At 64.4% G+C, this 113,026-nt stretch carries 100 protein-coding genes, 1 tRNA gene, 1 other RNA gene and 3 pseudogenes (1 of these 105 running past the window's edge); 51 read left to right on the top strand and 54 right to left on the bottom strand.

Translation table 11 applies throughout. From position 1 onward, the window contains the following. From SS05631_RS18820 to SS05631_RS18810, 3 genes are all read left to right on the top strand, one after another. Window positions 1-450, top strand: the 3' portion of a protein-coding gene (locus SS05631_RS18820) for an XRE family transcriptional regulator (RefSeq protein ID WP_172900182.1). Its footprint begins 129 nt before the window's first position; the window shows 450 of its 579 coding nt (coding positions 130-579); the start codon falls outside the window, past its left edge; its stop codon occupies window positions 448-450. Between the two features lie 2 nt (window positions 451-452). Next, on the top strand, window positions 453-980 hold the full coding sequence (locus tag SS05631_RS18815) for a GNAT family N-acetyltransferase (protein WP_037422380.1): 528 nt from the start codon (window positions 453-455) through the stop codon (window positions 978-980). 279 nt (window positions 981-1,259) lie between these two features. Beyond that, window positions 1,260-2,285 carry a histone deacetylase family protein gene (locus SS05631_RS18810; RefSeq protein ID WP_037422382.1) on the top strand — a complete coding sequence of 342 codons (1,026 nt, stop codon included), beginning with the start codon at window positions 1,260-1,262 and terminating at the stop codon, window positions 2,283-2,285. Window positions 2,286-2,299: 14 nt separating this feature from the next. Here the strand turns inward: SS05631_RS18810 and SS05631_RS18805 are convergent, their stop codons facing one another. Continuing rightward, window positions 2,300-2,938 carry an exopolysaccharide biosynthesis protein gene (locus SS05631_RS18805; RefSeq protein WP_037422385.1) on the bottom strand — a complete coding sequence of 213 codons (639 nt, stop codon included), beginning with the start codon at window positions 2,936-2,938 and terminating at the stop codon, window positions 2,300-2,302. A 228-nt stretch (window positions 2,939-3,166) separates the two neighbouring features. Between SS05631_RS18805 and SS05631_RS18800 the strand changes: the two genes are divergently transcribed. Further along, on the top strand, window positions 3,167-3,832 hold the full coding sequence (locus SS05631_RS18800; RefSeq protein ID WP_037422450.1) for an OmpA family protein: 666 nt from the start codon (window positions 3,167-3,169) through the stop codon (window positions 3,830-3,832). A 219-nt stretch (window positions 3,833-4,051) separates the two neighbouring features. Here the strand turns inward: SS05631_RS18800 and SS05631_RS18795 are convergent, their stop codons facing one another. Together SS05631_RS18795 and epmA are read right to left on the bottom strand one after the other, a co-directional pair. Further along, window positions 4,052-5,104 carry a lysine-2,3-aminomutase-like protein gene (locus tag SS05631_RS18795; RefSeq protein WP_037422387.1) on the bottom strand — a complete coding sequence of 351 codons (1,053 nt, stop codon included), beginning with the start codon at window positions 5,102-5,104 and terminating at the stop codon, window positions 4,052-4,054. After that, window positions 5,101-6,153 carry an EF-P lysine aminoacylase EpmA gene (gene epmA, locus SS05631_RS18790; protein WP_037422388.1) on the bottom strand — a complete coding sequence of 351 codons (1,053 nt, stop codon included), beginning with the start codon at window positions 6,151-6,153 and terminating at the stop codon, window positions 5,101-5,103. The genes SS05631_RS18795 and epmA overlap by 4 nt, the downstream gene beginning before the upstream one ends. Window positions 6,154-6,311: 158 nt before the next feature. Between epmA and efp the strand changes: the two genes are divergently transcribed. Beyond that, entirely contained in the window at window positions 6,312-6,881 is a 570-nt protein-coding gene (efp, locus tag SS05631_RS18785) for an elongation factor P (protein WP_037377751.1), read from the top strand. Between the two features lie 387 nt (window positions 6,882-7,268). Then, on the top strand, window positions 7,269-8,510 hold the full coding sequence (gene cfa1 / locus SS05631_RS18780; RefSeq protein WP_037422389.1) for a cyclopropane-fatty-acyl-phospholipid synthase: 1,242 nt from the start codon (window positions 7,269-7,271) through the stop codon (window positions 8,508-8,510). 39 nt (window positions 8,511-8,549) lie between these two features. Here the strand turns inward: cfa1 and SS05631_RS18775 are convergent, their stop codons facing one another. The 10 genes from SS05631_RS18775 to rimP form a co-directional block, all read right to left on the bottom strand. Next, entirely contained in the window at window positions 8,550-9,566 is a 1,017-nt protein-coding gene (locus SS05631_RS18775; protein ID WP_037422390.1) for a class I SAM-dependent methyltransferase, read from the bottom strand. Between the two features lie 130 nt (window positions 9,567-9,696). Beyond that, window positions 9,697-11,859 carry a polyribonucleotide nucleotidyltransferase gene (gene pnp, locus SS05631_RS18770; protein WP_037422393.1) on the bottom strand — a complete coding sequence of 721 codons (2,163 nt, stop codon included), beginning with the start codon at window positions 11,857-11,859 and terminating at the stop codon, window positions 9,697-9,699. 386 nt (window positions 11,860-12,245) lie between these two features. Then, window positions 12,246-12,515 (bottom strand): 30S ribosomal protein S15, encoded by a 270-nt coding sequence (rpsO, locus tag SS05631_RS18765; RefSeq protein WP_037422396.1) that lies wholly within the window; start codon window positions 12,513-12,515, stop codon window positions 12,246-12,248. Window positions 12,516-12,736: 221 nt separating this feature from the next. Then, window positions 12,737-14,449, bottom strand: a complete 1,713-nt coding sequence (locus SS05631_RS18760) for a sensor histidine kinase (RefSeq protein WP_037422399.1) — start codon at window positions 14,447-14,449, stop codon at window positions 12,737-12,739. A 94-nt stretch (window positions 14,450-14,543) separates the two neighbouring features. Further along, a complete protein-coding gene (gene truB, locus SS05631_RS18755; RefSeq protein WP_037422401.1) occupies window positions 14,544-15,479 on the bottom strand; it encodes a tRNA pseudouridine(55) synthase TruB in 936 nt (311 codons plus the stop codon). Between the two features lie 7 nt (window positions 15,480-15,486). Then, window positions 15,487-15,894, bottom strand: a complete 408-nt coding sequence (gene rbfA, locus SS05631_RS18750; protein ID WP_037422404.1) for a 30S ribosome-binding factor RbfA — start codon at window positions 15,892-15,894, stop codon at window positions 15,487-15,489. Window positions 15,895-16,069: 175 nt separating this feature from the next. Next, window positions 16,070-18,733, bottom strand: coding sequence for a translation initiation factor IF-2 (infB, locus tag SS05631_RS18745; protein ID WP_037422407.1), 2,664 nt, complete (start codon window positions 18,731-18,733; stop codon window positions 16,070-16,072). Between the two features lie 105 nt (window positions 18,734-18,838). After that, on the bottom strand, window positions 18,839-19,540 hold the full coding sequence (locus SS05631_RS18740) for an RNA-binding protein (RefSeq protein WP_037422410.1): 702 nt from the start codon (window positions 19,538-19,540) through the stop codon (window positions 18,839-18,841). A 6-nt stretch (window positions 19,541-19,546) separates the two neighbouring features. Continuing rightward, window positions 19,547-21,157: a transcription termination factor NusA gene (nusA, locus tag SS05631_RS18735; protein ID WP_037422421.1), complete on the bottom strand. Its 1,611-nt coding sequence runs from the start codon at window positions 21,155-21,157 to the stop codon at window positions 19,547-19,549. Between the two features lie 46 nt (window positions 21,158-21,203). Beyond that, on the bottom strand, window positions 21,204-21,821 hold the full coding sequence (gene rimP / locus SS05631_RS18730) for a ribosome maturation factor RimP (RefSeq protein ID WP_037422424.1): 618 nt from the start codon (window positions 21,819-21,821) through the stop codon (window positions 21,204-21,206). 248 nt (window positions 21,822-22,069) lie between these two features. Between rimP and SS05631_RS18725 the strand changes: the two genes are divergently transcribed. Then, a complete protein-coding gene (locus SS05631_RS18725) occupies window positions 22,070-23,698 on the top strand; it encodes an MFS transporter (protein ID WP_037422427.1) in 1,629 nt (542 codons plus the stop codon). A gap of 229 nt (window positions 23,699-23,927) precedes the next feature. Here SS05631_RS18725 and SS05631_RS18720 read toward each other — a convergent pair whose 3' ends face one another. The 6 genes from SS05631_RS18720 to ffs all read right to left on the bottom strand — a co-directional run bounded on the left by SS05631_RS18720 (window position 23,928) and on the right by ffs (window position 29,281). Then, complete coding sequence (locus tag SS05631_RS18720) at window positions 23,928-24,341, bottom strand: nuclear transport factor 2 family protein (protein ID WP_244412252.1); 414 nt, start codon at window positions 24,339-24,341, stop codon at window positions 23,928-23,930. Window positions 24,342-24,727: 386 nt separating this feature from the next. Next, window positions 24,728-26,005, bottom strand: a complete 1,278-nt coding sequence (locus SS05631_RS18710; RefSeq protein WP_234819741.1) for a lytic murein transglycosylase — start codon at window positions 26,003-26,005, stop codon at window positions 24,728-24,730. A gap of 202 nt (window positions 26,006-26,207) precedes the next feature. Further along, window positions 26,208-26,813 carry a recombination mediator RecR gene (gene recR / locus SS05631_RS18705; RefSeq protein ID WP_037422430.1) on the bottom strand — a complete coding sequence of 202 codons (606 nt, stop codon included), beginning with the start codon at window positions 26,811-26,813 and terminating at the stop codon, window positions 26,208-26,210. A gap of 60 nt (window positions 26,814-26,873) precedes the next feature. Beyond that, window positions 26,874-27,197, bottom strand: coding sequence for a YbaB/EbfC family nucleoid-associated protein (locus tag SS05631_RS18700; RefSeq protein WP_037422436.1), 324 nt, complete (start codon window positions 27,195-27,197; stop codon window positions 26,874-26,876). A gap of 60 nt (window positions 27,198-27,257) precedes the next feature. Further along, window positions 27,258-29,138, bottom strand: a complete 1,881-nt coding sequence (locus tag SS05631_RS18695) for a DNA polymerase III subunit gamma/tau (protein ID WP_037422438.1) — start codon at window positions 29,136-29,138, stop codon at window positions 27,258-27,260. A gap of 45 nt (window positions 29,139-29,183) precedes the next feature. Then, window positions 29,184-29,281: signal recognition particle sRNA small type (ffs, locus tag SS05631_RS18690), an RNA gene on the bottom strand. 107 nt (window positions 29,282-29,388) lie between these two features. On the opposite strand from ffs, the gene SS05631_RS18685 reads away from it, so the two are divergent. The 4 genes and pseudogenes from SS05631_RS18685 to SS05631_RS18670 all read left to right on the top strand — a co-directional run. Further along, the gene (locus SS05631_RS18685) at window positions 29,389-29,793 is read left to right on the top strand and encodes an HIT family protein (protein WP_037422456.1); all 405 of its coding nucleotides are present in this window, start codon (window positions 29,389-29,391) and stop codon (window positions 29,791-29,793) included. A gap of 1 nt (window position 29,794) precedes the next feature. After that, entirely contained in the window at window positions 29,795-30,775 is a 981-nt protein-coding gene (gene nudC / locus SS05631_RS18680; protein WP_095678033.1) for an NAD(+) diphosphatase, read from the top strand. Window positions 30,776-30,795: 20 nt separating this feature from the next. Continuing rightward, window positions 30,796-31,050 (top strand): annotated as a pseudogene (locus tag SS05631_RS18675) (HTH domain-containing protein); the annotation flags it as partial. A gap of 2 nt (window positions 31,051-31,052) precedes the next feature. Beyond that, window positions 31,053-31,262: pseudogene (locus tag SS05631_RS18670) on the top strand (VOC family protein); the annotation flags it as partial. A 102-nt stretch (window positions 31,263-31,364) separates the two neighbouring features. Here the strand turns inward: SS05631_RS18670 and SS05631_RS18665 are convergent. The 3 genes from SS05631_RS18665 to SS05631_RS18655 all read right to left on the bottom strand — a co-directional run bounded on the left by SS05631_RS18665 (window position 31,365) and on the right by SS05631_RS18655 (window position 33,629). After that, on the bottom strand, window positions 31,365-31,502 hold the full coding sequence (locus SS05631_RS18665; protein WP_012710021.1) for a DUF1127 domain-containing protein: 138 nt from the start codon (window positions 31,500-31,502) through the stop codon (window positions 31,365-31,367). A 512-nt stretch (window positions 31,503-32,014) separates the two neighbouring features. After that, on the bottom strand, window positions 32,015-32,869 hold the full coding sequence (locus tag SS05631_RS18660; protein ID WP_037422463.1) for a prephenate dehydratase: 855 nt from the start codon (window positions 32,867-32,869) through the stop codon (window positions 32,015-32,017). Window positions 32,870-32,882: 13 nt separating this feature from the next. Beyond that, on the bottom strand, window positions 32,883-33,629 hold the full coding sequence (locus SS05631_RS18655; protein ID WP_037422600.1) for a 3-deoxy-manno-octulosonate cytidylyltransferase: 747 nt from the start codon (window positions 33,627-33,629) through the stop codon (window positions 32,883-32,885). 156 nt (window positions 33,630-33,785) lie between these two features. Between SS05631_RS18655 and SS05631_RS18650 the strand changes: the two genes are divergently transcribed. Together SS05631_RS18650 and SS05631_RS18645 are read left to right on the top strand one after the other, a co-directional pair. Next, window positions 33,786-34,466 carry a cytochrome c family protein gene (locus SS05631_RS18650; RefSeq protein ID WP_037422465.1) on the top strand — a complete coding sequence of 227 codons (681 nt, stop codon included), beginning with the start codon at window positions 33,786-33,788 and terminating at the stop codon, window positions 34,464-34,466. A 235-nt stretch (window positions 34,467-34,701) separates the two neighbouring features. Beyond that, window positions 34,702-35,793 (top strand): branched-chain amino acid aminotransferase, encoded by a 1,092-nt coding sequence (locus tag SS05631_RS18645; protein ID WP_037422467.1) that lies wholly within the window; start codon window positions 34,702-34,704, stop codon window positions 35,791-35,793. Window positions 35,794-35,996: 203 nt separating this feature from the next. On the opposite strand, the gene SS05631_RS18640 is transcribed toward SS05631_RS18645, so the two are convergent. Continuing rightward, window positions 35,997-36,941 (bottom strand): AEC family transporter, encoded by a 945-nt coding sequence (locus SS05631_RS18640; RefSeq protein ID WP_037422469.1) that lies wholly within the window; start codon window positions 36,939-36,941, stop codon window positions 35,997-35,999. A gap of 390 nt (window positions 36,942-37,331) precedes the next feature. On the opposite strand from SS05631_RS18640, the gene SS05631_RS18635 reads away from it, so the two are divergent. From SS05631_RS18635 to SS05631_RS18625, 3 genes are all read left to right on the top strand, one after another. Continuing rightward, complete coding sequence (locus tag SS05631_RS18635) at window positions 37,332-37,607, top strand: BON domain-containing protein (protein WP_037422472.1); 276 nt, start codon at window positions 37,332-37,334, stop codon at window positions 37,605-37,607. 28 nt (window positions 37,608-37,635) lie between these two features. Continuing rightward, window positions 37,636-38,079, top strand: a complete 444-nt coding sequence (locus SS05631_RS18630) for an SRPBCC family protein (RefSeq protein WP_037422474.1) — start codon at window positions 37,636-37,638, stop codon at window positions 38,077-38,079. A gap of 70 nt (window positions 38,080-38,149) precedes the next feature. After that, complete coding sequence (locus SS05631_RS18625) at window positions 38,150-38,842, top strand: SOS response-associated peptidase (protein ID WP_037422482.1); 693 nt, start codon at window positions 38,150-38,152, stop codon at window positions 38,840-38,842. A gap of 37 nt (window positions 38,843-38,879) precedes the next feature. Here SS05631_RS18625 and SS05631_RS18620 read toward each other — a convergent pair whose 3' ends face one another. Both SS05631_RS18620 and SS05631_RS18615 read right to left on the bottom strand, forming a co-directional pair. After that, window positions 38,880-40,502 (bottom strand): ABC-F family ATP-binding cassette domain-containing protein, encoded by a 1,623-nt coding sequence (locus SS05631_RS18620; protein WP_037422484.1) that lies wholly within the window; start codon window positions 40,500-40,502, stop codon window positions 38,880-38,882. 105 nt (window positions 40,503-40,607) lie between these two features. Further along, window positions 40,608-40,697, bottom strand: a tRNA-Ser gene (locus SS05631_RS18615). Window positions 40,698-40,976: 279 nt separating this feature from the next. Between SS05631_RS18615 and SS05631_RS18610 the strand changes: the two genes are divergently transcribed. The 3 genes from SS05631_RS18610 (at window position 40,977) to SS05631_RS18600 (ending at window position 43,193) form a co-directional block, all read left to right on the top strand. Further along, window positions 40,977-41,294: a hypothetical protein gene (locus tag SS05631_RS18610; protein WP_037422486.1), complete on the top strand. Its 318-nt coding sequence runs from the start codon at window positions 40,977-40,979 to the stop codon at window positions 41,292-41,294. A gap of 43 nt (window positions 41,295-41,337) precedes the next feature. Further along, window positions 41,338-41,988: a peptide-methionine (S)-S-oxide reductase MsrA gene (msrA, locus tag SS05631_RS18605; RefSeq protein ID WP_037422488.1), complete on the top strand. Its 651-nt coding sequence runs from the start codon at window positions 41,338-41,340 to the stop codon at window positions 41,986-41,988. A gap of 212 nt (window positions 41,989-42,200) precedes the next feature. After that, the gene (locus SS05631_RS18600) at window positions 42,201-43,193 is read left to right on the top strand and encodes a BMP family ABC transporter substrate-binding protein (protein ID WP_037422496.1); all 993 of its coding nucleotides are present in this window, start codon (window positions 42,201-42,203) and stop codon (window positions 43,191-43,193) included. Between the two features lie 60 nt (window positions 43,194-43,253). Here the strand turns inward: SS05631_RS18600 and SS05631_RS18595 are convergent, their stop codons facing one another. Both SS05631_RS18595 and SS05631_RS18590 read right to left on the bottom strand, forming a co-directional pair. Then, the gene (locus tag SS05631_RS18595; protein WP_037422499.1) at window positions 43,254-43,463 is read right to left on the bottom strand and encodes a SlyX family protein; all 210 of its coding nucleotides are present in this window, start codon (window positions 43,461-43,463) and stop codon (window positions 43,254-43,256) included. Between the two features lie 68 nt (window positions 43,464-43,531). Next, window positions 43,532-44,275: a sulfate transporter family protein gene (locus tag SS05631_RS18590; protein WP_037422502.1), complete on the bottom strand. Its 744-nt coding sequence runs from the start codon at window positions 44,273-44,275 to the stop codon at window positions 43,532-43,534. Window positions 44,276-44,471: 196 nt separating this feature from the next. Between SS05631_RS18590 and SS05631_RS18585 the strand changes: the two genes are divergently transcribed. From SS05631_RS18585 to SS05631_RS18575, 3 genes are read left to right on the top strand one after another with little or no spacing between them, the layout of a single operon-like run. Then, window positions 44,472-45,833 carry an amidase gene (locus tag SS05631_RS18585; protein ID WP_037422505.1) on the top strand — a complete coding sequence of 454 codons (1,362 nt, stop codon included), beginning with the start codon at window positions 44,472-44,474 and terminating at the stop codon, window positions 45,831-45,833. Then, a complete protein-coding gene (locus tag SS05631_RS18580) occupies window positions 45,830-46,741 on the top strand; it encodes an ROK family protein (protein ID WP_037422508.1) in 912 nt (303 codons plus the stop codon). Before SS05631_RS18585 ends, SS05631_RS18580 begins: the two co-directional genes overlap by 4 nt. Further along, window positions 46,738-47,475 carry a copper homeostasis protein CutC gene (locus SS05631_RS18575; RefSeq protein WP_037422511.1) on the top strand — a complete coding sequence of 246 codons (738 nt, stop codon included), beginning with the start codon at window positions 46,738-46,740 and terminating at the stop codon, window positions 47,473-47,475. The genes SS05631_RS18580 and SS05631_RS18575 overlap by 4 nt, the downstream gene beginning before the upstream one ends. A 204-nt stretch (window positions 47,476-47,679) precedes the next feature. Here SS05631_RS18575 and nagA read toward each other — a convergent pair whose 3' ends face one another. The 4 genes from nagA to SS05631_RS18555 all read right to left on the bottom strand — a co-directional run bounded on the left by nagA (window position 47,680) and on the right by SS05631_RS18555 (window position 51,574). Continuing rightward, window positions 47,680-48,840 carry an N-acetylglucosamine-6-phosphate deacetylase gene (gene nagA / locus SS05631_RS18570; RefSeq protein ID WP_037422513.1) on the bottom strand — a complete coding sequence of 387 codons (1,161 nt, stop codon included), beginning with the start codon at window positions 48,838-48,840 and terminating at the stop codon, window positions 47,680-47,682. Further along, window positions 48,837-49,859 carry an SIS domain-containing protein gene (locus SS05631_RS18565; RefSeq protein WP_037422603.1) on the bottom strand — a complete coding sequence of 341 codons (1,023 nt, stop codon included), beginning with the start codon at window positions 49,857-49,859 and terminating at the stop codon, window positions 48,837-48,839. Before SS05631_RS18565 ends, nagA begins: the two co-directional genes overlap by 4 nt. A gap of 69 nt (window positions 49,860-49,928) precedes the next feature. Further along, on the bottom strand, window positions 49,929-50,693 hold the full coding sequence (locus tag SS05631_RS18560) for a GntR family transcriptional regulator (protein WP_037422515.1): 765 nt from the start codon (window positions 50,691-50,693) through the stop codon (window positions 49,929-49,931). Further along, window positions 50,690-51,574: an N-acetylglucosamine kinase gene (locus SS05631_RS18555; RefSeq protein WP_037422518.1), complete on the bottom strand. Its 885-nt coding sequence runs from the start codon at window positions 51,572-51,574 to the stop codon at window positions 50,690-50,692. Before SS05631_RS18555 ends, SS05631_RS18560 begins: the two co-directional genes overlap by 4 nt. A gap of 197 nt (window positions 51,575-51,771) precedes the next feature. On the opposite strand from SS05631_RS18555, the gene SS05631_RS18550 reads away from it, so the two are divergent. The 9 genes from SS05631_RS18550 (at window position 51,772) to SS05631_RS18510 (ending at window position 63,555) form a co-directional block, all read left to right on the top strand. Continuing rightward, entirely contained in the window at window positions 51,772-52,668 is an 897-nt protein-coding gene (locus SS05631_RS18550; protein ID WP_037422521.1) for an N-acetylmuramic acid 6-phosphate etherase, read from the top strand. Between the two features lie 57 nt (window positions 52,669-52,725). Continuing rightward, complete coding sequence (locus tag SS05631_RS18545; RefSeq protein WP_037422523.1) at window positions 52,726-53,985, top strand: ABC transporter substrate-binding protein; 1,260 nt, start codon at window positions 52,726-52,728, stop codon at window positions 53,983-53,985. A gap of 238 nt (window positions 53,986-54,223) precedes the next feature. Beyond that, the gene (locus tag SS05631_RS18540) at window positions 54,224-55,171 is read left to right on the top strand and encodes a sugar ABC transporter permease (RefSeq protein ID WP_037422526.1); all 948 of its coding nucleotides are present in this window, start codon (window positions 54,224-54,226) and stop codon (window positions 55,169-55,171) included. 10 nt (window positions 55,172-55,181) lie between these two features. Then, window positions 55,182-56,021 (top strand): carbohydrate ABC transporter permease, encoded by an 840-nt coding sequence (locus SS05631_RS18535; protein ID WP_037422529.1) that lies wholly within the window; start codon window positions 55,182-55,184, stop codon window positions 56,019-56,021. Next, on the top strand, window positions 56,018-57,082 hold the full coding sequence (locus SS05631_RS18530; RefSeq protein WP_037422532.1) for a Gfo/Idh/MocA family oxidoreductase: 1,065 nt from the start codon (window positions 56,018-56,020) through the stop codon (window positions 57,080-57,082). Before SS05631_RS18535 ends, SS05631_RS18530 begins: the two co-directional genes overlap by 4 nt. Before the next feature lie 17 nt (window positions 57,083-57,099). Then, complete coding sequence (locus SS05631_RS18525; RefSeq protein ID WP_037422535.1) at window positions 57,100-58,110, top strand: ATP-binding cassette domain-containing protein; 1,011 nt, start codon at window positions 57,100-57,102, stop codon at window positions 58,108-58,110. 397 nt (window positions 58,111-58,507) lie between these two features. Further along, window positions 58,508-59,713 (top strand): efflux RND transporter periplasmic adaptor subunit, encoded by a 1,206-nt coding sequence (locus SS05631_RS18520; protein WP_037422606.1) that lies wholly within the window; start codon window positions 58,508-58,510, stop codon window positions 59,711-59,713. Between the two features lie 10 nt (window positions 59,714-59,723). After that, window positions 59,724-62,870 carry an efflux RND transporter permease subunit gene (locus SS05631_RS18515; RefSeq protein ID WP_037422538.1) on the top strand — a complete coding sequence of 1,049 codons (3,147 nt, stop codon included), beginning with the start codon at window positions 59,724-59,726 and terminating at the stop codon, window positions 62,868-62,870. Window positions 62,871-62,922: 52 nt separating this feature from the next. Then, the gene (locus tag SS05631_RS18510) at window positions 62,923-63,555 is read left to right on the top strand and encodes a TetR family transcriptional regulator (protein ID WP_037422541.1); all 633 of its coding nucleotides are present in this window, start codon (window positions 62,923-62,925) and stop codon (window positions 63,553-63,555) included. A gap of 14 nt (window positions 63,556-63,569) precedes the next feature. Here SS05631_RS18510 and SS05631_RS18505 read toward each other — a convergent pair whose 3' ends face one another. Next, complete coding sequence (locus tag SS05631_RS18505) at window positions 63,570-63,956, bottom strand: response regulator (protein WP_037422544.1); 387 nt, start codon at window positions 63,954-63,956, stop codon at window positions 63,570-63,572. After that, a pseudogene (locus tag SS05631_RS18500) lies at window positions 63,940-66,748 on the bottom strand (chemotaxis protein CheB). The gene SS05631_RS18505 and the pseudogene SS05631_RS18500 overlap by 17 nt, the downstream one beginning before the upstream one ends. Window positions 66,749-66,999: 251 nt before the next feature. Here SS05631_RS18500 and SS05631_RS18495 point away from each other — a divergent pair. Further along, complete coding sequence (locus SS05631_RS18495; protein ID WP_037422608.1) at window positions 67,000-68,013, top strand: chemotaxis protein CheB; 1,014 nt, start codon at window positions 67,000-67,002, stop codon at window positions 68,011-68,013. A gap of 220 nt (window positions 68,014-68,233) precedes the next feature. On the opposite strand, the gene polA is transcribed toward SS05631_RS18495, so the two are convergent. Beyond that, a complete protein-coding gene (polA, locus tag SS05631_RS18490; RefSeq protein ID WP_037422547.1) occupies window positions 68,234-71,248 on the bottom strand; it encodes a DNA polymerase I in 3,015 nt (1,004 codons plus the stop codon). Between the two features lie 456 nt (window positions 71,249-71,704). On the opposite strand from polA, the gene SS05631_RS18485 reads away from it, so the two are divergent. The 3 genes from SS05631_RS18485 (at window position 71,705) to SS05631_RS18475 (ending at window position 74,856) form a co-directional block, all read left to right on the top strand. Next, complete coding sequence (locus tag SS05631_RS18485) at window positions 71,705-72,148, top strand: MarR family transcriptional regulator (RefSeq protein ID WP_037422611.1); 444 nt, start codon at window positions 71,705-71,707, stop codon at window positions 72,146-72,148. Between the two features lie 97 nt (window positions 72,149-72,245). Then, complete coding sequence (locus SS05631_RS18480; RefSeq protein ID WP_083854175.1) at window positions 72,246-73,637, top strand: M20/M25/M40 family metallo-hydrolase; 1,392 nt, start codon at window positions 72,246-72,248, stop codon at window positions 73,635-73,637. Between the two features lie 268 nt (window positions 73,638-73,905). Further along, window positions 73,906-74,856, top strand: a complete 951-nt coding sequence (locus tag SS05631_RS18475; RefSeq protein WP_037422550.1) for a YbhN family protein — start codon at window positions 73,906-73,908, stop codon at window positions 74,854-74,856. Between the two features lie 134 nt (window positions 74,857-74,990). Here the strand turns inward: SS05631_RS18475 and SS05631_RS18470 are convergent, their stop codons facing one another. The 3 genes from SS05631_RS18470 to SS05631_RS18460 all read right to left on the bottom strand — a co-directional run bounded on the left by SS05631_RS18470 (window position 74,991) and on the right by SS05631_RS18460 (window position 77,179). Beyond that, window positions 74,991-75,485 carry a hypothetical protein gene (locus SS05631_RS18470; protein WP_037422615.1) on the bottom strand — a complete coding sequence of 165 codons (495 nt, stop codon included), beginning with the start codon at window positions 75,483-75,485 and terminating at the stop codon, window positions 74,991-74,993. Window positions 75,486-75,590: 105 nt separating this feature from the next. Next, window positions 75,591-76,478 carry a DMT family transporter gene (locus SS05631_RS18465; protein WP_050988314.1) on the bottom strand — a complete coding sequence of 296 codons (888 nt, stop codon included), beginning with the start codon at window positions 76,476-76,478 and terminating at the stop codon, window positions 75,591-75,593. A gap of 224 nt (window positions 76,479-76,702) precedes the next feature. Next, complete coding sequence (locus tag SS05631_RS18460) at window positions 76,703-77,179, bottom strand: pyrimidine dimer DNA glycosylase/endonuclease V (protein WP_083854176.1); 477 nt, start codon at window positions 77,177-77,179, stop codon at window positions 76,703-76,705. A gap of 317 nt (window positions 77,180-77,496) precedes the next feature. Here SS05631_RS18460 and SS05631_RS18455 point away from each other — a divergent pair, with 317 nt between their 5' ends. From SS05631_RS18455 to dnaJ, 3 genes are all read left to right on the top strand, one after another. Continuing rightward, on the top strand, window positions 77,497-79,719 hold the full coding sequence (locus SS05631_RS18455; protein WP_037422553.1) for a transglycosylase domain-containing protein: 2,223 nt from the start codon (window positions 77,497-77,499) through the stop codon (window positions 79,717-79,719). A gap of 264 nt (window positions 79,720-79,983) precedes the next feature. After that, window positions 79,984-81,909 (top strand): molecular chaperone DnaK, encoded by a 1,926-nt coding sequence (dnaK, locus tag SS05631_RS18450; RefSeq protein WP_037422556.1) that lies wholly within the window; start codon window positions 79,984-79,986, stop codon window positions 81,907-81,909. Between the two features lie 288 nt (window positions 81,910-82,197). Beyond that, window positions 82,198-83,337, top strand: a complete 1,140-nt coding sequence (gene dnaJ, locus SS05631_RS18445) for a molecular chaperone DnaJ (protein WP_037422559.1) — start codon at window positions 82,198-82,200, stop codon at window positions 83,335-83,337. Window positions 83,338-83,506: 169 nt separating this feature from the next. Here the strand turns inward: dnaJ and SS05631_RS18440 are convergent, their stop codons facing one another. The 4 genes from SS05631_RS18440 to SS05631_RS18425 all read right to left on the bottom strand — a co-directional run bounded on the left by SS05631_RS18440 (window position 83,507) and on the right by SS05631_RS18425 (window position 86,834). Further along, complete coding sequence (locus tag SS05631_RS18440) at window positions 83,507-84,406, bottom strand: DUF2182 domain-containing protein (protein WP_037422562.1); 900 nt, start codon at window positions 84,404-84,406, stop codon at window positions 83,507-83,509. A 4-nt stretch (window positions 84,407-84,410) separates the two neighbouring features. Beyond that, on the bottom strand, window positions 84,411-85,046 hold the full coding sequence (locus tag SS05631_RS18435; protein ID WP_037422565.1) for a DUF1326 domain-containing protein: 636 nt from the start codon (window positions 85,044-85,046) through the stop codon (window positions 84,411-84,413). Between the two features lie 139 nt (window positions 85,047-85,185). Further along, entirely contained in the window at window positions 85,186-86,190 is a 1,005-nt protein-coding gene (locus tag SS05631_RS18430) for an inorganic phosphate transporter (protein ID WP_037422568.1), read from the bottom strand. After that, window positions 86,190-86,834, bottom strand: a complete 645-nt coding sequence (locus SS05631_RS18425; RefSeq protein WP_037422571.1) for a DUF47 domain-containing protein — start codon at window positions 86,832-86,834, stop codon at window positions 86,190-86,192. Before SS05631_RS18425 ends, SS05631_RS18430 begins: the two co-directional genes overlap by 1 nt. On the opposite strand from SS05631_RS18425, the gene recF reads away from it, so the two are divergent. The 3 genes from recF to SS05631_RS18410 all read left to right on the top strand — a co-directional run bounded on the left by recF (window position 86,769) and on the right by SS05631_RS18410 (window position 89,502). Beyond that, window positions 86,769-88,199 (top strand): DNA replication/repair protein RecF, encoded by a 1,431-nt coding sequence (gene recF, locus SS05631_RS18420; protein ID WP_083854177.1) that lies wholly within the window; start codon window positions 86,769-86,771, stop codon window positions 88,197-88,199. The two genes, SS05631_RS18425 and recF, sit on opposite strands and share 66 nt — an antisense overlap. Before the next feature lie 62 nt (window positions 88,200-88,261). Continuing rightward, a complete protein-coding gene (locus SS05631_RS18415) occupies window positions 88,262-89,023 on the top strand; it encodes a molybdopterin-synthase adenylyltransferase MoeB (protein ID WP_037422577.1) in 762 nt (253 codons plus the stop codon). 8 nt (window positions 89,024-89,031) lie between these two features. Continuing rightward, window positions 89,032-89,502, top strand: a complete 471-nt coding sequence (locus SS05631_RS18410) for a GNAT family N-acetyltransferase (RefSeq protein WP_037422580.1) — start codon at window positions 89,032-89,034, stop codon at window positions 89,500-89,502. A 90-nt stretch (window positions 89,503-89,592) separates the two neighbouring features. Here SS05631_RS18410 and SS05631_RS18405 read toward each other — a convergent pair whose 3' ends face one another. Next, the gene (locus tag SS05631_RS18405) at window positions 89,593-90,597 is read right to left on the bottom strand and encodes a D-glycerate dehydrogenase (protein WP_037422583.1); all 1,005 of its coding nucleotides are present in this window, start codon (window positions 90,595-90,597) and stop codon (window positions 89,593-89,595) included. Between the two features lie 300 nt (window positions 90,598-90,897). Here SS05631_RS18405 and SS05631_RS18400 point away from each other — a divergent pair, with 300 nt between their 5' ends. Continuing rightward, entirely contained in the window at window positions 90,898-91,437 is a 540-nt protein-coding gene (locus SS05631_RS18400) for an SH3 domain-containing protein (protein WP_037422623.1), read from the top strand. 10 nt (window positions 91,438-91,447) lie between these two features. Here SS05631_RS18400 and SS05631_RS18395 read toward each other — a convergent pair whose 3' ends face one another. Together SS05631_RS18395 and SS05631_RS18390 are read right to left on the bottom strand one after the other, a co-directional pair. Next, window positions 91,448-92,440 carry an adenosine kinase gene (locus SS05631_RS18395; RefSeq protein ID WP_037422586.1) on the bottom strand — a complete coding sequence of 331 codons (993 nt, stop codon included), beginning with the start codon at window positions 92,438-92,440 and terminating at the stop codon, window positions 91,448-91,450. Window positions 92,441-92,569: 129 nt separating this feature from the next. Then, entirely contained in the window at window positions 92,570-92,995 is a 426-nt protein-coding gene (locus SS05631_RS18390) for a VOC family protein (RefSeq protein ID WP_037422588.1), read from the bottom strand. 65 nt (window positions 92,996-93,060) lie between these two features. Between SS05631_RS18390 and SS05631_RS18385 the strand changes: the two genes are divergently transcribed. Beyond that, window positions 93,061-93,654, top strand: a complete 594-nt coding sequence (locus SS05631_RS18385) for a TetR/AcrR family transcriptional regulator (RefSeq protein WP_037422591.1) — start codon at window positions 93,061-93,063, stop codon at window positions 93,652-93,654. A gap of 12 nt (window positions 93,655-93,666) precedes the next feature. Here SS05631_RS18385 and nth read toward each other — a convergent pair whose 3' ends face one another. Further along, the gene (gene nth, locus SS05631_RS18380; RefSeq protein ID WP_095678032.1) at window positions 93,667-94,443 is read right to left on the bottom strand and encodes an endonuclease III; all 777 of its coding nucleotides are present in this window, start codon (window positions 94,441-94,443) and stop codon (window positions 93,667-93,669) included. 22 nt (window positions 94,444-94,465) lie between these two features. Between nth and SS05631_RS18375 the strand changes: the two genes are divergently transcribed. Together SS05631_RS18375 and SS05631_RS18370 are read left to right on the top strand one after the other, a co-directional pair. Beyond that, window positions 94,466-94,963 (top strand): DUF2244 domain-containing protein, encoded by a 498-nt coding sequence (locus SS05631_RS18375; protein ID WP_037422631.1) that lies wholly within the window; start codon window positions 94,466-94,468, stop codon window positions 94,961-94,963. 64 nt (window positions 94,964-95,027) lie between these two features. Then, window positions 95,028-95,900: a bifunctional helix-turn-helix domain-containing protein/methylated-DNA--[protein]-cysteine S-methyltransferase gene (locus SS05631_RS18370; protein ID WP_037422633.1), complete on the top strand. Its 873-nt coding sequence runs from the start codon at window positions 95,028-95,030 to the stop codon at window positions 95,898-95,900. A 53-nt stretch (window positions 95,901-95,953) separates the two neighbouring features. On the opposite strand, the gene SS05631_RS18365 is transcribed toward SS05631_RS18370, so the two are convergent. The 6 genes from SS05631_RS18365 to mepA form a co-directional block, all read right to left on the bottom strand. Then, window positions 95,954-96,589 (bottom strand): 2,3-bisphosphoglycerate-dependent phosphoglycerate mutase, encoded by a 636-nt coding sequence (locus SS05631_RS18365; RefSeq protein ID WP_037422635.1) that lies wholly within the window; start codon window positions 96,587-96,589, stop codon window positions 95,954-95,956. 28 nt (window positions 96,590-96,617) lie between these two features. Continuing rightward, complete coding sequence (gene dapB, locus SS05631_RS18360) at window positions 96,618-97,436, bottom strand: 4-hydroxy-tetrahydrodipicolinate reductase (protein ID WP_037422638.1); 819 nt, start codon at window positions 97,434-97,436, stop codon at window positions 96,618-96,620. A gap of 18 nt (window positions 97,437-97,454) precedes the next feature. After that, window positions 97,455-99,260: an ABC transporter ATP-binding protein gene (locus tag SS05631_RS18355; RefSeq protein ID WP_037422641.1), complete on the bottom strand. Its 1,806-nt coding sequence runs from the start codon at window positions 99,258-99,260 to the stop codon at window positions 97,455-97,457. Window positions 99,261-99,362: 102 nt separating this feature from the next. Continuing rightward, entirely contained in the window at window positions 99,363-100,382 is a 1,020-nt protein-coding gene (locus tag SS05631_RS18350) for a glucokinase (protein WP_037422644.1), read from the bottom strand. A gap of 43 nt (window positions 100,383-100,425) precedes the next feature. Beyond that, window positions 100,426-100,806 carry a methylglyoxal synthase gene (locus SS05631_RS18345; protein WP_037422647.1) on the bottom strand — a complete coding sequence of 127 codons (381 nt, stop codon included), beginning with the start codon at window positions 100,804-100,806 and terminating at the stop codon, window positions 100,426-100,428. Between the two features lie 132 nt (window positions 100,807-100,938). Beyond that, entirely contained in the window at window positions 100,939-102,006 is a 1,068-nt protein-coding gene (mepA, locus tag SS05631_RS18340) for a penicillin-insensitive murein endopeptidase (RefSeq protein ID WP_037422650.1), read from the bottom strand. A gap of 205 nt (window positions 102,007-102,211) precedes the next feature. On the opposite strand from mepA, the gene SS05631_RS18335 reads away from it, so the two are divergent. From SS05631_RS18335 to SS05631_RS18315, 5 genes are all read left to right on the top strand, one after another. After that, entirely contained in the window at window positions 102,212-104,068 is a 1,857-nt protein-coding gene (locus tag SS05631_RS18335) for an extracellular solute-binding protein (RefSeq protein ID WP_037422653.1), read from the top strand. A gap of 167 nt (window positions 104,069-104,235) precedes the next feature. After that, window positions 104,236-105,321, top strand: coding sequence for a microcin C ABC transporter permease YejB (locus SS05631_RS18330; protein ID WP_037422656.1), 1,086 nt, complete (start codon window positions 104,236-104,238; stop codon window positions 105,319-105,321). Continuing rightward, window positions 105,321-106,454 (top strand): ABC transporter permease, encoded by a 1,134-nt coding sequence (locus tag SS05631_RS18325; RefSeq protein ID WP_037422659.1) that lies wholly within the window; start codon window positions 105,321-105,323, stop codon window positions 106,452-106,454. Before SS05631_RS18330 ends, SS05631_RS18325 begins: the two co-directional genes overlap by 1 nt. Before the next feature lie 8 nt (window positions 106,455-106,462). Then, the gene (locus SS05631_RS18320) at window positions 106,463-108,091 is read left to right on the top strand and encodes an ABC transporter ATP-binding protein (RefSeq protein ID WP_037422723.1); all 1,629 of its coding nucleotides are present in this window, start codon (window positions 106,463-106,465) and stop codon (window positions 108,089-108,091) included. A gap of 9 nt (window positions 108,092-108,100) precedes the next feature. Then, window positions 108,101-109,060, top strand: coding sequence for a glyoxylate/hydroxypyruvate reductase A (locus SS05631_RS18315; protein WP_037422662.1), 960 nt, complete (start codon window positions 108,101-108,103; stop codon window positions 109,058-109,060). A 96-nt stretch (window positions 109,061-109,156) separates the two neighbouring features. Here the strand turns inward: SS05631_RS18315 and SS05631_RS18310 are convergent, their stop codons facing one another. The 3 genes from SS05631_RS18310 to SS05631_RS18300 all read right to left on the bottom strand — a co-directional run bounded on the left by SS05631_RS18310 (window position 109,157) and on the right by SS05631_RS18300 (window position 111,948). Next, window positions 109,157-110,008, bottom strand: a complete 852-nt coding sequence (locus SS05631_RS18310; RefSeq protein WP_037422665.1) for an NlpC/P60 family protein — start codon at window positions 110,006-110,008, stop codon at window positions 109,157-109,159. 8 nt (window positions 110,009-110,016) lie between these two features. Beyond that, on the bottom strand, window positions 110,017-110,361 hold the full coding sequence (locus SS05631_RS18305) for a MarR family winged helix-turn-helix transcriptional regulator (protein ID WP_037422667.1): 345 nt from the start codon (window positions 110,359-110,361) through the stop codon (window positions 110,017-110,019). Window positions 110,362-110,559: 198 nt separating this feature from the next. After that, the gene (locus SS05631_RS18300) at window positions 110,560-111,948 is read right to left on the bottom strand and encodes a M17 family metallopeptidase (protein WP_037422670.1); all 1,389 of its coding nucleotides are present in this window, start codon (window positions 111,946-111,948) and stop codon (window positions 110,560-110,562) included. 132 nt (window positions 111,949-112,080) lie between these two features. Between SS05631_RS18300 and SS05631_RS18295 the strand changes: the two genes are divergently transcribed. Beyond that, window positions 112,081-112,905 (top strand): tetratricopeptide repeat protein, encoded by an 825-nt coding sequence (locus SS05631_RS18295; protein WP_037422673.1) that lies wholly within the window; start codon window positions 112,081-112,083, stop codon window positions 112,903-112,905. Window positions 112,906-113,026: the final 121 nt, after the last annotated feature.

The raw sequence follows: 113,026 nt of genomic DNA, 5'->3' as shown, positions 1-113,026 counted from the left end.
GTCGAACGCGGCGAGGCGAGCCCGACGGCACAGCTACTGGCAAAACTGTGCAGCGCCCTCGGCACGACGCTCTCGGCGCTTTTCGCCTCTGCCGCGGACAACCCCTCGCCGATCGCGCGGCGGGCGGAGCAGCGGCTCTGGCGCGATCCGGAAAGCGGCTATCTGCGCCGCTCGGTGTCGCCGGAGGGCCTCGGCTCGCCGGTCGATATCGTCGAGGTCGAGTTCCCGCCCGGAGCCCGCGTCGTCTTCGAACGCCAGCCGGCCGACCGCGGCATCACCCAGCACCTCTGGCTTTTCTCCGGGCGACTGGAACTGACGATGGAGAGCGGACCGCAGGTGCTGGAGGCCGGCGACTGCCTTTTCATGGGCCTCGAAGAGGCGCACATCTTCCACAATCCCTACGACGAGCCGGCGCACTACGCCGTGATCCTCTGCCGCACCAAGGTGTAATCATGCCCGACGTAACGATCCGCGTGCTTACCGAAGCAGAAACCCGCGCCGCGCTGCCGACGCTCGCCGAAATCCTCTCCGACTGCGTCGAGGGCGGCGCCTCGGTGGGCTTCATGCAGCCCTTTGGACCGGAAGACGCGGTGCCCTATTGGCAGGGGGTCGCCGCCGCCGTCGGCCGGCAAGAGACGGTGCTCCTTGTTGCCGAGCTCGACGGACGCGCTGTCGGCACCGTGCAGCTTGGGGTCGCGACGATGCCGAACCAGCCGCACCGCGCCGACATCAAGAAACTGCTGGTGCATCAGGACGCGCGCGGCCTGGGTCTTGCTCGGCGGCTGATGGACAAAGCCGAGGCCGAGGCGCAAAAGCGTGGCCGGCGCGTGCTGGTGCTCGATACCGCGACCGGCGAGCCGGCGGAGGCGATCTACGAGCGCTTCGGCTGGCTGCGGGCCGGCGTCGTTCCCGACTATGCGCTGATGCCGGACGGGCGCTATTGCGCGACGACGTTTTTCTACAAGCATTTGTCGACTTAGGCGATCGTGGCGTGCCCCTCATCCCGCTGCCGCGACCTTCTCCCCGCTCGCGAGGAGAAGGGACTCGTTGCGCTGCGTTCCCTCCTCGCAGCCGGTGCCGCTCGGGACAGGGGGATTGAAGGCGCGCCGCACCCCCCCTTCTCCCCGCCTGCGGGGAGAAGGTCGCGGCAGCGGGATGAGGGGCCGATTGCGAGCAGGAGGAGACCGATTTCGCTTCGCTCGATCGTAGAGTAGCTTGCGTCGCGAATTGCCGACAGCACCCCAATCAGGACACCCAGAATGCGCGTTTACTTCTCCGAAGATCACAAGCTCCGAGACGCGAAGACAGAGCTGCATGGCGGCGAGCTCGTACCGCCCTTCGAGGCGCCATTTCGGGCCGAATGGATTCTCGCCGCCGTCAGGGAAGCAGGCTTCGCCGACGTGGTCGCGCCCGAACGGCACGGCATGGAAACAGCGCTGAAGCTGCATTCGGCGGACTACCTCGACTTTCTCGAAACCGCTTGGCAGCGCTGGGTCGCGGACGGCTACCGCGGCGAGGCTATCCCCGCCTGCTTTCCGGCGCGGCGCATGCGCCAGCATCCGCCGAAGGATATCGACGGCGCGCTCGGCTACTATTCCTTCGCCGCCGAGACGGCGATTACCGAAGGCACCTTTGCCGCCGCGCGCGCCGCAATGGACTGCGCGATTTCGGCCGCCGACCATCTCGCTGTCGGCAATACCGCCGCCTTTGCGCTCTGCCGTCCGCCCGGCCATCACGCGGCGATCGATCTTTTCGGCGGCTACTCCTTCATCAACAATGCCGCCTGCGCCGCCCAGCGCCTGCGCGACCGCGGCGCGGCAAAAGTTGCCGTCCTGGATGTCGATTTCCACCACGGCAACGGTACCCAGGATATCTTCTACGAGCGCGGCGACGTCTTCTTCGCCTCGCTGCACGGCGATCCGGTCGATGCCTTCCCGCATTTCCTCGGCTTCGCCGACGAGGAAGGGGCCGGAGCGGGACTCGGCACGACAAGGAACTATCCCATGCCGCGCGGCACCACCTTCGAGACCTGGGTAGCGGCGATGGATGACGCGCTCGCGCGCATTGCCGGTTTCGGGACCGAGGCGCTCGTGCTCTCGCTCGGCGTCGATTCGTTCGAGCGCGACCCGATCAGCTTCTTCAAGCTGAAATCGGAAGATTTTCTGAGCATGGGCGCGCGCTTGCGGAAGGCCGGCCTGCCGGTCGTCGTCTGCATGGAGGGCGGCTACGGCGTGCCGGAGATCGGCCTCAACGTCGCCAATGTCCTGAAGGGCATCGCCGGCTGATCGGCCTCAGCCGTCTAGGACACGAAGAACTGCGACAGCCCTTGGCCGGCGGCGAAGGCGAGATAGGCGAGCACGGCGAAATAGATGGTAGTGGCGACGAGGAAGAGGTAGCCGCCGGCCACCATCAGCCCGTCGCGCTGGATGATGCCGAGCGACAGAAGCAGGATGGCAATGCCCGGCAGCGTGTTCGACAGCGGGATCAGCCCGAGCGGGAACATCAGCAACACGCCGCCCGCCATTATCATCAGGCCGTTGAAGCGGTTCATGACGGCGCCATGGGTGAGGAAGTGCAGCCTCGGGCGCACATAGCGGTCGAGTTTCGAAACCAGCGCCGCGCCCTTCTGCAGGGTCGGTACGAGTTTTTCGGTCTCGATCTGCCGGTCGAGAATGCGCCGCGGCAGCCAGGGCAGACGATTGAGGGTGATCGCCAGCGAAATGAGAATGATCGCCGCGCCGAAGACGGTGCTGACCCCGGGGATAGAAACCGGAATCAGGAAAGGCAGCGTCAACAGTGCGCAGAGAAGCAGGAAACCGTGCTCGCCGATCTCGATCATCAGTTCGCGCAGCGTGACCGTATTGCCTCGGATCGAAGCGATCATCCCGGTCAGCGTATCGCTGAGGCTGCGCTCTGTATCATCGAACTCGATCGCCATTCATATCCCTCTCGTCTGCGTCTCGGCCCGGCATTGGCACCGTAGCGCGAGCCTGTAAAGCTTCGGTTATCGTCCCCTCTGGACGGCAATGTGGCGAAGCAAGGTGAAATGCTGCAGTGCCGAAACATTACAGCTGCCGGTCTGTGTGGAAAGCGCCGCGCCCCTTCATCTTCCTGCCGCAATCGATAGTATGAAGCAGCTTTAGCACCAATGGGGACAATTGATTCGATGATCAAGAAATGCGCCATCCTGGCTGTCGCGGCCATCTATCTTTCCGGATGCACGACCACCGATCCCTATACGGGAGAACAGAAGATGTCGAACACGGCCGGCGGCGCATTGCTCGGTGCGGGTCTCGGCGCCGCAACCGGCCTCCTGGTCGGCGGCAGTGCGGCGGGACGGCGTGACGCCGCACTCGTCGGCGCCGGCATCGGTGCGCTCGGCGGCGGCCTGATCGGCAACTACATGGATCAGCAGGAATCGGAGTTGCGCGCCCAGTTGCAGGGCACCGGCGTCTCCGTCACGCGCCAGGGCGACCGGATCATCCTCAACATGCCGTCGAACATAACCTTTGCGACCGACCGCGACCAGGTGATCCCGCCCTTCTACCCGACGCTCGATTCGGTCGCGGTCGTCTTGCGCAAGTTCAACAAGACGCTGATCGACGTCGACGGCCACACCGATTCGACCGGCAGCGCCTCCCACAACCAGGGCCTTTCCGAACGCCGCGCCGCCTCGGTCGCCAATTATCTCGGCAGCCGCGGCATCGACCAGCGTCGCATTTCGACGATGGGCTACGGCATGGAACGGCCGATCGCGTCGAACGCCAGCGAGGCAGGCCGCGCCCAGAACCGCCGCGTCGAAATCTCGATCGCGCCGATCAAGCAGGGCTGAGAGCTTTTCGATATTTCGCGAGGGCCGCGCGGGTTCTCCGGCGACGCACACCTCCCCTACGGTCGTCATCCTCGGGCTTGACCCGAGGATCCATTTGCCAATCACTCAAGCTGAGATTTTCGGAACGCCTTGCGTGTGGATCCTCGGGTCAAGCCCGAGGATGACGGCTTGAGGGAGGCGCGGTCCCGGTTATCGAAAGTGCAGCGCCGCCCGCGGCTCCTAGCCTTGCGGCGGATAGATGTGCTCATTCCCGCGGAAATCGGTGACGGTGTAGCAGCCGCCGCCTTCCGCCTCTATCGCGCTGGCGCTGATGACGGCCTTGCCGTAACCGCCGGGGATATCAAGGATATAGGTCGGCTGGCAGAGGCCCGAGACGCGGCCGCGCAGCGAGGCGAGGAGCGCCTGGCCCTCTTCGATCGTCAGTCGGAAATGGCCGGTGCCGGGCGCGAGGTCCGGATGGTGCAGGTAATAGGGCTTGATCCGCGTCTCGACGAAGGCGCGCATCAGTTCGGCAAGCACGTCCGGATCGTCGTTGACGCCCTTCAGCAGCACCGATTGGCTGAGCATGACGATCCCAGCATCGATCAGCCGGGCCGCGGCGCCGCGCGCTTCGCCCGTCAGTTCGCGCGGATGATTGGCATGAAGCGCCACATAGGTCGCCTTGCCGCTGCACTTGAGGGCCGCGATGAGATCCGCATCGACGCGGTGCGGCTCGACGACCGGTACGCGCGTGTGGAAGCGGACGACCTTGACGTGCTCGATCGCGCCGAGACGCTCGAGGATTTCCTGAAGCCGCCGCGGCGACAGCACCAGCGGGTCGCCACCGGTCAGGATCACCTCCCAGATCTCCGGATGCTCGGCGATATAGGCGATCGCCGCGTCGAGTTCGGCGGGCGTCAGCGTGCCGAGCCCCTGCGGGCCGACCATTTCGCGGCGGAAGCAGAAGCGGCAATAGACCGGGCAGACGTGGACGGCCTTGAGCAGCACCCGGTCCGGATAGCGGTGGACGATGCCCGCGACGGGGCTGTGGGCGCCGTCGCCTATCGGGTCGGTGCGTTCCTCCCGCGTCGAAGTCAGCTCCGCCGTGTCGGGTACGAACTGCCTGGCGATCGGGTCATGCGGATCGGCGCGGTCGATAAGGTCTGCAACGGCGGGGCTGATGGCGATCGCGTAGCGGGAGGCGACGCGGGAAATCGCCTCCTCGGCCGAGGCGTCGACAAGGCCGGCTTCGACGAGATGGCCCGCCGTCCTGAGGGAACGATGTACTGTCATGCCCCGGCCTCCGCCACCGGCGCCCAGAGCACCTGATCGATGCGCGCGGCGCCGGTCGCCAGCATCACCAGACGGTCGAAGCCGAGCGCGATGCCGCTCGCCTCGGGCATAATGGCAAGCGCCGCCAGGAAGTCCTCGTCGAGCGGATAGGTTTCGCCATAGACCCGCGCCTTTTCCGACATTTCGAGCCGGAAGCGGCGGCGCTGTTCCTTGGCGTCCGTCAGTTCGCCGAAAGCGTTCGCCAGCTCGACGCCGCAGGCATAGAGCTCGAAGCGCTCGGCAACGCGAGGGTCGCGTAGCGTCGGACGGGCGAGCGCGGCCTCGGCGACGGGGTATTCGTCCAGGATCGTGGCCCGCCCGAAGCCGAGGTTCGGCTCGATCTTTTCGACGAGCACACGGCTGAAGAGGTCGGCCCAGGTGTCGTCATCGGCGACCCGCAGGCCGGCCTTCCGCATGGCCGCCGCCAGCCCCTCGCGATCGGTCGTCCCGTCCTCGGCGATCGAGGCGAGAAGCTTGATTCCGGCGAAACGCGCGAAGGCCTCGGCGACCGAAAGCCGCTCCGGTTCGAGAAACGGGTCACAAATGCGGCCCTGATAGGCGAAGGACCGCGTGCCCGTCGTCTCGGCGGCAAGCGCGAGGACTTCGGCGCAATCGCGCATCAGCGTCTCGTAGCTCTCCTCGGCGCGGTACCATTCGAGCATGGTGAATTCCGGATGGTGCAACGGGCCGCGCTCGCGGTTGCGATAGACATGGGCGAAGCAGGCGATGCGGCGTTCGCCCGCGGCCAGCAGCTTCTTGCAGGCGAACTCCGGCGAGGTGTGCAGATAGAGCGGCTGCACCGATCCATCCGGCCCGAGCGCCTCAGTTGCGAAGGCGTGGAGATGCGCCTCGTTGCCCGGCGACAGCTGCAGCGTTGCCGTATCGACGTCCATGAAGTCACGCTCGCCAAAGAAGCGGCGGAGTGCCGACTGGATGCGGTTGCGGCCGATCAGAAAGGGACGCCGGTCGGCGTGGACATCCGGTGTCCACCAGGGAGAAGCATGCGGCATGATCGGTTCGGTCCAAGCTTTCTTCCGCGCGAATGCCGCTCAGGCTGGCTATTTGCGTGGAATTAGGGTAGTGGCGGCGCGAAATCTAAAATTTTCGCTCCTTCCGGGCCGATTTCGGCCCGCGCGTGTCGCTGATACCTCTGTTACAAGGAAGACTAATGGTCAAGGTCATCGCTTCTTCGGTCCGCAAGGGCAACGTTCTCGACGTCGACGGCAAGCTCTATGTGGTGCTCACCGCCCAGAACTTCCATCCGGGCAAGGGCACGCCGGTCACCCAGGTCGACATGCGCCGCATCTCCGACGGTGTGAAGGTCTCGGAGCGCTACCGCACCACCGAACAGGTCGAGCGCGCTTTCGTTGAGGACCGCGAGCACACCTTCCTCTATGAAGATGCCGAAGGCTTCCATTTCATGAATCCGGAGAGCTACGACCAGCTCGTCATGTCGGCCGAGGACATCGGCGACCTGAAGGCTTACCTCCAGGAAGGCATGGCGGTAATGCTGTCGATCCACGAGGGCATTGCGATCGCCATCGACCTGCCGCGCCACGTCATCCTCGAGATCACCGAGACCGAACCGGTGGTCAAGGGCCAGACGGCCTCTTCCTCCTATAAGCCGGCCCTGCTTTCTAACGGCGTCCGCACCTCGGTGCCGCCGCATATCCAGGCCGGCACCCGCGTCGTCATCGCGACGGAAGACGGCTCCTACGTCGAGCGCGCCAAGGACTGAGGCACGTCCTGAGAGCGCTGTGTAACAGGGGCGGCGGGTTACCTGCCGCCTTTTTTGTCGCGACTCACAACAACTCAGGATGCGAGTGAGCAAGACCTGCAAAATTGAGCGTGCATTTTGGAGGCGCGCTGTTTAGGGTCAACTGCCGCCCGCCTACTGCATGTGTCCTTAAATCGACCTCGATTTAAGGACAAAGACATGCAGCAATTCAAAGTGCTACAGCGACCTTTGCGCGTCTGATAAGACGCGCGGCGCTGTAGTGCATCGGCGCGAAAATCGGGATCGATTTTCGGAAAGCACGACGCATAGGTTCAAAGCGGTACAGCGTCCTTTTGCGCGTCTGAAAGGACGCGCGGCGCTGTAGGCGGAACGAGATCGAGGGATTGCATGTTTCCACTGTCGCATATGATGAAAGCCTTCATCCGCAAGGGCACGCTGACCGTGATCGATGCCGACGGCAAAAGGCACGTCTTTTCGGGCGAGCCGGGGCCGAGCGTCACGATGCGACTCACCGACAAGCGGCTCTACCGCAGCCTCGTCCTCAATGCCGAACTCGCCGCCGGCGAGGCCTATATGGACGGGACGATGCGCTTCGAGGAGGGATCGACGCTTCGAGACTTCCTCACCCTCTTCTCGATAAACCGGCTGTCGCTCGGCTCCTACCCGATCCAGAAGCTGCTGCGGGCGATCAAGATGCGGTTTCGCAAGCGCCAGCAGGCAAACCCAAAGGGCAAGGCGCAGCAGAACGTCGCCCATCACTACGATCTCGGCAACGCGTTCTACAAGCTCTTCCTCGACGAGAACATGCTCTATTCCTGCGCCTATTTCCGCGCGCCGGACGAGACGCTGGAGGCGGCACAGCGCAACAAGCTCAGGCTGCTCGCCGCGAAACTCTGCCTGAAGCCCGGCATGAAAGTGCTCGACATCGGCTGCGGCTGGGGCGACCTAGCGCTCTATCTCGCTGCGCTCGAGAATGTCGAGGTCCTCGGCGTCACACTGTCAAAGGAGCAGCAGGCGCTCGCCTCCGAGCGGGCTCGCGCCGCCGGCCTTGCCGACCGGGTGCGTTTCGAGCTGAAGGACTATCGCGATGTCGAAGGTCCCTTCGACCGCATCGTTTCGGTCGGCATGTTCGAGCATGTCGGCGTTCATCACTACGACGAATTCTTCAAGAAGCTGAACGCGCTGATGCGAGACGACGGTCTCGCGGTGCTGCATTCGATCGGCCATATGAGCCCGCCCGGCATGGCGAGCCCGTGGCTCAGGAAGTACATCTTCCCGGGCGCCTATTCGCCCGCTTTGTCGGAAGTCTTCGAGGTGGTCGAGCGCAACAGCCTGTGGGTGAGCGACCTCGAATTCCTGCGCGTTCACTACGCGACGACGCTTGCCCATTGGGGCGCGCGCTTCGAAGAAAATCGCGACAAGGTGATCGCCATGTATGACGAGCGCTTCGCAAGGATGTGGGAGTTCTACCTGATCAGCGCAGAGATGATGTTCCGCACCGGCAGCCAGCTCGTCTTCCACATGCAGCTGTCGCGCTCGCGCGACGCGGCGCCGATCGTGCGCGATTACATCACCGACCAGCAGCGCGCCTATATCGAAAAGGAAAAGGCGCTCGAGCTGTCGATTTGAAGCCCGCCTGCCGATGCGGTGACGCGGGCAAATGCGCCGTCAGCGCTTCGCCCAAAGCACCTTGAAGCGCGCATTCCGGCAGGTTTCGCCGCTTTCCTTGAAGGCTTCCGCCAGGACCTGTTCATAAGGCAGGCCGCGATTGGCGACCAGCATCAGCCGGCCACCCTGCTTCAGGGCCTTGGCGGCTGCCTTGATCATCGCCGCGCCGAGAGCGGGCTCCGCCGCGTGGCCCTCGTGGAAGGGCGGGTTCATGACGATCAGGTCGTATTTGTCGCGTGTTTCTTCGCTCGTCAGATCGTGCCAGTAGAAGCGCGCCGGCGTCGACGAAGCGTTCGCCGCCATGTTGGCCCGCGCCGCCTCCAGGGAATTGTGATCCGCCTCGAACAGGTCGATGCCCTTGAGGCCCGGCGAGGCCTCGGCAAGCTTTACCGAGAGATAACCCCAGCCGGCGCCGAAATCCGCAGCATGGCCGCTGAACTCGCGCGGCAGGCGGGAGGCGAGCAGTTCCGAGCCGGCATCGACGCGGTCGTGCGAGAACATGCCCGGCGCCGCCTCGAACAGGCCGTCGACGCGCACGGGGACCTTGGCGAGCTTCGACACGGCCTCGGAGGCGTCCTCCGGCCGCGTGAACCAGAAGGCGACGCCGTGATATTTCGGCATCGAATCGCCTTCCCAGCCGAACTTGTCGATCTTCTTGCGCAGCGGCTGGATACCGTCCTCCTTGCCGCCGGCGACGACGATGAGGGCGCCGTGCCGGGTGCGTTTCAGCGCCTCGGCAATGCGGTCCTCGTTCTCGCCCTTGTGCTTGCCGCAGAGCACCAGTGCTGCGTCGTAGTCCTCGCCCGAGGCGACCGGCGCCGCTTCGGCCCGTGCAGCTTCCAGAGCGCGATACAGGGATTTGAGCGGCTGGACGGCCAGCATCGATGCGGCAAAGCCTTCCGGCAGCCTGTAGCCCGCTTCCGCACCGAGAAACAGGACGCGCTCGCCCTCCCCCGGCGGATCGATGACGCCGGTCTCGAAGGGATAGAACAGGGTTTTCAGCGCGTCGCGGCTCATGGATGTTTCCGTTAGCAAATCTGTCGGTCGAGTGCGGGCCGCCTCACAGGGAGAGTCTTGTCCCGCGCTTACGAGAAAGGGCGCGAAGCGATCTGCTCCGCGCCCCGAGTTGGATTGAACTGAAGCCGGCTTATTCGGCCGCTTCGCCGCCGTCCTTCTTGTCGGACTTGTCGCCCTTTTCGGCGACGATCTCCTTGCCGGTCGCCTGGTCGACGACCTTCATGGAGAGGCGGACCTTGCCGCGCTCGTCAAAGCCCATCAGCTTGACCCAGACCTTGTCGCCTTCCTTGACGACATCGGTCGTCTTGGCGACGCGCTCGGAGGCGAGCTGCGAAATGTGGACGAGGCCGTCACGGGCGCCGAAGAAGTTGACGAAGGCGCCGAAATCGGCGGTCTTGACGACCGTGCCCTCATAGATCTGGCCGACCTCCGGCTCGGCGACGATCGAGTGGATCCACTTCCGCGCCGCCTCGATCTCCTTGCCCGACGACGAAGCGATCTTGACGGTGCCGTCGTCCTCGATGTTGATCTTGGCGCCGGTTTTCTCGACGATTTCGCGGATGACCTTGCCGCCCGAGCCGATGACTTCGCGGATCTTGTCGACCGGAATGTTCATCACCTCGATGCGCGGCGCGAATTCCCCGAGCTGGCCGCGGCTCTCGGAAATGGCCTTGGCCATTTCGCCGAGAATGTGCAGGCGGCCACCCTTGGCCTGGTTGAGCGCAACGCCCATGATCTCTTCGGTGATGCCCTCGATCTTGATGTCCATCTGCAGCGAGGTGATACCGGCTTCGGTACCGGCCACCTTGAAGTCCATGTCGCCGAGATGGTCCTCGTCACCGAGAATGTCGGAGAGAACGGCGAAGCGGTCATCTTCCTTGATCAGGCCCATGGCGATGCCGGCGACCGGCTTGGCGAGCGGCACGCCCGCATCCATCAGTGCCAGCGAGGTGCCGCAGACGGTTGCCATCGAGGAGGAGCCGTTCGACTCGGTGATTTCGGAAACGACGCGCAGCGTATAGGGGAACTGCTCCGCCGTCGGCAGCATCGGGTGGATGGCGCGCCAGGCGAGCTTGCCGTGGCCGATTTCGCGGCGGCCCGGAGAACCCATGCGGCCCGTCTCGCCGACCGAGAAGGGCGGGAAGTTGTAGTGCAGCATGAAATTTTCCTTGTACATGCCGGTCAAGGAATCGACATACTGCTCGTCTTCGCCGGTGCCGAGCGTGGCGACGACGATCGCCTGCGTTTCACCGCGGGTGAAGATCGCCGAGCCGTGGGTACGCGGCAAAAGGCCGACTTCGGCGACGATCGGGCGAACCGTGACGAGGTCGCGGCCATCGATGCGGCTCTGGGTGTCGAGGATGTTCCAGCGGACGATCTTGGCCTGCAGGTGCTTGAAGACAGAGGCGATTTCCTCGGCCGAGTGGGCCGGGTTCTCGATGCCTTCCGGCAGGAAGTGCTCCTTCACCTTGGCCTTGACGGCGTCGACGGCGGCATAGCGTGCGGCCTTCTCGGTGATCTTGTAGGCGTTGCGCAGCTCGTCCTCGGCGATTGAAAGCATGGCGTTTTCAAGCGCGGAATGGTCTTCCGGCTCGAACTCGCGCGGCTCCTTGGCGGCTACTTCGGCGAGCTTGATGATCGCGTCGATGACCGGCTGGAAGCCCTTCTGGCCGAAAACCACGGCGCCGAGCATGACGTCTTCCGGCAGCTCCTTGGCTTCGGACTCGACCATCAGCACGGCTTCCTGGGTGCCGGCGACGACGAGATCGAGCGTCGATTCCTCCATCTCGTCGAGGTGGGGATTGAGCACGTACTGGCCGTTGATGTAGCCGACGCGGGCGCCGCCGATCGGGCCCATGAAGGGAATGCCGGAGAGTGTCAGCGCCGCAGAGGCGGCCACCATCGAGACAACGTCCGGGTTGTTTTCAAGGTCATGCTGCATGACCGTGACGATCACCTGGGTGTCGTTCTTGTAGCCTTCCGGGAAGAGCGGGCGGATCGGACGGTCGATCAGGCGCGAGACGAGCGTCTCGTTTTCGCTCGGACGGCCTTCACGCTTAAAGTAACCGCCGGGGATTTTGCCGGCGGCATAGGTCTTTTCCTGGTAGTTGACGGTCAGCGGGAAGAAGTCCTGACCGGGCTTCGGCGCCTTGGCGGAAACAACCGTGGCCAAGACGACGGTTTCGCCGTAGATGGCGAGAACGGCGCCGTCCGCCTGGCGGGCGATCTTGCCGGTTTCGAGCTTGAGCGGACGCCCAGCCCATTCGATTTCTACCTTGTGGGTCTCGAACATGTTCTGTCCTTCGTGTGCGGGAGACCGTCCGCGGCTGTTGCAGCGCAGACGATCTTGTTGCCGCTTGGTGTGGCGCATCACGGGCAAGACAACGGGAGGCTTCAAACAGTACCGGCCGCTCACCGCTTTGCCGCGCTCACCCGTATGGAAGCGCTTCGGCAAGCAGGCGCCGAAGCATCCTGCAATCCTGCCCCATGACGGGCCATCGGTTGATCCGCGATACCGGCCCATCCGGCTCGCTGGACATCTCCAGACTGCGCCTACGGCGCCCGTGGAGAGAGAATTCTACAGCGCCGTGCATCCCTTTCGACGCACAAAGGCCGCAGTGGGCGGTTCAGCGCCCGAAAAAATCCGGCGGATCGCCGAGCGACCCGCCGGACAGTCGATTAGCGACGGATGCCCAGGGCACCGATCAGCTTGCTGTAGCGCGCTTCGTCTTTCTTCTTCAGATAGTCGAGGAGCGAACGACGGCTGGAAACCATCGCGAGGAGACCACGGCGGGAATGGTTGTCCTTCTTGTGGTCCTTGAAGTGTTCGGTCAGTTTGTTGATCCGTTCCGTCAGGAGCGCAACCTGGACTTCCGGAGAACCGGTATCGCCTTCGGCGGTTGCGAATTCCTTGATGAGCTGAGCCTTGCGCTCTGCAGTGATCGACATCGGCTGATCCTTTCGTTTCGAGGATTTGAGGTCGCCGGCAGCCGGGATGTCGTCCAGCCGCGGCCGTTCACACGAAGAGGCGGCGCCTTTTCGCTGGCGTGGCTATAACCGAAACGGACACAAAAGGAAAGGGTGATCGAGCCGGCTGCGGGTACCCCGCTGCGCCACATTTTTCTTCCGCATCAAGCTGCCGCGAGCATTGACGCCGGCAGGCACCGGCATCAACTGTCCGCCCCGCCTCGGGGCTCGCCGCCGCGGGGGATGCGGATGTGCCATTCGATGCCGTCGGCATGCATCTTTCTGTCGAGTTCGGCGCGCAGTGCGATGCCGAGCATGCGCTCGATCACCACCGAGCCGAACCCCCGGCGGGGCGCCTGGCCCGGCTCGGCAAGATCCGCGCCGCTCTCGCGCCAGCGAATGGTGATCGTTCCGGGCGACACCGACCACTCGAGCTTGACCGCGCCCGTCGCATTGGCAAGCGCCCCATGCTTGATCGCATTGGTCGCCAGTTCGTGAAGGACCATGCCGAGCGTCTGCGCCATTTGGGTGTCCAGCCGCAAACTTGGCCCGGCAAGCACGATGCGGTCCGGATCGTCCGGCGCAAAGGGCTGAAGCTGGTCCTCGGCAAGCTCGCGGAAATCGACACCCATTGCCGCATTGGCGATCATCAGGTCGGTCGAGCGGGCAAGCCCAGCAAGCCGCTTGCGGAACGCGTCGACGAACTCCGCGGTGTCCTCGCTCGACGCCGCGGATTGGGCAAGCATCGACTGGATGACAGTCAGCTGGTTCTTCGAGCGATGCGCGACCTCGCGCATGAGGAGGCGGATTTCCGCCTCGGCCTTGGTACGGGCCGCCGCCGCGCGGGCAAGCGCTGTCGAGACGGCCTCGACTTCGGTAATGACGTAGCGGCGCGGCTCGATCACTTCGCCGGCGCCGAGACGCCGTGCGTCGAGCGCCAAGAGCTTGACCCCCTGCGTCAACAGCCGCGCGATGGTCAGGGATCCGGCAACGGCGATGCTGGCGAAAATGATGCCGCCGAGCGACAGCCAGAGAAACGACCACAGGATCGGCGCATCGACTACCTCCCGCGGAGCCCAGGCGACGATGCGCCAGCCGGTGATGACCGAGAATTCCGAGACGACGCGGTAATCCACCCCATGCTCGTTGATGTCGCTGACGCCGATGCTGATCTGAGGGAGCTTGTCCAGAAAGAACGCTTCCCCGGGACGGGCCGCGGGATCGGAGGAGGCGATCACCTTGCCTTTGCCGTCGACGAGCGCGGCATTCCACCCCGGTGAAAGCGTGTCCCGATTGACCGCCTTGGCCATCCGAGCCGCATCCTGGGTCAGGCCCAACAGATACCGTTCGCCGTCCGGCCCGTTTATCGGCAGATAGACGTTGAAGACCCAGCTCCTGGAGGTGTTCGCGAAGAAGGCGCCGGAAACGAGCGGTCCGCTGCTTTTCAGGGCCAGGTCGAGGTCCGGATCGGATCCCCGCCCCAACAGCGTCCCGAACGGAACGCCGGTGCTCATCCGCAAATTGTGATCGCTATCGACGACGATCAGATTGGAATGGGTGCCCGCCAAAGCACTCGAAGCGCGGTGGTAGAAACCGCGCAGATCGCGAAGATCGACCGCCCCAGAGGTCGACAGGACCCGGAGCGTGGTCATCATGCCCTCGACCTCGCGCTCGACGATCCGGGTAACGGAGCCGGTCGAGGCCCTCAGCAGCGAGGTGACGACCTGCTCCTGCGCATCGACGCTGCGCTTCACGATCACGAAGGAGAAGATGAAGGAAGGGATGATGGCGATCAGCAGCAGCGAAAGCAGATAGAAGCTGAAGGGCCTGCGAAGATAGGTGCGAACAAAGGCCGCGACCGCTTGCAGTCCGCCGGATGAGACCTCGCTCTCGCTTTTCTCTGGCGCCTTGAGCATCCGTACCGCCTTTCGCCCGGGCTTCTCAACCCCGTTGCGCGCCTATACGCCGCACGCAAAGCGGCGCAATTGTTGGCCGGGCACCGGCTGCCGGTCAATGGCTGGCGAACACACGCTTCGGTCGAAATTCACCTTCGGCGACTTCACCGATCGCAACGAGCTTGCCGCGTGCGGTTGCGTAGGCCTCCGGAGCCGGCAACGGCGCGTCCCGACCACGCAGGATGATCGGGTTGCCCATTCTCAACCGGTGCGCCTGATCCTCGCTTACCGCCACATGCGGCAGATCGGAAAGCGCCTCGCCGGTGTCGATCAGATAATCGTCGAGCGCGGCAAGTCGTTCCGCATCGTCCTCGATCTTTTCCAGCGCCACGAGATCGGCGAGCGAGACCATGTCCTCCTCGCCGAAGGGCGCGACGAAGGTGCGGCGCAAGGAGGCGATGTGGCCGAAGCAGCCGAGATCGCGGCCCATGTCGCGGGCGAGCGAGCGGACATAGGTGCCCTTGCCGCACTCGATCTCGAAATGGGCGAGATGCGGCGTCGAGCCGATCAGCGAGAGGCGGAAAACCTCCACCTCGCGGGGTGGGATTTCTACGGTTTCGCCGTCCCGCGCAAGGTCGTAGGCGCGCTCGCCGTCGATCTTGATCGCCGAAAACTGCGGCGGTACCTGGCTGATCACGCCGGTATATTTCGGCAGCAGGGCACGGATTGACTCTTCGCTCGGACGCTCGGAAGACGAGCTGACGACATCCCCTTCGAGGTCGTCGGTCGAGCGTTCCTCGCCCCAGGCGACGGTGAACTCGTAGATCTTGCGGCCGTCCATGACATAGGGAACGGTCTTCGTGGCATCGCCGAGCGCGATCGGCAGCATGCCGGAGGCCAGCGGATCGAGCGTGCCGGCATGGCCGGCCTTCTGCGCCTTGAACAGCCACTTGATCTTGGACACAGCCTCGGTGGAGCCGAAATCGAGCGGCTTGTCGAGGATCAGCCAGCCCGAAATCGGGCGGCCCTTGGGTTTGCGCGGCTTGGACATGGATCTTCTATTCTTCGTCGTCGGTGTCGGGATCGAGGTCGCGGCTGACTTCCGGCGAGCGCAGCAGCGCGTCGATCTTCTGGTAGTTGTCGAAGCTGGTGTCGTCCCTGAAGCGGACGTCCGGCATGTATTTCATCTGCCTGAGCTGCGGCCCGAGCCGGCCTCGGATGAATTTCGCATGCTTGTTGAGCGCCTCGATGACCGCCGCATGATCGGCGACACCGAGCGGCGTAACATAGGCCGTCGCTATCTTGAGGTCGGGCGACATACGCACTTCGGAAATCGAAATCACCGTCTTCTCGATCAGCGGGTCGCGGACTTCGCCGCGCTGCAGGACCTGGGTGATCGCGGCGCGCACCTGTTCGCCGACGCGCAGCATGCGCTGGGACGGAGCGGAGGATGTGGATCTGGTCATTGTGCTTATCCTGGATCACGGCGATTGCGGTCACATCGACCGGACTCGAGCCGCGATCGGTTCAATAGAGACGAGACGGCCATGATCGGCATCTCGCCAGCATCTCGTCTCGTTCCGCAAAAAACAGGAGCGCCGGAGATGATCCGGCGCCCCTACAATCTGTTGCCGGATCGACTTAGAGCGTCCGCGTGATGTGCTCGACGCGGAAGCACTCGATCGTGTCGCCGGCGCGGATGTCTTCGTAGTTCTCGAAGGCCATGCCGCATTCCTGGCCGGACTGGACCTCGGAGACCTCGTCCTTGAAGCGCTTGAGCGTCTTGAGCTTGCCTTCGTGGATGACGACGTTGTCGCGCACCAGACGGACACCGACGCCACGCTCGACCTTGCCCTCGGTGACGCGGCAGCCCGCGACCTTGCCGACCTTGGTGATGTTGAACACCTCCAGGATCTCCGCATTGCCGAGGAAGGTCTCGCGCCGCTCGGGCGAGAGCAGGCCGGACATCGCCGCCTTCACGTCATCCACCAGATCGTAGATGATGTTGTAGTAGCGGATCTCGATACCGGACCGCTCGGCCGCATCGCGCGCTTGCTTGTTGGCGCGGACGTTGAAGCCGATGATCGCGGCATTCGATGCCTCGGCGAGCGAGATATCCGACTCGGTGATGCCGCCGGCGCCGGAATGCACGATGCGCGCCCGTACTTCGTCGGTTCCGAGCTTGTCGAGAGCACCGGCGATCGCCTCGATCGAGCCCTGCACGTCGCCCTTGATGACCAGCGGGAACTCCTTCAGGCCGGAAGCCTGGAGCTGGCTCATCATCTGCTCGAGCGAGCCGCGCGAGCCGGACTGGCGGGCAACCATCTTCTCGCGGGCAAGCCGCTGGCGATATTCGGAGATCTCGCGCGCACGGCTCTCGTTCTCGACGACGGCAAACTTATCCCCGGCCGCCGGCGTGCCGGAAAGGCCGAGGACCTCGACCGGCATCGAAGGACCTGCTTCCTTGACGTGTTCGCCCTTGTCGTTGACGAGCGCACGCACACGGCCCCACTGATCGCCGGCGACGATGATCTGGCCAGGCGTCAGCGTGCCCTTCTGCACGAGGACGGTGGCAACCGCACCGCGGCCGCGGTCGAGCTCGGCTTCCACCACCGTACCCTCAGCCGTCCGGTTCGGATTGGCCTTGAGGTCGAGGATTTCCGCCTGCAGCAGGATCGCTTCGAGCAGCTTGTCGAGATTGGTCTGGTTCTTCGCCGAGACCTCGACATCGAGCACCTCACCGCCCATCGATTCAACGAAGACCTCGTGCTGCAGGAGCTCGGTGCGAACCTTCTGCGGGTTCGCCGTCGGCTTGTCGATCTTGTTGATCGCAACGATGATCGGCACGCCCGCCGCCTTGGCGTGGTTGATCGATTCGATCGTCTGCGGCATCACGCTGTCATCGGCCGCGACGACGAGGACGGCAATGTCCGTCGCCTGGGCGCCGCGGGCACGCATCGCCGTGAAGGCAGCGTGGCCGGGGGTGTCGATGAACGTGATCTTCTGACCGTTCTGTTCGACCTGGTAGGCGCCGATATGCTGGGTGATGCCGCCCGCTTCACCGGCGACCACATTGGCGTGCCGGATCGCGTCGAGCAGCGACGTCTTGCCGTGGTCGACGTGGCCCATGATCGTCACGATCGGCGGGCGGGAGATCATGGTCTCATCCAGGTCGGCAACGTTGAAGATGCCTTCCTCGACGTCCGACTCGGAAACCCGCTTCACCGTGTGGCCGAATTCGCCGGCGATGAGTTCGGCGAGATCCGCATCGATCAGGTCGCCAGGCTTCATCATCTGGCCTTCCTTCATCAGGAACTTGATGACATCGACGGCGCGCTCCGACATGCGCTGCGACAGCTCCTGAATCGTGATGGTCTCCGGCAGGACGACCTCGCGCGAAATCTTCTCGCGGGTTTCCTGCATCTGGCTGCGCCGGAACTTTTCCTGGCGGCGGCGCATCGCCGAAAGCGAACGGCCGCGCTGGCCGCCGTCCTCGTCGACGGCAGCGGTCAGCGTCAGCTTGCCCTGGCGACGGCCCTCGTCGCCCTTGGCGCGCGGAGCGGGCTTTGCCGGCTCGGGACGTACGACCTTGCCGCGGGCCGGTCCGGCACCGCTGCGCGGGCGTTCATCCTCGTCGTCACTGCTTGGCCGGCGACCGCGAAGAGCTGCCCCGGGGGCACCGGGCGCCTGAGGCGCGGCAGGCGCCGGGCGGACGGGCTGAGGAGGTGCCTCCGCGCGACGCTCGGCGACCGGGCGCTCCTCCGCGACCTCATCGGTCTTTTCGGCGACGACCGCCGGGCGAGCAGCTTCCTCGGCGGCGCGTCGGGCGGCCTCTTCCTTTTCGCGGGCGAGGCGCGCTTCTTCTTCTGCGCGACGACGCACTTCCTCTTCGGCGCGACGCTTGGCTTCCTCGGCATCACGCACCTGGGCTTCAGCCAGCGCACGACGACGGGCTTCCATCTCGCCGGCCGAGAGGTCGTTCAACACGACGCCGACCCGGGGACGGTTCTGCTCCGCGCGCGGCTGATGGGGCTGCGGCTGCGGGGCCGGGCGGCCAGCCGGGTGCGGCTGAACGGGGCGCGGCTCGGCCGGCCGCGCAACGGGCGTCGCGCTCACCGGCGTGATCGGACGCTCGTCCTTGTGGCGCGTCAGGCCGAACTTCTTCTTGGTTTCGACCACGACCGCCTTCGAGCGACCGCGGCCCATGTCCTGGCGCACAGTCCCCTGCGTCACCCCGGCGGGCTTCAGGGTCAGCGTCTTCTTGCCCGCTACGCTGAGTGTCTTGTCGTCTTTGTTGTCGGTCATTCCGTTCCGTTCCTAGCGATCAGGGCCGGATGCGTAACACCTGACCCCGTCTTCCAATTTGTCTCAAGCAGCGTTCGCGATGCCGGCCTCTGCCGGTGACGCGTGTCATTGCTGTGGCTTATCAGCGCCGCCTTCGGCCCGGACCGGGACGGATCCTCGGTACTTTTCGAGCATGATTGCGCGCTTCACTACACCCTCACCCGCCTGCCCTGCAAGCGCTGCGGCATGGATAAAAGCATTACTTCCCAAAAGCTCCTCCATTTCCGCCGCCGCAAAGGGGCGGAACGCAGGTATTTCCGTTTCATCCTCGGCGACGAAGCTCATCGCCTTGCGGGCCTGATCGATCTTGCGGACACCGTCGGCGGCCGCTTCGGTCGCATGGAACACTGCAAGCGCCGCGAGTCCGCGCACCGCCTGCTCGGTCTTGGTGGCGCCGGAGACGAACTGGCCGGCCTTGCGCGCCATGTTCATCATTCCGGCAAGCTGCTCGGCGAGCAGCCTGTCGACCTCGTCGGCCAATGCCGGCTCGGCCTTCACCTCGGCACGCAGAGCGCGGGCGAAGAGCTTCTTCGCCACCGCCTTCTCGACGAGGCGCCGCTCCGCCCTTACCCAGCAACCGCGCCCCGGAAGCTGCCGCTTCAGGTCGGGCACGACGCGGCCGTCCGGCCCGGCCACGAAGCGGATCAGCTCATCCGGCAATCCGCTCTCGCGCGTGACGATGCAGGTCCGGCTGCTGCCGCTCCGGTCCTTCGGGCCCTTGTCTGAAGGCAGAATCTCCGAGGGCAGGATTTCGGTGGCGGCTGTCATCCTGGATCAGGCGTCCTGCTCCGAACCCTCGGCAACTTCGATCGGCTCGTCCTGATCGCTCGCGAGGTCTTCCTCGGTGATCCAGCCAGCCGCCAGACGCGCCTGGACGATCATCGCCTCGGCCTCTTCGCGGCTGACGTCGAGCTTGGAGAAGGTGCCCTCGAAGCGCTTGGTCTCGCCGTCCTTGCGCTCCGTCCAGCCGACGAGGTCGTCGGCGGCGCAGCCGGCGAAGTCCTCGATCGTCTTGATGCCTTCCTCGCCGAGCGCGACCAGCATCTGGCTGGTCAGGCCCTCGATCTGACGCAGGTCGTCCGAGACGCCGAGCTCCTTGCGCCGGGCGTCCATTTCGGCCTCGATCTTGTCCAGATATTCGCGGGCGCGCGTCTGGATTTCCGTCGCGGTTTCGTCGTCGAAACCATCGATCGAGGAAATCTCGTCGAGCTCGACATAGGCAAGCTCCTCGACCTGGGCGAAGCCCTCGGAGGCAAGCACCTGGCCGACCATCTCGTCGACGTCCAGCGCTTCCATGAACAGCTGGGTGCGCTCGTTGAATTCCTTCTGGCGGCGCTCGCTCTCCTCCTGTTCGGTGAGGATGTCGATATCCCAGCCGGTCAGCTGCGAGGCAAGGCGAACGTTCTGGCCGCGGCGGCCGATCGCCAGCGACAGCTGCTCGTCCGGCACGACGACCTCGATGCGCTCCGCGTCCTCGTCGAGCACGACCTTGGTCACTTCGGCCGGCTGCAGGGCGTTGACGATGAAGGAGGCGGGATCGGGCGACCACGGGATGATGTCGATCTTCTCGCCCTGGAGTTCGCCGACGACCGCCTGGACGCGCGAGCCGCGCATACCGACACAGGCGCCGACCGGGTCGATCGACGAATCGTTGGAGACGACGGCGATCTTGGCGCGCGAGCCCGGGTCGCGGGCGACGGACTTGATCTGGATGATGCCGTCGTAGATTTCCGGCACTTCCATGGTGAAGAGCTTGACCATGAACTGCGGATGGGTGCGCGACAGGAAGATCTGCGGACCGCGCTGCTCGCGGCGCACGTCGTAGACGAAGGAACGGACGCGATCGCCGTAGCGCATGTTCTCGCGCGGGATCATCTCGTCGCGGCGAATGATGCCCTCGCCGCGGCCGAGGTCGACGATGACGTTGCCGTATTCGACGCGCTTGACGGTGCCGTTGACGATCTCGCCGACACGGTCCTTGAACTCCTCGAACTGGCGGTCGCGCTCGGCCTCGCGAACCTTCTGCACGATCACCTGCTTGGCGGACTGCGCGGCGATGCGGCCGAAATCCATCGGCGGCAGCGGATCGGCGATGAAGTCGCCGAGCTTGGCGTCCGGGTTGCGGTCTCGGGCGAGCTCGAGCGGGATCTGCGTCGAGTAGTCCTCGGCCTTCTCGACGACTTCGAGAAGACGCTGGAGACGGATTTCACCGGTCTTCGAATTGATGTCCGCCCGGATGTTCGTTTCCGAACCATAGCGCGAGCGGGCCGCCTTCTGGATCGCGTCTGCCATCGCGGCCAGAACGATCTCGCGGTCGATCACCTTTTCGCGTGCCACAGCGTCCGCGATCTGCAGAAGCTCGAGCCGGTTAGCACTGACTGCCATGTCTTGTCTCCGTCTGGTTACAGGGGCCTCACAAGCGCGCCCTGCCTCATTCGATATCTCTGTCTTCGTCTTCAAAATTCTCATTGGCGGCACGCGCCGCCTTCGCCTTCTTGTCGGCCGCCAGCGCGTCGCGGATCAGATCGTCGGTCAGGATCAGCCGTGCTTCCGAAAGGGCGGTGAACGGGATGGCGACGACGGCCTCTTCGCCATAGGCGGGCTGGTCGCGCTCGAGGCGGAAACCGTCGTCGTCCACCGACACGATCTTGCCGCGGAAGCGCTTGCGCCCGTCGACCATGATCGAAGTCTCGCACTTCATCAGATGGCCCTGCCAGCGGAAGAAATCGGACTTGCGAACCATCGGGCGATCGATGCCCGGCGACGACACTTCGAGATGATACGCCTTGTCGATCGGATCTTCCACATCGAGGACCGGCGAAATGGCCTTGGAGACGTCCTCGCAATCCTCGACGGTCATGGTGCCATCGTTGCGCTCGGTCATGATCTGCAGCGTCAGGCCGTTCTGACCGGACATGCGCACGCGCACAAGGCGGAAACCCATCTGCACCAGCACGGGCTCGATGATGTCGGCAATGCGCCGGTCGAGGCCGGTCTCGGTGATCAGCCGCGGTTCATTTTCAGTTCCAGCCGTTGTCGGTTCGGACAAACGATCATCTCCTCGTCGGACCGGCTAATAAAAAAGAGCGGGTCCTGACGGGCCCACTCTTCATCTACCGATCAAGAATTTGACGCTCATATACGCTGCATCGCCGGAAATTGCAAGGCTTGCGGCAGACCCGGCCGGCAGAGGAGGCAAATCCCGTCTAATGGCAAGTTTAAGCGGCTGGCGTGCCGCATTTCGAGGTTTATAACGAGACCACACCCCGCATCATCGCCAAATGAGAGAGACACGAGGTGACGAACCGCATATCGCCGCTGGCGCCCTTCCGGCACGACACGTTCAGGATCATCTGGATCGCCAGCCTCGCTTCCAATTTCGGCGGCCTCATTCAGGCGGTAGGTGCCGCCTGGCTGATGACGTCCATCTCCCAATCGGTCAACATGGTGGCGCTGGTGCAGGCCTCGACCTCGCTGCCGATCATGCTCTTCTCGCTGGTCTCCGGCGCGCTCGCCGACAATTTCGACCGGCGGCGGATCATGTTGGTCGCCCAGGCCTTCATGCTTGCCGTTTCGGCGCTCTTGACCGTCTTTGCCTATTACGGGCTGATCACCCCGTGGCTGCTCTTGCTCTTCACCTTTCTGATCGGCTGCGGCACGGCGCTCAACAACCCGTCCTGGCAGGCTTCGGTCGGCGACATGGTGCCGCGCGACGACCTGCCGGCGGCCGTCGCGCTGAACAGCATGGGCTTCAACATCACCCGCAGCGTCGGCCCGGCGATCGGCGGCGCCGTCGTCGCCGCCGCCGGAGCGGCCGCGGCCTTCGCCGTCAACGCGCTCAGCTATTTCGCCATCCTGTTCGCGATTTCCCGCTGGCGGCCGAGCATCCCACAAAGCGCGTTGCCGCGCGAGCGGCTGGGCCGAGCGGTTTCGGCCGGGCTGCGCTATGTGGCGATGTCGCCCAATATCGGCAAGGTGCTCCTGCGCGGCTTCGCCTTCGGCCTTTCGGCAAGCGCGATCCTGGCGCTGCTGCCGCTTGTCGCCCGCGACCTCGTCAAGGGTGGACCGCTCACCTACGGCATCATGCTTGGCGCCTTCGGCCTCGGGGCGATCGGCGGCGCGTTGCTCAGCGCGCGCCTCCGGGAGCGCCTGTCGAGCGAAGCGATCGTGCGGCTGGCCTTCGCAGGCTTCGCCGCAAGCGCGATCGTCACTGCGCTCAGCCCGCAGGCATGGCTGACCTCGCTCGCCCTCACCGTCTCAGGCGCCTGCTGGGTGCTGGCGCTGTCGCTGTTCAACACCACGGTGCAGCTCTCGACGCCGCGCTGGGTGGTGGGACGGGCTCTCTCGCTCTACCAGACGACGACCTTCGGCGGTATTGCCGCCGGCAGCTGGCTCTGGGGCGTCGCCGCCGAAGAATACGGCGCCGCGAATGCGCTGATCGGCTCCTGTCTTCTGATGCTTACCGGCATCGCCATCGGCCTGCGCTTCGCGCTGCCGGAGTTCACGTCGCTGAACCTCGACCCGCTCAACCGCTTCAACGAACCGCTGCTCGCTCTCGACCTGAAACCCCGCAGCGGACCGATCGTCGTGATGATCGACTATGAGATCGACGAGCCGGACATCCCCGAATTCCTGACGACCATGGCGGAGCGGCGGCGCATCCGCATCCGCGACGGCGCTGGCCATTGGGCGCTGATGCGCGACCTCGAAAACCCGATCATCTGGACCGAGACCTATCACGTGCCGACCTGGGTCGAATATGTCCGCCACAACCAGCGGCGCACGCAGGCGGACGCGGCCGTCGGCGACAAGCTGACGGCGCTCCACCGCGGCGACCAGCCGCCGCGCGTCCACCGGCTGATCGAGCGCCAGACGATCGTTCCCGGGCATTACGAGCGCTACAAGCAGCCGGCGGAGATGCATTGAGGGGGCAGATGCGAAAATCTGACGCCGAGCACCGGAGCCGAAACGGCAAAAATTGGCTCCGTGAGTCCGTTGGCGATGAGCACGCTTGGCGACTGGAAAGGTCGCCGGGCCGATCACGATCGCCGTCGAGAGTAGGCAGGTGGTCAATACGGCCCAGGTGCGATCATGCTCAATTCTGCGAACACTCATCGGCAGAACTGAAGTCAATTGAACGTATGGAGCTTGATTTTCAAACTGCCATCGGCTTGGCGCTCAAAGACATGCGTGGCAATCCCACCCCAAGGCTGGTCTTTGCCCGGGCATCCTTGCCCTTGGCAGACCATTTAGCTGCGCCGTAAATCAACTTTCCGTCGCCATCCACCCTGATCACCTCAAGTCTGTGATCGGTGGCGCCCATGCCGAATATGCCGCTGAAGAACTTTTCAACGCCAGCAGGTCCCTCGATCAAATCATGGCTAGGAGGAAGAAGAAGCGCGTCCTCCGCATAGAAGGTGGCAACCGCCTTGGCATCCCGCTTTCCAAAGGCCTCGTCCCAAGCTGTATATGCGGCCTTCACATCTTCCATAGGACCGGCCCGAGCTTCCATTGGCGCCATGGAGATGAAGTATGCTACAAGCATGGCGATACAATCATAGCGTAACATGACATTCCTCCTTTGATTGTTGGCATGCTCCTGCAATTGCTAATGCATGTCTCCTTAAATCGACCTCGATTTAAGGACCCAAGACATGCAGCAATTCAAAATGCTACAGCGACCTTTGCGCATCCGATAAGACGCGCGGCGCTGTAGTGTATCAGATCTGGCTAAAAAGCGGCACGGAACGGCGACACGTCCACTGTAGTCCATTCAGGATAGAGGCCAGACCGATGATCGCTAGCGCCGTGGCCGGCGGCCACGACGTCGGGGTTCGCGGACGTTTCAAGGACCGTATCAAACACCAGACCCTGTGCGCGATGAGCTGCGCTTCCTGGCGGAACGGCTCTTTGGCCTTTCCCGAGGAATTCAGCCTTTTGCGGCCAGACCCAAAGTCAGCGCAGCTTCGCCTTCAGCGACGGATCGGGAAAGCAAGTCGGCGCCAGGCCGTTCTTCGCCTGCCAGTCGCCGAGCGAGCGGCGGGTCTTGTAGCCCGGCAAGCCGTCGACCTTGCCGACATCGTAGCCGATTGCGACCAGCGCCTTCTGCATGCCGAGCACGTCGGAGCGCAGCATCTTGCCGACATCGCCCCATTCGCCTCGGAAGGCGCCGCCGCCCGAGGCGATGCGGTCGGCAAGGTTGCCGATGAAGAGGGCGTAGAGGTCGGAATTGTTGTATTCCTTGATGACGTAGAAATTCGGCGTGACGACAAAGCCCGGCCCGTGGGTGCCGGCCGGCACCAGCATCATGCCGGAAGCCGACCGCTCAGCGGACGGAAAGGCCTTGCCGGAAACGCGGGCGATCCCCATGCCGGCCCAATCGGCAATCGGCCGCGCCAGGTCGGGGCCTTCCTGGGCGCAGGAGACGCCGTTAGGGATCGATACTTCGAAGCCCCAGTCGCGGCCGCTCTGCCAACCCTTTTCAGACAGATAATTGGCGATCGAGGCGAGGCTGTCCGGCACGGAATTCCAGATGTCGCGGCGGCCGTCACCATCGAAGTCCACCGCATATTTCAGGAAGCTCGACGGCAGGAACTGCGGTTGGCCCATGGCGCCAGCCCAGGAACCGCGCATTTCACTTTCCTTGACGTCGCCGCTCTCAAGGATGGTGAGCGCCGCGATCAATTCGCGCCGAAAAAGCTCCGGCCGCGTCGACATGAAGGCTTTGGTGGCCAGCACGTCCATGATCGGATGCGGGATCTTCGCCCGGCCGAAGCCGGATTCCCGCCCCCAGATGGCCAGCACGACCTGTCCGGGAACGCCGTAGCTCCGCTCGATCCGCTTCAAGGTCGAGGCATGCGCTGAGGCGAGGCTGCGGCCGGTCGCCGCGAGGCCCTGCAGCCTCTTCTCGGAAAAATAGGAACCGGGCGACGAGAACTCCGCCTGGCTCTGCTTGCGCTCCTTCGCCTTCGGAAAGCCCGGCGGCGCCAGATCGGGCAGGTCCCAATTGAGCTTCACATCGGCGAAGGCGGCCTTGAAAGCAGAAGCGGAAATCCCGGCCTGTCTCGCCTCCGGCCAGAGATCCTTCGCAAGCCACTGACGGAACTTTGCTTCGACATCGGCCTTGGTGGCGGCGTGGGCGGGAAGGTTGAGGGCGAGGAGTGCGGCGATGGTCGCAAGGATTAGGCGTGCGCGAGGCTTACCCCCCTCTGCCCTGCCGGGCATCTCCCCCACAAGGGTGGAGATTGGCGGGCGGCAAGGGCTTCCCCCTGCGGAAAGAGACGCGTGTGCGGCGGCGGTGTTGTGAATTTGTGCGCTCGTTCCAAACTGATCTCCCCCCTTGTGGGGGAGATGCCCGGCAGGGCAGAGGGGGGTGGACCCTGCAGGACCGGCAAACCACGAGCGAATACGAGACTTCAAACGCATCGGCATTCCTTCAGATCGTCGTGCGCGCCCGAAGCGCGGCGGTCAGCGTGCCTTCGTCGAGATAGTCGAGCTCGCCGCCGACGGGGACGCCATGGGCGAGGCGGGTGATCTTCACCTCCATGCCCTCGAGCTGGTCGGTGATGTAGTGAGCCGTCGTCTGGCCTTCGACGGTCGCATTGACGGCGATGACCAGCTCGCGCACGCCGCCCTTGGCGACGCGATCGACGAGCCCCTTGATGTTCAAATCATCCGGGCCGATGCCGTCGAGCGGCGACAGCGTGCCGCCGAGCACATGATAGGCGGCGTTCAGCGCCCCGGCGCGCTCCAGCGCCCAGAGATCGGCAACGTCCTCGACGACGATGATCACCGCCTGGTCGCGCCGCTCGTCGGTGCAGACGGTGCAGGGATCGATTGTATCGACATTGCCGCAGCAGGAGCAGATCTTCACCTTGCGATGCGCCTCGCCCATCGCCTCGGCCAGCGGACCGAGCAATTGCTCCTTCTTCTTGACGAGATGCAGCGCGGCGCGGCGCGCAGAACGGGGGCCGAGCCCCGGCACCTTTGCCAGGAGCTGAATGAGCTTTTCGATTTCGGGACCGGTGACTCGCTTTGCCATGGCCGGCTTTTAGCGCATCTCCCCGATAAACGGAATCGCTTTGACGGCGATCTCCGCCAATCAGAAGGGCAGCTTCATGCCGGGCGGGATCGGCAGGCCGGCAGTGAGTTCGCGGGTCTTTTCCGCCTGCACCGCGTCCGCCTTTTCCTTGGCGTCCTTGTGGGCGGCGACGATCAGGTCCTCGAGGACTTCGACATCGTCCTCCTTGAAGAGCGAAGGGTCGATCTTCAGGCTCTTCATATGGCCCTTGCCGTCGAGCCGGACAGTGACGAGGCCGCCGCCGGCGGTGCCGTCGACTTCGAGCGCGGCGATCTCCGCCTGCAGCTTCTCCATCTTGGCCTGCATTTCCTTGACCTTGCCCATCATGCCGATGATGTCGCGCATCGTCGTCTCCTGTCGGTTGCTATGTCTGCCTGAATTCGAAGGCGCCCCGTGTCTCGGCGCCTACTCGATGTCGTCGCCGGGTACGATATCGCCGTCCGCGGATTCGGCGGCCGCCGGGGCGAGCATTTCGGCCTCTTCCTCCGCGGCGCGGATGCGTACGTCGGTAATCCGCGCGCCCGGAAAGCGCGCCAAGATCGCGGCGACGTCCGGATCCTGGCGGGCGTCGTTGACGCGCTGTTCCTGGGCACGCTGCTCGGCCTCGACCAGCGTCGGCTCGCCCGGCTCGCGGCTGTAGCTGACGACCCAGTGGATGCCGGTCCACTCCTTGAGCTTGACGGCCAGCTCATTGAGCAGCGTCTTCGGCGCATCGTCGGGGAGGTTGACGTCGAGCCGGCCGGGCTCGATATGGACGAGCCGCAGGAAGCCGCGCACCAGCGTCTTCAGCTTGATGTCGCGGTTCTTCGCGCAGAGGTCGGCGATGTCGCTTACCGAATTGACCGGGACCTTCGGCTCCGGCCTGGCGGCGGCTGCCGGCGCCGGTTTCTCCTCGATGCGGCCGACGGCGATCGGCTGGGGAGCGGCATCCGGCACGGCGCGCAGCATGGTCGCGCCGTTGCCGGACGGCCGCTGCACGGGCGCCGCCTCGACGGAACGGGCCTGAACGGGGGGCTGGGCGGCCTGAGCTTGGGTACCGCTGCCATTGCGGGCCGGCGCAGGGCGCCCCTCGCCTGCCTCGCCGCCCGAAGGCTCGAGCAAACGCCGCGCAGCCTCTTCCGGCGAGGGAAGGTGAGCTGCATGGGCGAGCCGGATCAGCACCATCTCGGCGGCGCCGGCGGGACGCGCCGAGCTTTCCGCCTCGGGAATGCCCTTCAGGAGCATCTGCCAGATGCGCGACAGGGTGGTGACCGCGACGCTGGCGGCGAATTCGGCACCGCGTCGGCGCTCGACCTCGCTCAAGGACTGATCGTTCGCCGCCTCGGGCACATATTTCATGCGCGTCACGAGATGGGTGAAGTCGGCAAGATCGGTAAGCACGATCGTCGGATTGGCGCCGGCCTCGTATTGCGCCGCGAATTCGGCGAGTGCCGCCGCGGCGTCGCCCTTGATGATGTGCTCGAAGAGATCGACGATCCGTGCCCGGTCGGCGAGACCGAGCATCGAGCGCACCGTTTCCATCTCGACCGAGCCGCCGCCATGGGCGATCGCCTGGTCGAGCAGCGACAGGCCGTCGCGCGCCGAACCTTCCGCCGCACGCGCTACCATGGCGAGCGCCTCCGGCTCGAAGGGCACGGCCTCCTTGCCGAGGATGGTGGAGAAGAGCCCGACCAGGTCCGAGGCGCTGATGCGCCTCAGGTCGAAGCGCTGGCAGCGCGACAGGACGGTGATCGGAACCTTGCGGATCTCGGTCGTCGCGAAGATGAACTTCACATGCTCCGGCGGCTCCTCGAGCGTCTTCAGCAGGCCGTTGAAGGCCTGGGTCGAGAGCATGTGCACTTCGTCGATGATGTAGACCTTGTAGCGCGCCGAGACAGGCCTGTAGCGCACCTGCTCGATGATCTCGCGGATGTCGTCGATGCCTGTATGGGAGGCGGCGTCCATCTCGATGACGTCGACATGGCGGCCGTCCATGATCGCCTGGCAGTGCTCGCCCGGAACGCGCAGGTCGATCGTCGGCTTGTCGATCTCGGCGGTCTTGTAGTTCAGCGCCCGCGCCAGAATGCGCGCCGTCGTCGTCTTGCCGACGCCGCGCACGCCCGTCAGCATATAGGCCTGGGCGATGCGGCCGGTCTCGAAGGCGTTGGTGAGCGTGCGCACCATCGGCTCCTGGCCGACCATCAGGTCGGAGAAATCCTTGGGGCGGTATTTGCGCGCCAGAACGCGGTAGGCGGCCGGTTTTTCGACGGATGAAACTGGGGATGAAATGGGCGCTTCGTCGCTCATCGACCCTGCCGCTGTTCGAACTCTTGTCCCGACAGGACGGAGAAGGTGGGAGGCTGGCACGATGACCCGTGCCGGGGCTCGTTAGGGCTGCTTCCTTCCGGACCTGACCCGGTTGGCGAGTGGCTCGTCCACCACCAACCTCCCGGCTTCCATATCGGCAATATCTGAAGCAAATGCAAGCCAAGCCGCCAAAAAACTGCTATCGATATAGAATACAAGGCGAATCCGCTTGATCCCGAGGGAGTTTTTCTTGACCGAATTCACGCTCGACGAGCGCCTCGAGCGCGACGGCATACCGATCGCCCCGTTCGGCCTCTGCCAGCTTCGCTTGATGAACGACCGCCGCTGGCCGTGGCTGATCCTCATCCCCCAGCGCGCCGACGTCTCGGAGGTCTTCGAGCTCACGCCGCTCGACCAGGCGATGCTAACCTTCGAGACGAATATGGCGGCAACGGCGCTCAAGAAAGTCACCGGAGCAGAGAAGATCAACATCGGCGCGCTCGGCAACATCGTCCGGCAGCTTCATGTGCATGTCATCGCCCGCCGCAAGGGCGATCCGAACTGGCCCGGTCCGGTCTGGGGCTTCGGCAAGGCCGAGCCGTGGCCCGAAGGCGAGCATCAGGTATTCGCAGCGCGTATATTGGAAAATCTTTGAAATGACGAAAACGATCTTCGATCTTCACAGCCCCCATCCGGAGCCGAGCACCTTCGTCGCCTTCGCGGAAAATCACCTCGACCGGCAATCCGAGCATCGCGCCGACGATTGCGTCGAGAAGGCGCTCAAACATCCGGGCGCGCATTTCCTCGCCTTTTCCGGGGCGAAGCTGATCGTCAAGCACGACGAGAAGATCATCGATCCGCTTTTCGCTCCCTATGAGCTCGCCGGTCTCGAACCGACGATCGACGAGGCGGTCCTGCTCGGCTTCCTGCCGAACGGCGAGCCGCGGCTCGCCGTTCCTTCCGGCCTGACCGAGGAGACCGTGCCAGGACCTTTCAAGATCGCCGATGCGCGCATGCTTTACCGGCAGCAGATGCTGCCGGAGGAGCTGCTCGGGCAGTTCGCCCAAGGGTCGAGCCTGATCACCTGGAACGCCAACAACCGCTTCTGCGGCCGATGCGGCGGGCCGATGGACGGTGCCGCCGGCGGCTACCGGCGAATCTGCACCGCCTGCGGCCACATGGTCTTTCCGCGCACCGACCCGGTCGTCATCATGCTGACGGTCGACATCGAGCGCGACCTCTGCCTGCTCGGCCGCAGCCCGCATTTCGCGCCGGGCATGTATTCCTGCCTTGCCGGTTTCGTCGAGCCGGGTGAGACCATCGAAAACGCCGTGCGCCGGGAAACGCACGAAGAATCGGGCATCCGCATCGGCCGGGTGCGCTATCACGCCTCGCAGCCCTGGCCGCTGCCGCACTCGCTGATCATCGGCTGCTATGCCGAGGCGCGATCGACCGCCATCAAGCGCGACGAGCAGGAACTCGAGGACGTGCGCTGGTTCACCCGTGCGGAGACCGAAGCGATGCTGGAGCGTTCGACGGGGGTCGCGACGACGCCGGACGAGCACATCCCGCCGCCGAAGGGAGCGATCGCCCACCAGTTGATGCGCGACTGGCTGTCCTGGCCGGAGCGCAGCTGAGCGGGTAGGGACAGGAATCGGTGTCGCGCTCGGAACGGCTCATCGATCTCATTCAGGTGCTGAGACGCCACCGCCGGCCGGTGAGTGGCCGGACACTCGCCGAGGAGACCGGCGTCAGCCTCCGCACCCTTTATCGCGATATTGCCAGCCTGCAGGCCCAGGGCGCCGGGATCGAAGGCGAGGCGGGCGTCGGCTATGTCCTCAGGCCGGGCTTTTTGCTGCCGCCGATGATGTTCTCCGAGGAGGAGATCGAGGCGCTGGTGCTCGGTTCACGCTGAAGGTGCAGCCCCAGCCTGTCGGCGAAGGCAGCCGGGCCGAAGTCGCATTCATGGTGGAGGGAGAAGAGGCCGTCCGCGCTCACTATGAGGAATGGCAGGCGATGGGGCTGTTGATTGCGCAGGAACTGACGAGGATGGATTTCGGACCGACCTTCGTCGCCCTCGATCCGGACGGGCATCGCCTGCGTGTCTGCCTCTACGACGAATGATGCAAAGGCAAGTGCAGGCTTCGCTCACACCCCGCGGGAACGCCGGCGGGGTGTGGAAGACTTTCGCGCCGCGGGTAGAATGCACGCGCGGGCAATTGTATATTAGCGGCCGTAGACGGCAGCCTGGATCTGGGATCGGGAAAGACCGATGTCGCTCAGTGCGTGGTCGTCCAGAGCGTTCAGCTCGCGTACCGCACGGCGCAATTTTGCATATTCCATGATCTTCTGACGGATCTTCATTTTTGACACTCCATTTTCTTTTTCTTGACGAAGGTCAAATAGGCATTTGCCTAAGATTTCAGTAGTTCCATGATTGCAAATTAGGCATGCGCTGGACGCGTAGCCGGTTAACGATAATTCGCCGTTTTTCGAAGGTCCGGGACGTCCATCCGGCACACGCTGCCAGCAGAATTGCGGGCATCGGAGACCGCCGTACAAGGTGCTGCGGCAACCGCCTGACCGGACTGTCGACGCCGCAATGGGTCGTGACATCCCCTCAAAGCGTGATCCTCGGGCTTGACCCGAGGATCCAATCGCAAGCACCGGTTCTGGCGGTGATTTGGCCAGCGTAACATGGATCCTCGGGTCAAGCCCGAGGATGACGACGGGGATGGAGGCCCGGGCAAAAGCGCTCCTGAAGCACACCGCATTCGGCGAACTCAGGCGACCTGCCTGGGACGCTGCATATTTCTCAAATGCACGCCTCTGGCAAGCGGTCGAAAGTCCGCCCACGCATCGTTCCCGACTGGCCCTCAGAGCACCCCACGCATCGGATGCGCCTTGTACGTCCCGAGTATCCGCACGTTTTCCGAGAAGAAGCGCAGCTCGTCCATGGCGTGGCGCACGCCCTCGTCGTCCGGATGGCCCTCGATATCGGCATAGAACTGCGTCGCCACGAACTTGCCGCCGAGCTGGTAGCTTTCGAGCTTCGTCATGTTGATGCCGTTGGTGGCAAAGCCCCCCATTGCCTTGTAGAGAGCGGCCGGAATGTTACGCACGTTGAAGACGAAGGTGGTGATGATCAACTCGTCGTCCGACTTGCGCGTCGTCCGCTGCTCCTCGCGCGACAGCACAACGAAGCGGGTGACGTTGCTGTCGGTGTCTTCGACGTTTTCGGCGATGATCTCCAGCCCGTAGAGGTCGGCGGCAAGCCGCGGGGCGAGCGCTGCCATCGAGCGGTCACCGGTCTCGGCGACGAGCTTGGCGGCACCGGCCGTATCGCCGGCGACGATCGGTTTCCAGCGATTGGCGCGGACGATCTTGCGGCATTGGCCGAGCGCATGGATATGGCTGTGCACGGTGCGGATTTCGTCGTGCTTGACGCCCGGAAGCACCATCAGCTGGAAGCGGATCGGCATGAAATATTCGCCGACGATATGCAGGCGCGATTCGGGCAGCAGGTGATGGATGTCAGCGACGCGGCCGGCGATCGTGTTCTCGATCGGGATCATGCCGAGATCCGCCTCGCCGTTCTCGACCGCCAGAAAGGCATCCTCGAAGGTCTGGCAGGGCAACGGGTCCATCGACGGGAACATGTCTCGGCAAGCCATGTCGGAATTGGCGCCGAAGTCGCCCTGGAAGGCAATCCTGTTGGTCTTGACGGTCACTTTGGCTGTCCTTTCAAGCCGAGAGCATGCGGCGGGCTTTTTCGAGGTCGGCCGGCGTGTCGACGCCGAGCGGCACGGAATTGACGATCTCGACGTCGATGCGCATGCCCGCCTCGAGGGCCCGCAGCTGCTCGAGCGATTCGCGCTTCTCGAGCGTCGAAGGCTTCAGCGACACGAACGTCTTAAGTGCGCTCCGCCGGTAGGCGTAAAGGCCGATATGGTGATAGAGCGGCCCGGCGCCATGGGGTGCGGTCGCGCGGGTGAAATAGAGCGCGCGCAGCCGGCTCTCCGACAGCGGCGACCCGACCACCTTGACGACGTTCGGATTGGTTTTCTCGTGCTCGTCGGTGATTTCCACCGTCAGCGTGGCGATATCGGTCGCAGCGTTTTCGAGCGGCTTCAAGGCCGCGCGGATCGGGCCGGGCTCGATTGTCGGCAGGTCGCCCTGGACATTGATGACGATTTCCGCCTCTCCGTTAGGGTCGGCCTTCTGCAGCGCCTCGTAGATCCGGTCGGAGCCGGACTGGTGATCGATGCGCGTCATGACCGCTTCGAAGCCGGCGTCGCGCACCGCCTCGTAGACCTCGTCATGATCGACGGCGACGACGATCCGGCCGACGTCTGCTTCCGCCGCGCGCCTGGCGACCTGGACGATCATCGGCAGGCCGCAGATGTCGGCGAGCGGCTTGCCCGGCAGGCGCGTCGAGGCCATGCGCGCGGGGATGAGCACGAGGGCTTTGCCCGAATTTTCACGATTCATCGTCATGCCTTCAAAAACCCCTGAGAAAGTGTCAAAAGGTCTCACTTCGGGGGCGATAATCTCTGTTGCAACGCAGAGCCAAAAGACATAGGTTCCGCGCGATTTCAAGATGGGCCGGGTTTTTGTTTGCGCCGGTGGCAAAGGGAGCGTTTGCAGATGAATCCATATGTGAACATGGGTGTGGGTGCCTTGCTGGGTACGGTCTTCGTGCTGATGACCGTGTCCATTGCTTCTGAAGGCATTTTCCATTCCGAAGCTCCCGAGAAGGAAGGTTTCGCGATCGTCGCGGAGGAGCCGACCGCCGAGGCCGGTGCGGGCGGCGGCGAAGAAGCAAAGTCGGAGCCGATCGGCCCGTTGCTCGCCAAGGCCGACGCTTCCGCCGGTGAAGCCGTGTTCAAGAAATGCGCAAGCTGTCATACCATCGAGAAGGGCGGACCGAACAAGGTCGGCCCGAATCTCTGGGGCCTCGTCAACCGTCCGGTCGCCTCGCATGAGGGCTTCGCCTACTCCGCCGGCATGAAGACCTTTGCCGAAGGCGGCAAGGTCGTCTGGGACTACGACCACCTGAGCTACTTCCTCGAGGCGCCGAAGAAACACGTGCCGGGCACGGCCATGGGCTTTGCCGGCCTGAAGAAGCCGGACGAGCGGGCGAATCTGATCGCCTGGCTGCGCGAGAAGGCCGACAGCCCGGCACCGCTGCCGGCGGCGGACGCGACCGGCGCGACGGACGCGGCACCGGCTGCCGCCCCTCCCGAAGGTGGTCAGACGGCGGCTCCTGCCCCGGCTCCGGCGGAAGCCGGTCAGGCGGCGGCTCCGGCACCGGCCCCGGCACATTAAGCGATCGATATTTCTTTTCGAAGAGCCCGGTCATCGACCGGGCTTTTTCTATCCGATCAGTCGCCGCCGGGTGAGCGCCGGAAAGCTTCGCGCCGATGCCGCGCCTATCGGATTTTTCTTTGGCGATGCTAATATCTGTGCAACTGACAATGTAACCAAATGCAATCCGATCGGAGCCTGGTCCCTCTGCGTGTGAGCGGGACGGTTGCATTCGGAGCGAAGGAGCGGACGATAGATGACCAGCGGCGGAACTTTCCTCATCGAGACACATCCGAACCCCATGGCAGCGGGCGAGCGTGAGGCCCTGCTCAAGAACCCGGGCTTCGGCCGCGTGCTGTCCGATCACATGGCGACGATCCGCTATTCCGAGGGACGCGGCTGGCATGACGCCCGGATCGAGCCGCGGAAGGCTTTCGATCTCAGCCCGTCGACGGTGGTGCTGCACTATGCCCAGGAGATCTTCGAAGGCATGAAGGCCTACCGCCTGCCGGACGGCGGCGCCACATTGTTCCGCCCGGGCGCCAATGCGCGCCGTTTCACCAACTCCGCCAATCGCCTGGCCATGGCGCCCTTGCCGGAAGAGCTGTTCGTCGAATCCGTGCGCGCCCTGGTGCGGGCGGATCGCGACTGGATTCCGGCGGCTGAAGGCGCCTCGCTCTATCTCCGGCCGTTCATGATCGCCACGGAGGCGATCCTCGGCGTGAAGCCCTCGTCCGACTACCTCTATTGCGTCATCGCCTCGCCGGTGGGCTCCTACTTCAAGGGAGGCGCTCCGGCGGTGACGCTCTGGGCCTCCGAAAACTACACGCGGGCGGCCCCCGGCGGCACCGGTGAGGCGAAATGCGGCGGCAACTATGCGGCAAGCCTCGCCGCGCAGGCAGAAGCGACCCGCGAGGGCTGCGACCAGGTCGTCTTCCTCGACGCCGTCGAAAAGCGCTGGATCGAGGAGCTCGGCGGCATGAACGTCTTCTTCGTCTTCGAGGACGGCTCGCTGCAGACGCCGCCGCTCACCGGCACGATCCTGCCGGGCATCACCCGCGATTCGCTGATCACGCTCGCCCGCGACCTCGGCCTCACGGTGCGCGAAGAGCCCTATTCGATCGATCAGTGGCAGGCGGATGCCGAGAGCGGCCGGCTGGCCGAGGCCTTCGCCTGCGGTACCGCCGCTGTGGTGACGCCGATCGGCAAGGTGAAGGGCCGCACCCGCAACTTCACGATCGGCGACGGCGGCGCCGGTCCGGTGGCCGGCCAGCTGAAGGCCGCGCTGCTCGACATCCAGAACGGCCGCGCCCCGGACCGCCACGGCTGGCTCGACCGGCTGTTCTAGCGAAACGGGGGCTCCGAGCCCTCACCCCGCTGCCGCGACCTTCTCTCGTTTGTACGGGGAGAAGGGACGATGCCGCGCCGGCTTGAACCCTCTCGCCGCATGCAGGAGTAGGCTCGTCCGGTGCGGCATACCCCTTCTCCCAGCCTGCGGGGAGAAGGTCGCGGCAGCGGGATGAGCGGCAAGCGCGAGCGCGAAAACCTACATTACATCAACAGATAGGCCCAGGCCGAAACGCTCACGACGCCGAGGCCGGTGGTCAGCGTGATGGTCGAGGAGGCGAGGCCGTGGCCGACATTGAAGTGGTTGGCGATCAGCCAGGCATTGACGCCGGTCGGCACGGAAGACGTCAGGACCAGGGCGGCGGTCCAACTGTCGCTCAGGCCCAGGAGATGGCAGGCGGCGAAGACGGCGCCCGGCAGCACGACGAGCTTCAGCGTGCTGGTGACGGCGGCGAGGCCGGTATTGCCGGCGAGCCCGTATTTGTCGAGCGCCATGCCGATCGAGACGAGTGCTGCTGGGGCGGCGACGCCTGCAAGCTGATCGACCACGATCTTGGCCGGACCGCCGAGCGGCTGGCCGAGAAGATGGAAGAGCGCTCCTAAGGCAAGCCCGATCACCAGAGGATTGCGGGCGAGATTGCGGCCCACCCCGGCTAAAAGCTTGAATAGGCTCTGCCGCGGCCGGCCGCTCACCTTCTGGTCGGCGCGGTCCATCATCACGGTCCCGGCGATCATCATCACCGGCAGATGCACCGAAAGCAGGATGGAAAGTGCGACGATCCCCTCCTCCCCCACCACCCGGGACACCAAGGGCAGGCCGATGAAGACCGTGTTGGCAAAGGCCGAGGAGACGCCGGCCAGCACGCCCATGCGCTGGTCGCGGCCGAAGCCGAGCGTCGCGGCCAGATGGCCGATGGTCCAGGTGACGGCGACGCCGGAGAAATAGGCGACCCAGAGCGGCCAGGGCGACCCCTCCTTGAAATCCGCCTCGGCGATGGTGCGGAACAGAAGGACCGGCACGGCAACCCGGAAGACGAAGTCGCCCAGCGCCTCGCCAACGGCCGGCTTCAGATAGCCGAATTTCACGATCAGCCAGCCGGTGAGGATCAGCACGAAGATCGGGAGCACATTCAAAAAGACTTCGGACATGCGCGAGCCTTATCACGACAGTTCGGCTTGAACCGATTGATTGCGATCGGTTCCCGAGAGCGGGTCGGAGGGGAGCGCGCCCGGAGCCGCGCATTTGTGATTCATGCAGACAGACCGACGCATAGACCCGTTTTGACGGTGGAGGCAAGGCAGCGGCCTACTGCATGTCTCCTTAAATCGACCTCGATTTAAGGAGACATGCAGCAATTCAAAGTGCTACAGCGACCTTTGCGCGTCTGATAAGACGCGCGGCGCTGTAGTGCATGCTCCCTTCAACCGTACCGGATTAGGGCGCGCGACACCGTCAAGAAAAGGCCGCCGGCTGCGACCATTTACACCCGGAACATTCAGCCGTCACAAAGCGTTGCGCTTGAGGACGGGGTCAAAAGAATGTCGAGCGAGCATCCGATCTATTCGCACAAGGACGACGACCCGCATCTGACCGATGACGATCTGGCGCAGAAGGTCTTGCGCTTCCTCCGCTACGCGACTTTCATAGACACGAGCGACATGGACGTGATCGCCCTCGGCAACATGGTTGTCCTGTCCGGAACGGTGGCGCGCGAAGCGGACATTGCCTGCGCCGGCGAGGCGGCGGCCTCGGTGATCGGCGTCCAGAGCGTCGAGAACCGGCTGACGGCGCGACCCGGCGAAGCGGCGGGCTGAGCAGCACAAGGGGCGCGGAGGGCAGAGCATGAAGGACAGCATCGAAAAGCGCATCGAACTGGCGGCTCCGGTCGAGAGGGTGTGGCGTGCGCTCACCGATCACGAGGCCTTCGGCGAATGGTTTCGCGTCAAGCTCGACGGGCCCTTCGTGGTCGGTCAGGTCACCACCGGCGAAATCACCTATCCCGGCCACGAGGGCATCAAATGGACCTCGGTGACAGAGCGAATGGAGCCGTCGCAGCTCTTCGCCTTTCGCTGGCCGCATTCAGAGGATCCGAATGCCGACGTTTCGAATGCACCTTCGACGCGCGTCGAATTCCACCTCAAACCGACGACAAAGGGTACGCATCTGACGATCACCGAATCGGGCTTCGGCTCCCTGCCGCAGGAGCGGCGCGAGGAAGTGATCTGCAGCAACGAGAAGGGATGGGAAATCCAGGCCCAGAACATCAAGGCCTTCGTCGAACCCTGAACGGCGTGCCGCCATCGTCGTTGACCTCGCAGACCGGCGCGATACCTTTGCTTTGAGAGAGGGCGAGGCGATGTGCGGGCGGGTCTATATCAAGAGCAATCTCGACGGTCTGTTGCGCGAATTCTCCTTTGCCGAGCGGGAAGCGGTCGAGGGGATGGCCAACCAGTTCCCGCGTTATAACGGTGCGCCGTCGCTTTACTATCCGATCATCGTCACCGAGGTGATACGCGACCCCGACGTGTTCGGCCCGAGCTTCGCGAGCGCCCGCTGGGGGCTGATCCCGCGCTTTGCGAAAACGCAGCCGGGCCGGCCGCCGCCGATCAATGCGCGCTCGGAAGGTATTTCGACCGTCGGCCTGTTCAAAGACGCCTATCGCCGGCGCCGCTGCCTGATCCCGGTCGACGGCTTCTTCGAGTGGAAGGACATCTTCGGCACCGGCAAGAACAAGCAGCCCTACGCGATCGCCATGAAATCCGGCGAGCCCTTCGCGCTTGCCGGCCTCTGGGATACCTGGCGCGACCCGGAAACCGACGAGGACATCCGCACCTTCTGCGTCATCACCTGTCCGGCAAACGAGATGATCGCCAAGATCCACGACCGCATGCCGGTGATCCTGCACGGACAAGACTATGAACGCTGGCTTTCGCCGGAAGCGGATCCGGCGGAGCTGATGACCATGTGGCCGATCGACCGCAAGGTCGGCTCGCCGAAATATGATGCGGCGGACATTCTGGATCCCGTCGAGCCGCCGCAAGAGGAGTGAGCTGCCCTGCAGCGATCCCCCCGACGCCAGCCGAACCTCACCCGCGCAGGCCCGGCGCCTCCTGGCCGGTGCGCTCGACATATTCCCGATAGCCGCCGCCATATTGATGAATGCCGTCCGGTGTCAGTTCCAGGACGCGGTTGGACAGTGCCGACAGGAAGCGGCGGTCGTGCGAGACGAACAGCATGGTGCCCTCATAGGCCGAGAGCGCCTTGATCAGCATCTCCTTGGTATCGAGGTCGAGGTGGTTGGTCGGCTCGTCGAGGACGAGGAAGTTCGGCGGGTCGAACAGCATTGCCGCCATCACCAGCCGCGCCTTCTCGCCGCCGGAGAGCACCCGGCAGCGTTTCTCCACGTCGTCGCCGGAAAAGCCGAAACAGCCGGCCAGCGCCCGGAGCGGCGCCTGACCGGCCTTGGGAAAGCGTTCCTCCAGCCATTGGAGGATGGTGCTGTCGCCGTCGAGCACATCCATCGCATGCTGGGCGAAATAGCCGAGCTTGACACTGGCGCCGAGCGACACACTGCCCTGGTCCGGCTGGGCGGAGCCGGTGACGAGCTTCAGCAGCGTCGATTTTCCGGCGCCGTTGATGCCCATGATGCACCAGCGTTCGCGCCGGCGCACCATGAAGTCGAGTCCGCCATAGATCGTCCGGCTCCCATAGGCCTTGTGGACGTTCCTGAGATTGACGACGTCTTCGCCGGAACGCGGCGCCGGCAGGAAATCGAAGGCGACCGTCTGGCGACGCCGCGGCGGCTCGACGCGATCGATCTTCTCGAGCTTCTTGACCCGGCTCTGCACCTGCGCGGCATGCGAGGCGCGGGCCTTGAAGCGTTCGATGAACTTGATTTCCTTTGCGAGCATGGCCTGCTGGCGCTCGAACTGGGCCTGCTGCTGCTTCTCGTTCAGCGCCCGCTGCTCCTCGTAGAAGCCATAGTCGCCGGAATAGCTCGTCAAAGCGCCGCCGTCGATCTCGATGATCCTGGTGACGATCCGGTTCATGAACTCGCGGTCGTGCGAGGTCATCAGCAGGGCGCCGTCATAGCTTTTCAGAAAATCTTCCAGCCAGATCAGGCTTTCGAGATCGAGGTGGTTGCTCGGCTCGTCGAGCAGCATGACGTCCGGGCGCATCAAGAGGATGCGGGCGAGTGCCACGCGCATCTTCCAGCCGCCCGACAGCTCGGAAACGTCGCCGTCCATCATCTCCTGGCTGAAGCTCAAGCCGGCAAGGACCTCGCGGGCACGCCCCTCCAACGCATAGCCGTCGAGCTCCTCGTAGCGCGCCTGCACTTCCCCGTAGCGCTCGATGATCGCGTCCATTTCGTCCATCCGCTCCGGATCCGACATGGCCGCCTCGAGCGCGCGGAGTTCCGCCGCGACGGCGCTGACAGGCCCTGCCCCTTCCATCACCTCGGCAACCGCGGACCGCCCGGCCATCTCGCCGACATCCTGGTCGAAATAGCCGATCGTTACACCCTTCTCGACCGAGACCTGCCCCTCGTCGGGCTGTTCCTCGCCGGTAATCATCCGGAAAAGCGTCGTCTTCCCCGCCCCGTTCGGACCCACAAGGCCGATCCTTTCGCCGCGGTTCAAGGCGGCGGAGGCTTCGATATAAAGAATGCGGTGACTGTTGGACTTGCTGATATTCTCGATACGGATCATGTGGGGGACGGCTCGGTGGGGTTGCGGGCACCCCTATGCCACGGGTCGGTGCCGCTGTCACGCGAACATCCGGCGGGCGGGCGCCGAGGATCACAAAGGAAAATATGGCGGACAGAGAGGGATTCGAACCCTCGATACGCTTTCACGTATACACGCGTTCCAGGCGTGCGCCTTCAACCACTCGGCCACCTGTCCATCCGTCTGCAGCCGTTGGTCACTCCGGCCGGATGGGGGAGTGAACTCCACCGTGCTGCCGGCAAAACCGGCGGACGGGCGCGATATATACTGATGATTGGCGGCGGATCAACTGGTTTCTGACAGATTGTTGACATTGCGTGAGATGTTGTGGCGCGCTCCGCCATTGCGCTCGTCCGGCGGCGAGCCTATCTCTTTCCATAAGACACGCCGAGCGGGAATGGGGCGGCTGGAAACGATCGACAGGCTTTAAGGGGCGAACCCGGCCAAGGAGGGTGAATGCGGCTCTTGCTGCGCTTTGCAAGCTTCGTCGCGCTGATGGCCGCGGTGCTTGCGGGCACCATCGATTCGATCCAGTCGGTGGCCGCCTCCGAGCCAGTGCTGACGCCGCTTGCGGAAGGGATCGGGCTGCTCGGGCCGGATGCGCTCAACTGGGTGCAATCGCTGCAGCGGACCGATGCGGGGCCGGCCATCTGGCTGACCGCCCTGCACTGGATCTTCATGCAGCCGGCCTTCGCCGTCATGCTCGTCGTCGCGCTGGTCCTGTGGATGGCGGGATACAAGAAGAAGCCGGCCGCCGGGCGCTTTGCGGCCTGAATCCGCGCCGCTCAACGCTTTCGGTCATCGGAAGGAGCCGCAGATGTTTCTGATCGACATGTTCAACAAGAAGAACATCCTGCCCGACGCCGAGACCGCGCTTGCCGGCCGCGCCGAGGAAATTCCGACGGCTGCGACGCACTTCGTCTCCGGCCGGTCGCTGAAGGGCCCCTACCCGGAGGGCATGAAGAAGGTGCTTTTCGGCATGGGTTGCTTCTGGGGCGCCGAGCGGCTCTTCTGGCAGATCCACGGAGTCCACGTGACGGCCGTCGGCTATTCCGGCGGACTGACGCCGAACCCGACCTATCAGGAGACGACGACGGGGCTGACCGGCCATGCCGAAGTCGTGCTGGTCGTCTACGATCCGCAAAAACTGTCGCTCGGCCGCCTGCTCAAGACCTTTTTCGAGGAGCACGACCCGACACAGGGGATGCGGCAGGGCAACGACATCGGCACCACCTACCGCTCGGCCATCTATGTCTTCGACGAGGAACAGCTTGCCGAAGCGAATGCAGCGCGCAATACATTCAAGCGGGCGCTCAGGGCCTTCAATCACGACCGCGAGATCACCACGGAAATCGCAATTGCCGGCCCGTTCTATTTCGCCGAGGGCTACCACCAGCAATATCTCGCCAAGAATCCGGACGGCTATTGCGGCCTGCGCGGCACCGGCGTCAGCTGTCCGATCGGCTGAAGCGAAGTCCGTCCGCTTGCGCCAGCCGCCAGCGCTCCAAAGCGGGCCGGCGGCTTTTTTACCATCTGAAAAATTTTGGATGTTTTTTTGAAGAAGCCGTGCAAGGATGCGGCCACCCAAGCCTTAAACAGAAGAGGGGCGGGCTCCGCAGGCAAGGCTCACGCCGCCCGCGGAAACCCGAAAAGATCCAATTGCGACAACAGGGCTGCAAGATGAAAAAAACCATTCTCGGTCTCTTTGCTTTCTCGATGATGTCTGCGACGGCACTGGCCGCCGACGTCAAGCCGGCGCTCATCTACGATCTCGGCGGCAAGTTCGACAAATCCTTCAACGAAGCGGCCTTCAACGGCGCAGAAAAGTTCAAGGCCGAATCGGGCATCGAATACCGCGAATTCGAGATCGCCAATGATGCCCAGCGCGAACAGGCGCTGCGCCGCTTCGCCAGCGACGGCAATAGCCCGATCGTCATGGCCGGCTTCAACTGGGCCGCATCGCTCGAAAAGATCGCTGCGGAATATCCGGATACGAAGTTCGCCATCATCGACATGGTGGTCGAGAAGCCGAACGTCAAATCGATCGTCTTCAAGGAACAGGAAGGCTCCTATCTCGTCGGCGTGCTCGCCGGGCTCGCCTCCAAGTCGAAGACTGTCGGATTCGTCGGCGGCATGGATATCCCGCTGATCCACAAATTCGCCTGCGGCTATGTCGGCGGCGCCAAGTCTGTCGGCGGAGACGTCAAGGTGCTCGAAGCCTATACGGGCACGACGCCGGACGCCTGGAACGATCCGGTCAAGGGCGGTGAAATCGCCAAGTCGCAGATCGACCAGGGCGCGGACGTCGTCTATCACGCCGCCGGCGGCACCGGCGTCGGCGTGCTTCAGGCGGCGGCGGATGCGGGCAAGCTCGGCATCGGCGTCGACTCCAACCAGAACATGCTGCAGCCGGGCAAGGTGCTGACCTCGATGCTGAAGCGAGTCGACGTCGCCGTCTATGACGCCTTCACGGCGGCTAAGGACGACAAGTTCGAGTTCGGCATCTCCAATCTCGGCCTCAAGGAGGACGGCGTCGGCTACGCGCTCGACGAGCACAACAAGCCGCTGATCACGCCGGAAATGCTCGATGCGGTGGAAAAGGTGAAGGCCGATATCATCTCCGGCAAGGTACAGGTGCACGACTACATGACGGACGAGACCTGCCCGTACTGATCGGCAAGACATTCGCAAGGCCGCCGGTTCGCAAGAGCCGGCGGCTTTTTGCTGCCCGTCTCAATAGTGCGGCGGCCGTGTCACCGGGATCGCCTCGCGCGCCTGTTCCTCGAGGGTCAGGAAACGCTCAGTCAGCCGGTCGAGCTTGGCACGCATCTGCTCGGCCACCTTCCATTGCTCGGCAAGCTGGTCGGAAAGCTCCTCGATGGTTTTTGCCTGATGCGCCACCGTTTCTTCCAAATGAACGATCCGGCTCTCCATGTCGCTCATGCGCTTCTCCATCTCTTTATTATCGACGGGCAAATTGACCAACCTGGCTGCGCCGTCAAGCATGGCAGTCAGCCCCGTGCCCCGGCTGCGACGGCGTTCACCGCGGAAAAGCCGGGATCGCGTGCCGACAGCCTCTTGTGCAGGTGCACCATCATGCCCGCGGCAAACAGCGGCGTCAGCAGGTTGATGAACGGCACGGCCAGGAAGGCCGCGATCACGAGGCCGGCAAGGAACACCGTCGCCCTGTGCTTGGCGCGGAAGAGCCGCGCCTCGGCCGGCGAGCGGTGGCGCATGGCGGCAAATTCGAAGAATTCGCGGCCGAGCAGATAGCCGTTAACCAGGAAGAAGGCGATGAGATTGATGCCCGGCACCAGCAGCAGGAAGAGCGCGACGATGTTGCCGAGAATGACGACTCCGAGGAACTTCACCGAGCTTATCATCGCCTCGGCAAGCGGCAGCGGGGTGCCCGGCGGCTCGGCCGGATAATCGCGCTTCTCGACAACCTCGGCGACATCGTCGAGAAAGAAGCCGGCGATCAGCGCTGTCACCGGAGCAAGCAGCAGCGCCAAGGCGAGAGCGAGGCCGAGGCTGGCGAAAATGCCGACGACGAACGTGATCCAGCCCGCCCATTCGGGCGTGCCGGGCATCAGCACGTCGATCCAGGGCAGCGCCAGCCAGACGAACAGCTCGCGCATAGCAAACCAGAGGGCGACGAGCGCCAGCAGCGTGAGCGCGATGACCTTCCAGAAAACCGCGCGCGTCTCGGCGGCAAAGAGATTGGCGGAGGCGAGCCGCGCCGAGTCGACGATCATGATCGATCTCCATAAAGGACAAGTGAGTTCGATGTAGGCAGCCGCGTCGCCCGGGGCAAGGCACTTGCGCCGCACTCCTTCGCGGTGCACTACGATTCAACAGGCCGGCGCTGGCAAACACCATGGACGGCGATATTCTAAAGCGGAAGCAAGTCAGGTCCGTTGCGGCGGACTGTGAACCGACCAGGGGGAAGCCATGACCCAGCACAAGACGCTCGCCAGCCTCGCTGTTCTCGTACAGTCGGGACAATTGGATTCCCTCGCGCTCACAGAGGATACGCTGACGCGGATCGAAGGACATGCGGACCAGTCGATCTTCGTCGGGCTGACGCGAGACCGCGCGGCGCGCGAGGCGAACGCGGCCTCCGAGCGGATCAAGGCCGGCCGTTCCCGCGGCCTCTTGGACGGCTTGCCGGTCGCCTGGAAGGATCTCTTCGATGTTGCCGGCAGCATCACGGCCGCAGGCTCCGTGGTGCTCAGGGACAAGGCACCGGCTTCTTCAGACGCGGCGGTCGTCGCCGCGGTCGGCAGCGCCGGCATGGTGAGCGTCGGCCGCACCAATATGAGCGAGTTCGCCTTTTCAGGGCTCGGCATCAATCCGCATTACGGCACGCCCCGCAATCCAGCCTCGACGGACGTGCACCGCATTCCCGGGGGCTCCTCGTCCGGCGCGGCCGCGGCGGTCGCCGCCGGGCTCGTGCCGCTGGCGATCGGCACCGACACCGGCGGTTCGGTGCGCATTCCGGCGGCAATGACCGGCATTGTCGGCTACAAGGCGACGCGCGGACGCTATGTGATGAAGGGCGTCTTTCCGCTCGCCCAGAGTCTCGATTCGCTGGGACCCCTCTGCCACAGCGTGCAGGACGCCGTCTGGGCGGATGCGGCCATGCACGGCCTGACGGCGCCGGTTATCCGCCGCGCCGAGCTTGCCGATCTTTCGCTCGTCATCCCGGAGACGATCGTCTTCGACGAGGCGGAGGCCGAGGTGGTCGCTGCCTTCGAGGCGGCGATCAAGAGACTCGAGGCAGCCGGCGTCCGGGTGCGGCGCCAGGCCTTCCCGAGCTTTGCCGCGATCTTCGAGCTGACTGCCCGCCACGGCGCCCTGGTGAACGCCGAAGCCTATGCGCTGCACCGCGAGCGGCTTGCCGGGCCGGATGCCGCCCGCATGGACCCGCGCGTCGTCGTCCGTACGCGCCTCGGCGAAAAAATCGCCGTCAGCGACTATATCGCCCTCCTCAACGCCCGCGACCGGTTGATCCACGCGACCCTCGAGAGCCTTAAGCCAGGCGAACTGATCGCCCATCCGACGCTGCCGCATGTGGCACCGCCGATCGACCCGCTGCTTGCCGACGACGATCTGTTCTTCAAGGTGAACGCGAAGACGCTGCGCAACACGTCGATAGGCAATTTCCTCGACTTCTGTGGCATCTCCATTCCCTGCGGCACCGGCGCCGCCGGCATGCCGGTCGGCTTCCTCATCTCTGCACCGCACCACCAGGACGACCGGCTGCTTGCCGCCGCGCTGGCGCTCGAGGCGCTGATCCGGAGCGAGGCATGATCGTCTCTTTCGATATCGGCGGGTCTGCGATCAAGGGCGCGATCACCCACTCGCCGGAGCGCATCTTCCCGCTGCCCCGCCGAACGACGCCGCTCAACGATTTCCGCCGCTTCGTCGAAACGATGGAATCGGTGCTCGACGAGGCGGGCGGCCTTCCCGATCGGGTCGCGATCTCGATCACCGGCGTCATCGACCCTGAAACGCGGCGGATCAAATGCGCCAACATACCCTGCATCGACGGCCGCGAACTGGCGGCCGAGCTCGAGGCAGCGCTGCATCTGCCCGTGGTGATCGCCAATGACGCCGACTGCTTCGCGCTCGCGGAAGCGGGGATCGGCGCCGGCCGTGGCCACCGCATCGTCTTCGGCGCGATCCTCGGCACCGGCGTCGGCGGCGGCCTGGTGGTCGACGGCAGGCTGATCAATGCCGATGGCGGCTTTGCCGGTGAATGGGGCCATGGACCGGTCGCCGCGACCCATGCGGGGCACCCGCCCATGGCCATTCCCACCTTCGACTGCGGCTGCGGCCAACGCGGCTGCGTCGACACGATCGGGGGCGCGCGCGGGCTCGAGCGCCTGCACGCGACGATCCATGGCAGGACGCTTTCCAGCCACGAAATCATTGGCGCCTGGCAGAGCGGAGAGGCCGAGGCGGCGCGGACGATCACCATTTTCGTCGACCTCGTCAGTTCGCCTCTGGCGCTCGTTGTCAACATCACCGGCGCGACGGTCGTGCCCGTCGGCGGCGGCCTCTCCAATTCCGAGGCGCTTCTTGCCGAGATCGACCAGGCGGTACGTCAACGCATCCTCCGTCGCTTCGACCGGCCGCTGGTGGTGCGCGGCGAATGCCGGGTGGAGCCGGGCCTGATCGGCGCCGCGCTGCTCGGCTTCGGAGGGCTGGGCCGATGAGCGGCATCCTGCTCGAGGTTTGCGTCGACGATGCCAGGGGCTTGTCGGCAGCGGTCGAGGGCGGCGCCGACCGCATCGAACTCTGCTCGGCACTCGCCGTGGGCGGGCTGACCCCGAGCGCCGGACTGATGGCGCTCGCGGCCCGCACACCGTTGCCGGCCTACGCGATGATCCGGCCGCGTCCCGGCGACTTCGTCTTCGACGCCGCCGAACTCGACATCATGCGGCGCGACGTCGATGCGGCGCGCAATGCGGGCCTCGCCGGCGTCGTGCTCGGTGCATCGCTGCCGGGCGGGCGGCTCGACGTGCCAACACTCGCCGACCTGACGCGCCATGCCTCCGGCCTCGGGCTGACGCTGCACCGGGCCTTCGATCTGGTGCCGGATTTCGCCGAGGCGATCTCGATCGCCGTCGCGCTCGGCTTCGAGCGCATCCTGACCTCGGGTGGCGCCAGGACCGCGCCGGAGGCGGTCGACACGCTGGCAGAGCTCGTGGAACTGTCAGACGGCCGGCTCTCGATCATGCCAGGATCCGGCGTCACCATCGATACGATCGATCGGCTCCTGCCGAGGCTTGGCGTCGCCGAGGTTCACTCGTCCTGCTCTATTCGTGAGCCAGCTACTGACAAGGGGTTAGTGGAGCTGGGCTTCGCGCCGCCGGAACGTCGCCACACGGATGCGACGACAGTCAGCGCGATGAAGGCGCGGCTGGACGCCATCCTGGCGAGACGCTGAAACGCATTGAATGTAAGGGTCAAGAGAGGCCGTTCTCTAGCGTCCGCCCCTCATCCGCCTGCCGGCACCTTCTCCCCGTTCTAACGGGGAGGAGGGACATGCCGCGCCCTCCGGTCCCCTCTCCCCGCGCGGGGAGAGGGCTAGGGTGAGGGGCACTCTGCCACTGGTGGATTGACACAACCCGCTGCATCCCGACGACACGCGTTAAGCGGTAAAGACTAGCTCTCCCCCAATCCAGGTCGACTTCACGCCGAGCTCCGGCGTCAGCAACACGAAGTCGGCGTCGGTGCCGGGCAGGAGACGGCCCTTGTGCGAAGCGATGCCCATGACGTCGGCGGGGTAGGCAGAGGCCATGCGGATAGCTTCCTCGATCGGCAGGCCGAGCTTCTCGTGCACGAAGCGGACGGAGGAGAGCATGTCGATATCGGCTCCGGCGAGAGTGCCGTCGGCTAGCGTCAGGCGCCCGTCCTTGCGCAGGATCTCGCGGCCGTTCAGGAAGAAGCTCGTCATGGCGGTGCCGATCGGCGACATGGCGTCGGTCACCAGGAAGATCTGCCCCGGTCCCCGTTTGCCGCGGAGCGCGATGCCCATCGATGCCGGGTCGACATGGAAGCCGTCGGCGATCATCCCGGCATGCAGCGTGCCGGTCGCAAGCGCGGCGCCGACGACGCCGGGCTCGCGGTGGCCGAGACCGCTCATGGCGTTGAAGAGATGCGTGACGGTTCGGGCGCCCGCCTTCGCATAGGCGCAGGCCGTTTCGAAGCCGACATCCGTGTGGCCGAGGCTGACGACGATGCCGGCTCCGGCAAGGGCGCGCACCTGTTCCTTCGTGGTGTTCTCCGGGGCTACGGTGACCATCAATGAGCCGAGCGCGTTGACGCAGGCAAGCATCTCGGCGAGATCGGCATCCTCCATCGGGCGGATCAGCGCCGGATCGTGCGCGCCCTTGCGGGCAACAGAGAGATGCGGGCCCTCCAGATGCAGGCCGAGGAAGCCGGGCATCGCCGCGGCCCTGGCCGCGACGCCGGCCTCGATCGCCTTGGTGCGCATCTCGCGCGTGTCGGTGATCAGCGTCGGCAGCAGCGCCGTCGTGCCGAATTTCGCATGCGCCGCACAGATCTGCCGGATGCCGTCGAGGGTCGGCACTTCGTTGAGCAGCGCGCCGCCGCCGCCGTTCACCTGCAGGTCGATGAAGCCCGGCACCAGCAGCAGGCCGCGGGCGTCGATCGTCTCGGCATCGCCGGGAGCGGCGCCGCTCGCGACGATACCCTTGACGTGCCCGGCCTCGATGAGAAGCGCGCATCCGTCGTGCCAGTCGATGCCGTCGAAAATCCGCGCTCCGGTGATCTTCCTTTTGCCAGTCATCGTGTCTCTGTTACCTTCTTCAGGCTCGCCGGTGCATCCGGGTTCAAGCCGCGCGAGCGCGACCAGGTTTCGACGAAGCCGTAGAACGGCAGGATCAGCGCCAGTGCGTCGGTGAGCGGGTGGCCGGTCTCGGCGAAGGGCAGGCGCTTTGCCTTTTTGGCCCGGGCCGAGGTGACATGCACCACCGCTCCCTTGGCGCTCATGCTGTCGGCGATCTCGGCGACCGAGCCCTCGGCGGCGTCGCGGGCCGCAAGCACCAGAACCGGGAAGCGGGCGCCTACGAGCGCCACCGGACCGTGCAGCACTTCCGCCGCGGAATAGGCTTCGGCATGCATGCCGGACGTCTCCTTGAACTTCAGCGCCGCTTCGCTGGCGATCGCCAATGCCGGGCCGCGGCCGAGCACATAGAGCGATTCGGCCTCGCCGAGATCGGCGGCAAAATCCTGCCAGTCGAGCTTCACCGCCTTGGCGAACTGGTTCGGCAGGTCGGCGACGGCGCGTTTCAGGCCTGCATCCCCGCTCCATTCGCCGAGAACGGCGAGGCCCGCGACAATAGAGTTAACATAGGATTTGGTCGCTGCCACGGCGATCTCGGGGCCGGCGAGAATATCGAGCGGATGGCTGCAGGCGTCGGCGATCGGCGAAGGCAGCGTGTTCGTCAGCGCGATCGAGACGGCACCGGCCTGCGTTGCGGCCTCGGCCATTGCGACGATATCCGGACTTTTGCCGGACTGCGAGATGGCGATTGCCGCCGCACCGCCGAGCTTCAGTTCGGCGCCGTAGATCGAGGCAAGCGAGGGCCCGAGCGAGGCAACCGGGCGTCCGGCCGTGAGCTCGATCGCATATTTCAGGAACAGGGCCGCGTGATCGGATGAGCCGCGGGCGATCGTCACCAGAAAGGCCGGATCCTTGGCGCGCAGTGCGGTACCGGCGGCGGCGACGGCGGCGGCCGAGCGGTCGAGCAATCGTGCGACGGCCTCAGGAATCTCGTCGATTTCTCGCCGCATGTTGGTCTGCATCATCAGGTCCTTTCCTGAATAGGTTCAGAGCGAAGAGCGAGCCGCTTACACTTTCGCCGATAAGTCGGCTCAGCTTTCAGGGATCGTCAGCTCCGCGACAAAGTCATAGGTGTCGCCCCGGTAGAGCGAGCGGGTGAATTCCACGACGCGTCCCGAAGCAAGATAGGAGACGCGCTCGATCGACAAGCCGGCCGCGCCGACGGCGACGCCGAGCATAGTCGCATCGGGGTTCTTGATGTTGCAGGCCGAGATGCGCTGCACCGCCCGCACCGGCCGGGCATGCGATTTTTCTAGCGCGGCGTACAGCGACGAGGTCACCGCCAGCGGATCGGGGACGAACTCGGCCGAAACGCAGGCGCGCTCGATGGCAAGCGGCATATCGTCGGCAAGGCGCAACCGCCCGAGGCGGGCAACCAGCGCATCGGCGGGAAGGCCGAGCGTCATCATCTCGTCGGGTGACGGATGGAAAAGCCCCCGCTCCAGCCATTCCGCGCGGGTGTTGAGGCCACGCCGAGCCATGTCCTCGGTAAAGGAGGTGAGCCGCGACAGCGACTGCTCGACGCGGGAGACCGGCCGGACGACGAAGGTGCCGGAGCCGTGGCGACGCACGAGCAGCCCGTCGCGCACCAGGTCGTCGACGGCCTTGCGGACGGTCACGCGGCTGACATTGGCGTAGTCGGCAAGGTCGCGCTCGGCGGGCAGCGCATCGCCATGATTGAGCTTGCCCGACAGGATCGCCTCTTCCAGCGATTGCCGGAGCTTGAGGTAAAGCGGGCCGGCACCGCCCGACTGGAGGCTTTCGAGCGGCAGGATGGCGGCAAGCTGCTGGTTCATAGAACCGCCTCCGGCCCAGTTCCAAAGCGGGCGGCGGCAAGGGCAACAGCTCCGGTCAGCGCGTCGGCTTCCGCCTCGACGAAGAGCGGCTGATGCCGTTCGGCCAGCCATGGCCGGTAAAGCGGCGCCAATCCGCCGAGCAGGCAGATCGTCCGGCTGCCCCTGGAGACAACGGCGTCGAGCGCCTCGTCCACGGTCGTCGCGGCCGCCATCAACAGGCGTGTCGCCACGGGATCGCCGCGCCCGGCATGGTCGAAGACACGCGGGGCGAAGCGGCCGAACTCGCCGGGCTTCGCCAGCCGCGCAAAATCGACGACGTCGCGCGGATCGTTGTTGAATTCGGAGAGGACGGAATCGGTCACCGGTGAGGCTTCGTGGATCCGGTCATAGGCAAGCAGGCTCTCCTGCAGCAGGGCATGGCCGATGCGTGCACCACTGCCGTGATCGCCGATGGTAAAGCCCCAGCCGCCGATATAGCTGACCACTTCACCCTGGCGGGCGATATAGATCGTCCCGGTTCCGAGAATGGCGACGGCCCCGTCCTTGTCGCCGAGCGCGCCCTGAAGCGCGATCAGTCCATCCGATTCGATATCGGCCGCGGCGAAGGGCAAGCGCCGCTTCACATAGTGGACGGCATCGCCGACATTATGCCCCGCGACGCCGACAATCGCACGCGCCGAGATAATGCCGCCGGGGTCCAGGCGCGCATCCTCGAATGCCGCGCGGGCGGCATCGGCAATATTCTGCAGCGCCGTTTCCGGATCGCTCAGAATATTGGCGGCACCGGATTTGCCGCGGCCCAGGATACGACCGTCCGAACCGGCGACGGCCGCCCGGCAGCTCGTCCCGCCGCCATCGATTCCGATCAGATAGGATGTCATTGGCACCTCCGCCGTCTAACATACCAAAAAAATACCATTAACCAAGCGCGATTCCATGAGCACGCCGCCATTTATGTTATATGTTTGATTTTATGGAGATATTTTTGGCGAGGCTTTTTTATTTAGGCAGATGTTAAATTTCTTCTAGACAATTGGTATTTTTTTGGCATTAATTTGGAAAAGAGGAGAACGACGCGATGCCGGCAATGAAGACCGAGGAGCGCCACGACGGAGCCAAAGGCCTGGACCTGATGGATCCGGCACTCGCGCTGCGCGTGCTCGCCTCCGGTCAGCAGGCCGCAGCCAAGGCCGTCGATGCGGCGATCGAACCGATCGCATGCGCGGCGGCACTTGCCGCAAGCATCCTTTCGGCCGGTGGCAAGCTTGCCTATGCGGGCGCCGGCAGTTCCGGCCTGATGGCCATGGCGGACGCACTCGAACTGCCGGGCACCTATGGAATCTCGCAGCAGCAGATCGTCATTCTTCTTGCCGGCGGTGCCGCGAGCCTCGGCGATCTTGCCGGCGGCTACGAGGACGACACGGAACTCGCGCGTGCCGACGTTCGCGAGGCCGGGATTACAGCCGGCGACTGCCTGGTCTCGGTTTCCGCCAGCGGCTCGACGCCCTATGCACTCGCCGCCGCCGAGGAAGCCAGGAAGTTTGGCGCCAAGGTCATCGGGATGGCCAACAATCCCGACGCGCCGCTTTTCGAGCGCGCCGATGTCGCCATCCTGCTCAAGACGCCGCCGGAGGTCATCTCCGGCTCGACGCGCATGGGCGCCGGCACGGCCCAGAAGATCGCCTTCAACATGTTCTCGACGCTGATCGGCATCCATCTCGGCCATGTGCTCGACGGCCACATGGTCAATCTCAGGGCAGACAATATCAAGCTGCACGGTCGGGCCACACGGATCGTCTCCGACATCACCGGCGTTTCTGCCGGCGAAGCCGAAAGGCTGATTGGTGCCGCCGCCGGATCGGTCAAGCTGGCGATCCTGCTCGCTTCGGGCGCGCAGGACCTGCCGGCAGCCGAAGCGGCGCTTGCCAGTGCCAATCAGAATTTGCGCCGGGCGATCGCCATCGTCTCGGCCTGAACGATAAACTGGGATCCAAACCGCGCCGTGGCGGCGCCTATAAGAGGGAGAACCTGAATGACCCGCACGACAATCAAAGGCTTGCTGCTCGCATCGAGCATTCTCGGCTCGGCCGGACTTGCGCAGGCGCAGGACGTGACGCTGACGATCGAGAGCTGGCGCAATGACGACCTGGCGATCTGGCAGGAAAAGCTGATCCCCGCCTTCGAGGCCAAGAACCCCGGCATCAAGGTGGTGTTCTCGCCGTCCGCGCCGACGGAATACAACGCCGCTCTCAACGCCAAGCTCGACGCAGGCTCGGCCGGCGACCTCATCACCTGCCGCCCGTTCGACGCATCGCTCGAACTCTACAACAAGAAGCACCTCGCCGACCTCACCGGCCTGGCGGGCATGGAGAACTTCTCCGACGTCGCCAAGTCGGCCTGGACGACCGATGACGGCAAGACGAGCTTCTGCGTGCCGATGGCCTCGGTTATCCACGGCTTCATCTACAACAAGGATGCCTTCGACCAGCTCAAGCTTGCCGTTCCGACGACCGAAGAGGAGTTTTTCGCTGCCCTCGACAAGATCAAGGCGGACGGCAACTACATCCCGATGGCGATGGGGACTAAGGACCTCTGGGAAGCTGCGACCATGGGCTACCAGAACATCGGCCCCAACTATTGGAAGGGTGAGGAAGGCCGCCTGGCGCTGATCAAGGGAGAGCAGAAGCTGACCGATGACGCTTGGGTCGAACCCTACCGCGTGCTCGCCAAGTGGAAAGACTATCTCGGTGACGGCTTCGAGGCCCAGACCTATCCGGACAGCCAGAATCTCTTCACGCTCGGCCGCGCCGCGATCTATCCGGCCGGCTCCTGGGAAATCGCCGGCTTCAACACTCAGGCGCAGTTCAAGATGGGCGCCTTCCCGCCCCCGGTGAAGAAGGCCGGGGACAGCTGCTATATCTCCGACCACAACGACATCGGCATCGGCCTCAATGCCAAGAGCCCGAATGCGGATGCCGCCAAGACCTTCCTGACCTGGGTCGCCTCGCCGGAATTCGCGGAAATTTACGCCAATGCGCTTCCCGGCTTCTTCAGCCTGAACTCGACGGCGGTGAAGATGACCGACCCGTTGGCGCAGGAATTCGTCGCCTGGCGCGAGAAGTGCAAGTCGACGATCCGCTCGACCTATCAGATCCTGTCGCGCGGCACGCCGAACCTCGAAAACGAGACCTGGGTGGCATCGGCCAACGTCATCAACGGCACCAGCACGCCGGAAGATGCCGCCAAGAAGCTGCAGGAAGGCCTCGACAGCTGGTACAAGCCGGCCAAGTAAGATCGAAAATGGGGCGCGTGGCCGGGCCGGCCGCGCGCTTTCCGACGCCCGCGCGAACCGCGCGGCACACGACGCCGCAGATACCGGAGCCAGGCCGGGACAGGCGCAGACCGACAGCCGGCTTTTGCCGGAGACCACGAGAGCTTTTGATGAAGCACGTGGCGGCATGGAATGCGGCATTTCGAGCGAAATGGGGCTGCGCTCATAGAGTCAGCCATTAAGGACGGGCCAGAGGCCGATGAAACCACGCGAAACCACAATGGAAGTCGGCGAGCTCAAGCGCCCGCGGCGCTGGCACATCCTCGTCTTTCTGCTGCCGGCGCTCATCGTCTACACGGCGGTGATGATCCTGCCGCTGATCGAGACACTGCGGCAGTCCTTCTACAACACGGTCGACGGCCAATATACCTTCGTCGGCTTGGGCAATTTCAAGGTGCTGTTCGGCGACCCGCGCTGGGCGGCGGATTTCTGGAACGCGCTCCGCAACAACTTCGTCTTCTTCCTGATCCACATGGCGGTGCAGAACCCGATCGGCATTGCGCTTGCCGCCATGCTGTCGATCCCGAAGCTGCGCTTCAGCGCCTTCTACCGCACGGCGATCTTCCTGCCGACGCTCTTGTCCTTCGTCATCGTCGGCTTCATCTGGAAGCTGATCCTCTCGCCGATCTGGGGCGTGGCGCCCTTTCTCATGGATCTGGTCGGCCTCAAATGGCTGTTCGCTCCCTGGCTCGGCCGGCCCGATTCGGCGCTGATCGCCGTCTCGCTGATTTCGGTCTGGCAATATGTCGGCATCCCGATGATGCTCATCTATGCGGCTCTGCTCAACATTCCCGACGAGGTGATAGAGGCGGCGGAACTCGACGGCGTTACCGGCTGGAGCCAATTCTGGAAGATCAAGCTGCCCTTGATCCTGCCGGCGATCGGCATCGTCTCGATCCTGACCTTCGTCGGCAACTTCAACGCCTTCGACCTGATCTACACGGTGCAGGGCGCGCTTGCCGGCCCGGACGGCTCGACGGACATCCTCGGCACGCTGCTCTACCGCACCTTCTTCGGTTTCCAGCTTCAGCTCGGCGACCGCTCGATGGGCGCGACGATCGCGGCGATCATGTTCCTGATCATTCTCGCCGGCGTCTCGCTCTATCTCTTCGTCATCCAGCGCCGCATGCGCCGCTACCAGTTCTGAGGAGACCGGGATGTCGAAAGCAAGAACCTCCTTCGCCCGCACCGGCGCCGTCCATTTCGCGCTGATCGCCTATACGCTGGTGGCGCTGTTTCCGGTGTTCCTGACGATCGCCAATTCGTTCAAGAGCCGCAATGCGATCTTCCGCGAGCCGCTGGCGATCCCGACGCCCGAGAGCTTCAGTCTGATCGGCTACGAAACGGTGCTGAAGCAAGGCGACTTCATCGGCTATTTCCAGAACAGCGTCATCGTCACCGTCGTGTCGATCGCCCTGGTGCTGCTCTTCGGTGCCATGGCCGCCTTCGCGCTGTCTGAATATCGCTTCCGCGGCAATACGCTGATGGGCCTCTATCTGGCGCTCGGCATCATGATCCCGATCCGCCTCGGCACGGTGGCGATCCTGCAGGGCATGGTGGCGACGAACCTCGTCAACACGCTGACGGCGCTGATCCTCGTCTATACGGCGCAGGGCCTGCCGCTCGCCGTCTTCATCCTGTCGGAATTCATGCGCACCGTCTCGGACGATCTGAAGAATGCCGGCCGGGTCGACGGGCTATCGGAGTATGCGATCTTCTTCCGGCTGGTGCTGCCGCTGGTGCGGCCGGCCATGGCAACGGTCGCCGTCTTCACCATGATCCCGATCTGGAACGACCTGTGGTTCCCGCTGATCCTGGCACCGGCCGAAACCACCAAAACCGTCACGCTCGGCTCGCAGATCTTCATCGGCCAGTTCGTCACCAACTGGAACGCGGTCCTCTCGGCGCTGTCGCTGGCGATCTTCCCTGTCCTCGTCCTCTACGTCATCTTCTCGCGGCAGTTGATCCGCGGCATCACGGCAGGAGCGGTCAAATGAGTTCTTCCGCAAATCCGATCCGCGTGCTCGTCGCGGGCCTCGGTAATATGGGCCGCAGCCATGCGCTGGCGTATCACGAGAATCCCGGCTTCGAGATCGCCGGCCTGGTCAACCGCTCGAAGGTGGAATTGCCGGAAGCGCTTGCCGGTTACGAGATCCTGCCCTCGTTCAACGAGGCGCTGCTCGAACTCCGGCCGGAGCTCTGCTCGATCAACACCTATTCGGACAGCCACGCGGCCTATGCGGTCACCGCCATGGAGGCCGGCTGCCACGTCTTCCTGGAGAAGCCGCTGGCGACGACGGTCGCCGATGCGGAGCGGGTCGTCGCCTGCGCCCGGGCGAACGGCCGCAAGCTCATCGTCGGCTACATCCTGCGCCACCATCCCTCCTGGATGCGGCTGATCGCCGAGGCGCGCAAGCTCGGGCCTCCCTATGTTTTCCGCATGAACCTGAACCAGCAGTCGAGCGGGGCGACCTGGGCGACGCACAAGTCGCTGATGCAGACGACGGCGCCGATCGTCGATTGCGGCGTTCACTATGTCGACGTCATGTGCCAGATCACCGACGCGAAACCCGTCGAGGTACGCGGCATGGGCCTGCGGCTCTCCAATGAGATCGCCGCCGACATGTACAATTACGGCCACCTGCAGGTGATCTTCGAGGACGGTTCGGTCGGCTGGTACGAGGCCGGCTGGGGACCGATGATCTCGGAGACTGCTTTTTTCGTGAAGGACGTGATCTCGCCGAACGGGTCGGTGTCGATTGTCATGGATCAGGCCGCCAAGTCGGACGACATCGACGTCCACACCAAGACCGCGGTCATCCGCCTGCACAGTGCGGCGACCGGGCCGGACGGACGTTTTGTCAAGGCCGACGAGGACCTCGTTATGGAGGGCGAACCGGGCCATCAGGAGCTCTGCGACAGCGAGCAGGCCTTCGTGCTCAAGGCCATTCGCGAAAACATCAATCTCGACCGGCACATGGACGATGCGGTGCAATCGCTGAAGATCTGCCTGGCGGCGGACGAAAGCGTTCGCAGCGGCAGGCCGGTCAAGCTTTAATTTGAAGAGGGCGACACGTGGGATCACTGCAACTCCAATCCATCCGCAAGGCCTATGGCGGCCATGAGGTGCTGAAGGGCATCGACCTCGAGGTGAAGGACGGCGAATTCGTCATCTTCGTCGGCCCGTCGGGCTGCGGAAAGTCGACCCTGCTCCGCACCATCGCCGGTCTCGAGGATGCGACCTCCGGCAGCGTGCAGATCGACGGCGTCGAGGTCGGCCATGTGGCGCCGGCCAAACGCGGCATCGCCATGGTCTTCCAGTCCTACGCGCTTTACCCGCACCTGACGGTGAAGGACAATATGGGCCTGGGCTTAAAGCAGGCAGGCGTGCCGAAACCCGAGATCGAGGAGAAGGTCGGCAAGGCGGCCGGCATGCTGTCGCTAGAGCCCTATCTCGCCCGCCGTCCGGCGGAGCTTTCAGGCGGCCAGCGCCAGCGCGTCGCGATCGGCCGGGCCATCGTGCGCGAGCCGAAGCTGTTCCTCTTCGACGAGCCGCTGTCGAACCTCGATGCGGCGCTGCGCGTCAACACGCGCCTCGAAATCGCCCGGCTGCACCGCAGCCTTAAGGCGACGATGATCTATGTCACCCACGACCAGGTCGAGGCGATGACGCTCGCCGACAAGATAGTGGTGCTGAACGGCGGACGCATCGAGCAGGTCGGCTCGCCGATGGAGCTCTATAACCGGCCCGCCAATCTCTTCGTCGCCGGCTTCATCGGCTCGCCGCAGATGAACTTCATCGACGGCGAGCGGTTCGGCGACGGCGAGGCCAAGACCGTCGGCATTCGCCCCGAACATATCGGCCTGTCGCGCGAGAGCGGCAAATGGAAGGCGAAGGTGATCCATGTCGAGCATCTCGGCGCCGACACCATCGTCTATCTCGAATCCGACGAGGTCGGGCCGCTGACGGTGCGGCTCTTCGGCGAACACCGCTACGCGGCCGACGACATCGTCCATGCCACCCCGGTGATCGGCGGCATGCACCGCTTCGACAGCGAGGGGCGGGTGATCAATTCCGGGCAGTAGGCGCAATCCAAGTTACGCTCCAAAGCGGCTCGGAGTTCAAGAGGGAGGGGCATGCGATACCGCGCTCGCCCCGTTCATGCGGGTCCGCATTCTCGGGGGCCTAAGACGACATTGGCGTGGCAGCAGATGCGTGCCCCTCCTGGGGAGGGTCGCTCTGAAGCAATCACACATGCGTGATCAACCAAGGGCCGAAGCGACGAAGAGCCTGGGGCAATTGGCTTTTCTGCGGTTCCCCGCCTGTCGCCCCAGGCGGTTGCACTGCGCCCGAAATTAACATACATTCCTGTTTGTATATTAGCTTTCCGGTATCTTCCTTCGATTCCGGCTCCGCTTCATCTCCCTGACGGACCGCGCGGCAGGCGCCGCGAGACGGTCCCTTTGCATATTGGACATTGCGATGCATATGACCCGACCGATACTGGCCGCCTCGCTGACAGCCGTGCTGCTTCTCGCCGGCTGCCAGAAGAACGACGAGCAGGCCGCGGCCCCGGCTTTTCCTCCGGCGGCGGTCGCCGTTTTCACGACCGCGGCGGAGCCTTTGCCGATCACCAACGAGCTGCCCGGCCGCATCACGCCGACGCGGATCGCCGAGGTTCGGCCGCGCGTTACCGGCATCGTCGTCGAACGGGTGTTCGAGCAGGGCACGATGGTCAAGGAAGGCGACGTGCTCTACCGGATCGACTCGGCGCCGTTCCAGGTCAAGGTCGACAGCGCCGAGGCGACGCTGCAGCGGGCAATTGCCGTGCGCGACCAGGCCAAGCAGACCGCCGACCGGCAGTCGCGGCTGAAGGAGGCGCAGGTCGCGGCCGTCCAGCAATATGACGACGCGATCGCGACGCTCGCCCAGGCCGAGGCCGACATCGGCATTGCCGAGGCGGGCCTCGCGGAGGCGAAGCTCAACCTCCAATACGCCAATGTGACTGCGCCGATCAGCGGCCGCATCGGCCGGGCGTTGATCACCGAAGGTGCGCTGGTCAGCGCGAGCGACACACAGAACCTCGCAACCATTCAGCAGCTCGATCCCGTCTATGCCGACTTCACCCAGTCGGCGACCGACCTCATCCGTCTGCGCAAGGCGCTTCAGGACGGCCAGCTGATCAGCGGCAAGAACGAGGCGGAGGTGCAGCTCATCCTCGACGACGGCACGCCCTATGGGTTGAAGGGCCGGCTGCTCTTCTCCGAGGCGGCGGTCGACGCGACCACCGGCCAGGTGACGCTGCGCGGCGAATTTCCCAACCCCAACAACGATCTGCTGCCGGGCATGTATGTGCGCGTGCAGATCCAGCAGGGGCTGGAAAAGGACGCGATTACCGTCCCGCAGCAGGCGGTGCAGCGCAACAATGCCGGCCAGTCCCAGGTCTATGTCGTGACCGCCGACAAGAAGGTCGAGTTCCGCAACGTCACGCTCGGGCGAACCGTCGGCGAGCGCTGGCAGGTTACCGCGGGCCTCAAGGCCGGTGAGAAGGTCATCGTCGAAGGCTTCCAGAAGATCGGCCCCGGCGCTCCCGTCGAACCCACCGATTGGAAGCCGGGCGCCAAGCCGGGAACCGAACAGCAGAGTGCCGCGGCCGCCGGCGACAAGTCCGCCACCGCAGTGAAGTGAGAGCCTACCCATGCCCAGCTTTTTCATCGACAGGCCGATCTTTGCCTGGGTGGTGGCGATCTTCATCATGGTCGCCGGCATCATTGCGATCCCGCTCCTGCCCGTGTCGCAATATCCGGACGTCGCGCCGCCGCAGATCTCGATCAACACCACCTATCCCGGCGCCTCGTCGCAGGACACCTATCAGAGCGTCACGCGGCTGATCGAGGATGAGCTGAACGGCGTCGAGGGCCTGCTGTACTTCGAATCGACCTCGAGCGCCTCGGGCTCCGTCGAGATCAATGCGACCTTCGAGCCGGGCACCGACCCCAGCCAGGCCTCGGTCGACATCCAGAACCGGGTGCAACGCGTCGAGCCGCGGCTGCCCGATTCGGTGAAGCAGCAGGGCGTCCAGGTGGACGAGGCCGGCTCCGGCTTCCTTCTGATCATCTCGCTGACCTCGACCGATGGGTCGATGGACGCGATCGGTCTCGGCGACTATCTGAGCCGCAACGTCTTGAGCGAAATCCAGCGTGTCCAGGGCGTCGGCCGCGCCCAGATGTTCGCGACCGAGCGCTCGATGCGCGTCTGGCTCGATCCGGACAAGATGCTCGGCCTCAACCTGACCGCCGCCGACGTGACCGCGGCCATCCAGGCGCAGAACGCCCAGATCGCTTCGGGCTCGATCGGCGCCCAGCCGAACCCGATCACCCAGCAGATCAGCGCCCCCGTGGTGATCAAGGGCCAGCTTTCCTCGCCGGAGGAATTCGGCGCCATCGTGCTTCGCGCCAATGCCGACGGCTCCGCCGTCCGGCTGCGCGACGTCGCCCGCATCGAAATCGGCGGCGAGAGCTATTCCTTCTCGACCCGCCTCAACGGCAAGCCCTCGGCCGCCATCGCCGTGCAGCTCTCGCCGAGCGGCAATGCGATCTCGACCTCGCAGGCGATCAAGGCGCGCATGGACGAGCTCGCCGAGTTCTTCCCGCCGGGGCTCGAATATTCAATCCCCTACGACACCTCGCCCTTCGTCGCCGTCTCGATCCAGAAGGTGGTGGAGACGCTCGTCGAAGCCATGGTGCTCGTCTTCCTGGTGATGTTCCTGTTCCTGCAGAACATCCGCTACACGATCATCCCGACGCTGGTCGTGCCGGTCGCCCTGCTCGGCACCTGCGCGGTCATGCTGGCGATGGGGTTCTCGATCAACGTCTTGACCATGTTCGGCATGGTGCTGGCGATCGGCATTCTCGTCGACGATGCGATCATCGTCGTCGAGAACGTCGAGCGCATCATGTCGGAGGAAGGGCTGACGCCGAAGGAGGCGACCCGCAAGGCGATGAAGCAGATCACCGGCGCGGTGATCGGCATCACCCTGGTGCTCGCCTCGGTGTTCATTCCGATGGCCTTCTTCCCGGGTGCCGTCGGTGTGATCTATCGCCAGTTCTCGCTGACCATGGTCGTTTCGATCCTGTTCTCGGCCTTCCTCGCCCTGTCGCTGACGCCGGCGCTCTGCGCGAGCTTCCTGAAGCAGGTCCCTAAGGGCCATCATCACGCCAAGCGCGGCTTCTTCGGCTGGTTCAACCGCAGCTTCGACCGGACCTCGCGCGGCTATACCGGCATGGTCGGACACCTGGTGACGCGCACCGGCCGCTTCATGATCATCTACCTCGCACTGCTCGGCGGCCTCGCCTGGGCCTTCATGCAGCTCCCCTCGTCCTTCCTGCCGGACGAGGACCAGGGCTTCGTCATCGTCATGATGCAGCTGCCGTCGGAAGCGACCGGAAACCGGACGACCGAGGTCATCCAACAGGCGGAGCATATCTTCGGCCAGGAGAAGGCGGTCGACACGATCGTCGCCATCAACGGCTTCTCCTTCTTCGGCACCGGCCAGAATGCGGGGCTTGCCTTCGTGACGCTCAAGGACTGGAGCGAGCGCGATGCGGACAACGCGGCGCAGTCGATCGCCGGCCGTGCGACGATGGCGATGAGCCAGATCAAGGACGCGATCAGCTTCGCGCTGTCGCCGCCGGCAATCCAGGGCCTCGGCACGACCGGCGGCTTCTCCTTTCGGCTGCAGGACCGCGCCGGGCTCGGCGAAGCGGCGCTGGCTGAGGCACGCGACCAGCTTCTCGGTCTTGCCGCCCAGAGCAAGGTGGTGACGGGCGTTCGCTTCGAGGGCATGCCGGACGCGGCCCAGGTCAGCGTCAACATCGACCGCGAGAAGGCCAACACCTTCGGCGTGACCTTTGCCGACATCAACTCGACGATATCGACCAATCTCGGCTCGTCCTATGTCAACGACTTCCCGAATGCCGGCCGCATGCAGCGCGTGACGGTGCAGGCGGACGAGAACGAGCGCATGCAGACGGCCGATCTCCTGAACCTCAATGTCCGCAACTCGAACGGCGGCATGGTGCCGCTGTCGGCCTTTGCCAATATCGAATGGGTCAAGGCACCGACGCAGACGGTCGGCTACAATGGCTATCCGGCGGTCCGCATCAGCGGCGAGGCGGCTCCGGGCTACTCCTCCGGCGATGCGATCACCGAGATGGAGCGGCTGGTGGCTGAGCTTCCGCCAGGCTTCGGCTATGAATGGACCGGACAATCGCTGCAGGAGATCCAGTCAGGCTCACAGGCACCGCTGTTGATCGCGCTCTCCTGCCTGCTCGTCTTCCTGTGCCTTGCGGCGCTCTACGAGAGCTGGTCGATCCCCGTCTCGGTCATCATGGTCGTGCCGCTCGGCGTCATCGGCGCGGTGCTGGCGGTGATGATGCGCGACATGCCGAATGACGTCTACTTCAAGGTCGGCCTGATCGCGATCATCGGGCTTTCGGCGAAGAACGCCATCCTGATCATCGAGTTCGCCAAGGAGCTGCGCGAGCAGGGCAAGCCGCTGATCGAGGCGACGCTCGAAGCCGTGCATCTGCGCTTCCGCCCGATCCTGATGACCTCGCTCGCCTTCACCCTCGGCGTCTTGCCGCTCGCGATCGCGACGGGCGCGAGTTCCGGCAGCCAACGCGCCATCGGCACCGGCGTCATGGGCGGGATGATCTCGGCAACGGTGCTGGCGATCTTCTTCGTGCCGGTGTTCTTCGTGTTCGTCATGAAGATCTTCGGGTGGAGAAAAGCAAGGGGCGCGGCACCTGTGGCCGCATCCGAGAGTGCCACACCCGCCGAGTAAGCGTATCAACGGCCCGCCCCTCACCGGCGGGCCGTCCAGCAAGGAGAATGACATGCGCCGAACCAAGGCCGATGCCGAGGAAACCCGAAAGAAGATCCTGAGCGCCGCCGAGCGCGTCTTTTACAAGAAGGGTGTTTCGGGCACGACCCTCGACAAGGTTGCCAGCGAAGCGGGCGTGACCCGCGGCGCCATCTACTGGCATTTCGCCAACAAGACCGATCTTTTCCTGGCGCTCTACGATGCGGTGCCTTTGCCGCAGGAAGACATGATCGCCCGCGAGATCGAGACCGAGGCCTCCGACACGCTGGCGATCGTCGAGGCAGCGACCGGCGACTGGCTCGAAATGCTTGCGGTAGACGAGCAGCGCCAGCGCGTGCTCGCAATCATGCTCCGGTGCGACTACGACAATGAAATGTCCGCCGTGCTCGACCGCCAGAAGGAGATGAAGGAGCGCCACACCGCCATGCTCGAACTCGCCTTTGCCCGCGCGCTCGAGCGCGGGCAATTGCGCGACAACTGGACGCCGACTTCCGCCGTCCGCACGTTGCACTGGATGATGACGGGCCTCTGTACCGAATGGCTGCTCTTCGGCCGCCGTTTCGATCTCGCAGCCGAGGGGCGCGACGCCCTCAAGCGCCTCTTCGCCAGCTTCCGGCAGACTCTTCCCGCCCAGTCCGCCGCCTGAAGCGAACAGAAACCTCAGGCCGTCAGCATGCTTGCGGCGGCGCCAACGAGGTCCTGCTGGGTAGCCGGCTTGTCGACCACCACCGCGCCGTCGCATTTCCGTTGCATCGCGTCGGGCAGAGCTTGTCCGCTGTAGAACAGGAAGGGGATGCCGCGTTCGGCCAGCAGATCGCTGACATTCTCAGTCGTCGCATTCCCGAGGCGTATATCGAGCACGGCGAGAGAAAGCGGCTCGTTTCTGGCCGCATCCAAGGCGGCTTCCAGCGTCATGCATGGCCCGACAATGTCGGCGCCGGCGTCGCGGAATGCGGCCTCCATGTCGAGCGCGATCAGAAGCTCGTCCTCGGCGACCAGAATTCTGGCGCCGGCAAGAGGCAGGTTATGATCAGCTTTCCGCTCCATTTTGCGGGCTCTCCGGGAGCTTGATCTCGATTGTGCAGACGACGCCGTCTGGCCGGAAATCACGGTGCACCGTCGCTCCTGGCAAGCTCTTTTCGATCAACACGCCGCCGAAACCCTGTTCGGCCGGCGATTCGACCGGCGGACCACCGCGTTCCTCCCAAGTAACCGCCAGCCGCCGGTCCTTGTTCCCCACCTTCCAGCGGAGGCTGACCTGCCCGTCTGCCGTGGCGAAAGCGCCGTATTTGGCAGCGTTGGTGGCAAGCTCGTGAAGGACGAGACCGAAGGGCGTGGCGATATCCGGCGTCAGCATGACCGGCTCTCCCTCTATCTGCAGCCTGCGCCCGTCGGTGCCCGTGTGGGCCTCGAGCTGGCTGAGCGCCAGGGCGCCGAGCTCGGCCCCGCTCCATTCCGAATCGACGAGAAGCTTGTGAGCGCCCGCCAAGGCGTCGAGGCGCCCTTCAAAACGCTGGACGAAGTCCTCGCTCGAATGAGTGGTGCGCAAGGTCTGGCGCGCCAAGGATTGCACGACGGCGAGCGTGTTCTTCACGCGATGGCTCAATTCGTTCAGCAACAGCTGCCGGCGCCGTTCCCAGCGCTTGCGATCGGTGATGTCGCGGGTGCTTTCCAGGACAAGCCGACGGTCGCCGAGGGGAACGAGCTCGATCTGGCTTTCCACCGTCAGCACCTGGCCGTCTTTCGTCGTGTGATGCAATTCGCCGCTCCAGCGGCCGGTTTCGAGCAGGGTTTTCCTCAGCTTGTCGAAGGATGAGCCCGGAACGGCAGTCTTGAGGAGCTGTTCTTTCTGCTTGCCGAGGGCTTCCTCGCGCGAATAGCCGTCGAGCTCTTCGCTGCCGCGGTTCCACTGCTTGATGCCGTCGTCGAAGTCCCAGACGAATATTGGCGAGCGAGACAGCTCGACCAGGCGCATTTCCTGGTCGAGGCGCTGTTCGCTTTCCCTCACTGCCGCTTCGGCATGACGGCGCTCGGAAATGTCGACAAAGGTCGCGACGACGCCATCAATCTTGTCGTCGATCGTGCGATAGGGACGCATTCGCACAAGATACCAGCCGTTGTCGTTGCTCTTGATCTCGCGTTCGATCGGCGCAAGGTTCTCTAAGACCGAGCGCGCATCCTCGGCCAGGCCGTCATATTTCAGATGATGGGTAAAGTCGGTGATCGGCCGTCCTTCGTCATTCTGGGTGACGTTGAAAATCTCCATCAGGCGCGGCGTGAAACGCTTGATACGGAGCGACGGGTTGAGGAAGAGCGTCGCGACGTCTGTTGCCGACATCAGGTTCTGCAGGTCGCTATGGGCTCGCGAAACGCTTTCGAGCTTCAGCTTGAGCTCGTTGTTGACGGTCTGCAGCTCTTCGTTGATCGACTGCAGTTCCTCCTTGCTCGTCTCGAGCTCTTCCGCCGTCGACCGATACTCCTCATTCATCGACTGAAGTTCTTCGTTGGCGGCACGCAGTTCCTCCGTGGCCGCCTCCGATTCTTCCCTCGTCGCGCGAAGCCGACTTTGCGCAAGTTGCAGTTCTTCCTGCAGTTGCCGCACGGCCTGCGTGGACGGAGGATGGCCGTCCACCCTCTCGGCGGGACCTGCGGATGGGTCGATCACATCGCCTTCGATGAACAGCACCAGGGCATGCCGGGTCGGGTCGCTTCCGTGGAGGACCGGCTTCACCTGAACGTAGACACGATGCGGCTGCCCGTCGAGTTGGGCGAGGATCGGCATGCTCAGGGTCGCTTCGTTCCGCTCGAAGGCGCGGTGGAGCGCTGCCCGAAGGTCGAATCGGAACTCCTCGCGCACGAGGTCCGTCGCATCGGTACTGACCGGCCCGCCCGATGGCCGTAGAAAGCGACCGGCGTTTCGGGAACCCAGACCCGGATGCTGTCACCGGCCTCCTTTCCGTCAAACAATTGCGGAATGACTTTATTCGCAAGCGATTTGAAGGCCTCCGGATCGCGAAAAAATGTCGTAACCGATATTAGAAAGTCGCTGAACAGCGCCTGCGCTTCCTCCACCTTCTCGCGCATACAGGCGTAGTAATCGGCGAGCGTCTCCTTCCTGGTCACCTGCGCCCGCCGTCCGATGCGCCGAAGAATGGTGGCGCGCTTGTACTGCGAGAAATCATGTCCGGTCCGCACGCGCACATGCGCCAGGATCCGCCCGAGGAGATCTTCATCGCCGGATAGCACATGGCCGGGAGGAAGGTGGTCGCGGCTGGCCAGCAGTTCGCTGAGCCTCTCGGGAAGTTCGCGGATGGGAAGGACGAAGTCGGCGACTTCCGTGGCGATGGCATTGCGAGGCATCGAAGCATATTCCGCCTCGCGCGGATCCTGCACGAGCACGATGCCGCCGGCCTCCTTGATGGCCTTGACGCCGATCGAACTATCCGCCCCTGCGCCGTGAGAACGACGGCGAAACCGGTTCCGTGCTGCTCGGCAAGCGACCGAAAGAAAACGTCGATCGGAGCGCGGGCTGCACGGGGCTGCTCGAATGGAAGCGCGGAGATGGAGCCGTCGGCGATCTTCAGCCGCCGATTTGGCGGGATGACATAGACGTGGTTGCTTTCCAGTTCCGCCTGGTCCTCGATCTGCGTCACAGGCATCTGCGTGCGAGACGCCAGGATGCTGGCCAGTTCGCTCCGGGAGCGCGGATCAAGGTGGATGATGACAACGAAGGCCGCACCGGTATCGGTCGACATGTGTTCGAAGAAGGTCTGAAGTGCCTGCACGCCCCCTGCCGAGGCTCCGATGCCAACTATCGGCGGATCGAATTTCTGATCCATGCTCAATCTCCCCGACAACGTTGCCCGATCAGCCACGCTCTTGGCTCGACGTGTCTTCCACTCCGGATTCGGATTTTGCGGCCATTCTACTTCGAAAGGCGACTCCAGTGTAATTTGTTATGACAGCGGATCAAGCGGCCCAACAGAGGTGTTGGGAAAATCTTCCCCCTTACTCTTGCCATGGGGCACGGCACAATCCGACCGTCGAACCTATCCGCACGTGGAACGTTGTGGGAAGAATGGAGCATGCCATGGGCAGCCGCGACGTAATTGCTATTGGAGGGTCGACGGGGGCAATTGGCGCCGTCAAGCAGCTGCTTCGCGCGCTTCCTCCCGAATTCGCCGCCACCCTATTCATCGTCATTCATGTCGGCGCGCGCGGAAAGAACCTGCTCTCAGAGATCTTCAAGGAACACATCGCCGTTCCAGTGACGACGGCGAGCGACGGCGAGCGGATCGAAGCCGGTCATGTCTATGTCGCGCCCGCTGACCATCATCTTCTCGCCGTAGACGGTATCGTCAGGCTCGGCCGAGGACCGCGCGAGAATCTGGCTCGACCGGCGGTCGACCCGCTCTTCAGATCGGTTGGCATGACTTACGGCACCCGAGCCGTCGGAGTGGTCCTGACGGGGATGTTGAACGACGGCGCGGCGGGTCTTGCCGATCTCAAGCGCTGCGGCGGCGTAACCGTGGTGCAGAACCCGCAGGATGCGGCTGCACCCGACATGCCGCTCGGAGCCCTGAAGGCGAGCGACGTCGACTATCGCGCTTCGCTTGCGGATCTGCCTCAGCTGCTCGTCCAGCTCACGAGCGAGGCGGCCGGACCGCCGGTTTCTATACCGGATGACCTCAGACTCGAGGTCGATATTGCGCTGGGCCGGCAGATCGACCCTGAAGCGATCGCCACCATTGCCGACGCCGTTCCCCTGTCCTGCCCCGCTTGCGGAGGCGTTCTTTCACAGATGAAGAGCTGGCCGCCGCTCCGCTTCCGTTGTCAGGTCGGTCATGCCTATACGTCAGATACGCTGGCGGCCGAGTCGGAGGGTTCCGTCGACGAGGCGATGCGGGTGGCGCTGCGGATCATCGAGGAAAGGGTGACACTCTGCGAAAAGATGGCCGACGATGCGCGGCGCAGCGGTCGAGACGCCGCAGCCGCCGCCAACACCCGGCGGGCCGACGAGGGCCGCGAGCATGAGGAAACCTTGCGCCGTGCCATTCTCGGCAAGACCGCCGGCGCGGCCGACGAGGTCGAGGAAGTCGAATAGTGCCGCTTGCAAGACCCCTCCCCAACCCTCCCCGCAAGTGGGAGGGGCGAGGCCATCGCGAGCGACTTCCATGTCCAACCGCCGGGGATGCACAAGGTTGCTGCAATACTTTGCAGGCGGCGGTCCGAGACGAATGTCTGTGGTGAAGGCAACGCGGCCCGCTAAGCCCCTCCCCCTTGTGGGGAGGGTTGGGGAGGGGTTAACTTAACTCCGTGGTCGCCTAATGCGCCTCGTCCCAATTCTGCGCGGCGCGCGCGTCGACCTTCAGCGGCACCTTCATGTTGAGCGCCGGCATTGCGGCATTCTCCATCACCGAGACGATCACCGGAAGAGTGCGCTCGATTTCGCTCTCCTCGACCTCGAAGATCAATTCGTCGTGGACCTGGAGCAGCATGCGGGCGGAAAGCTTCGCCGCTTCCAGCGCCGGTTCCATCTTCACCATCGCCCGGCGGATGATGTCGGCGGCCGAGCCCTGGATCGGCGCGTTGATCGCCGCGCGCTCGTTGAAAGCGCGGTGCGAGGGATTGGAGGAGCGGATATCCGGGTAGTGGGCGCGGCGGCCGAAGATCGTTTCGACATAGCCGTGCTCGCGGGCAAAAGCCTTGGTGTTCTCCATATAGTCGCGAATGCCGGGGAAGCGCGCGAAATATCTCTTGATGTACTCGCCCGCTTCCGAGCGCTCGATCGAAAGCTGGTTGGCGAGCCCAAAGGCCGAGATGCCGTAGATGATGCCGAAATTGATCGCCTTGGCGCGGCGGCGGATCTCGCTCGGCATCCCCTCCACCGGCACGCCGAACATCTCCGATGCGGTCATCGCATGGATGTCGACGCCATCGGCAAAGGCTTGGCGAAGCTGCGGAATCTCGGCCACATGCGCCAAGACCCGCAGCTCGATCTGGCTGTAATCGGCCGACACCAGCCTGTGGTCCGGGGTCGCGATGAAGGCAGTCCGGATCTTGCGGCCCTCGGTAGTCCTCACCGGAATATTCTGCAGGTTCGGCTCGGAGGAGGAAAGCCGCCCCGTCGTGGTGGCGGCGAGCGCGTAGCAGGTGTGGACGCGCTTCGTCTCCGGATGCACGAAGCCGGGCAAGGCGTCGGTGTAGGTCGATTTCAGCTTGGTGAGCTGGCGCCAGTCGACGATCTTGCGCGGCAGTTCGTGTCCGACGGCGGCAAGCTCTTCGAGCACCGAAGCGGAGGTCGACCATTGACCGGTCTTCGTCTTCGAGCCGCCCGGCAAGCCCATCTTGCCGAACAGGATGTCGCCGAGCTGCTTCGGCGAGCCGATGGTGAAGGTTTCGCCGGCCAGCCGGTAGATCTCGTCTTCGAGCGCTGCGGCGCCCTGCGCCAGTTCGCCCGAAAGGCGCGAGAGGATCTGGCGGTCGACGGTGATGCCGCGCTCCTCCATCTGAGCCAAGACAGCGACCAGCGGCCTTTCGAGGCGTTCATAGACGCGCGTCAGGCCCTTGGCGGCCAGCCGCGGCTTCAATACATGCCAGAGACGAAGCGTCACCTCCGCGTCCTCGGCGGCATAGGCGGTCGCCTTGTCGATGTCGACGAAATCGAAGCTCACCGACGCCTTGCCGGTGCCGGTGACGTCCTTGTAGGGAATAGGCACGTGGCCGAGCCAACGCTCGGAAAGCGAATCCATGCCGTGCCCGCCATTGCCGGCATCGACCACATAGGACATCAGCATGGTGTCGTCGAAGCTCTGCAGGACGATGCCGTGCCGCTTCATGACCAGATAGGCGTATTTCAGGTTCTGGGCGACCTTGAGCACCGACGGGTCTTCCAGCAGGACCTTTAGCCGGCTCAACGCCTCGCGCGCCGGCACCTGGTTTTCCACCATGCCACCGCCCAGAAGATCGCTGACGCCGTTCCTGTGGATCAGCGGCACATAGGCGGCGCGGATGGTACCGCCCAGGGGATTGTTGCCGTAATCGGCAAACGCCATCGAAAGGCCGACGAGCTCCGCCCGCATCGGGTCGAGCGAGTTGGTTTCCGCATCGAAACCGAGGACGCCCGCCTCACGGGCATCGGCGATCCAGCGGTCGAGGGTTGCGAGATCGCGGATCGTCACATAGGCCGAATGGTCGAAAGGCGCCTTGGCGAAATAGTCGGCGCGCGCCTGCGCCAGCTCCTGGGGCGTCGCTCCGGTGACATAGGCGTCACCCTTGCCCGTGAGGAAGGAAACCGCAGCCTTGGCGGCAGTGCCGCGCGGCGGCGAAGCGCTCGACGATGCCGGCGTCGGCGGCGGACCGGCCGCCTCGCCGACGTCGAGATCGGGCCCGTGCGCCTCGGCGCCCCATTCGACCGGCACATGCGCCGGTTCGATCGCCTCCGCATCCGTCTCGGTCGCCGCGGCGACGCGGCGCGTCAAAGTGTTGAATTCCATCGTCTTCAGGAAGGCGATCAGCCTCGGTCCGTCCTGCGAATCGAGCCGCAGATCCTCGAGCGGCACGTCGAGCGGCGTGTCCTTCTTCAGGGTGACGAGCTCGCGCGACAGGCGCGCCTTCTCGGCATTGGCGATGATCGCCTCGCGCCGCTTCTGCTGCTTGATCTCGCCGGCCCGCGAAAGCAGCGTGTCGAGGTCGCCATATTCTTCGAGGAGCTGGGCCGCCGTCTTCGGGCCGATGCCGGGAATGCCCGGAACATTGTCGGTGGAATCGCCGGTCATCGCCTGGAGGTCGATCATCTTCTCGGGCGGCACGCCCCATTTCTCGATGACGTCGGGAATGGTGATCTGCTTGTCCTTCATGCTGTCGTACATCGACACATTGGCGGTCACCAATTGCATGAGGTCCTTGTCGGAGGAAACGATGGTGACGCCGGCGCCCGCTTCCTCGGCGAGCCGCGCATAGGTGGCGATCAGGTCGTCGGCCTCGTAGCCTTCCTTCTCGATGCAGGGCAGGTTGAAGGCGCGGGTGGCGTGGCGGATCAGCCCGAATTGCGGGATCAGGTCCTCCGGCGGCGCCGTGCGGTTCGCTTTGTACTGGTCGTAAAGCGTGTTTCGGAAGGTCTTGGAGGAATAATCGAAGATCACCGCGAAATGGGTCGGCGTCACGCCGACCGACGTGTCGCGCGCATCGGTCAGCAACTTCCAGAGCATGTTGCAGAAGCCTGCCACCGCATTGACCGGAAGCCCGTCCGACTTGCGGTTGAGCGGCGGGATGGCGTGGAACGCCCGGAAGATGAAGCCCGAGCCGTCGACGAGGAAGAGATGATCACCGTTTTTCATGCGGCCATGGATAGCGCGGGGGGAGGCAAAGGTCCATTGCGGTTTTCGCCCGAAGCCTCACGGAAACGTTACGCATTTGTAATGTGCGGGCGGGCCGGACAATCCTTGAAAAGCCACATTTGAATCCTCAAATCAGGGTGAGCGGCACTGAAACGATGCCGTCGTCTGGTGATTGGCCTGTCCCCCGCCCGCACCAGATGTGGACAAAGGCCTCATCCCCCTCTCCGGGCCTTTGTCCCGCTTTCACGAAGCCGCTACGGCGCCGCCTCCGCGCCGTGGCGGTTTTTGTTTGGGGCTACTGCATGTCTCCTTGGATCGACCGAGGAGAAAGACATGCAGCAATCCAAAGTGCTACAGCGACCTTTGCGCGGCTGATAAGACGCGCGCCGCTGTAGATCCCACTCCATCGCCTGCTTTGTAACTTGTCTTCATGCCGATTCGGGCCTACGCATGGGCATGGCCTTCGATCGTATGGACTCCGCGACATATCTGGCCAGCCTGCTGGCAAGGAGCTTCTCGCGCGCGCTGCAGCAGCGGGCACAGAAGCTCGGTTTCGCCCCGGGGCAGTTTCCCATTCTGCTGGAACTGTGGGCCGTAGACGGGCTGACTCAGAAGCAGCTTCTCGACCGCCTCGACATCGAACAGGCGACCATGGCCAATACGCTCGCCCGGATGGAGCGCGACGGACTCGTCATCCGCCGCAAGCATCCGAACGACCGGCGCTCGCAGCAGATCTTCCTGACGGAGCAGGCCCGGGGCATGGAGGCGGCGGCGAAGGAGGCGGCACTGGCGGCGGAGCAATCCCTGCTCTCCGGTTTCCGGCGCTTCGAGAAGGAGCTCATGCTCGAATATATGCGCATGGCGCTCGCCAATGCGGCGCGCAGCGGCGACGCCTACTGACTGCCATCCGGACAATTTGTCGTTGCATCAAAAGATTTCGCTTAAAGCCGCCTCCATTCGATTCTAGGTTCGCCCGCGAAACCCACAAAGGATTCGCATGATGGCAGACATCACCCCCGTGCTCGAGCGCGCCGACGCAAACCTTCCTGAGAGCCTTGAGCGGCTATTCGATCTCGTCCGCATCCAGTCCATCTCGACCGACCCCGCCTTCAAGGCCGAGTGCCGCAGGGCGGCCGAATGGCTGGTGGCCGAACTCCAAGCTCTCGGCTTCGAAGCCGCGGTGCGCGACACGCCCGGCCATCCGATGGTGGTCGCCCATCATGCCGCCACGAAGGCCAGCGCCCCGCATCTGCTCTTCTACGGCCACTACGACGTCCAGCCGGTCGATCCGCTCAACCTCTGGGAGGCTCCTCCCTTCGAGCCGGGGATCAAGGAGCTCGAGCCCGGCCGGAAAGTGATCACCGGTCGCGGCACCTCCGACGACAAGGGGCAGCTTATGACCTTCGTCGAGGCAGTGCGAGCCTACAAGGAGACGCAGGGGGCGCTTCCCTGCCGCATCACCATTCTCTTCGAAGGCGAAGAGGAATCCGGCTCGCCCTCGCTGAAACCCTTCCTCGAGGCGAATGCCGCCGAGCTCAAGGCCGACTATGCGCTGATCTGCGACACCGGCATGTGGGACCGCGAGACGCCGGCGATCTCGGCGGGCCTGCGCGGTCTCGTGGGCGAAGAGATCATCGTCAAGGCGGCGGACCGCGACCTGCACTCGGGCCTTTTCGGCGGGGCCGCGGCCAACCCGATCCACATTCTCACCGACATCTTGGCCGGATTGCACGACAAAACCGGCCGCGTGACACTCGACAATTTCTATGACGGCGTCGAGGAGACGCCGGCCGAGATCAAGGCGAGCTGGGAAATGCTCGGCCGCACGGCGGAGAAATTTCTTGGCGATGTCGGTCTTTCCATTCCCTCCGGCGAGAACGGGCGCTCGGTGCTGGAACTGACCTGGGCGCGCCCGACTGCGGAGGTCAACGGCATCACCGGCGGATATACCGGCGAAGGCTTCAAGACGGTGATCGCCGCGCAAGCCTCCGCCAAGGTCTCCTTCCGCCTCGTCGGCGACCAGGATCCGGCAAAGATTCGCGAGAGCTTCCGCGCCTATGTCCGCTCGAAGATTCCTGCGGACTGCTCGGTCGAGTTCCACGGCCATGGTGCTTCGCCGGCTATCCATCTTCCCTACGACTCGGCGCTTCTCACCACCGCCAAGACGGCGCTCTCCGCCGAATGGCCGAAGCCGGCGATCGTCGTCGGCATGGGCGGCTCCATCCCGATCGTCGGCGACTTCCAGAAGATGCTCGGCATGGAATCGCTGCTCGTCGGCTTCGGCCTCGCCGACGACCGCATCCACTCGCCCAACGAGAAGTACGAGCTGACATCCTTCCACAAAGGCATTCGCTCCTGGATCCGCATCCTTGATGCGCTTGCGGCATGACTCTCGTTAGCCGCTGCGAAGGCGTTCGCGGCGGCTGACCCTCAATGAAAGGACATCCAATCAGATATCCGGCCAGCGCTGCTTGACCTCACCGCGCCGGAATGCTTCCCTTTTGAAAAGCACAGAATGGGAATGGGCTGTTGGCAAGGGTGAGTATCGAGGCATCGCGTCTCCAGCGCGATTCTTTCTGCGACGGCGGATATGCCCGTTCTGGCAACGCCCTTCATGCCTGCACAAGCCGCGGTCGATCCATCGCCCTGGCGCCAGCATGACACGGCTAAAGGCATATTTCTGGCCCGCCGTGGGGCTGGCGGCAATCGTTTTTTCGGTGCGTGCGCTGGTCCATGAACTGCGTGGACTTTCACTGAACGAGTTCATTGTCAGTTTCCAAGCGATCTCGATCGGAAGCTGGTCGCTGGCCATAGGCTCGACCCTCGTCGCCTATGCGGCCCTTGCCGCCTATGACAAGCTGGCGCTCGACCATCTCGGCCACCGCATCTCGATCTGGTTCATCACGCTCTGCTCGTTCACGACCTATGCGCTGTCGCACAATCTCGGCGCCTCGGTGTTCTCCGGCGCCGTGGTGCGCTATCGCGCCTACCGTTCCAAGGGGCTGACGCCCGGCGAGATCGGCATTCTCGTCGCCTTCTGCTCCTTCACGTTCACCCTCGGCACGCTGATGCTGTCGGCAATCGTGCTGCTCGCCAAGCCGGACATCATCGAACGCTTTGCCGAGGTGCTGCCGATCGAGATGTCGCTGACGACGGGCGGCCTGCTCCTGACGTTTATCGGTCTTTACATCCTCGGGAGCCTGGTCGGGCTTCGGCCGCTGCGCACCCGATGGTTCCAGCTTCACTACCCGCGGCCGGCGATCGTGCTCCGGCAACTGGTGATCGCCCCGGTCGAACTGCTGGGCGCCGCCGGCATCATTTACTTCGCGCTGCCGGAAGCCGGCAATCCCGGCTATGTCGTCGTTCTCGGCATCTTCCTCGCCTCCTTCTCGGCGGCGCTGCTCTCCCACGCGCCGGGGGGGCTCGGCGTGCTCGAACTCGTCTTCATCGCCGCACTGCCCGAGATGGATCCGGCCGACGTGCTGGCGGCGCTGGCAATCTTTCGGCTGCTTTATCTTTTGATCCCGTTCGTCTTGGCGCTTGTCATCATCTTCGTCTTCGAGCATTCGCGCTTTCTGGAGCAGCGGGACGCGAAGGGTCGTAGCTGAGATCGCCGGATCGGGAGCCTTGCCCCTCATCCCGCTGCCGCGATCTTCTCCCTGCATGCGGGTCGAAGGGGTATGCCGCGCCGGCTTCCGTTCCCTCTCCCGTCATTACGGGTGAGCGGCAAATGCAAGCGCCCTCAAGGCGCGTTGCACTCTCCCGGAATCGCCTCGTCGATCGGTCCCTCTGCCGCCTCGAGGCGCGCCGTCTCGATCTGGTAGGGTGTGAACGGCGGGACCTGCGGCGAGGGATTGATGATCCGTGCGACATAGCAGCCGGAGAAGAAGCGGATCTTGCCTTGCTGCTCGACCGACTTGATCGCCACCGGCACGGCCGAGTAGATGCTGCCGGCGGCACCCTCGGTCGTCACCTTTCCGATCCGGATGTCAACCGATTCGGTCTTGGCGTAACCATCGGCGAAGGCCTTGAACTCGCCGAACGGCTTCGAATCGCCGAAATAGGCATAGGCCCTGGCATATTCCTTGCGGTTGATGGCGTTATAGAGCGAGCGAACGAGCGCCGCCCCGTCGGAACGGTCGTCGACATAAGGGATGGATTCTTGCGCCCTGACCTCGGCGCTCAACGCCGCCAGGGCTGCTGCCAATAATGGCAGCATGATCGAACGAAGCCTCATCGTCTTCCTTTCGCAAGGATGAACATGGCCGGCCGAATCGCCGACCAAAGGCCCGTAGGATTGGTCATGATCACGACGATTTTGAGTTGAGGCGACCGAACCGTCCTATGCCGGCGGCAGTCCCGCCTTGCGCCTTGCGACCACCCGCTCGCGCCAGACGGTGAAGATGCCGGCCGCCACTACCAGCAGCGATCCGAGGATCATGTTCGCCGTCAGGGTCTCTCCGAAGATCGTCACACCCATGATCGAGGCGAAGACGAGCTGAAGATAGGTGAGCGGCTGCACCGCCACCGCATCGAGCAGGTCGTAGGCGCGGATGAGGAAATAGTGGCTCAGGCTGCCGGTGACGCAGAGGAGGATCATCCACACCCAGTCCGGACCGGACAGCGTCGCCCAGAAGAACGGGCCGACGAGGCTGATCGCCGCGGCGCCGACGACGCCGGTGTAGAAGAAGCTGGTCATCGCCGAATCCTCGCGGCTGACGAGCCGCGTCGTGATCGCATAGACCGCGAACATCAGCGCCCCGGCGAGCGGCAAGAGGAAATCGACGTCGAACGTTCCCTCTCCCGGCTTCAGGATCAAGAGTACGCCGACGAGGCCGGCCGTGATCGCCGACCAGCGGCGCCAGCCGACGCGCTCGCCGAGAAGCGGCATCGACAGCAAGGCGACGAAGATCGGCGTGGCCGCCAGGATTGCCTGCGAATGGGCAAGGCCCACGACCGTGAAGGCGGTGATCACCACGACGATCTGCGCCGGCAGCAGCACGCCGCGCGATATTTGCAGCAGCGGCCTCTTCGTCACCGCGGTGGCGCGGAGCCCTGCCGGCGACCGCCACGCCAGCGTGACGGCAAAGGCGGCAAAGGCCCAGTAGCGGATCATCGCCACGAAGACCGGCGGATAGTTGGAGCCGAGATGTTTGGAAAGCCCGTCCTGGATCGAGAAGATGACGATCGCCAGCAGCGCGAAGACGTAGCCGTTAGCCTTGGATCCCATGGGCTCGTCGATACACGCGTCCAGCAGCTTAAACCACGACTTTCTCGGGGCGCGCGCCACAGTCGCTGCGAGAAGCGGGTGCGTTGACAGAAAAAGACCCCGAGCCGGGAGGAGGTGGCGTCGGGGTCTTTCAAACTTGGCCGGTTCCTGGGAGGAGGAGTGAAACCGACCCGCATCGGGCGCCGCGGGAGGAGGTGCAGCGCTTCGATGAGGATGATCATAAGTCATTCCGGCTGATTTAATAGCGACAATGTTGCATCGCAGCATTGCAGTGAATGCAAGGCGGGCGAATCATCGGCCGCGTGACCGGCGTCTCGGCGCGCTGTTCCAGCCAGCCGCTCCCGGATACGCTCGCGATTGACTGTCATGGCCTCGGAGGTCGGATTCCAGTCATTGCACCATTCCGAGGGGAAACCGCTGAGCAGGTCTTCGGCCTCGCGATAGGTCGGCCGATAGCCACGCCGCTGCATTTCCGCGATCAGGCTCACCTGCCGCTTGGCGAGGTAGGAAAGCCGGCTGTAGAAGAACCGGACATGGCCCTTGCCGAGCGTATAGGCGGGCGGATTTCGTGGATCGCCCGGGGTCTCGCCGCGCGCGATGGCCGCCCGCACGAGCGCAAAGACGCGCGGCAGTTCGCGATATTCGGCGAGCAGATGCGGGCCACTCAGTTCCGAAGGTGGAATGCAGTTTATTCTGGTCACTGGCGCCGATCCGTTTTCCTGGAACGCCGGGCCGCTGCCGGTCCTCGCATTCCATATCTAGTGTTATGCCTGTCGGGCACAAGGCCGCCGCAGCGGCCCTTCCAATGGCAGGAAGCGCGGCCGGCGCCGCCAAGGTTTTGAAGGCGTTGGGTTTTTCCCGAGCGTCAATTCTTAACTCCCCCTTAAATTGCCGCATTTACAGTCGAGGGATCGGCATGGAGCGGAGCGGCAGGACCGGCGCCGCACGACAATCGCGCCGCCGGTGTCGCCTGGAGCGACGATCAACCGGTTCGGCTTCAGGGGACAATCCTTCCGGCATGGCGAGCAGAAACTCAGGGCAGCGGATCGAGCCTTCCTTCGGCGGCGACTACGATGACGACGACGATCTGCGGGTCGATGCGAGCGATCGCGTCAGCGGCAGCGGACGCAAGGCCACGCGTGCACGGCCGAGCGGCAAGGGCGGCCGCGAAACGCGCAGCCGGCACAGCCGCGGCGGCGGGTCCGGCGGCGGCTTTTTCGCCCCGCTGCGGCGGCTTGCCTATTGGTGCGTCGTGCTCGGCATCTGGGGGGCGATCGGCGTCGGCGGGCTGGTGCTCTATTACGGCGCGCGCATGCCGAGCGCGACGAGCTGGTCGATCCCGGAACGGCCGCCGAACGTCAAGATTCTCGCCGTCAACGGCGACATCGTCGCCAATCGCGGCGCCACCGGCGGCGAGGCGCTGGCGCTCGAGGACATGTCGCCTTACATCCCGCAGGCGGTGATCGCCATCGAGGACCGCCGCTTCTATTCGCATTTCGGCGTCGACCCGCTCGGGCTGGCGCGCGCCATGCTGACCAATCTGACGAGCGGCCGCATGGTTCAAGGCGGCTCGACGCTGACGCAGCAGCTTGCCAAGAACCTGTTCCTCTCGCCGGAGCGGACGCTCGAGCGAAAGGTGCAGGAGGTGCTGCTCGCCTTCTGGCTGGAGCAGAAATACACCAAGGACCAGATCCTGGCGATGTATCTCAACCGCGTCTTCTTCGGCTCCAACGCCTATGGCGTCGAGGCAGCGTCGCGGCGCTACTTCAACAAGTCGGCGCGCGACGTCAATCTCGGCGAGGCGGCGGTGCTGGCCGGCCTCTTGAAGGCGCCGTCGCGGCTTTCGCCGGCGCGCGACCCTCAAGCCGCCGAAGCGCGCGCCCAGGTGGTGCTCGGCGCCATGCGCGAGGAAGGCTTCATCAGCGATGCCGAGATCAAGACGGCGATGTCGCAGACGCCGACCCGGGCGAAGAGCTTCTGGTCGGGCGCCGAGCATTATGTCGCCGACATGGTGATGGACCAGCTTCCCGGCATGATCGGCGAGATCAAGCAGGACCTGATCGTCGATACCACCATCGATCTGACGCTCGAGAAGAAGGCCGAGGAGGTGATCGCCGCCACCCTCGACGGGGAGGGCGGCAAGCTCAACGCCTCGCAGGCGGCACTCGTGTCGATCGACGGCACCGGCGCGATCCGGGCGCTGGTCGGTGGCCGGGACTATGCGGAGAGCCAGTTCGACCGGGCTTCCAAGGCCAAGCGCCAGCCGGGCTCGGCGTTCAAGCCCTTCGTCTATGCGGCGGCGCTCGAAATCGGCCGCAGCCCCATGTCGGTCAGGAACGACGCGCCGGTCAGGATCGGCAATTGGACGCCGGAGAACTACGACCAGAAATATCGCGGCGAGGTGACCCTTGCCGATGCGCTGGCCAATTCGCTGAACACCATCGCCGCCCAGCTCGTCATGGAGGTGGGACCGCCGAACGTCGTCAAGCTCGCGCATCGCCTCGGGATCGATTCCGAAATGCAGGCCAATGCATCGATCGCGCTTGGCACGTCCGAGGTCACGCTCGTCGAGCTCACTTCCTCCTACGCACCCTTCATGAATGGCGGCTTCAAGGCGACCCCGCATGTCATCCGCCGCATCTCCACCGCCGACGGCACGGTGCTCTACGAAAACACCTATGACAACCCGCCGCGCGTGCTCGACCCGGCGATCGTCAGCGAGATGAACCGGATGATGGTGCGGGTGCTGACCGACGGCACCGGCAAGAAGGCGCGGCTGCCCGACTGGGAGGCGGCCGGCAAGACCGGCACGACGCAATCCTTCCGCGACGCGCTCTTCGTCGGCTATACGTCGAATTTGACCACCGGCGTCTGGTTCGGCAATGACGACGGCAAGTCGATGAAGAAGGTGACCGGCGGCGGGCTGCCGGCCAAGGCCTGGCACGATTTCATGGTCGCCGCCCATCAGGGACTTTCGCCTTCGCCGCTGTTCGGCACGACCGGTGTCCAGCCGGTCTTCGACGAGACCGGCCCCGTCGCCGGCGGCGAGGCCCTGCCTGACCGCTTTGGTGATCCCGCAGCCTTCCCGGAACGGCCAGCGACAATGGACGGTGCAGTCGCCGCCGATCAGTCCCGCCCGATGGAAGAGCCGGCGGGCGGCCCCATCCCGCCGGCAGGCGTCGGAGAGACGACCGGCGCGACCCGGCGTACCACGCTTTTCGAGCTCCTGACCGGGGGTTGAGCGCGGCGCACACCGCAAGGCCAGCCTGACGGATCGCTGGCGCACCTATCGCGCGCGCCGGTGCCCTGTTCAGGACCGCGGAGAGGCGGCTTGCTTTTGCCCCTGATCCGCCCGCAGAATGCCTTGCAGTCCGAAACGCCGGTCCTTATATACGCCGCATCGGCGCAGCCGCGGCTGCGATGAAATGCAAACGACCATCCCGTTAGGGGCTGTCCCATGAATGCCTGACCGGGTTCCGACAGTCCGCTGCAAGGAGAGAACGACATGGCTAAAGTTATTGGTATCGACCTCGGAACGACCAACTCCTGCGTCGCCGTGATGGACGGCAAGGACGCGAAGGTAATCGAAAACGCCGAAGGCGCACGCACAACCCCGTCTATGGTGGCTTTTTCCGACGACGGCGAACGTCTCGTCGGCCAGCCGGCCAAGCGCCAGGCGGTCACCAACCCCGAAAACACCCTTTTTGCGATCAAGCGCCTGATCGGCCGCACCTTCGAGGATCCGACCACCCAGAAGGACAAGGGGATGGTCCCCTACAAGATCGTCAAGGCCGACAATGGCGACGCCTGGGTCGAGGCGCACGGCAAGAGCTATTCCCCGTCGCAGATCTCCGCGATGATCCTTCAGAAGATGAAGGAAACCGCCGAATCCTATCTTGGCGAGAAGGTCGAGAAGGCCGTCATCACCGTCCCGGCCTATTTCAACGACGCCCAGCGCCAGGCCACCAAGGACGCCGGCAAGATCGCCGGCCTCGACGTGCTGCGCATCATCAACGAGCCGACCGCGGCAGCACTCGCCTACGGCCTCGACAAGAAGGAAGGCAAGACGATCGCCGTCTACGACCTCGGCGGCGGCACCTTCGATATTTCCGTGCTTGAAATCGGCGACGGCGTCTTCGAGGTGAAGTCCACCAACGGCGACACCTTCCTCGGCGGTGAAGACTTCGACATGCGTCTCGTCGAGTACCTGGCTGCCGAGTTCAAGAAGGAACAGGGCATCGACCTCAAGAACGACAAGCTCGCACTGCAGCGCCTCAAGGAAGCTGCCGAAAAGGCGAAGATCGAGCTGTCGTCCTCGCAGCAGACCGAGATCAACCTGCCGTTCATCACCGCCGATGCGTCCGGTCCGAAGCACCTGACGATGAAGCTGTCGCGCTCCAAGTTCGAGAGCCTGGTCGAGGACCTGATCCAGAAGACCATCGCGCCGTGCAAGGCGGCCCTCAAGGATGCCGGTGTGTCGGCTGCCGAGATCGACGAAGTCGTTCTCGTCGGCGGCATGACCCGCATGCCGAAGGTCCAGGAAACCGTGAAGCAGCTCTTCGGCAAGGAGCCGCACAAGGGCGTCAACCCGGATGAGGTGGTCGCCATGGGCGCTGCCATCCAGGCCGGCGTGCTGCAGGGCGACGTCAAGGACGTGCTGCTCCTCGACGTGACGCCGCTGTCGCTCGGCATCGAAACGCTCGGCGGCGTCTTCACCCGCCTGATCGAGCGCAACACGACGATCCCGACCAAGAAGAGCCAGGTCTTCTCGACCGCCGACGACAACCAGTCCGCCGTGACGATCCGCGTCTCGCAGGGCGAGCGTGAGATGGCGGCCGACAACAAGCTGCTCGGCCAGTTCGACCTCGTCGGCATTCCGCCGGCACCGCGCGGCATGCCGCAGATCGAAGTGACCTTCGACATCGACGCCAACGGCATCGTCCAGGTTTCGGCCAAGGACAAGGGCACCGGCAAGGAGCACCAGATCCGCATCCAGGCCTCGGGCGGCCTTTCCGACGCCGACATTGAGAAGATGGTCAAGGACGCCGAGGCCAATGCCGAGGCCGACAAGAAGCGCCGCGAAGCGGTCGAAGCCAAGAACCAGGCCGAAAGCCTGATCCATTCTTCCGAGAAGTCGCTGAAGGAATATGGCGACAATGTTTCGGAGACGGATCGCAAGGCGATCAGCGACGCGATCGCGGCGCTGAAGACCGCCGTCGAAGCGTCCGAGCCGGACGCCGAGGACATCAAGGCGAAGACCAACACGCTCATGGAAGTCTCCATGAAGCTCGGCCAGGCGATCTATGAAGCCCAGCAGGCCGAAGCGGCGCACGCGGATGCGGCCGCCGACGCCAAGCGCGACGGCGACGATGTCGTCGATGCCGATTACGAGGAAGTCAAGGACGAGGACGACCGCAAGCGGTCGGCATAAGGTTCGCGTCCTCGGACGAACAGGGCCCGGGAGCGATCCCGGGCTTTTCTGCATACCGAGACCTCGCCGTGACATGAAAAGCCGGCCGATGAGGCGGGTAGGCGAAGGCATCACGAGGCGATAAGGACGGGAAATGGTGCGGGAACACCATTATTCCCGTCAAAAAACCACGCGGACGACGTTTGGGCTATGGTATCGCGCTTCAAGGTTTACTAAATCCTGTGGCAAGATAATCAGGGTCGGACCCTTCGCGCTGGCAAGCCTTGTCAACTGGACAACCGTTGAAGCATGAAACGTGATCTTTACGAAACGCTTGGCGTTCAAAAAAACGCGGACGAGAAGGAGCTGAAAAGCGCTTTCCGTAAACTGGCGATGAAATATCACCCGGACCGCAATCCCGGGGACCAGGAAGCGGAAAAATCCTTCAAGGAAATCAACGAGGCCTATGAGACGCTGAAGGACCCGCAGAAGCGGGCCGCCTACGACCGATACGGCCACGCCGCCTTCGAGCAGGGGGGCATGGGAGCCGGATTCGGCAATGGCTTTGCCGGCGGCGGCGCCGGCGGCTTCTCGGACATTTTCGAAGACATCTTCGGCGAGATGATGGGTGGCCGGCAGCGTCGCTCTTCAGGCGGCCGCGAACGCGGTGCCGATCTCCGCTACAATATGGAGATCACCCTCGAGGAGGCGTTTTCCGGCAAGACGGCGCAGATCCGCGTGCCGACTTCGGTCACCTGCGACGTCTGCACCGGTTCCGGTGCGAAGCCGGGCACCAGCCCGAAGACCTGCGCCACTTGTCAGGGCTCAGGCCGCATCCGCGCCGCCCAGGGCTTCTTCTCGATCGAACGCACCTGCCCGACCTGCGGCGGCCGCGGCCAGACGATCACCGATCCCTGCACGAAATGCCATGGCCAGGGCCGGGTCACCGAGGAGCGCACGCTGTCGGTCAACATTCCGACCGGCATCGAGGACGGCACCCGCATCCGCCTTTCCGGCGAGGGCGAAGCCGGCCTGCGCGGCGGCCCGTCCGGCGACCTCTATATTTTCCTGTCGGTCAAGCCGCATGAGTTCTACCAACGGGACGGGGCGGATCTCTACTGCAGCGTGCCGATCTCGATGACGACGGCCGCCCTCGGCGGCAAGTTCGACGTCACCACTCTCGACGGCACGAAATCGCGCGTCACCGTGCCGGAGGGAACCCAGGCCGGCAAGCAGTTCCGCCTGAAGGGCAAGGGCATGCCGGTGCTGCGCTCCAACCAGACGGGCGACCTTTATATCCAGATCCAGATCGAGACGCCGCAGAAGCTCACCAAGCGCCAGCGCGAATTGCTGCAGGAGTTCGAGCAGATCTCGTCGAAGGAAAATAATCCGCAATCGGCGGGCTTCTTCTCTCGCATGAAGGATTTCTTCGATACGCTGAGCGATTAGTTCGCCTCTCACATTTGCCCCTCTCCTCGGGTTTAACCCGGGGACTAGCCCTCTCCCGTCATGACGGGGAGAGGGGACTGGAGGGCGCGGTTTACCCCTTCTCCCCATCAAAATGGGAGAAGGTCGCGGCAGCGGGATGAGGGGCGCCACACACAACACACACCCACTCTCACATGGCAGCGGCAGGCCAGCCCAGCACCGCAGCCAATTGCCAGATACCAGAGATCACAAGCGCCGAACCGGCAATCCGCGACAGGATGCGCCCGGCCGGCAGCAGCTTTTCGGCCAGCACGAAGACAGCGATCGCGGCGATCCATAAGACATTCATGACGCCGCCGACGAACAGGAGGCCCATCAGCGCCCAGCAGCAGCCGACGCAATAGAGACCGTGGCGGAAGCCCAGCTTCGCGGCGCCGCCCGGATCGCTTCGGAAGCCGCCGTGCCGCTGCAGGAAAACGATCGGCGCCTGGCATTGGGTCAGGCAGGCGTCCTTGAGCGGCGTCCATTGGTAAAGGCCCGCGACGACCAGCACAATGCCGCTGAAGAGACGACTGGCGCTTGCGAGCGCCGGGGTCAGCAGGATGCCTTCGATCAGCCATTGCCCGAGCGTAGCGACCAGGGCAAAGCCGGCCCAGACGGCGAGATAGCCGCCGGTGAAGTAGCCAGCCGAAGCAAAAGGCTTGCCGTCGCGTAGGCTCTGCCGTCCGACACGGGCATAGAGAAGGATCATCGGCGACGCCGAAGGAAGCATCATGCCGACCATCATCACCACCCACATGGTCAAGGTGATGCCGGCCTCGACGGTGCCCCAGGGACGTGGCGACATCCCCAGCACCCAGTCGAGCGGACCGGCGCTCGTCCCGCCTCCCATGTCCATGTCCATATCCATGTCCATGCCGGGTTCCATGGGCATGGCTCCGTCGCCACCCGCCGCCGGCATCGGCATGCCGTCCATCCCGGCGGCCAGCCACAGGATGTAGATCCAGGCGATCGCTGCCAGAGCGGCGATCGCCGCCGCGACGATCGCCCGGTCGCGGCGCAACAGGGCTTCGAGCGTGGTGTCGGTCATGGTGTCAATGCACCACGCCGCGTTCGGTCATATGGATCCTGGCGAAATGGGCGTGCGAGTCCGCTAGCGAGAGCGGCAGGACACCGGTCGTGTCGGCCCAGCCCCGCCCCATCTCGCAGGTGTCGTACTCGAACCCGTTCGGCAGGTTGAGGCGGGCGCGATGCGAATCGCCGGTCACCGGATTGAGGATCGGCTCGCCACGCGCCTCCATCCATCCCGGTACGCGGACGCGCGCCGTCCGCTTCTCGATGTCGACCTCGAAGTCGATCGGCGCGAAGACCGGATCGTGGAACGTCTCGAAGGTCGTCGAGAACACCTGGAAGAAGGTCGCACCGGGTTCGGTGTCCTGGCCGCTCATGATGCGCAGCAGCGCCTCGCGCTGGGCGTCCGAGGCGCGCTCGTCGACGATCGGCACGACTTCGCCCCTGCCCTCGTGGATGGCACCCGGCCAGGCGACGATCATCCCGCACCTCAGGCCGTCGAGTCGCGTATCGCCGTGATGGCCTTCCTCGATCTCGATCACCCCCACGGCGCTGCAATGCCCTTGCGTCGGCAGGGCATTGAACTGGCAGGGGCAGCCATAGGCGCAATTGCAATGAATGAATTCGCGGCCCTTGATCGTCCATTTGACGTCCGTCATCGTCCCCTCCAGAGACAATTCCTCAGGCTACGAATATATACACCCCGCCGGAAATACTGCCAATGTCGCGGCGGCCCCCGAGCGCCGACCATTTCGGGGCGAGTCGGTCAGTCCATGTGCTGGCGGCTGCGCGCGCTCTCTAGCCGACGAGGTCGACCGCGTAATAGGAGAGGGCCGAAATCAGCGCGGCGGCGGGCATTGTTATCACCCAGGCGACGACGATGTTTCCGGCAATCCCCCAGCGCACGGCCGAGACGCGCCGGGCCGACCCGACGCCGATGATGGCGCCGGTGATCGTGTGCGTTGTCGAGACCGGAATGCCGAGCCAGGTCGCTGCAAACAGCGTGATGGCGCCACCGGTCTCGGCACAGAAACCCTGCATCGGATTGAGCTTTGTGATCTTCGATCCCATGGTGTGGACGATCCTCCAGCCGCCGAACAGCGTACCGAGCGCGATCGCCGCCTGGCAGGTGATGACCACCCAAAAGGGCACATGGAATTCCGGCCCGAGATAGCCCTGCGAAAACAGGAGCACGGCGATGATGCCCATCGTCTTCTGGGCATCATTGCCGCCATGGCCGAGCGAATAGAGCGAGGCCGAAACGAATTGCAGGCCGCGGAACGTGCTGTCGACGGCAAACGGCGTCTGGCGCACGAACAGCCAGGAGACGATCAGCACCAGCAGGAGAGCGAGCACGAAGCCGATGCCGGGCGACATGACGATGGCGCCGGCGGTCTTCAGGAGGCCGGACCAGACGATGGAGCTGAAGCCGGCCTTTGCGAGGCCCGCGCCGACAAGGCCGCCGACGAGGGCATGCGAGGAACTCGATGGGATGCCGAAGACCCATGTCAGGATGTTCCAGGCGATGGCGCCGATCAATGCCGCAAAGATGACCTGCGGCGTAACGATGCCGGGATTGATGATCCCCTTCCCGAGCGTCTCGGCCACGTGCAGGCCGAAAAACAAAAAGGCGATGAAGTTGAAGAAAGCCGCCCACATGACGGCATATTGCGGCCGCAGCACCCGCGTCGACACGATCGTTGCGATCGAATTCGCCGCATCGTGCAATCCGTTCAGAAAGTCGAAGAACAGGGCGACTCCGATGAGGCCCACAAGCAGCGGGAAGGCGAGTGTGGCGTCCATCAGACGTTCTCGATCACGATGCCGCTGATCTCGTTGGCAACATCCTCGAAGCGGTCGACGACCTTCTCCAGCTCGCCAAAGATTTCGCTGCCGATGATATAGGCCATGGGATTGGTGCTGCCATGGCGCTTGAAGAGGTCCTTCAGGCCCTGCTCATGCAGCTCGTCGGAACGGCCTTCGACGCGGGTGACCTCTTCTGCGATCGTGCTCAGGCGATGCGCATTGACGCCGATCCGGTTGAGGAGCGGAATGGCCTCGGCGACAAGGTGGGCAGCCTCGACGACTGCGGCGCCCATCGCCTGCATGCCGGGATCGAAGCTCTGCTGCTCGTAGAGCCGGATGGTCTTCACCGTCTTGTGCATCATGTCGATCGCATCGTCCATCGACTGGATGAGATCCTTGATGTCGCCGCGGTCGAAGGGTGTGATGAAGCTGCGGCGCACAGCGAGCAGGACCTCCCGGGTGATCCCGTCGGCCTCGTCCTCGAGCTGGACGATGCGGTCGCAATGACGTTCGATGTCCGGTCCGCCGGCGAGCAACGCCTTCAGCGCCTCCGCCGCCTCCAAGACGGTGCGCGAGTGCTGCTCGAAGAGATCGAAGAACCGGTCTTCACGGGGGAGGAGCTTGCGAAACAGGCCGAGCATCAGCGATCCATACGGTTGTCGATTGTCATGCCGCTGTCATATTGTACCTGCACGCCCGTGAAAAGTTCCGAAGCCGCGGAAAAACGGGGCTTTCCCACAGCGGTTTGGCGCAGGGCCCGGCCACGTGACCGGTCCACGCCTCGGGCGAGAGCCTTTCGGCTTGCCTCGGGCGAGAGCCTTTCGGCTTGCCTCGGCCGGGCTTTCGTCCTACCTGACAGGCACGTCGAACGCGGACCCGCAATGCCCCATAAGGTCTATCTCAGCCGCCTGAAACTCAGTGATTTTCGCAACTACGCGGCGCTGTCGCTCGAGCTCGACCAGCGCCATGTGGTGCTGACCGGCGAGAACGGCGCGGGCAAGACCAACCTTATGGAGGCGATCTCCTTTCTCTCGCCGGGGCGGGGGCTGCGTCGCGCGGCTTATGCGGATGTCGCCCGGGTGGGCGCGGCGGACGGTTTTTCGGTTTTCGCGGCGGTCGAGGGCATGGACGGGCCGGTGGAGATCGGCACGGGCACGGCGGGTGCGGAGGAAGGGCAGTCGCGCCGCCTGAGGCTCAACGGCACGCCGGCCCGCACCGTCGACGAACTCACCGACCATCTGCGCGTGTTGTGGCTGACGCCGGCGATGGACGGGCTGTTCACCGGTCCATCCTCGGATCGGCGGCGGTTTCTCGACCGGCTGGTGCTGTCGCTCGATCCCGAGCATGGCCGGCGCGCCAGCGAGTTCGACCGAGCGATGCGCAGCCGCAACCGGCTGCTCTCGGAATTCCGGCCGGATCCCGCCTGGCTGACCGCGATCGAGCGCGAAATGGCAGGCTTGGGCGTCTCGATGGCGCTTGCGCGGCTGGAAATGCTTGGGCTTTTGACGGCACTTGTGGAACGCAGCCAAGGCGGCGGCAGCTTCCCGTCCGCCGGTCTTTCGCTTGCCGGCTTTCTCGACGATTGTCACGGCCTGCCCGCCTACGACCTCGAAGAACGCTATCTCTCGATGCTCAGCGACGGCCGCATCCGCGATGCGGCGGCGGGGCGAACGCTCGAAGGGCCGCACCGCAGCGATCTCCTGATTCGCCACCGGGAAAAGGACATGGAGGCGGAACGCTGCTCGACCGGCGAGCAGAAGGCGCTGCTCGTCGGGCTCGTGCTCGCCCATGCGCGGCTCGTCGGCGACCTGACCGGGCACGCGCCGGTGCTGCTGCTCGACGAGATCGCCGCCCATCTCGATCAGGGGCGGCGGGCGGCTCTCTTCGACCGCGTCGACGAGCTCGGCGGTCAGGCCTTCATGACCGGGACGGACCGGGCGATGTTCGAGGCGCTCGGCGGACGGGCCTGCCATCTGACGGTTGCAAACGGCCGCGTTTCGGAGTGACATCCGCCTGCTCCATGGCGTGCTTTAAAAAAAGGCGCCGACAGGCATCCACGGAGACGGACATGACCGCAGCAGCACTCGACTCATCGGAAATCGCCCGTTACGCGCGCCATATCGTGCTCCCTGAGATCGGCGGCGCCGGACAGCAGAAGCTGAAGGCCGCGCGCGTGCTGGTCATCGGCGCGGGCGGGCTCGGCGCCCCGGTGCTGCAGTATCTCGCCGCGGCCGGTGTGGGCCGGCTCGGCATCGTCGACGACGACGCCGTCTCGCTCTCCAACCTGCAGCGCCAGGTCATCCACGCCACCGGTGATGTCGGCCGGCCGAAGGTCGAAAGCGCCGCGGCCGCGATCGCCGACCTCAACCCGCATGTGGAGGTCACGCCGCACGCGCTGCGTCTCGCGCCCGAAAACGCCGAGGCAATCTTCCAGCAATACGACCTCGTCGTCGACGGGTCCGACAATTTCGATACGCGCTATCTGGCGGCGGACACGGCGGAAGCGGCACGGGTCCCCCTCGTCACCGGCGCCGTCGGGCGCTTCGACGGCTCCGTCACAGTGTTGAAACCCTACGAGGCGGACGCCGAGGGGCACCCCAATCCCTCCTATCGCGATCTCTTCCCGACGCCGCCACCGCCGGGCGCGGTGCCGGCCTGCGCCGAGGCCGGCGTGGTCGGAGCGCTGACCGGCGTCATCGGCACGCTTCAGGCGATGGAAGCGATCAAGCTCATCACCGGCATCGGCGAGCCGCTTATCGGCCGGCTGCTGCTCTATGACGGCCTCGCGGCCAGCTTCAGCACGATCCGCTACCGGCGCGGCCGGGCTTGAGCGACGGAATGGAAACGCTCCGCCTCGACCCGGGCTTCGATCGCTACGAGGAGCTCCTGGCGCTGATCCTGAAATCCTTTGCCTCCATGGACGGGCGGATCGACCCGCCCTCCTCCGCCCATGCGCTGACGGTCGAGTCCCTGCGCCAAAAATCGAGGGACGAGGTCGGTTTCGTCGTCGCCGACGGCGCCGATCTTCTTGGCTGCGTGTTCTTGAAGCCCGAACCGGACTGCCTCTATATCGGCAAGCTCGCCATCGATCCCGGCCATCAGGGCAAAGGTCTCGGCCGACAGCTGCTTACCGCCGCGGAGGAGACCGCCCGAAGCCTCGGACTGCCGGCGCTCAGGCTCCAGACGCGGATCGAACTCACCGAAAATCACGCCACCTTCGCGGCCTGGGGCTTCGTCGAGACCGGCCGCTCCGCCCATCCGGGCTTCACCCGCCCGACATCGATCGAGATGCGGAAGATGCTGCGATAAGGGCGGCGTCCCGTATTGCCGCTCCCCACAACGATCCCTTTGTGGGGGCGTTGCGCGGCGGCTGCACCCGAAAACACCCGGTAGCCCGCCTCAATCCCGCCCCGGCAGCACCCGGTCCGGCGGGCGGTGGCCGTCGAAGAAGGTGCGGATGTTGATCACCACCTTGTCGCCCATGTCGATGCGGCCTTCGAGCGTCGCCGAGCTCATATGCGGCAAGAGAACGACCTTGCCCTCGCCGGCAAGCCGGATGAGCTTGGGATTGACGGCCGGTTCGTTCTCGAAGACATCGAGGCCGGCCCCTGCGATCTTGCCCTCCCGCAGGCTCTTGATCATCGCCGTCTCGTCGATCACGTCGCCGCGGGCGGTGTTGACGATGTAGCTGTCTGGGCGCATCAGCGCCAGCCGGCGCGCCGAGAGCAGATGATAGGTGGCGGGCGTCGACGGGCAATTGACCGAGACGATATCGACGCGGGCGAGCATCTGGTCGAGGCTGTCCCAATAGGTCGCCTCCAGCATCTCCTCGGTCTCCCGCTTGACGCGATGGCGGTTGTGATAGTGGATCGACAGCCCGAAGGCCTTGGCGCGGCGGGCGACCGCCGTGCCGATCCGCCCCATGCCGACGATGCCGATGCGCTTGCCGGCGATGCGCCGGCCGAGCATCCAGGTCGGCGACCAGCCGGCCCATTCGCCCTTGCGGTCGGTCAGCACCTGCGCGCCCTCGGCAAGCCGGCGCGGCACCGCTAGGATCAAGGCCATGGTCATGTCGGCGGTGTCTTCCGTCAGCACGTTCGGCGTGTTGGTGACGGTTATTCCCCGGCGGGCGGCGGCATCGACATCGATATTGTCGACGCCGTTCGAGAAGGCCGCGATGAGCTTCAGTTGCGGGCCCGCCTGCTCGATCAGCGCCGCATCGATCCGGTCCGTCAGCGTCGGAACCAGCACATCGACCCTCTTCACCGCAGCAACCAGCTCCGGCTGGCTGCGCGGCGTATCGTCGATGTTGAGTTCCGCGTCGAACAGCTCGCGCATGCGCGTTTCGACGACTTCCGGCAGTTTCCGGGTGATGTAGACGGTTGGCTTCTTCTTGCTTGTCATTCCTGCGAGCGGCCCTCGTTGACGGGTCCTTAACCAAGTTGGGTGATAGTTCTCCCCTATAGCCGCAATTTCTACCAGACCCGGTGGGGAAGACAATTGAAAGTCGCTGTCCGGGTAAAGGATTCGCGGCGCGCGCCCGGCGAGGCGCGTCTCTGGGTGCTTCTTCGGATCGGAACCGACCCGAGGTTTGGAATATGCGGCAATTCAACGTGCCACGGCGAGCCTTGTGCGTCTGAGAAGGCGAACGGCTCCGCTGAGACACCGCAAGGCTTCGCTTAGGATCGGAACATGGGCTTCGTCATGCGTCACTTCATTTCCAAAGCCTCTCTATTGCTGCTGGCCACGGTCCTCGCAACGGCCAGCATGAATTCCGCCGCCTTCGCCCAGGCGGCCAAGGGTCCGAGCGGTCTGCCGCTCCCCCGCTTCGTCAGCCTCAAGTCCAAGAGCGTCAATCTCAGGATCGGGCCGAGCCTCGACTACGCCGTCGCCTTCCGCTATCTGAAGAACGGCGTTCCCGTCGAGATCATCCAGGAATATGACAACTGGCGCCGCATCCGGGACGCCGACGGCACGGAAGGCTGGGTCAACCAGGCGCTGCTTTCCGGCGATCGCACCGCCGTTGCCGCACCGTGGATGCGCGGCAAGGGCGAAGGCGTCTTCGTCAATCTGCGACGCGACCCGCAGAGCACCGCACCGATCGTCGCCCGCATGCAGCCGGGCGTGCTTTTGCATATCGGCGAGTGCAATGGCGACTGGTGCCATGCCGAGACGCAAGGGGTGGAAGGCTGGATCGCCCAGAGCGAAATCTGGGGCGCCTATCCGGGCGAGGCCTTCAAGTAGCTGTCCAACCCTAGAGAAGAGCGGCTTCCCTTGCGGCACCGGCAAGCGAGACCATTGGGCGCGGGCCGATCTGGCCGATGACGATGCCGGCAGCCAGGTTGCCGAGCTTGCTGCAGTCTTCGAGCGATCTGCCGGTCGTGTAGCCGTAGAGGAAGCCGGCCGCATAGAGGTCGCCGGCGCCGGTCGTGTCGACCACCTGCGCGACGGCCGTCGCGCCGACCCGCACCCTTTCCTCGCCGCGAACGACGATCGAGCCTTCCTCGCTGAGGGTCACGGCGGCGAGCTTGCAGTCCCCGGCGAGCATTCGAAGCGCCTCATCGAAATCCTCCGTCTCGTAGAGCGCCAGCGCCTCCTGCTTGTTGGCGAAAACGATATCGACGGTGCCGGAACGCATCAGGTCGAGGAACTCGTCCCGATAGCGGTGCACGCAGAAGCTGTCCGACAGAGTCATCGCCGTTTCGCGCCCGTGCGCATGGGCAATTTTTGCCGCCTCGCGGATCGCGTCCTTGGCCCGCGGCGGGTCCCAGAGATAGCCCTCGAAATAGGTGACCGTCGATTGAGCGACGACGTCGGGCTCGACGTCTTCCGGACCGAGTTCGACACAGGCGCCGAGATAGGTGTTCATCGAGCGCTCGCCGTCCTCGGTGACGAAGATCATAGAGCGCGCGGTCGGCGGCAGGCTGTCGAGCGGCCTGGTTTGGAAATGCACCCCTTGTGCGCGGATGTCGTGGGTAAAGATCTGGCCGAGCTGGTCGCTGGCGATCTTGCCGAAATAGGCGGCGCGGCCGCCGAGGCTCGCCACACCCGCGGCGGTGTTGCCGGCGCTGCCGCCGGAGGCTTCGACAGCCGGGCCCATGCGCGAATAAAGGAGTTCCGCCCGCTCCGCATCGATGAGGTTCATCGCGCCCTTGATGATGCCGTTATGTACGAGAAAGCTGTCATCGCAGCGCGCAATGATATCGACGATCGCATTGCCGATCGTCAGTACATCGAATTTCGTCATGAGCTCCGTCCGGTTCCTGAATGGCCGGTGTTCGTTAATAGCGGTTTTCCGACCATTTGGAAGAGCCGTACCGCCTTTGAGGCGCGCGAGTAGCGCCGGAGCTCTAACAATGCTGCGAAAATGCCGCCATCACGCCGGCCGCGCCCTTTCATCATAGGCGTCTGCGAAGGCGGCGCTCGGCGGGATCGGCTTGATCACATCGATCATCACGCCGTTCGGATCGGCGGTGATGAAATGCCGCTGGCCGAAGTCTTCGTCACAGAGGGCCTTGAGAATGGGAAGCCCAGCGTCTCGCATCTCGGCATAGAGCCGGTCGGGATCCTCGACTTCGAAGTTCAAAAGCAGACCCTGAACCGGGGCGCGACGTTGCTCCGGAACGGTCTCGTGGCGGTAGTCGAGGACGGCAAGCGTGACATGTTCGTCCTCGCTCGACTGCAGATGCATGTACCAGTCGCTCTCGAAAAGCGCCTCGAAGCGAAAATGCTTCACGTAGAAATCGGCTGTAGCCCGCACATCGGCGGTCATGATCACCGGATAGTAGCTCGTGGTTTTCATGCTTTTCCTCCATCGATCATTATCATACAATCTGTATGTATCTCATTAACATACAGGCTGCATGTATGCAACAGGAAAGAAGCCGCCGGTCGAATCGCGAACGCTCGGACACGACCCGCGCCGCCATCATCGACGCGGCACACGCACTCTTCGTCGACAAGGGCTATGCCGACACGGCGACGCCGGAGATCGTCGCCGCGGCGGGGCTTACGCGCGGCGCGCTCTATCACCATTTCGAGGACAAGAAGTCGCTGTTTCGGGCGGTGATAGAAAGGGAGGCGCGCGAAGTCGCCGCAACGATCGAGCAGTTCGCTCCCGACGGCCTCGCGCCGCGCGAGGCGCTGCTCGCCGGGGCAGCCGCCTATTTCGACGCGATGGCGGTTCCCGGCCGGGTGCGCCTGCTGCTGCTCGACGGCCCGGCCGTCCTCGGCGTCACCGAGATGGCGGCGATCGACGCCGCGCATGGCGGCAGAACTCTCGAAGAAGGATTGAGCGCGGCCATGGCTCCCCACCGCCTCAAGGAGAAGGCGGTCAAGGCGATGGCCTTCCTCTTGTCCGCCGCCTTCGACCGGGCAGCGCTCGAGATCGATGCCGGTGCGGCGCGGGCCGACTATGCCTATGCGATCGACAGGCTGATCGATCGCTTGATCGACCCATGAAGAGCTGGGTCGTCAGCCGGCGACCGGAAGGATCTGTGGCGGCAATTCGATAAGCGGCGCCGGAATGTCGCAACTCTTTTCGGGCGACTTGCAGATGTCGGCGATGATGCAGCGCTCGCATTCCGGCCGGCGCGCCTTGCACACATAGCGGCCGTGCAGGATGAGCCAATGGTGGGCGTGGTAGAGATATGTCTCCGGGATGACCCGCATCAGATTGGCCTCAACCTCGTCCGGCGTCTTGCCGGGTGCGAGGCGAATGCGGTTGGCGATGCGGAAGAGATGCGTGTCGACGGCAATGGTCGATTGGCCGAAGGCCATCTGCAGCACCACATTGGCGGTCTTGCGGCCGACGCCCGGCAGCGTCATGAGCTCCTCGCGCGTCTTCGGCACCTCGCCGCCGAAATCGGCGATCAGCTTTTGGCTGAGCGCGATGACATTCTTTGCCTTGTTGCGGTAAAGGCCAATAGTCTTGATATAGTCGCGCAGTTTGTCTTCGCCGAGCGCCATCATCTTTTCGGGCGTGTCGGCGACGACAAAGAGCGGCCGCGTCGCCTTGTTGACGCCGGCATCCGTCGCCTGCGCCGAAAGCGCCACCGCCACCAGCAGCGTGAAGGCGTTGACATGTTCGAGCTCGCCCTTCGGCTCCGGCCGCTGGACCGAGAAGCGGCGAAAGATTTCCTCGATCTCCGCCTTGCTATAGACACTGCGCTGCCGCGTGGATCGGCGGGCAGCCGTTGCCGCGCGCGGTTTCGCGGGTCCCGGCGACAATTTGCGTTTCACGTTTTTCATGCTGCATCTATAGTCATTGGTTATGACCGAAGGCAACGCCGAGACAAGCATCAACGACGCGCCGATCTTTTCGGCGGAACTCACCCCCTACCGCTCGCTCGGCCTCAAAGGGTTCAAGATCCTGCTGATGATCGCGGCTGCGATGAGCGCCGTGCATGTCCTGGTGTTCCTGGTCATCGGCGCCTGGCCGATCGTGTTCTTCTTCGGCCTCGATTTCGTGCTGCTCTTCGGCGCCTTTTGGCTCAACTACCATTCGGCGCGCGCCCGCGAGGAGGTCAGCGTCTCGCGCACCGACGTGTCGGTGAGGAAGTTCGCGCCATCGGGAAACATGATCGAGCATCGCTTCAACCCCTTCTGGGCGCGCTTCAGCATCAAGCGCCACCAGGAGATCGGCATCGTCTCGATGAGGATCAGCGGCGACGGCCGGCAGACGGACGTCGGTTCGTTTCTCAACCGCGACGATCGCGAAACCTTCGCCGTCGCCTTCTCCCGGGCGCTCGCCACGGCGCGGTCGAGATGAATCAAGAATCGGGTGGTTATCCGGTCTCCGGCATGGTTTCCTGCGGCATGACAGGAGATGATCCATGAACGTCGTCACAACCATTCCCATCGACATCACCCCGGACGGCACCGATTACGACACGGTGCGCCACGTCATCGAGATGCTGACCGAGGATTACCGCGAACAGCCGTCGCTGGAAACGATCGCCCGCCGCCTCAGCCAGTCGCCGACGCAGCTCCAGAAGGTCTTTACCCGGTGGGCCGGTCTTTCGCCAAAGGCCTTCCTGCAAGCGGTGACGCTCGACCATGCCAAGCGCCTTCTGCGCCAGGAGGAGATGCCGCTGCTCGAGACCAGCATCGAGGTCGGGCTCTCCGGCCCCGGCCGGCTGCACGATCTCTTCGTCACCCATGAGGCGATGTCGCCCGGCGAGTGGAAGGCGCGCGGCGCGGGGCTGACGATCCGCTACGGCTTCCACCCTTCCCCTTTCGGCACGGCGCTGGTGATGGTGACCGAGCGCGGCCTCGCAGGCCTTGCCTTTGCCGACGCCGGCGAGGAGCGGGCGAGCTTCGAGGACATGGCCCGGCGCTGGCCGAACGCCAATTACTTCGAGGACAGCGCGGCAACGGCACGCTATGCCGCCCGCATCTTCAACCCGGAGCGCTGGTGCGCCGACGAGCCGCTCAACATCGTGCTGATCGGCTCGGACTTCCAGATCCGGGTCTGGCAGGCGCTGTTGAACATTCCGCTCGGCAAGGCGACGACCTATTCGAAGATCGCCGGCGAAATCGGCCAACCGACCGCGTCGCGCGCCGTCGGAGCGGCCGTCGGCCGCAACCCGATCTCCTTTGTCGTGCCCTGCCACCGGGCGCTCGGCAAGGGCGGCGAACTCACCGGCTATCATTGGGGGCTGACGCGAAAGCGGGCGATCCTCGGCTGGGAAGCGGGAAAGGCATGAAACAAAATGGGGCGCCGCGGCGCCCCTTTTGCTTCGATCGAGGATGTGGGCGCTCAATGCGCGGCCGACATGTCGCCGAGCACTTCCTTGGAGGCGACGGTGGAATCCGCCTTCAGCTTGTAGACCATCGGCACGCCGGTCGCGAGGTTGAGGTTCAGGACCTGTTCCTTGGTCAGGCGATCGAGCACCATGACGAGCGAGCGCAGCGAGTTGCCGTGGGCGGCGACCAGCACCTTCTCGCCGGCGAGCACGCGCGGCAGGATTTCGGTCAGGTAGTACGGCCAGACGCGGGCGCCGGTGTCGCGCAGGCTTTCGCCGCCGGGCGGCGGCACGTCATAGGAGCGGCGCCAGATATGCACCTGCTCCTCGCCCCATTTGGCGCGGGCATCGTCCTTGTTAAGGCCGGAGAGATCGCCGTAGTCGCGCTCGTTGAGCGCCTGGTCCCGGATCGTTTCCAGCGACGACTGGCCGACGGCGTCGAGCACCATCTGGCAGGTGCGCTGGGCGCGGACGAGATCGGAGGTGAAGGCGATGTCGAACTTGATGCCGTATTCGGCGAGCGCCTTGCCGCCTGCCTTTGCTTCCTCGACGCCAAGCTCGGTCAGGTCCGGATCGCGCCAGCCGGTGAAAAGGTTCTTCAGGTTCCATTCGCTCTGGCCGTGCCGGACGAGGACGAGAGTGCCGCTCATTTCGATTTCCCTTCAGCAGTTTGACGTGTCAGTTGAGCCCGAGAACATCGAGCATGGAGTAGAAGCCGGGCTTCTGGCTGCGCGCCCACAGAGCCGCCGTGACGGCGCCACGCGCGAAAATCGAGCGGTCCGTGGCGCTGTGCGACAGCGTCACCAGTTCACCTTCGCCCGCAAGAATCACGGAATGCTCGCCGATGACCGAGCCGCCGCGCAGGGTCGCAAAGCCGATCGTACCTTGCGCGCGGGGGCCGGTATGGCCGTCGCGCACACGGACGGAATGGTCCGCAAGATCGATGCCGCGTCCCTTCGCCGCTGCCTCACCGATGAGGAGCGCCGTGCCCGAAGGCGCGTCGACCTTGTGCTTGTGGTGCATCTCGACAATCTCGATGTCCCAATCGGCAGGGCCTAGCGCGCGCGCCGCCTTCTCCGTGAGCACGCCCAGGAGATTGACGCCGAGGCTCATATTGCCCGACTTGACGATGCGTGCATGGCGGGCGGCCGCGCGGATCTTCGCCTCGTCGTCTGCGGAGCATCCGGTCGTGCCAACGATATGAACGATGCGCGCCTGTGCCGCGAGGCCGGCGAATTCGACGCTAGCCGCCGGCGCGGTGAAATCGAGCACTCCCTCCGCCTCGACAAAGGCTTCGAGCGGCTTGTCGGTGACGGGGACGCCGATCGGTCCGAGGCCGGCAAGCTCGCCGGCGTCCCGGCCGATGAAAGGCGAATTCGAGCGCTCGATCGCGGCATGCAGCCGCACGCCGGCCGTCTCGTGAACGATCCGGATCAGCGTCTGGCCCATTCGACCGGCCGCGCCGACCACCACGAGCTTCATGTCCGTTTCGCTCATCGCCAGATTTCCTCGTATCTACAGGATTTTCGCTTCGTCAGGCAGGTCCGCGCCGTTGCCCTGGAGGTTGTGGAGGCGAGCGTAGAGACCGTCCGGCCGCCGCGCAAGCTCCTCATGCGATCCCTCCTCGACGACCTTGCCGTCCTTCATCACGACGATCTTGTCGGCATTGACGACGGTCGAGAGCCGGTGGGCGATGACGATCACGGTACGCCCGCTCATCGCCTGATCGAGCGCCTTCTGCACGGCGGCCTCGGACTCGGTGTCGAGCGCCGAGGTGGCCTCGTCGAGAAGCAGGATGGGCGCGTTGCGCACCAGCGCCCGGGCGATCGACAGGCGCTGCCGCTGGCCGCCGGAGAGCGTCACGCCATGCTCGCCGACCGGCGTGTCGTAGCCCTGCGGCTGAGCCAGAATGAAATCGTGCGCATAGGCAAGCCGTGCGGCCTCCTCGACTTCCTGATCCGTGGCATCGGGACGGCCGTAACGGATATTGTCGCGGATCGAGCCTTCGAAAAGATACGGCTGCTGCGAGACATAGGCGAGGCCGTTGCGCAGCGACTGCTTGGTAACGCCGGCGATGTTCTGGCCGTCGATCAGGATCTCGCCCGACTGCGGATCGTAGAAGCGCGGAATGAGGCTGATGATGGTCGACTTGCCGGCACCGGAGGGTCCGACGAGCGCCGTCGTCTTACCGCCCTCGGCGCGGAAGCTCACACCCTTAAGGATCTCGTCGCCATTGGCATAGGAAAAGCGGACATCGCGCAGTTCGACGGTCGCCCCACCGAGCTTGAGCTCGGTCGCATCGGGGCGATCGCGCTGATGCGGTATCGTGTCGAGGATCTCGTAGATCATGCGGGCATTTACGGCGGCGCGCTCCATCGACACCTGCAGCCGCGCGAGGCGGCGGGCCGGATCATAGGCCATCAAGAGCGCCGTGACGAAGGCGAAGAAAGCACCCGGGGGCACGTTGCCGTAGATCGTCCGGAAGGCGGCATAGGCAAGCACGCTGGAGATGGCGAGGCCCGCGAAGGTTTCGGTCATCGGCGCCGTGCGTTCGCTCAGGCGTGCGATGCGGTTGGCGCGGTTCTCGGCCCGATCGATGATCGTCTCGACCTTGCGGCGGAGCTCGTTCTCCATCGTGAAGGCCTTGATGATGGTGATGCCCTGGATCGTTTCCTGCATCGCCCCGAGAACCCGGCTGTTGACCTCGATGGCCTCGCGTGTCGCCAGACGCAGACGTCTGGATATGTAGCGCAGGCCGAGAAACAGCGGCGGCGCGACGAAGAAGACGATCAGCGACAGCAGCCAGTCCTTGCTGAACATGACGCCGATCAGGCCGATCAGAGTCAGGAAGTCCCGGGCGATCGACGTGACCGTCATGTTGAGCACGTCACGTATGCCACTGACGTTCTGGCTGATCTTCGCCGCAAGCTGCGCCGAGCGATGCTCGTGAAAATAGCCGACGCTGAGCGCCATGATGTGGGAGTAAAGCCGGCGCTGATAGCGCGCCACGATGTTGTTGCCGATCTTCGACAGCGCGACGGCTTGACCGTAGGTCGCCAGGCCGCGCAGGACGAAGGCGGCGAAAATGGCCGCGCAGATCACCAGGACGATATCCGCCCGCCTGTTGGCGAAGGCCTCGTTGACGACCGTTTCCATGATCCAGGCGGTGAAACCGGTCGTTGCCGCGACGACGATCAGGCAGGAAATGGCGAAGGCATAGCCCCGGATGTGGTCGCGACCGTTCTCAGCGATGACGCGCCGCAGAATTCCGGTGATCGTCTCGGAATCCATCGCGCGCTGTTTTCTGTTCGTGGCGTTCAAGAAGCCCGTTTTCCCTGGCCTGCTGTGGCACGTCGGCGCCACGTGTCGGGGGTCTATAGTGGTTTGAAGCTGCTTTGGCGAGTCCTTGCATCGGTCCGCCGCTCAGCTTCGCCAGCGCCGTCCCTCCATTGCAACACCGAAGTCTCTTGACGCGCGTGCGAAGGCGGCAAGCCCGGAAAGCGCCGCCATCGGATGGACGACCGCAAAGGTCGGTATGGTTTGCATCAGCGCCGAATGCGGTGCCTTATTCTCGAAGGCGGCGCGGAATTCCGGCTTCATCAGCGCCGGCAAGATCTTCTGCGAAATGCCGCCGGCGAGATAGACGCCGCCGCGCGCCATGAAGACCAGCGCCATGTCGCCGGCGACGCGGCCGAGATAGGTGCAGAACAGCGACACCGTCTCGACCGCCGCCGGATCCTGCCCGGAAAGCGCGCTGGTCGTCACTTCCGCCTGATCCTTGAGCGACGGCTCCAGGCCATCGGCCGCGCAGACGGCGCGGTAGAGATTCATGATGCCGCGTCCGCAAAGGATCTGCTCCCCCGCCATGCGGCCTCCGATCGGCTCGAGGAACGGCCATATGCGGAAATCGCGCTCGCTGCGCGGACCGATATCCACATGCCCGCCTTCGCCCGGTACGGGGATCCAGGTGTCCTGGGCGAAGACGAGACCGGCGACGCCGAGGCCAGTGCCGGGGCCGAGCACCGCGCGGGAACTCCGCGGCCGGGCGCTGCCGCCGCCGATCTGCACGACATCCTCTTCGGCCGGAGCGGCGATCGCGAGCGCCTGCGCCTCGAAGTCGTTGATGACCAGCACGTCCTGCAGCCCGAGCTTCGCCAGCATGTCCTTCGGCCGGATCACCCAGCCGGCATTGGTCAGCGGGATCTCGTCGCTCTTGATCGGTCCCGCCACGGCGAGGATCGCCGAACGGGGTCTTTCGGAGACATGATCGAGAATGCTCTTCTTGAGCGCCTCCTCAATCGTCTCGAAGTCTCCCGTCTTGATCGGCGGCAGCTGCAGCGGCTCGGCGAACGGGTCGGCGAGCAGTGCGAAGCGGGCGTTCGTGCCACCGATATCGCCGATCAAGATCGGAAAGGAGAAGCTCTGGTCATTCGCAGTCAGCATGGCAGATTCGTCCCGGCTCGCGCGTACAATTTCCGAAGATGTATCAGTTGCGCCTGAAGTCGATCAACTGCTCGGCGGTCGCCCGGTTGAGCGCCATCGGAATGTCGTAGACGATGGCTAGACGCATCAGCGCCTTGACGTCGACGTCGTGCGGCATGGCGGTTAGCGGGTCGACGAAGAAGATCAGGCAGTCGATGTCGCCGGTCGCGATCAAGGCACCGATCTGCTGGTCGCCGCCGAGCGGCCCGCTTTTCAGCCGCGTCACGTCGAGGCCGGGGCAGGCGTCGAGAACGCGGCCGCCGGTCGTGCCGGTGGCGACGATCTTCCAACTAGAAAGCGTGGCCTCGTGCGTCTTGGCGAAGGCGGCGAGATCATCCTTCTTCTGATCGTGGGCGATCAGGGCGAGACATCTGCGATCGGCCATGCGGCGTCCCCGGCAAGCTCACGGGGCCAGAGCGGAGAGCACGGCGCAATCCCACTTCGATCCCGATTTAAATCGATTTGAACGGCTATACAGGAGTGCCGTGAAATTGCAAAGACACTGCTGCATGTTTCCTTATTGCAGCGCCGGACGCGGCAGCGGCACGGGGATCTCGGCAAACGGCGTCTCGGCCGCGGCCCCAATGACGGCTTCGATGCTCGTCGCGGCGGCGGGAATGGCGGCCGGAGCATGGTAGGCCGTGCCGAAGGTCGCCTGCTGCTCGGAGGCTGGAGCCGGGCCGTTCAGCACCAGCGCGCAGGCCTTCGGCAGGTCGGCAAGCTTCGCAAACCTCGGCTTCGGCGGCTTCTCGCCGGGTTTTTTCTTCGGCTTCGCCCAGGGTGCCTCGGTAAACCACCAGGCGAGCGACTTGTCGCAGCCGTCGCCGGCGGGCACTGCGGCCTGGTCCTTGCAGCCTTGCGAGCCGGCCGGGCATTTGATGCGGATATGGAAATGGTAGTCGTGGCCGTAGATCGGTCGCACCTTGCCGAGTGCTGCGCGATCGCCGCGCCAGGTGTCGCAGAGTTTCTTCTTGATCGCCGGATTGACGAAGACGCGCTCGACTTCGGGGTAGCTCGCCGCCAGCATGATCAGCCGCGCATGGGACGGCGTCCAGACGGAGCGGTCGATCGTCAGGAACTTGCTCTTGTCCAGCATCGAGGTCGCGGAAATCGATTCGCGCTCCTCATAGCTGAGCGTCTTCTGCGGCATCGGCGTCAGCCAGATGTCGGCGTCGAGGCCGATCTGGTGCGAGGCATGGCCGGACAGCATCGGGCCGCCGCGCGGCTGCGAGATGTCGCCGAGCAGCAGCCCTGGCCAGCCGATTTTTTCGGCCGCGTCGTGGGAGAAGCGCTCGATCAGAGCGATCATCTCGGGGTGCCCCCAGCGGCGGTTGCGCGACAGGCGCATGGCCTGCCATGTGGGCCCGTCGGTCGGAATGGCGATGCCGCCGGCAAGGCAGCCCTTGGAATAGAAGCCGTAGGACGTCGGCGCCGCCGCGGTCGGCAAGGCCCTGGCACCGAAGAGCTCCTTGGCAGGCGTGCCGTCGGCCGAGGCGGCATCGGTCGCGAGAAGACCCGTGCTCGTCATCAGCGCCAGCAGTGCGGAGCCGCAGCGTCGAAGCGCGGCACGCGTGTCAAATCCCATTCCATTCCCCCATCGGCAGCGACGCGCAACAGGCGGGCTCGATCCCGCCGATTCTATCCTGATTCGCCGCGGTTGCATCAGCCTTGCGACTCACCCGGATGTGACTGAAAAATTTCGCCTGATTTTGGGCAAGTCCTGTCAATTGCCCAGATTTGGCCTATTCTGGTTTTCAAGGATTACCGAAAATACGAGGAGAGACGACGGGATGCTGGACTGTGGCGGTTTTGGACGAATGAAGCTGGCAGCCGCTTTCCTGGCGATATCCCTGTTCACAGTGCCCTTGGCAGAGGCTCAAGAAGAGCCCGTTTGGCATCATGGTCTATCGCTCATCGGCGAACTCAAATATCCGCCCGGTTTCAAGCATTTCGACTATGCAAATCCCGATGCCCCGAAGGGGGGAGATATCAGACTCTCGCAGACCGGCACCTTCGACAGCTTCAATCCGCTCCTGGCGACAAAGGGGGAGCCGGCCGTGGGACTGTCGCTTGTCTTCGATACGCTGTTGAAGCCGGCCGATGATGAAATTTCAACAGCCTATGGCTTACTCGCCGAGAGCGTCTCCTTTCCCGACGACATCTCGTCGGCGACCTTCCGTCTGCGGACCGAGGCGAAATGGGCAGACGGCAAACCGGTGACGCCCGAGGACGTCGTCTTCAGCTTCGAGAAGGCAAAGGAGCTGAACCCGCTTTATCAGAGCTACTACAGGCATGTCGTGAAGTCGGAAAAGACCGGCGACCGCGACGTGACCTTCCACTTCGATGAAAAGAACAATCGCGAACTGCCGCACATTCTCGGCCAGATCCTGATCGTTCCGAAACATTGGTGGGAGGGCAGCGGGCCGGACGGCAAGCCGCGCGACATCAGCCGCACGACGCTCGAGCCGGTCATGGGCTCGGGGCCCTACAAGATCGCTTCGTTCCAGCCGGGCGGCTCGATCCGTTTCGAATTGCGGGACGACTATTGGGGCAAGAACCTCAACGTCAATGTCGGGCAGAACAATTTCAACTCGATCACCTATTCCTTCTTCGGCGATCGCGACGTCGAGTTCGAGGCCTTCCGCTCCGGCAACACCGACTACTGGGTAGAAAACCAGGCAATGCGCTGGGCGACCGGCTTCGACTTCCCGGCGGTGAAGGACGGTCGCGTAAAGCGCGAGGAAATCCCCAACCCGTTCCGGGCAACCGGCGTCATGCAGGCGATGGTGCCGAACATGCGCCGCAAGCCCTTCGACGACGAGCGCGTGCGCCAGGCGCTGAACTATGCGCTCGATTTCGAGGAACTGAACCGAACCATCTTCTTCAATCAATACCAGCGCGTAAACAGCTTCTTCTTCGGCACGGAACTCGCCTCATCGGGCCTGCCTAAGGGCGAGGAACTGAAGATCCTCAACGAGGTCAAGGAGCTGGTCCCACCGGAAGTGTTCACGACCCCCTACACCAATCCGGTCGGGGGAACGCCGGAAAAGGCCCGCGACAATCTGCGCCAGGCGATTGCGCTCCTCAAGGAAGCCGGCTTCGAACTCAAGGGCAACCGCATGGTCAACAAGGCGACCGGCAGGCCCTTCGCCTTCGAAATTCTGATAAACAGCCCGGCACTCGAGCGGGTCGCGCTTCCCTATACGCATAACCTGAAGCGGATTGGTATCGAAGCAAGCGTGCGCATGGTCGATCCGTCGCAATATACCAACCGGGAGCGCGCCTTCGATTACGACATGACCTGGGAGGTCTGGGGCCAGACCTTGAGCCCCGGTAACGAGCAGGCGGACTATTGGGGATCCAAGGCCGCGACGCGCGAGGGTTCGAGAAATTATGCCGGGATTGCCGATCCGGGTGTCGACAAGCTGATCGAACGCGTCATCTTCGCCAAGGATCGCGACACACTCGTCGCCGCCACAAGAGCACTTGACCGTGTGCTGCTCGCCCATAATTACGTGGTCCCGCTCTATTACAAGCTCAAGGCCAACGTCGCCTATTGGGACAAGTTCGGCCGACCTGCGGAACTGCCGAAATATGCGATCGGCTTTCCCGACGTATGGTGGCTCAAGGGCGCTGCCAGCCAATGAAGACTTGCGCTTGAGGCCGCTCTCGATTCCAAATGCAGGAAGCGAATCAGTAAAATGACGGACGACCGGCGGCATCGGACGCGCCCAAGGAGTATGGGATTGAGACGAAATAGACGGCAAACCAGCGCCCCCGCGATCGGCGGCGCCACAATGCCGAGGTTCGCCTGATGGGTGCGTATATCCTGCGCCGGCTGCTCCTGATGATCCCGACGATCATCGGCATCATGGCGATCTCCTTTGCCGTCGTGCAGTTCGCGCCGGGCGGCCCGGTGGAGCAGGTGATTTCAGACCTCACCAACGCTGCCGGCTCCGATCGACTGTCCGGCAGCGGCGGCGATCTCCTGCAGGAGGGTGGCGGCGGCGAGGGTGGGCAGTATCGCGGCGCGCAGGGGCTTGATCCGGAATTCATCGCCAAGCTCGAGAAGCAGTTCGGCTTCGACAAGCCGCCGCTCGAGCGCTTTCTCGGCATGATGTGGAACTATGCCCGCTTCGATTTCGGCGAGAGCTTTTTTCGCAACACCTCGGTCGTCGACCTCATCATCGAGAAGATGCCGGTGTCGATCTCGCTCGGCGTCTGGATCCTGATCTTCTCCTATGCGATCTCGATTCCGCTCGGCATCCGGAAGGCGGTCTCCGACGGTTCGACCTTCGACGTCTGGACCTCCGGCGTCATCATCGTCGGCTATGCGGTGCCGAGCTTCCTCTTCGCCATCCTGCTGATCGTGATTTTCGCCGGCGGCTCCTTCTTCGACTGGTTCCCCCTGCGCGGCCTCGTCTCGGACAATTTCCACGAGCTTCCCTGGTACCAGAAGATCCTCGATTACTTCTGGCACATGACGCTGCCGCTGATCACGCTGCTGCTTTCGGCCTTCGCGACGACGACGCTGCTGACGAAGAATTCCTTCATCGACGAGATCAAGAAGCAATATGTGACGACGGCGCGCGCCAAGGGGCTCAGCGAGCGCAAGGTGCTCTACGGCCACGTCTTCCGCAATGCGATGCTGATCATCATCGCGGGCTTCCCTGGCGCCTTCATCTCCGCCTTCTTCACCGGCTCGCTGCTGATCGAATACATTTTCTCGCTCGATGGACTTGGACGGCTCGGCTATGACGCCGTGGTCAAGCGAGACTATCCAATCGTCTTTGCCACCCTTTACATCTTCTCGCTGATGGGCCTCATCGTCAGCCTCATCTCCGATCTCATCTACACCTGGGTCGACCCCCGCATCGACTTCGAGCGGAGGGACGTCTGATGAGCACCGTCGCGACCTATTCGCAAGCGCCAGAGAAGGGCTGGCTGACACCGATCGGCCGGCGCCGCTGGCAGAATTTCAAGGCCAACCGGCGCGGCTACTGGTCGTTCTGGATATTTCTCGTCCTCTTCGGCCTCAGCCTTTGTGCCGAATTCATCGCCAACGACAAACCGATCGTCGCCTCCTACAAGGGCGAGATCCTGTTCCCGGTGCTGGTCAACTATCCGGAAGAGAAATTCGGCGGCTTCCTGGCCGAGACCGACTTCCGCTCCGATTTTATCCGCGACGAGATCGAGGCGAATGGCTGGATGATCTGGCCGCCGATCCGCTATTCCTATCAGACCGTCAACTCCAATATTCCGCATTCGGCGCCGACTGCGCCCTTCTGGCTGATGAGCGAGGAGGAGCGCTGCTCGGCCTATCCGCAAGGGTCGGCGGATCGCGGCTGCATCCTCGGCAATTTGAACTGGCTCGGCACCGACGATCAGGCACGCGACGTCACGGCGCGAATGATCTACGGTTTCCGCATCTCGGTGCTGTTCGGGCTGGCGCTCACCATCGCCTCGGCGGTGATCGGCGTTTCGGCCGGGGCTGTCCAGGGCTATTTCGGCGGCTGGACCGACCTCCTACTGCAGCGTTTCATCGAGATCTGGTCGTCGATGCCGGTGCTCTACATCCTGCTGATCATCGCCGCCATCCTGCCGCCCGGCTTCTTCATCCTGCTCGGCATCATGCTGCTCTTTTCCTGGGTCGGCTTCGTCGGCGTGGTGCGGGCCGAATTCCTGAGGGCGCGCAATTTCGAGTACGTCAATGCGGCCCGCGCGCTCGGCGTCGGCAACGGCACCATCATGTACCGCCACCTCTTGCCGAACGCGATGGTGGCGACGCTGACCTTCCTGCCCTTCATCCTGTCGGGCTCGATCACGACGCTCACCTCGCTCGACTTCCTCGGCTTCGGCATGCCGCCCGGGTCGCCCTCGCTGGGCGAGATGATCGCCCAGGGCAAATCGAACCTGCAGGCACCGTGGCTCGGGCTCACCGCCTTCTCAGCCATGTCGGTCATGCTGTCGCTGTTGATCTTCGTCGGCGAAGCGACGCGCGACGCCTTCGACCCGAGGAAGACGTTCCGGTGAGCGCGACGATGACAGACACCCTCCTCTCCGTGCGCGACCTCTCCGTGGCCTTCCACCAGGGCGGCGACACCTCGGTCGCCGTCGACCACATCTCCTTCAACATCAAGCGCGGCGAGACGGTGGCGCTCGTCGGCGAATCCGGCTCGGGCAAGTCGGTCTCGGCGAATTCGATCCTGAAGCTCCTGCCCTACCCGGCAGCGAGCCATCCGAGCGGCGAAATCCTCTTCAACGGCAAGGATCTCCTGAAGGCGAGCGATGCCGAATTGCGCCATGTGCGCGGCAACGACATCACCATGATCTTCCAGGAGCCGATGACGTCGCTCAATCCGCTGCACACAATCGAGCAGCAGATCGGCGAAATCCTCGAATTGCACCAGGACGTGAAGGGGCCCGCGGCGCGAGCGAAAACGCTGGAGCTCCTCGATCAGGTCGGCATCCGCGAGGCAGAAAAGCGGCTCGGCGCCTATCCGCACCAGCTTTCCGGGGGCCAGCGCCAGCGCGTGATGATCGCCATGGCGCTCGCCAACCGGCCGGAACTCCTGATCGCCGACGAGCCGACCACCGCGCTCGACGTCACCGTCCAGGCGCAGATCCTCGAACTCCTGAAGTCGCTCAAGGACCAGCACGGCATGTCCATGCTGTTCATCACCCATGACCTCGGCATCGTCCGCAAGATCGCAGACCGGGTCTGCGTGATGACCAAGGGCAAGATCGTCGAGACCGGCCCGACCGCCGAGATCTTCGCCAATCCGCAGCATGCCTATACGCGGCATCTGCTCGCCTCCGAGCCGAAGGGCGAGCCGCCGCCTTCCGACCCATCGAAGCCGATCGTCGTCGAAGGCAAGGACGTGAAGGTCTGGTTCCCGATCAAGGCCGGCTTCCTGCGCCGTGTCGTCGATCATGTGAAGGCGGTGGACGGCATCGATCTGACGCTGCGTGCCGGCCAGACGCTCGGCGTCGTCGGCGAATCCGGTTCGGGCAAGACGACGCTCGGCCTGGCGCTGACGCGGCTGATCTCGTCGAAGGGACGGATCGCCTTCGTCGGCCAGGACATCGACGCCTATAGTTTCCGCGAGATGCGGCCGCTCCGGAACCGCATGCAGGTGGTCTTCCAAGATCCTTACGGCTCCCTCAGCCCGCGCATGTCGGTCGCCGACATCATCGGCGAGGGGCTGAAGATTCATGAGAGGGCGCTCTCCGACGACGAGCGCGATGCACGCGTTGCCGCAGCGCTGCAGGAAGTCGGGCTCGACCCGGCCACCCGCTGGCGCTACCCGCATGAATTCTCCGGCGGCCAGCGGCAGCGCATCGCGATTGCACGGGCAATGGTCCTCAAGCCGCAATTCGTCATGCTCGACGAGCCGACCTCGGCCCTCGACATGAGCGTCCAGGCGCAAGTGGTCGACCTCCTGCGCGATCTGCAGCGCAAGCACAATCTCGCCTATCTGTTCATCAGCCACGACCTGAAGGTGGTGCGGGCGCTCGCCAACGAGGTGATCGTCATGCGGCTCGGCAAGGTGGTCGAACAGGGACCGGCCGAACGGATCTTCGAGGCGCCCGTCGAAGACTATACCAAGGCGCTGATGGCCGCCGCCTTCAATCTCGAGGCCGTCAACCTTTCCGCCATCCGTCAGTAGAGCGTCCGAATGCCTGCCAAGAGCCCCATCATCGTCGACCTGAAATTCATTCCGGGGGAAGTGGGCGCCGCCCTTAAGGGCGCCTTTCCCGGACGCGAGGTGATCAACCTCGCGGATCCGTCCCATCGCGGCCGGGACCTCTCGGCGATCGATTATGCGGTGGTCTGGAAGTCGGCGCCCGACCTCTTCTCTCGCGCACCGGACCTGAAGGTCGTCTTTTCCGGCGGCGCCGGTGTCGATCACGTTCTGACGCTGCCGGGCCTGCCCGATGTGCCGCTGGTGCGCTTCGTCGACCGGACGCTGACGACGCGGATGAGCGAATGGGTGGTGATGCAATGCCTCCTGCATCTGCGCCAACATCGCGCCTATGAGGCGCTGGCCAGCAATCGCGAGTGGCGGGACCTAAGCCAACCGGAAGCCGCCGACGTTACCGTCGGCATCATGGGAATGGGCGTGCTCGGCCAGGACGCCGCCCGCAAGCTCGCGGTGATGGGCTTCGAGGTCATCGGCTGGTCGCGAACCAAGCGAACCGTCGAGGGCATCGACACCTATGATGCCGCCGGCCTCGACTCCTTCCTCGGCCGGACGGATTTTTTGGTCGGGCTGCTGCCGCTGACGCCGGATACGAGGGGCATTTTCAACGCAGCCCTCTTCAGGAAGCTCAGCCGCAAGGGACCTTTCGGCGCACCGGTTTTCATCAATGCCGGCCGCGGCGGCAGCCAGGTGGAAGCCGACATCCTCGAATGCCTCGATTCAGGCGTTCTGGGTGGAGCCTCGCTCGACGTCTTCGAAAGAGAGCCGCTGACGTCCGAAAGCCGCTTCTGGGACATGCCGAACGTCTATGTGACGCCGCACGTCGCCGCCTCCTCCGACGTCAAAGCACTCTTTGCCCATGTCGAAGAGCAGATCACCCGCTTCGAAAGCGGCCTGCCGCTGGAGCATGTGGTGGATAAGGTAGCCGGCTATTGAAGCTGAGAATGACGGGCATGCGGGCCGGACGGTGCAGCCTGGGCGGCGCGCAAGCAAGGCGTCACTCCCCTACAGGAGCGCATCTATGCAAACACTTCAAGGTCGTCGATACCCTGTCGGCTCTCCGTAGAGCCAGCCAATGCGGCGGATCGCATCGTCGAGCCCCTCGCGCGCCACCGTCATCGTATGGCCGTTGGCATGCACAAGGGTCTCCTCGTCCTCCATGATGGCCACATGGCCCTTCCAGAAGACGAGATCGCCCCGGGCGAGCTCGTCGCGGCCGATCGGCTGGCCGAGAGCGAGCTGCATGTCGGTGTCGCGCGGCGCCTCCCGCCCCGTCATTTGCATCGCCAATTGCACAAGGCCGGAGCAATCGATGCCGAAGCCGGAGCGGCCGCCCCAGAGATATGGGGTTTCCATGAAACGGGTGGCGATTGCGACATAGTCGTCGCCGATCGGCCCATCGGCCGGCGCGCAATGGTTGGCAACCACCGCCAGGCCACCGTCGAGCAGGACATAGCGGGTGCCGCGTGTCTCCGCCTCGCCGACGACATTGATCCGGCTTCCCATGGAAAGTGCAAAGGCCAGCGGAAAGCGCAGGTCCGCGCCGCGATAGGCAAATGTTCGCGGCACGGCGACGATATGGGTTGCCGCCGCACCAACCTGCCCCACCGTGTCCTGCGGCACGTAGCCGACATAGCCGTCGCGTTCCGACTTGACCCAGGCCCATCCGTCGGCTGCGTCGAGCACGCGAACCGTTTCGCCATAGAGCACTTCCGTGTCGGTGCCGCAGGCAAGATCCGGCCTCGCCCTCAGCGGCACCACGGGCACGGACACGACAGCCGGCGTCCCTTCGACGAAGCGCTTCGCTTCAACGAGGCCGCGCAGGCGCTCCTCCGCGAGGTCCTCGCGATAGGCATTGAGACGGCGATCGAGCACTTCGGGCATGGCTGAACTCACAATTTGAGGCCCTGATTGATGATCAGATCGCCGAATTTTTCAAGATAGAGCGCGCCCTCGACGGTCCGCTTGATGACCACATTACGCCTGTCGCGCTCGTCGCGCACCCGATCGACGAGGCCGAGCGCCCCCATCGTATCGAGAGCGCGGGTGATCACCGGTTTCGTCACGCCGAGCTTGGCGGCAAGACCGCGCACCGTGTGCGGCGGCGGCACGAGATAGATTTCGAGCAGGATCGCCATCTGGCGGAGCGTCAGATCGCGGCTGTCGACCCGGACCTGCTCGATCGAGACGGCATGCCAAAGCCCCAGCGCTTGCGAGGGTGTCAGTTCGACCGGCAAGGCAAACTCCTGCGTAAGTCACGTTCCCGCACCATAGCCAGAGGATCGTTACGCAAGCGTTTCTTTATCGCCGGGCCGCAGGGGCAAGCCGCGCACCCCCTTCGGCGTCGCGGGAAAGAGGCGCCGCCATCCCTTCTCCCCATCAAAATGGCGAGAAGGTCGCGGCAGCGGGATGAGGGGCAGGCGACGACAGCAAGGCTACCCCGCCAACCGCCCGATATGGTGATAAAGCGCCCGGATTGCCTGCGCCTCGCCGCCGACGGGCGAATGCGGGCGCTCGGATTGCGCCCAGGCGTAAATATCGAAATGCACCCAGCTCTTCGCATTGGTGACGAAGCGCTTGAGGAACAGCGCCGCTGTGATCGAGCCGGCCATGCCGCCCGAGGGAGCGTTGGTGAGGTCCGCGATGCGGGCCGAGACGTCCTTGTCGTAGCCCATGTAGAGCGGCATCCGCCAGAGGGGGTCGTCCACAGTCAGGCTCGCCTCGAAAAGGTCGCGGGCGAGATCCTCGTCGTCGGTAAAGAAGGGCGGCAGGTCGGGGCCGAGCGCCACGCGTGCCGCCCCGGTAAGCGTCGCCATGTCGACCATCAGGTCGGTCTTCTCCTGGTCGGCATAGGCGAGCGCGTCGGCAAGAATCAGCCGGCCCTCGGCGTCGGTGTTGTCGATCTGCACCGTCAGGCCCTTGCGGCTCCGGTAGATGTCGCCGGGGCGGAAGGCGTTGGAGGAAATGGAATTCTCGACGGCCGGTACGATGACGCGGAGCTCGACCTTCAGCTTCGCGTCCATGATCATCAGCGCCAGGCCCAGGACGTTTGCGGCGCCGCCCATGTCCTTCTTCATCAAATGCATCGAGGCGGCCGTCTTGATGTCGAGGCCGCCGGTGTCGAAGCACACGCCCTTGCCGACGAGCGTCACCTTCCGGTGCCCTTTCTTGCCCCAGCGCAGCTCCAGGAGCCGTGGCGCCTCGGCGCTGGCCCGGCCCACCGTATGCACCAGCGGGAAGTTCTGGGTCAGCAGGGCCTCCCCGGAGATCACCGAGACATCCGCCTTATAGTGCGCGGCAAGCGCTCGGAAAACCGATTCCAGCGCTTCCGGCCCCATGTCGTTGGTCGGCGTGTTGATCAGGTCGCGCGCCAGGAAGACGCCGGCGAGCTGCCGTTTGATATCGCCCGCGTCCGCGTCGGCCGGGATCATCAGCGTCGGCGCCTCGGGCCTGGGGGACCTATAGCGCTCGAAACGATAGGAGCCGAGACCGTAGCCGAGCGCCAGGCGATTGGCGGTCAGCGGCGCCGTTTCGATGTGCCATTTGCCGGGCGGCAGGCTGCGCGCGAGCTTGCCGGTCAGGAAGGGGGCCTCCGACGGCCTTGAGCCGAGGCCGAACAGTGCACCGCCGAGATGATCGGCAGAAGGAATGAGGAGGACGGCACCCGACTCCGCCTTGAATCCGGCCTTCCTCGCCCAATCGAGAGCGATCGGGTCGATGCTCCCCGTATCGATATGCGCCGGCGTCACCGCAAAGATGGGCAGCGTCTTGCCGGCACTGGTGTTGAAGGGCGACGGCCGCTCGATGAACTGGAAGGGAGCCATGAATGTCCTCGACTGACGGATAGGGATGGCGCAATTAACGCTCTGTTAGGGTTAACAGATTATTGCTGGAGTGAAAGTTGCGCCGTTGATGTTCGGAGTTCCGGTGCCAATCGCATTCTGGGGCACCGCTCGATGACGACGAAAAACATCCTCTCCTCCTTCATGCAACGCCTGTCAGCCGGAGCCGCGGTTGCGCTGATGGCGCTGGCGCTCGGCGGCTGCGCCGGGCAAGAGGGCAGGAAGGAGCTGACGACCGGCTCGATCCCGAAGCTCTCGAAACCGGTGCAATCGATGAACGCCACCGAGCTCGCGGCAGCCGCGGAAAGTATCGGCCAAGCCTATGAGCGCGATCCCAAGAACCGCGAGGCGGGCTTGAACTACGCCAATCTGCTGCGGATGACGGGCCGCAACGAACAGGCGCTCGCGGTGATGCAGCAGGTGGCGATCAACCATCCGACGGACCGCGAGGTCCTCGGCGCCTATGGCAAGACCCAGGCCGCCGCCGGGCAGCTCGAACAAGCGCTCGCGACCATCGGCCGGGCGCAGACGCCGGATCGCCCCGACTGGAAGCTGAAATCGGCGGAAGGCGCCGTGCTCGACCAACTCGGCCGTGCCTCGGAGGCGCGCCTGCGCTACCGCGAGGCGCTGGATCTTCAGCCGAACGAGCCCACCATCCTGTCCAATCTCGGAATGTCCTATCTTCTCACCAAGGACCTCAAGACCGCCGAGACCTACCTCCGCTCCGCCGCAGATCAGCCCGGCGCCGGCAGCAGCGTCCGCCAGAACCTCGCCCTTGCCGTCGGTCTGCAGGGCCGTTTCCAGGAGGCCGAAACCATTGCCCGGCAGGAGCTGACGCCCGAGCAGGCGGAGGCCAACGTCGCCTATCTGCGCTCGATGCTGTCGCAGAAGGGCGCCTGGACCGAGCTCGCCAAAGCGGACGAGGGGAATACGAACTAGACCGGCGGTGCCGTTAATCCGACGGCGATTTTCTGATCGCGGTCCAGCATCTTCACGCCAAATCGGTTGCAGCGAAATCGTCTCCCTCGCAGGACCGATTCAGAAGCGCAACGGTTCTCTC

The organism is Sinorhizobium sp. CCBAU 05631 (assembly GCF_002288505.1).
Lineage (GTDB): Bacteria > Pseudomonadota > Alphaproteobacteria > Rhizobiales > Rhizobiaceae > Sinorhizobium > Sinorhizobium fredii_C.
The sequence above is the reverse complement of the archived record's forward strand: the minus strand, read 5'-3'. Positions and strand labels throughout refer to the sequence as shown.

What these genes read in the sequence shown, in the direction of transcription:
- SS05631_RS18330 (WP_037422656.1), top strand. Translation starts at nt 104,236, where the DNA reads ATGGGTGCGTATATCCTGCGCCGGCTGCTCCTGATGATCCCGACGATC.
- SS05631_RS18590 (WP_037422502.1), bottom strand. Translation starts at nt 44,275, where the DNA reads ATGATCGTCGACTCGGCGCGGCTCGCCTCCGCCAATCTCTTTGCCGCC.
- SS05631_RS18545 (WP_037422523.1), top strand. Translation starts at nt 52,726, where the DNA reads ATGACCCGCACGACAATCAAAGGCTTGCTGCTCGCATCGAGCATTCTC.
- dapB (WP_037422638.1), bottom strand. Translation starts at nt 97,436, where the DNA reads ATGAGCGAAACGGACATGAAGCTCGTGGTGGTCGGCGCGGCCGGTCGA.
- SS05631_RS18575 (WP_037422511.1), top strand. Translation starts at nt 46,738, where the DNA reads ATGAGCGGCATCCTGCTCGAGGTTTGCGTCGACGATGCCAGGGGCTTG.
- SS05631_RS18600 (WP_037422496.1), top strand. Translation starts at nt 42,201, where the DNA reads ATGAAAAAAACCATTCTCGGTCTCTTTGCTTTCTCGATGATGTCTGCG.
- SS05631_RS18665 (WP_012710021.1), bottom strand. Translation starts at nt 31,502, where the DNA reads ATGAAGATCCGTCAGAAGATCATGGAATATGCAAAATTGCGCCGTGCG.
- pnp (WP_037422393.1), bottom strand. Translation starts at nt 11,859, where the DNA reads ATGTTCGAGACCCACAAGGTAGAAATCGAATGGGCTGGGCGTCCGCTC.
- SS05631_RS18555 (WP_037422518.1), bottom strand. Translation starts at nt 51,574, where the DNA reads ATGACATCCTATCTGATCGGAATCGATGGCGGCGGGACGAGCTGCCGG.
- SS05631_RS18485 (WP_037422611.1), top strand. Translation starts at nt 71,705, where the DNA reads ATGGCCTTCGATCGTATGGACTCCGCGACATATCTGGCCAGCCTGCTG.
- SS05631_RS18495 (WP_037422608.1), top strand. Translation starts at nt 67,000, where the DNA reads ATGGGCAGCCGCGACGTAATTGCTATTGGAGGGTCGACGGGGGCAATT.
- msrA (WP_037422488.1), top strand. Translation starts at nt 41,338, where the DNA reads ATGTTTCTGATCGACATGTTCAACAAGAAGAACATCCTGCCCGACGCC.
- SS05631_RS18345 (WP_037422647.1), bottom strand. Translation starts at nt 100,806, where the DNA reads ATGGCCGATCGCAGATGTCTCGCCCTGATCGCCCACGATCAGAAGAAG.
- SS05631_RS18580 (WP_037422508.1), top strand. Translation starts at nt 45,830, where the DNA reads ATGATCGTCTCTTTCGATATCGGCGGGTCTGCGATCAAGGGCGCGATC.
- SS05631_RS18655 (WP_037422600.1), bottom strand. Translation starts at nt 33,629, where the DNA reads ATGAATCGTGAAAATTCGGGCAAAGCCCTCGTGCTCATCCCCGCGCGC.
- SS05631_RS18650 (WP_037422465.1), top strand. Translation starts at nt 33,786, where the DNA reads ATGAATCCATATGTGAACATGGGTGTGGGTGCCTTGCTGGGTACGGTC.
- SS05631_RS18595 (WP_037422499.1), bottom strand. Translation starts at nt 43,463, where the DNA reads ATGAGCGACATGGAGAGCCGGATCGTTCATTTGGAAGAAACGGTGGCG.
- recR (WP_037422430.1), bottom strand. Translation starts at nt 26,813, where the DNA reads ATGGCAAAGCGAGTCACCGGTCCCGAAATCGAAAAGCTCATTCAGCTC.
- epmA (WP_037422388.1), bottom strand. Translation starts at nt 6,153, where the DNA reads ATGCCGCATGCTTCTCCCTGGTGGACACCGGATGTCCACGCCGACCGG.
- truB (WP_037422401.1), bottom strand. Translation starts at nt 15,479, where the DNA reads ATGTCCAAGCCGCGCAAACCCAAGGGCCGCCCGATTTCGGGCTGGCTG.
- SS05631_RS18320 (WP_037422723.1), top strand. Translation starts at nt 106,463, where the DNA reads ATGACAGACACCCTCCTCTCCGTGCGCGACCTCTCCGTGGCCTTCCAC.
- SS05631_RS18635 (WP_037422472.1), top strand. Translation starts at nt 37,332, where the DNA reads ATGTCGAGCGAGCATCCGATCTATTCGCACAAGGACGACGACCCGCAT.
- SS05631_RS18480 (WP_083854175.1), top strand. Translation starts at nt 72,246, where the DNA reads ATGATGGCAGACATCACCCCCGTGCTCGAGCGCGCCGACGCAAACCTT.
- SS05631_RS18640 (WP_037422469.1), bottom strand. Translation starts at nt 36,941, where the DNA reads ATGTCCGAAGTCTTTTTGAATGTGCTCCCGATCTTCGTGCTGATCCTC.
- SS05631_RS18415 (WP_037422577.1), top strand. Translation starts at nt 88,262, where the DNA reads ATGACCGCAGCAGCACTCGACTCATCGGAAATCGCCCGTTACGCGCGC.
- rbfA (WP_037422404.1), bottom strand. Translation starts at nt 15,894, where the DNA reads ATGACCAGATCCACATCCTCCGCTCCGTCCCAGCGCATGCTGCGCGTC.
- SS05631_RS18470 (WP_037422615.1), bottom strand. Translation starts at nt 75,485, where the DNA reads ATGAGGCTTCGTTCGATCATGCTGCCATTATTGGCAGCAGCCCTGGCG.
- SS05631_RS18510 (WP_037422541.1), top strand. Translation starts at nt 62,923, where the DNA reads ATGCGCCGAACCAAGGCCGATGCCGAGGAAACCCGAAAGAAGATCCTG.
- nth (WP_095678032.1), bottom strand. Translation starts at nt 94,443, where the DNA reads ATGAAAAACGTGAAACGCAAATTGTCGCCGGGACCCGCGAAACCGCGC.
- infB (WP_037422407.1), bottom strand. Translation starts at nt 18,733, where the DNA reads ATGACCGACAACAAAGACGACAAGACACTCAGCGTAGCGGGCAAGAAG.
- SS05631_RS18395 (WP_037422586.1), bottom strand. Translation starts at nt 92,440, where the DNA reads ATGACGAAATTCGATGTACTGACGATCGGCAATGCGATCGTCGATATC.
- SS05631_RS18440 (WP_037422562.1), bottom strand. Translation starts at nt 84,406, where the DNA reads ATGACCGACACCACGCTCGAAGCCCTGTTGCGCCGCGACCGGGCGATC.
- SS05631_RS18515 (WP_037422538.1), top strand. Translation starts at nt 59,724, where the DNA reads ATGCCCAGCTTTTTCATCGACAGGCCGATCTTTGCCTGGGTGGTGGCG.
- SS05631_RS18620 (WP_037422484.1), bottom strand. Translation starts at nt 40,502, where the DNA reads ATGATCCGTATCGAGAATATCAGCAAGTCCAACAGTCACCGCATTCTT.
- SS05631_RS18720 (WP_244412252.1), bottom strand. Translation starts at nt 24,341, where the DNA reads ATGTTACGCTATGATTGTATCGCCATGCTTGTAGCATACTTCATCTCC.
- SS05631_RS18300 (WP_037422670.1), bottom strand. Translation starts at nt 111,948, where the DNA reads ATGGCTCCCTTCCAGTTCATCGAGCGGCCGTCGCCCTTCAACACCAGT.
- SS05631_RS18385 (WP_037422591.1), top strand. Translation starts at nt 93,061, where the DNA reads ATGCAACAGGAAAGAAGCCGCCGGTCGAATCGCGAACGCTCGGACACG.
- nudC (WP_095678033.1), top strand. Translation starts at nt 29,795, where the DNA reads ATGACGAAAACGATCTTCGATCTTCACAGCCCCCATCCGGAGCCGAGC.
- SS05631_RS18800 (WP_037422450.1), top strand. Translation starts at nt 3,167, where the DNA reads ATGATCAAGAAATGCGCCATCCTGGCTGTCGCGGCCATCTATCTTTCC.
- SS05631_RS18695 (WP_037422438.1), bottom strand. Translation starts at nt 29,138, where the DNA reads ATGAGCGACGAAGCGCCCATTTCATCCCCAGTTTCATCCGTCGAAAAA.
- SS05631_RS18760 (WP_037422399.1), bottom strand. Translation starts at nt 14,449, where the DNA reads ATGCTCAAGGCGCCAGAGAAAAGCGAGAGCGAGGTCTCATCCGGCGGA.
- SS05631_RS18540 (WP_037422526.1), top strand. Translation starts at nt 54,224, where the DNA reads ATGAAACCACGCGAAACCACAATGGAAGTCGGCGAGCTCAAGCGCCCG.
- SS05631_RS18475 (WP_037422550.1), top strand. Translation starts at nt 73,906, where the DNA reads ATGACACGGCTAAAGGCATATTTCTGGCCCGCCGTGGGGCTGGCGGCA.
- SS05631_RS18390 (WP_037422588.1), bottom strand. Translation starts at nt 92,995, where the DNA reads ATGAAAACCACGAGCTACTATCCGGTGATCATGACCGCCGATGTGCGG.
- SS05631_RS18310 (WP_037422665.1), bottom strand. Translation starts at nt 110,008, where the DNA reads ATGCCCGAAGTGCTCGATCGCCGTCTCAATGCCTATCGCGAGGACCTC.
- nusA (WP_037422421.1), bottom strand. Translation starts at nt 21,157, where the DNA reads ATGGCAGTCAGTGCTAACCGGCTCGAGCTTCTGCAGATCGCGGACGCT.
- SS05631_RS18805 (WP_037422385.1), bottom strand. Translation starts at nt 2,938, where the DNA reads ATGGCGATCGAGTTCGATGATACAGAGCGCAGCCTCAGCGATACGCTG.
- SS05631_RS18625 (WP_037422482.1), top strand. Translation starts at nt 38,150, where the DNA reads ATGTGCGGGCGGGTCTATATCAAGAGCAATCTCGACGGTCTGTTGCGC.
- SS05631_RS18585 (WP_037422505.1), top strand. Translation starts at nt 44,472, where the DNA reads ATGACCCAGCACAAGACGCTCGCCAGCCTCGCTGTTCTCGTACAGTCG.
- SS05631_RS18630 (WP_037422474.1), top strand. Translation starts at nt 37,636, where the DNA reads ATGAAGGACAGCATCGAAAAGCGCATCGAACTGGCGGCTCCGGTCGAG.
- SS05631_RS18530 (WP_037422532.1), top strand. Translation starts at nt 56,018, where the DNA reads ATGAGTTCTTCCGCAAATCCGATCCGCGTGCTCGTCGCGGGCCTCGGT.
- SS05631_RS18560 (WP_037422515.1), bottom strand. Translation starts at nt 50,693, where the DNA reads ATGAACCAGCAGCTTGCCGCCATCCTGCCGCTCGAAAGCCTCCAGTCG.
- SS05631_RS18775 (WP_037422390.1), bottom strand. Translation starts at nt 9,566, where the DNA reads ATGAGCCGCGACGCGCTGAAAACCCTGTTCTATCCCTTCGAGACCGGC.
- SS05631_RS18740 (WP_037422410.1), bottom strand. Translation starts at nt 19,540, where the DNA reads ATGACAGCCGCCACCGAAATCCTGCCCTCGGAGATTCTGCCTTCAGAC.
- rpsO (WP_037422396.1), bottom strand. Translation starts at nt 12,515, where the DNA reads ATGTCGATCACTGCAGAGCGCAAGGCTCAGCTCATCAAGGAATTCGCA.
- SS05631_RS18550 (WP_037422521.1), top strand. Translation starts at nt 51,772, where the DNA reads ATGCCGGCAATGAAGACCGAGGAGCGCCACGACGGAGCCAAAGGCCTG.
- SS05631_RS18370 (WP_037422633.1), top strand. Translation starts at nt 95,028, where the DNA reads ATGAACGTCGTCACAACCATTCCCATCGACATCACCCCGGACGGCACC.
- SS05631_RS18795 (WP_037422387.1), bottom strand. Translation starts at nt 5,104, where the DNA reads ATGACAGTACATCGTTCCCTCAGGACGGCGGGCCATCTCGTCGAAGCC.
- mepA (WP_037422650.1), bottom strand. Translation starts at nt 102,006, where the DNA reads ATGGGATTTGACACGCGTGCCGCGCTTCGACGCTGCGGCTCCGCACTG.
- SS05631_RS18520 (WP_037422606.1), top strand. Translation starts at nt 58,508, where the DNA reads ATGCATATGACCCGACCGATACTGGCCGCCTCGCTGACAGCCGTGCTG.
- dnaK (WP_037422556.1), top strand. Translation starts at nt 79,984, where the DNA reads ATGGCTAAAGTTATTGGTATCGACCTCGGAACGACCAACTCCTGCGTC.
- SS05631_RS18350 (WP_037422644.1), bottom strand. Translation starts at nt 100,382, where the DNA reads ATGCTGACTGCGAATGACCAGAGCTTCTCCTTTCCGATCTTGATCGGC.
- SS05631_RS18815 (WP_037422380.1), top strand. Translation starts at nt 453, where the DNA reads ATGCCCGACGTAACGATCCGCGTGCTTACCGAAGCAGAAACCCGCGCC.
- SS05631_RS18610 (WP_037422486.1), top strand. Translation starts at nt 40,977, where the DNA reads ATGCGGCTCTTGCTGCGCTTTGCAAGCTTCGTCGCGCTGATGGCCGCG.
- SS05631_RS18410 (WP_037422580.1), top strand. Translation starts at nt 89,032, where the DNA reads ATGGAAACGCTCCGCCTCGACCCGGGCTTCGATCGCTACGAGGAGCTC.
- SS05631_RS18465 (WP_050988314.1), bottom strand. Translation starts at nt 76,478, where the DNA reads ATGGGATCCAAGGCTAACGGCTACGTCTTCGCGCTGCTGGCGATCGTC.
- SS05631_RS18335 (WP_037422653.1), top strand. Translation starts at nt 102,212, where the DNA reads ATGCTGGACTGTGGCGGTTTTGGACGAATGAAGCTGGCAGCCGCTTTC.
- dnaJ (WP_037422559.1), top strand. Translation starts at nt 82,198, where the DNA reads ATGAAACGTGATCTTTACGAAACGCTTGGCGTTCAAAAAAACGCGGAC.
- SS05631_RS18505 (WP_037422544.1), bottom strand. Translation starts at nt 63,956, where the DNA reads ATGGAGCGGAAAGCTGATCATAACCTGCCTCTTGCCGGCGCCAGAATT.
- SS05631_RS18700 (WP_037422436.1), bottom strand. Translation starts at nt 27,197, where the DNA reads ATGCGCGACATCATCGGCATGATGGGCAAGGTCAAGGAAATGCAGGCC.
- SS05631_RS18810 (WP_037422382.1), top strand. Translation starts at nt 1,260, where the DNA reads ATGCGCGTTTACTTCTCCGAAGATCACAAGCTCCGAGACGCGAAGACA.
- efp (WP_037377751.1), top strand. Translation starts at nt 6,312, where the DNA reads ATGGTCAAGGTCATCGCTTCTTCGGTCCGCAAGGGCAACGTTCTCGAC.
- cfa1 (WP_037422389.1), top strand. Translation starts at nt 7,269, where the DNA reads ATGTTTCCACTGTCGCATATGATGAAAGCCTTCATCCGCAAGGGCACG.
- SS05631_RS18535 (WP_037422529.1), top strand. Translation starts at nt 55,182, where the DNA reads ATGTCGAAAGCAAGAACCTCCTTCGCCCGCACCGGCGCCGTCCATTTC.
- SS05631_RS18425 (WP_037422571.1), bottom strand. Translation starts at nt 86,834, where the DNA reads ATGCTCGGCCTGTTTCGCAAGCTCCTCCCCCGTGAAGACCGGTTCTTC.
- SS05631_RS18295 (WP_037422673.1), top strand. Translation starts at nt 112,081, where the DNA reads ATGACGACGAAAAACATCCTCTCCTCCTTCATGCAACGCCTGTCAGCC.
- SS05631_RS18455 (WP_037422553.1), top strand. Translation starts at nt 77,497, where the DNA reads ATGGCGAGCAGAAACTCAGGGCAGCGGATCGAGCCTTCCTTCGGCGGC.
- SS05631_RS18315 (WP_037422662.1), top strand. Translation starts at nt 108,101, where the DNA reads ATGCCTGCCAAGAGCCCCATCATCGTCGACCTGAAATTCATTCCGGGG.
- SS05631_RS18405 (WP_037422583.1), bottom strand. Translation starts at nt 90,597, where the DNA reads ATGACAAGCAAGAAGAAGCCAACCGTCTACATCACCCGGAAACTGCCG.
- SS05631_RS18430 (WP_037422568.1), bottom strand. Translation starts at nt 86,190, where the DNA reads ATGGACGCCACACTCGCCTTCCCGCTGCTTGTGGGCCTCATCGGAGTC.
- SS05631_RS18400 (WP_037422623.1), top strand. Translation starts at nt 90,898, where the DNA reads ATGCGTCACTTCATTTCCAAAGCCTCTCTATTGCTGCTGGCCACGGTC.
- SS05631_RS18375 (WP_037422631.1), top strand. Translation starts at nt 94,466, where the DNA reads ATGACCGAAGGCAACGCCGAGACAAGCATCAACGACGCGCCGATCTTT.
- SS05631_RS18565 (WP_037422603.1), bottom strand. Translation starts at nt 49,859, where the DNA reads ATGCAGACCAACATGCGGCGAGAAATCGACGAGATTCCTGAGGCCGTC.
- nagA (WP_037422513.1), bottom strand. Translation starts at nt 48,840, where the DNA reads ATGACTGGCAAAAGGAAGATCACCGGAGCGCGGATTTTCGACGGCATC.
- polA (WP_037422547.1), bottom strand. Translation starts at nt 71,248, where the DNA reads ATGAAAAACGGTGATCATCTCTTCCTCGTCGACGGCTCGGGCTTCATC.
- SS05631_RS18365 (WP_037422635.1), bottom strand. Translation starts at nt 96,589, where the DNA reads ATGAGCGGCACTCTCGTCCTCGTCCGGCACGGCCAGAGCGAATGGAAC.
- SS05631_RS18325 (WP_037422659.1), top strand. Translation starts at nt 105,321, where the DNA reads ATGAGCACCGTCGCGACCTATTCGCAAGCGCCAGAGAAGGGCTGGCTG.
- SS05631_RS18645 (WP_037422467.1), top strand. Translation starts at nt 34,702, where the DNA reads ATGACCAGCGGCGGAACTTTCCTCATCGAGACACATCCGAACCCCATG.
- SS05631_RS18435 (WP_037422565.1), bottom strand. Translation starts at nt 85,046, where the DNA reads ATGACGGACGTCAAATGGACGATCAAGGGCCGCGAATTCATTCATTGC.